A 115343-nucleotide genomic window follows, 5' to 3' on the forward strand; every position below is an offset into this window, starting at 1 on the left:
CGACGACGGCGGCCAACTGGTCCTGGTTGCGCGCGACCGAGAAGATCCCCGTGTACAGGCCGACCTTGCCGCCCGGCAGGGCGAAGGCGTTGGGCGAGTTGTCGACGAACAGCGCCGTTTCCCAGTTGTACTGCCAGTTCGGGGGCAGTTCGCGCGTGACCGCGTTGACGACGCAGCGGACGTACGCGTTCTGGCGCGCGTCGCTGCTCTGCGGCTTCTGCGCCTTGGCCTGGTTGAACGCCTGCACGCCCATGGCGTTGAGCTGTTCCTGCGACACGGCCCCGACCTGCTGCGTGCGTCCCGTCGGCGAGGTGGTGGTGGCGCAGCCGACGACGGCCGTCGCGATGGCGGTGGACAGGCAGGCGGCAAGGAGCAGGCGCTTCATCGTGGAGATCCATGACTGGGGGTTGCATCGCTTGTAGCCCGGCCCGGATTAACGCTTCGTCAACTCTTTCACGAGGGCCGGGGTAGCGTTCAGCAGCGTCGTCGTGGTCTTCACGGCGCCGCGCCCGTCCCCACCTGGAGTGCTGCCATGGTCCGACCCGTCCTCCTGATCGCGGTGCTGCTGGCCGCGCCGCAGCTCGCCCACGCGGCGCGCAGCTACGACAACTGCACCGGCTTCATCGACGCCTTGCCCGCCACCATCAGCACGCGGGGCACGTGGTGCCTGCGCGCGGACCTGGATACGGCGCAGAGCAGCGGCGGGGCGATTACGGTCAACGCGGACAACGTGGTCGTGGACTGCAACGACCATCGCCTCAGCGGACTGGCCGGCGGCGGCAACACCATCGCCAGCGGCGTGGTGTCGCGCCAGGCCGACCGCCACAACATCACCGTGCGCAACTGCAGCATCCAGGGTTTCCGCTACGGGGTCGCACTGATCGGGTTCTCGCACCTGGTCGAGGGCAATACGGTCGAAGCGTCGACGTACGTGGGCATCGCCACGCGCGGGCAGGGGAACGTGGTGCGCGACAACCTGGTGCGCGACACCGGCGGCCAGGCCAACACGCCCACCGCGTACGGCATCACCGTCATCGGCGGCGAAGGCGTGGCCATGGACAACACCGTGGTGTACGTCGACGGCGGCGCGCCCGGCGCGCAGGGCGACACCTATGCGTACGGGATCATGCTCCAGCGCGGCGTCGTGCAGCGCAACCGCATCCTGCGCATGCAGTTCATCGGCGTGGGCATCCAGGGACTGGAAGCTCCGATGATCCTCGACAACGTGGTCTATGGCGGATCGGCCGAGTCCGGCGTGGCCATCAGCGGCGGCGGCGGCACCTGTCGCGGCAACCAGGTCGCGCAGTGGGAAGCCGACTACCTGTCCTGCACCTTCTGATTGGGACCGCGCCGCCCGACCGCGACGACGCGATTCGCATCGCGCCTGGCGTGACGCGAGCGTGCATGCGTGCGAAGGCCACGGCACGGCCGCCTTCGCGTCCCGTGCATCTTCCCCAACCAATCCCTACCGGGACAGTTGCATTTCACGGAGCCGCGTTGGGGGCGGGGTTAAGTCTCGTGACGCCTCGGGGGATAGGCAAGTGAGTTTGACCTCCCCACAAATCCTGAAAGGAGATAACAAGATGATCATCGGTCGTTCACTCGCCGCCCTCGCACTCGCCGGCCTGGCATACGCAGGCCAGGCGTCGGCAGCGGAAAGCTATGAAAACTGCACGGGCTTCATCGATTCGCTGCCCGCCACCGTCAGCACCACGGGCACCTGGTGCCTGCGCGCCGACCTCCACACCACGTTGAGCAGCGGCGCCGCCATCACGGTGACGTCCGACAACGTGACGGTCGACTGCAACGATTTCCGCCTCAGTGGCCTGGAAGTCGGCGTGGGCAGCTATGCGACCGGCATCGCCGCCAGCCAGCAGGCCCGCCACAACATCACCGTGCGCAACTGCCGGGTCGAAGGCTTCCGTTACGGTATCGCCCTGATCGGCTTCTCGCACAACATCGAGGACAACATTGTCGAGGCCAACAACTACGTCGGCATTGCCACGCGTGGCGAAGGCAACGTGGTGCAGAACAACCTGGTGCGCGACACCGGCGGCCAGCCGGGCATGATCGCCGCATACGGCATTGCGATGTTCGGCTTCTACGGTTCGGCGCTGAACAACACGGTCATCGGCGTCCACGGCGACGACGAAACCGACAACGCCTACGGCATCGCGATCGAGCGCGGCTCCGTCCAGGGCAACCGCGTGATGAACCTGGCGGCGATCGCCACCGGCATCCGCTCCTACGACTACAGCGTGATCCGCGACAACGTCGTCATCCACGGCACCGGTTCGGGCGTGGCCATCGATGGTGGCAACGGTCGTTGCCGCGACAACGACATCTTCGGTTACGAAGAGCGCTTCACCAACTGCGCGGGTCCGGAAAACGAGCTGTGAGCCAGCGCGTCCGTTGACGAGGACGGACGCGAAGACGGGATTGCGCGCATCGGCGGATGAAAGTCCAGGGTGGCGTGGATCCAGCGAGGCGTGACAAGAAAAAGGGCGCGAATCATCGCGCCCTTTTTCGTGGCCGGATGCAGCGCGCCTCACACGTCGAGGTTGGCCACCTTCAGCGCGTTCTCCTCAATGAACTCGCGGCGCGGTTCGACCACGTCACCCATCAGGGTGGAGAAGATCTGGTCGGCGGCCACCGCGTCCTCGATGCGCACCTGCAGCAGGCGGCGCGTATCGGGGTTCACCGTGGTGTCCCACAGCTGTTCCGGGTTCATTTCGCCCAGGCCCTTGAAGCGCTGGATCTGGCGGCCCTTCTTGGCTTCCTCGAGCAGCCAGGCCTGCGCCTGGGCAAAGCTGTCGATCGGCTGTTCGCGGTTGCCGCGCACGATCTTCGCGCCCTCGCGGACCAGGCCATGCAGTTGCACGGCGGCCTCGCGCAGCGCCCGCAGCTCGCCGCTCTCGAACGCGGCCAGCGGGATCACCTGGGTGAGTTCCTCGCCCATGTGGCGGCGGGTCACCAGCAACGCACCCTGGCGGGTTTCGCTGGCGGGGTGCAGGTCGATCCGGTAGCGCGGCTTGCCCAGTCCCTTGCCATTGAGACGCACGGCCAGGGCCTCGAACTTCGCGCCCAGGTCGGCGGTGTTCTCCGGGAGGTGCGCGTGGTCGAGCGGCGCGAAGTCGATCAGCGCCTCGAGCACGCTGGGGTCGTAGCGGTGCGCGTTGCGGTTGATCGCCTCGCGCGCGCCGGCGTAGGCCAGCAGCAGCTTCTCCAGCGCGAGGCCGACGATCGGCGGTTCGTCGGTGGCGGGCACCAGCGAGGCGCCCTCCACGGCATTGCCGGCCAGGTAGGCGTCCAGCGCCGCGTCGTCCTTGAGGTAGAGCTCGGTCTTGCCCTGCTTGATCTTGTACAGCGGCGGCAGGCCGATGTAGATGTGCCCGCGCTCGATCAGCTCCGGCATCTGCCGGTAGAAGAACGTCAGCAGCAGCGTGCGGATGTGCGAGCCGTCGACGTCGGCGTCGGTCATCAGGATGATGCGGTGGTAGCGCAGCTTGTCCGGGTTGTACTCGTCCTTGCCGATGCCGGTGCCCAGCGCGGTGATCAGGGTGCCGACCTCGGCGCTGGCGAGCATGCGGTCGAAGCGGGCGCGCTCCACGTTGAGGATCTTGCCCTTGAGCGGCAGGATCGCCTGCGTCTTGCGGTTTCGGCCCTGCTTGGCCGAGCCGCCCGCCGAGTCACCCTCGACGATGAACAGCTCCGACTTGGCCGGATCCTTCTCCTGGCAGTCGGCCAGCTTGCCCGGTAACCCGGCGATATCCAGCGCGCCCTTGCGGCGGGTGAGGTCGCGGGCCTTGCGGGCGGCCTCGCGGGCGCGGGCCGCATCGACGATCTTGCCCACAATGGCACGGGCCTCGTTGGGGTGTTCCTGCAGGAACTCCTCCAAACGTGCACCGAACGTGTGCTCAACTACCGGCCTGACCTCGGAACTGACCAGTTTCTCCTTGGTCTGCGAGGAAAAGCTGGGGTCCGGCACCTTCACCGACAGCACGGCGATCATGCCTTCGCGCATGTCGTCGCCCGACAGCGCGACCTTGGCCTGCTTGGCCAGGCCGCTCTGCTCGACGTAATTGGTCAACGTGCGGGTGAGGGCGGCGCGGAAGCCGATCAGGTGGGTACCGCCGTCCTTCTGCGGGATGTTGTTGGTGAAGCAGAACATCGTCTCCTGGTAGGAGTCGGTCCACTGCAGCGCCACGTCGACGGTGATGCCGTTCTGCTCGCCCGACACGGAGATCACGTTGGGGTGCAGCGGGGTCTTCAGTTGCGCCAGGTGCTCGACGAAGGAGCGGATGCCGCCGGCGTATTCGAAGGTGTCGCGCTTGCCTTCGCCACGCTCGTCGATGAGGGTGATCTTGACGCCCGAATTGAGGAACGACAGCTCACGCAGGCGCTTGGCCAGGATGTCGTAGTGGAATTCGACGTCGGTGAAGATTTCCACCGCCGGCTTGAAGCGCAGCAGGGTGCCGCGGCGGGCGGAGGGTTCGACCTGCTTGAGCGGGTACAGCGGCTCGCCCAGCGCGTATTCCTGGCGGTGGTGGAAACCATCGCGCCACACGTCCAGCCACAGGTGCTCGCTCAGCGCGTTGACCACCGACACGCCCACGCCGTGCAGGCCGCCGGAAACCTTGTAGCTGTTGTCGTCGAACTTGCCGCCGGCGTGCAGCACGGTGAGGATCACCTCGGCCGCGGAAACGCCTTCTTCCTTGTGGATGTCGACCGGGATGCCGCGGCCGTTGTCCGAGACCGAGCAGGAGCCGTCGACATGGAGGATGACGGTGACCTCGTCGGCGTGCCCGGCCAGGGCCTCGTCGATCGAGTTGTCCACGACCTCGAACACCATGTGGTGCAGGCCCGTGCCGTCGTGCACGTCGCCGATGTACATGCCGGGGCGCTTGCGCACGGCCTCCAGACCCCGCAGCACGGTGATCTTGCTGGAGTCGTAGGTCTGGACGGGTTCGATCGGCGCGGGGTCTTGCGAGGGGTCGTGCTCGGTCTGGGTCATGTGTGCAGCAGGCTCCGGCGACGCCGGACGCGGCGCGGGCCGCGGGCGTCGTTATCGCGTCAGGTATTGAGTCCGGAGTATACCGGGCGGGGGCCCGGTTCTGGACGTCGTGGGCCGCCGCTCAGGCTGGCTGGACAGGCAGCAGTTGCCCTTGTTCCACGTGGAACAGCGTCAAAGGGGCGTCGAGTCCGGCCAGGGCCGCCGGTGCCTCGGTGCCGGTGATGAATACCTGGGCGCCACTGGCGACCAGATGGCGGAGCACGCGGGCCTGGTGCGCCCGGTCGAGCTCGGAGGCCAGGTCATCCAGAGCGACCACGGGCCACTCGCCGCGGTCGGCCGCGTAATGCTCGGCCTGGGCGAGCAGGGCGGCCAGGGCAGTCAGCTTCGCCTGACCCCGGGACAGGGCTTCCCGGCCGGGCAGGCTGGACAGCTGCAGCGCCCAGTCCGCCCGGTGCGGGCCCACCGTCGTATGGCCGCTGACCAGGTCGCGGTCGCGGGCGAGCAGCAGTGCGTCGGCGAGGGACATCTCCTCGCGGCGCCAGCCGGGCAGGTAGCGCAGCCCCACGGGGCCCAGATGGGAGGCCAGTTCGGCCATGAGTGCCTCGAACCCCGGGACCAGGGCGTCGAGGTAGAGCTGCCGATGCCGGGTCAGGGCCTCGCCGGCCTCGCCCAACTCCTGGTCCCAGGCATCCAGCTGGGCATCCCGCGCCCGGGCCTTGAGCAGGGCATTGCGTTGCTTGAGCGCCCGGGCATAGCGCCGCCAGAGGGGTAGGAACTCAGGTTCCACGTGGAACAAGCCCCAGTCGAGGTAGCGTCGGCGGTGTTCGCTGCCGCCACTGACCAGCGCGTGGCTGCCGGGATCGAAGCTGACCACGGCCAGGGCGGCGCAGAGCTCGCCCAGATGACCCACGGCCTGGCCGTCCAGGCGCCCGGTCCAGTCCTGGCCGGAATGGCGAAGCCCTGCCTTGCGGCTGCGCCAGGTCGGTTCGGCCACCATCGGCAGGGCCGCGGGGCGGCGGCCACGGGCCGCTTCGTCCCATTCGACGAAGACCTCCAGCGCCGGCGCGCCCGCCTCGACCAGACCGTCGCGGACGCGGCCCCGGAAACTGCGCCCGTAGGCCATCAGATGCAGGCCTTCGAGCACGCTGGTCTTGCCGGCGCCATTGTCGCCGGTGATCAGGTTCAGGCCAGGCCCGGGCCGCAGGCTCACATCGGTGAAGCGGCGCAGGTGGCGAAGGTCGAGGCGGGTGACGCGCATGGATTCACTGTAAGACGGGAACCGCGACCCGTGCGCGGGTGCGGACGGGGAAAAGAAAACGCCCGGACGGGCCGGGCGTTTGTTTCACGTGGAACACGAGCCGATCAGAGCCGGAGCGGCATCACCACGTGGCGGCAGCGCTCATTGGAGGCTTCCCGGACCAGGGCCGAGGAATTGGCGTCGCGCAGGGCAACCACGACGTTGTCGTCGCGCAGGGCGGTCAGGGCATCGAGCAGGTAGTTCACGTTGAAGCCCACCGCCAGGTCCGAAACCCGGGTGTCGGCCTCGACCTCTTCCTGGGCCTCTTCCTGCTCGGGGTTGTGCGCGCTGATCTTCAGCTGGCCGGGCGACACTTCGACCCGGACGCCGCGGTACTTCTCGTTCGACAGGATCGCGGCCCGCTGCAGCGCGGCGCGCAGGACCTCGCGGTCGATCCGCACTTCCTTGTCGGCCCCGATCGGGATCACGGCCTCGTAGTCGGGGAAGCGCCCATCGATGAGCTTGCTGGTGAAGGTGACATCGTCGCGCTTCACGCGCAGGTGGCTGCGGCCCATTTCCAGCTCGACCTCACGCTCGCCGCCTTCCAGCAGGCGCTGCAGCTCGGTCACGCCCTTGCGCGGCACGATGATCTGGCGCTTGGTGCCGCTGCCGCCTTCCAGCGGGGCTTCGCACATGGCCAGGCGATGGCCGTCGGTGGCCACGCAGCGCAGCGAGCCTTCGCGCAGGTCGAACAGCAGGCCGTTGAGGTAATAGCGCACGTCCTGCTGCGCCATCGCGAACGCGGTGCGCTCGATCAGCTCCTTCAGGCCGGCTTCCGGCACGCGCACGCGCTCGGTGGCTTCGACCTCGTCGATCGACGGGAAATCGTTGGCAGGCAGGGAGGCCAGGGTGAAGCGCGAACGGCCGGCCTGCACCGTGACCTTCTCGGCCGACTGGGAGATCGTGACCTTGCTGCCGTCCGGCAGGGCACGAACGATCTCGAAAAGCTTGCGGGCCGGGATCGTGGTTTCCCCGTCCTGGGCGTCGTCGACGTTCACGCGGGAGACCATTTCCACTTCCAGGTCCGTGCCGGTCAGCGAGAGCTGTCCGTCCTTCACCTGGACCAGCAGATTGGCCAGCACGGGCAGGGTCTGCCGGCGCTCGACGACATTGACCACCTGGGCCAATGGTTTCAGGAACACTTCGCGCTGCAGGCTGAAACGCATTCGATGCCGCTCCCCGATTTCCTAGAACAAGATTAGTGAATAAATCAAAAGCATGGTGATGATGGAACCGCGCAAAATCGCGGGAAACCTATCCAAGCCTTTGATTCAAAAGAATAAAACGTGCAGGACAACCGGGCTGGAAAGCCACCGGGAGATCCGGGACAAACTGTGGATAAGTTTCCGCGACGTCGGCCGCGGGCGACTTGTCCACACCTTGTCCGCCCTTAGTCCTCAAGCAGCTGTGGACAAGCGGCGCCATCCACCGGATGTCCACAACCCTGTCCTCCCGCCGGAACCCCGTCCGGACTGGCCTGGACGCAGGTATCCACAACACAGGTGCGAACGATACCGCGCCTGCACGGGCTGCGCAGCGGGAAAACCGAAAATGTTGCGATCGCGGAGGCCAACAGCCACTAGTGATGGCGGTGCAGGGGGCCAGGCAGGCCCCAAATGCTACCTCTGGACGTCGTGGGGGCGAATGCAGCAGTGGGTTTTGCCCGATGAGCCTCCAGGCCTCATCGGCGAAGTGGTGCAGCCTCAGCTTCAAGGCTCCAGGACCCATCGCCAGGGCTCCGGGCCTCAACGCCAGGGCTCCGGGCCTCAACGCCAGGGCTCGGCGACCGCGGACCGCAAGGTTGCGAACCTCGTCGACAAGGTTCCCAGCCTCGACGTCGGGCTTGTGCAACCTCATCAACAAGGCTTCGAACCTCATCGCCAAGGTTCCGAGTCCCGTCCTCGCGGTTCGGTGCGCTCGGATTTGAGGCTTTCAACCTCATCGCCAGGGTTCCAGGCTTCGACGTCGAGGTTGGGAACCTCACCGACAGGGTTCCGGATCTTGTCGCCGAGGTCTGCGACCCCGACTTCGGGGCTTCGAACCTCGTTGTCAGGGTTGGCGACCTCGACGTCGAGGTCCGGAACCTCATCGACAGGGTTGGCGACCGCAACGTCGAGGTTTCCGAACCTCGTCGCCCAAGGCGGCCGCTCGGGTGGGAGGCGCCGGCAACCCCGCCAGGGCGAGGCAGCCCAAGCCCGACAGAGGCCCAGGGAGCTGCGTCGAAGCGGGCCGCGCCCCTTGCCGTGCCCTGGGCCGTGACTGCAACCGGCGTCCGCTGCTGCCGCACCGCGGCGACCAGGTCGCGCAAACGAAAAAGCCCCGCATCGGCGGGGCTTGCTTCGTCTGGGGCTGGCGGCGTCACTCGCTCAGCTTGCGGATCAGCTTGTCCCAGTCCTCGCGCAGCTTGCCGTCGGTTTCCAGCAGGCCGCGGATCTGGCGGCAGGCGTGCAGCACGGTGGTGTGGTCGCGACCGGCGAATGCGTCGCCGATCTCGGGCAGGCTGTGCTCGGTCAGTTCCTTGGCCAGCGCCATCGCCATCTGGCGCGGGCGGGCGAGCGAACGCGTGCGGCGCTTGCTCAGCAGATCCTTGATCTGCAGGCCGTAGTAATCGGCCACGACCTTCTGGATGTTGGGGATCCCGATCGCCTGCTGCTGGGCGCGCAGCAGGTCGCGCAGGGTTTCCTGGGCGAACTCGGTGGTGATCGCGCGGCCGGTGAAGTTGGCGCGGGCGGTCAGCGTGTTGAGCGCGCCTTCCAGGTCGCGCACGTTGCTGCGCATCTTCTTGGCCAGCAGGAAGGCGACATCCTCGGGGATGCTCGCGCCGCGCTCGCGCGCCTTGGACAGCACGATCTGCGCGCGCGTCTCGAAATCGGGCGGATCGATGGCCACCGACAGACCCCAGCCCAGGCGCGACTTCAGCCGCGGCTCCAGGCCTTCCACTTCGCGCGGGAAGCGGTCGCAGGTCAGGATGATCTGCTGCTTGCCGTCGATCAGCGCGTTGAAGGTGTGGAAGAACTCCTCCTGCGTGCGGTCCTTGCCGGCGAAGAACTGGATGTCGTCGATCAGCAGCGCGTCGACCTGCTGGAACTGGCGCTTGAACGTCGCCATGCCGTGCGTGCGGTCCTGCAGCGCCTTCATCAGCGAGGCCAGGAACTGCTCGCTGCGCAGGTAGAGCACGCGCATGTTCGGGTTGGCCGCGCGCATCGCGTTGCCGGCGGCGAACATCAGGTGGGTCTTGCCCAGGCCGGTGCCGCCGTACAGCAGCAGCGGATTGTGGGCGCGGTCGCCGGGCGCACGCGCGGCCTGCATGGCCGCGGCGCGGCCGAGCTGGTTGCTGCGGCCCTCGACGAAATTCTCGAAGGTGTAATGCGCGTCCAGGTGTCCGTCGAAGGGTTCCTGGCGCGCCTCGTCGGCGCCGCCGCGCACCACGATCGGATCGGCCGTGGACGCGCTCGGGGAGGGGGCACGGGGCAGGGCGCCGATTTCCAGCTGGACCTCGCCGCTGCCGGCGAAATAGCTGAGCAACTCGCGGATGCGCGCCAGGTAGCGTTCGCGGACGTGTTCCACGACGAACGCGTTGGGCGCGTACAGCACGGTGACGTCGTCCCGGCGGGTCGCCTGGAGGGGCTTGAGCCAGGTATGGACGTCCTCGACCGGGTACTCGGCTTCAAGGCGTTCGAGGCAGCGGGGCCAGGCTTCCATCTTGTGTTCGGGGATGACCACGCGGGTTCTAATCGAGAAAGCCACGGCAGCCACGATGCAGGGCATCGCGACGCATACGGGGCGGGGGTCGATCAGACTATCACGGCGCCGCAGCTGCGCAGCCACCGCCCACGCCCGTGCCGGCCGGTGCCGATCGAAGGTCGCCGCCGCCCCGCGCCGGGCCCGCGCCACGCCGGGCGTGCATCCGGGAGGGAACCGGGGCATCCTGCGCGGCCCGTCGCCGGCCCCGGACCGTGGCGGTTGACCCGGCCCCGGCCCGCCGCTAGAATCCGCGGTCTTTTCCGTCGTTTACGCCGAGCCGCCCACCATGGCCACCAAGCGCACTTACCAGCCCAGCAACCTCAAGCGCAAGCGCGACCACGGCTTCCGTGCCCGCATGGCGACGGCCGATGGCCGCAAGATCCTGGCGCGCCGTCGCGCCAAGGGTCGCAAGCGTCTTTGCGCCTGAGCGCAAACCGCCGCGCCTGACCTGCCGGCGTTCGCGCCGGCACTCGCCGGCGCTGCCCGCGCCGGTCGCATGACAACTTCCGCACTGCCTGCCCCAAGCGGCTCTTCACGGGTTTCGTGTCCATGAGCTGCGTGTCGAGCGCGTCGTCATGAACGTGCGCTTTCCGCGGCAGGTGAGGGTGCGCGCCAAGGCCGACTTCGATCGCATCTTCGCCCAGGGCCGTCGCGCCGCGACGCCGCGCCTGGCCGTGCACTGGCATGCCACGCCCACGCCCGCGCGCATGGGACTGGCGGTGTCGCGCAAGGTCGATCCGCATGCCGTCGGTCGCAACCGCATCAAGCGGGCGTTGCGCGAAGCCTTCCGTCACCACCGCGAGCAGTTCGCGCCGGGCGACTACGTCGTGGTGGCGCGCCCGCCCGCGCGCGAGGCGACGGGCGAACAGCTCCAGCGCCACTTCCTGGACCTGCTGCGCCGGCTGGGCGCATTGCCGCCCATCGCCACGGCCGGCACAATGCCGCCCGCTGCCGAACTTCCGGCGGCAGATCCATCCGCTGCCAACACATTTGCTGCGCCCGCCCGGCTTGCATCGCCCGACGCCGGCCCCACCTCCGCCTGATATCGCCGACTCATTCGTCGGCTGAGCCTGCCTGCCCCATGAATTCGACCCGCCTCTTCCTTCTCTTCGCCTGGCTGATGGTGGCGACCCTTCTCTGGATGGAATGGGGCAAGGAACAGGCGGCGCCGGTCACTCCCGCCGTGGCCACCACGCCCGCGGGGACCGTCGCGCCGACCGGCAGCGCCGGCGTGCCCAGCGCCAACATCCCCACGGCCACCGGCACCGTGCCCGCCGCCCCGGGCAGCACCCCGGCGCCCGTCGCGGCTTCGGCCACGCCCGAGGCCGCCCCGGCGGTGACCGTCGAAACCGACGTGCTGCGCGTGACCATGACCGGCGGCGAGCTGCGCCAGGCCGATCTGCTGCGCTACCCCAGTGAAGCGGCCAAGGACAGCGCCCCGGTCCGGCTGCTCTCGCCGGAGGGCACCCATTACTTCGTCGCGACCACCGGCTGGCACAGCGACGCCGGCCCCGCGCCGGAAACCACCGGCTTCGTGCTCGCCGGCGCCAACGCCGGGACGGCCTTCCGCCTGGCGCCCGGCCAGAAGCAGCTCGTCGTGCCCTTCGTCTGGAACGGCGCCAACGGCGTGAGCATCCGCCGCGAGTTCGTGTTCGAGCGCGGCAGCTACGTGGTGCAGGTCCGCGACCAGCTGCGCAATGCCGGCTCCGCGCCGTGGCAGGGCTATGTCTACCGCGGCCTGACCCGCGCGCCTCGCCCGGTCGCGGGCTCGGGCCCGATGAGTCCGGAGAGCTACAGCTTCCAGGGACCGGCGTGGTGGGACGACAAGTACGAGCGCTGCAAGTACGAGGACATCGGCGACGACTGCAAGCTGGGACGCGAGGTCAAGGGCGGCTGGATCGGCATGCTGCAGCACCACTTCTTCGGCAGCTGGATCCCGCAGAAGGACCAGGCCGCGCTGTTCGACGTGTCCCAGGCCGGCGGCCACTACACCATCGACGCGCGCGGACCTTCGTTCAACGTCGCCGCGGGCGGCAGCGCCGACAGCTCCGCGCGGCTGTGGATCGGCCCCAAGCTGGTCAACCAGATGGAGGCGCAGGACATCCCGGGCCTCAAGCGCGCCGTCGACTTCAGCAAGTTCGACACCATGGCCACGCTGGCCGAGGCGCTGTTCTGGGTGCTGGAAAAGCTGCACGCCCTGGTCAAGAACTGGGGCTGGGCGATCGTCGGCCTGGTGGTGCTGATCAAGATCCTGATGTTCCCGCTGTCCACCGCGCAGTACAAATCGATGGCCAAGATGCGCAAGTTCCAGCCGCGCATCAAGCAACTGCAGGAACGCTACGGCGAAGACAAGCAGAAGCTGCAGATGGCGATGATGGAGCTGTACAAGAAGGAGAAGATCAACCCGGTCGGCGGCTGCCTGCCGATCCTGATCCAGATGCCGGTGTTCCTGGCGCTGTACTGGATGCTGTCGGAATCGGTCGAACTGCGCCATGCGCCGTGGATCGGCTGGATCACCGACCTGACCGCGCGCGATCCCTACTTCGTGCTGCCGGTCATCAACATCGCGGTGATGTGGTTCACCCAGAAGCTCACGCCGATGGCGCCGGGCATGGATCCGATGCAGCAGAAAATGATGCAGTACATGCCGCTGGTGTTCGGCGTGCTGTTCGCCTTCATGCCGGCCGGCCTGGTGCTGTACTGGATCACCAACGGCACCCTGGGCCTGCTGCAGCAGGCCTGGATGACCCGGCGCTACGCCGAGCAGCCGGCCAAGCTGCTGGCCGACTAGCACGGTCGGGTCACCGCCCCGCCGTTCCGCGCAGGCCCGCCTTCATGGCGGGCTTGTCGCATCCGGGTCACCCCTTCGGCCCGCCTTTCGTACAGTAGGCCCATGACGCCGACCGACACCATCGCCGCCATCGCCACCGCGCCGGGCGCGGGCGGCGTGGGCATCGTCCGCCTGTCCGGTCCGCGCTCGGCCGCCATCGCGCAGGACATCTGCGGCCGCCGGCTGCGGCCGCGGCACGCGCACCATGCGGTGTTCCGCCACGCCGACGGCGAGATCATCGACGATGGCATCGCGTTGAGCTTCCGCGCACCGGCCAGCTACACCGGCGAGGACGTGGTGGAACTGCAGTCCCACGGCAGTCCCGCGGTCCTGGAGCAGCTGCTGCAACGCGCGGTCGGCCTGGGCGCGCGGCGCGCGCGGCCCGGCGAGTTCAGCGAGCGCGCGTTTCTCAACGGCAAGCTCGACCTGGCCCAGGCCGAGGCGGTGGCCGACCTGATCGCCGCGGCCGACGGACGCGCGGCGCGCGCCGCCCGGCGTGCGCTCGACGGCGAATTCTCGCGTCGCGTGGACGCCCTGGCCGCCGACGTCCTGGCGATCCGCGTGCACGTCGAGGCGGCGATCGACTTCGCCGATGAACCCATCGACACGCTGGGCGGTGCGCAGCTGCGCGCGCGCATGGCGGCGGCGGCGCAGGCGCTGGACGACCTGCTGGCGGCGGCCCAGCGCGGCCGTCGCCTGCGCGACGGCCTGCACGCGGTGATCGTCGGCCCGCCCAACGCCGGCAAGAGTTCACTGCTCAATGCACTGGCAGGCAGCGACCGCGCGATCGTCACCGACATCGCCGGCACCACGCGCGACCTGCTGCACGAAGTGGTGCGCATCGACGGCGTCGAACTCACGCTGGTGGACACGGCGGGCCTGCGCGAAGGCGGCGATGCGATCGAGCGCGAAGGCATGCGTCGCGCCCGCGACGAACTGGCGCGCGCGGACCTGGCGGTGATCGTGCTTGATGCGCGCGCGGCCGAAGCCGGTGCGCGGGCAGTGGCCGATGCGATCGCGAACGTGCCGCGGCGCGTGTGGCTGTTCAACAAGATGGACCTACTTGCCGGCCCGCCCGCCACGCTGCCGCAAGGCCAGGCGCAGGACGAGCATCTGCAGGTGTCGGCGCACACCGGCCGCGGCCTGCCCGAACTGCACGCCACCCTGCGAAGGCTGGCCCACGGCAACGACGCGGGCGAAGGCGCGTTCACCGCGCGCGCCCGCCATGTGGACGCGCTCGAACAGGCCCGCGATGGCCTGGCGCAGAGCCGGCTCCAGCTGGACCATGAGGCCCTCGATCTGGCCGCCGAGTCGCTGCGCGCCGCGCACGACGCCTTGGGAGAGATCACCGGCCGGGTCCGGGCAGATGACCTTCTTGGTCACATTTTCTCCAGTTTTTGTATCGGAAAGTGATCACGCGCACACCCGGCCGGCCCTATGCGCGTGAAGTCCCGCGTTGTCAACGCTTGCCGTCGGTTTCTGCTTGACAAACCCCGGTGGCTGGGGCGTCACTAGTGCTGTGCGCATCCAGCGCGCACCTCAGGGGACCTCAAAAAATGACTGCTGCACACCACTCGGCCCGGCCCGCACGCCGGCCTCTCGCATTCCAGATTGCCGCCGTTTTGAGCCTGGGCCTGGCCCTGGCCGCATGCGGCGGCGGCGACAAGCCCGCGGCGACGGATGCTGCCACCACGGCGACGGAAGCGCCGGCGCCCACGCCCGCCACCGCCGTCTCGGCCCAGGTACAGGCACTCACCGAGGACCAGCTGCGCGCCAACGCGAGCAAGGCCTACAGCGAGAACCGCCTGTACGCGCCCGCCGGCGACAACGCAGTGGAGTACTACCTCGCGCTGCGCGACAAGGCACCGGCCGACGCCGCCGTGTCCAGCGCGCTGACCGACCTGCTGCCGATGACCGTCATCGCCATCGAGCAGAGCGTCAACCGCGACGATTTCAGTGAAGCCAACCGGCTTGCCGCGCTGCTCGAGAAAGCCGACGCGCAGCATCCCGCGCTGGCCCGCCTGAAGGCGAGCATCGCCGAGCAGCAGGCCACCTCCGCGCAACGCGCGCAGGCGCTGACCGCCGAGGAAGAAGCCCGCAAGCAGCGCGAGATCGAAGAACAGCGCCTGGCCGACCAGAAGAAGCAGCAGGACGAAGCGGCCAAGAAGCTGGCCACGCAGCAGGCCGCCGTCGACAAGGCCGCAGCCGACCGGGCCGCGGCTGACAAGGCTGCCGCCGACAAGGCCGCCGCGGACAAGGCTGCGGCCGACCGTGCCGCCGCCGACCGACGCGCCGCCGAGGAACGTACCGCCGCTCCGGCCGCCACCGCCTCGGCCAGCCCGTCGGACCTGCGTCCGGTGTCGATGCCCGCGCCGAAGTATCCGGCCGAAGCCCTGCGTTCGCGCACCTCCGGTTCGGTCCTGGTCGAGTACACCGTCGGCACCGACGGCACCGTTACCGCGGCCCGCGTGGTGCGTTCGCAGCCGGCCCGCATCTTCGACCGCGAAGCCGTCAACGCCGTCCGCAAGTGGCGCTTCCAGCCGGTGTCCGCACCGGTCACCACGCGCCGCGAGATCAGCTTCAGCCCGCAGGGCTAAGCGTCAGTGTGCGCAGAGGACTGAGCAACACCAGCTCGCGCTTTCCTCCGCGAACCAAACGGAAGCCCGGCGAAAGCCGGGCTTCTTGTTTCTGCGCAGGAGATTCCTCCGCGCGCGCCTGCGGTGCCGTTGATCAACGCACCATCAGTTCGCCAGGTCGATGGCCGGGCAAATCACGGCCCAGACGCCGACGCGGGAAACGTCGGGCATCGCATGGAGCCGCGATGGAACGGATCTGCCGGTCATGATGCGCAACCGCTCACGCCGCCTTCGTCCGCGCGCCGCGTCGCAGCAGGTAGAACATCACCAGCACCGCCAGCGCGATGCCGATGGCGAGCCATTCCTTCTGCGTGAGCGTGGTGACGATGGCGAGCATCGCCAGCACCGCGATGGCCGGAATCAGCGGGCCGCCCGGCAGCACGAAGGGTGCATCGCCGCGCTCGCGCAGGTCCAGGCGTTGCGCGCGCCACGCCGCGAGGCTGACCAGGCCGTAGACCAGGCAGATGGCGCCGCCGGAAATCAGCGCCAGCGCGTCGAAGTTGCCGGCGATCGCCAGCACCCAGGCCAGGCCCGCATGCACCACCAGCGCCCACAGCGGCACGCGATGGGCGGCGCTGACGGTGCCGAAGATCCGCGGCAGGTAGCCGTCGCGTCCGAGCGCGAACACCAGTCGCGAGGAGCCGAACAGGTTGCCCATCAGGAAACCGGTCATCGAGATGCAAGCGGTGATCAGCAGCAGCACGCGGCCCGGTCCCCACAGCGCGCCGGCGGTGTCGGCCACGGGCACGCCGCTGGTCGCCAGCGCCGGGCCGAGCAGGCCCTGGCCGACGATCTGCAGGCCCAGGTACAGCAGCACCACCAGCACGATGGCCACCATGGTCGCGCGCGGCACGTCGCGCGCGGGATCGTTGATCTCGCCCGACGGTACCAACGCGGTCTCCATCCCCGAATAGGCGAACATCACCAGCACCATGGAGGCCCCCAGCGCGCCCCACGAGGGCACGTCGCCGATGGTGAAGCTGACCTGGCTCCAGTCGACCAGGAAGATGCCGATGCCGGCCAGCAGGAACAGTGGCGTGAGCTTGAGCGCGGCCAGCGTGGTGATCGCACGGGCGCCCAGCTTCACGCCGAAGGCATTGAGCGCGAACAGCGCGGCGTAGACCGCGGTGAGCAGCAACGCGCGCGGCAGCGGGGGCGCGAAGGCCGGGACCAGGTTGGCGACCTGCACCGACAACGCCGCCGCCACGCCTGCGCTGGAGGTGAAGTTGCTGATCCACATCAGCGCGCCGCCGATGAAACCGGCGAACGGGCCGAACGTCGCGCCCAGGTAGCTGTAGGGACCGCCGGTGACCTGCACCCGGCTGCCGACCGCGGAGAAGCACAGCGCGATGGGAATGATCGCCAGCGCCCCGGCGATCAGCGCCAGCGGCGCGGCCGCGCCCATCTGGGCGGCCAGCGCGGACGGCATCCGGAAGATCCCGCCGCCGACGATCACGTTGATCACCGCCGCGGTGAGCGCGAAGCTGCCGACGGCCCGCAGCAGCGCGGCGTCTCCGTGCAGGGGCGCCGGGGGTGCGGATCGCGAATCGTTCATGGACAGGCTCCGACGGACAGAGCCGCAGCCTCGCACGCGCGACGACCCGATTCCAAGGCCTGCCCGCCGCCATCTCCCGTCCGGCCGGCGACACACGCCGCGATGTCGATCGGCTGTGCGCATCCGGGCGACCCGGCGACGGCCGCGTCCGTCGCGCCCGGCCCACGCTAGGATCGGCGCTGGCCTGTCCTTCCGTGGAGTTCACATGCGTCGACTGTCTCCCCTGCTGCTGGCGCTGGGCGCCGCGGGCGTCCTGCCCGTCCATGCCCAGGACGCCGCGCCCGCGCAGCGACCGGAAGTCGCCGCGGCGGCGCGGTCGCTGCAGGACAAGGTCGTGGCCTGGCGGCGTGATTTCCACGCCAATCCGGAACTGTCCAACCGCGAGCAGCGCACCGCGGCCAAGGTCGCCGAACATCTGCGCAGCCTGGGCCTCACCCCGCAGACCGGCATCGCGCACCACGGCGTGGTCGCGATCATCAAGGGCGGCAGGCCCGGACCGCGGGTCGCGCTGCGCGCGGACATCGACGCACTCCCGGTGACCGAGCAGACCGGTCTGCCCTATGCGTCGAAGGCGACGGCGCAGTTCAACGGCCAGACCACCGGCGTGATGCACGCCTGCGGCCACGACGCGCACACCTCCATCCTGCTGGGCGTCGCCGACGCGCTGGTGGCCATGCGCGAGCAGCTGCCCGGCGAGGTGATGCTGGTGTTCCAGCCGGCGGAGGAAGGCGTGCCCCCGGGTGAAACCGGCGGCGCGCCGCAGATGCTCGCCGAAGGCCTGTTCAAGACCTTCAAGCCCGATGCGATGTTCGGCCTGCACGTGTTCTCCACCGTGCAGGCGGGCCAGCTCGCCGTGCGCCCGGGCCCGTTGATGGCCGCGTCCGACCGCTTCACCATGACGGTGAAAGGCCGGCAGACGCATGGTTCGCGTCCCTCGGGCGGCATCGATCCGGTCGCCGCCGCCGCCGACATCGTCGGCAGCGCGCAGACCATCGTCAGCCGCCGCACCGACATCGCGCGCCTGCCGGCGGTGGTGACCTTCGGCACCATCCACGGCGGCATCCGTTTCAACATCATTCCCGACGAAGTGACGATGTCCGGCACGATCCGCACCTTCGACCCGAAGGTGCGCGAGGCGATCTTCGCCGACCTGCGCAACGTCGCCACCCACGTGGCCGCCGCGCATGGTGCGCAGGTGGACGCGAAGGTGCCCGACGCCGAAGGCAACCCGGTCACGGTCAACGACGCCGCGCTCACCGCGCGCATGCTGCCCAGCCTGAAGGCCGTGGCCGGCGCGGACAACGTGGTCGAACCGTCGCTGCAGATGGGCGCGGAGGACTATTCCTACTTCGCGCGCGAAGTGCCGTCGATGTATTTCTTCGTCGGCGCCACCGCCAAGGGCGTCGACCCGGCGACCGCGCCGAGCAACCATTCGCCGAAGTTCCTGCTCGACGAGTCGGCGCTCGACCTGGGGCTGCGCGCGATGCTGCAGGTGACGCTGGATTACCTGGAACAAGGCGCCACCGGCAGCACCGCGGCGTCGGCGCCGTAAGGCGGCGGGGTCGGCATGCCTTCGCGCCCCGCGGCTGGTCGGGGCGCGATCGAGTCGCCGTGCGCGCGGCCGGCGTCCGGCGCACGTAAAATCGCCGGATGAGCATGCAAGACCTGCCGCTGGGCCGCCACGTCGACTACCCGCGCGAATACGATCCCGCGCTGCTGTTCCCGATCGCGCGCAGCCTCGGCCGCGCCGGGATCGGCGTCGAGCCGTCCCGCCTGCCGTTCATCGGGGTCGATCGCTGGCACGCCTACGAACTGAGCTGGCTGGACCGGCGCGGCAAGCCGCAGGTGGCCACCGCGACCCTCGAAGTCCCGGCCGATTCGCCGAACCTGGTCGAATCCAAGTCGCTCAAGCTCTACCTCAATTCGTTCAACGCCACCCGCATGGCGGACCCCGACGCGCTGCGCGAGCGCATCGTCGACGACCTCAGCCGTGCCGCCGGCGCGCCCGTGCGCATGGCCTTCGGCCTGCCGCCGATCACGCCGCCGCGGGCCGACGTCGTTGCGCTGGACGCGCTGGAGATCGACATCACGCACTACGGTCCGCCCGACGCCACGCTGCTGCGCGTGCAGTCGGACGAGCCGGTGCACGAGACCTTCAGCAGCGCGCTGCTCAAGTCCAACTGCCCGGTGACCGGGCAGCCTGACTGGGCGCAGGTGGTGATCGACTACCACGGCCCGCGCCTCGACCCGGCCGGCCTGCTGCGCTACCTGGTGTCGTTCCGTGACCACGCCGAATTCCACGAGCAGTGCGTCGAGCGGATCCACACCGACCTGATGGCCCGGCTGCAGCCGCGGGCGCTGGGCGTGGAAGCGCGCTACACCCGCCGCGGCGGCCTGGACATCAACCCCTGGCGGGCGACCCCGGGCATGGCCACGCCCCGCTGGGTCCGCGACGAACGGCAGTAGGCCGTCGCGGCCGCGATACTCCCTTAACAATTGGCGTGCGACTTTTACCCGTCATTCCGACGTGTGCAGGGAGCCCACCATGAGCCCAGACAAGCGCCCCGACTTTTCCAACGTGAAAAGCGGCTCCGGAACCACCGAGCCTTCGCGGCCCGACTTCTCCAATGTCCAGTCCGGCGCAAGTTCGACCGAACAGATCACCGGCGGCGGCGGCGGCACCGGCGGGATGGCCGAACGCAGCTACACCGTCGTGCAGGGCGACACGCTCTCCCACATCGCCAAGGCCCATTACGGCAAGCCGGGCAAGTGGCACGCGATCTTCGACGCCAACCGCGACCAGATCGACGATCCCGACAAGATCTTCCCGGGCCAGGTGTTGAAGATTCCCGCGCTGGACCTGGACAAGGACGGCGACGCGGACTGGCGCAGCTGAGCCCCTCGCGGCACCCATCCACTTCCACTCCCACAAGGACGCTCGCATGAATCGCAATGCCCTGACCGCCGCCCTGCTCGTCGCCGTGCTCGGCACCGTCGCCGTGACCGGTTGCAAGAAGAAAGAACCCGTCGCGCCGGCGGCGCCCATGCCGACCACCACCGAGCCCGCCCCGATGCCCGCACCGACACCGGCGCCGGCCACCGCGGCCACCGCGACGGTGACCGGGATCGACCTGGGCAACACCATCGGCGCCGACATGAAGGTCGGCACGCCCGCCACCACCTTCGCGCCGAAGGACACCATCCACGTGTCGGTCGCCACCAGCACCAGCGATCCGGCCGCCTCCGTGCCGGGCAAGCTCGGCGTGCGCTGGACGCACCTGGACAGCAACCAGGTGGTCAGCGAAGACACCCGCGACGTGACGCTGACCGGTACCGGCAACACCGAATTCCACATCGCCAAGCCGGATGGCTGGCCGACCGGCAAGTACAAGGTCGAAGTGATGCAGGACGGCAACGTCGTGCAGTCGCGCGAGTTCGAGATCAAGTAAACCGTCTCTCTCCGCAATGCGGGCAAGCCGGGCGCGACTGCAAGGTCGCGCCCTTTTTTTGCCTGGCCGATGGCGATCGCACGTCCGCGTGCCGCCGCAGGCCGTCCACCGCGATGACACCTGGCACTACTGGCGTCGCGCGCCGGACATCGCCACGCACGGTGTCGCAAACCTGTCTGGCACCACGCGCCGGTTGACGTGGCCGGGCGCAGCGCAGGCGGCGGCGCATAGGACCTTTGTCCCATGCCACCACGCGCCGCGCGCCGCGGCCCGGGACTTATGATCCGCGCAGAACGAGCGGCGTCCCGTGCGGGCCCGCGATCGTTGCGCGGTACTTGCGATGGGAGCGTCCCAATGCGCAATCCAGTTCGACCAGTCCTGCTCGTGGCGTTGTTGACGGTGGCCGCCGGCTGCAACAAGCCCGCCACGCCGCCCGCGACGACCGCGGCCCCGGCCGCCACGCCGGCCGCACCCGCACCCGCACCCCGCCGCGCAGGCGCCCCCGCCCGCCGCCGCGCCCCAGACGGTGTTCCGCCGCGAGGAACTCGACCAGATGGTCGCGCCGATCGCGCTGTACCCGGACGAGTTGCTGGCGCAGGTGCTGATGGCGTCGACCTACCCGGGCGACGTCGCCGACGCCGTGGCCTGGTCCAAGGCCAATCCCAACGCCAAGGGCGACGACGCCGTGCGCCAGGCCGGCAGCCAGCCGTGGGACCCGAGCGTGCAGGCGCTGGTCGCCTTCCCGCAGGCGCTGACCGTCCTGGGCCAGGACCCGGGCTGGGTGCAGCGCCTGGGCGACGCCTTCCTGGCCCAGCCGGGCGACGTCATGGACGCGGTGCAGCGGTTGCGGCAGAAGGCGCAGACCGCGGGCAACCTGCAGACCAACGAGTACCAGCGCGTGAGCATGGAAGCCGCGCCGCCGGCACCGGCCCCGGCCGTGGGTGGCGTGATCGAGCAGGCGCCGGCGCAGACCATCATCATCGAGGCCGCGGATCCGGAAGTCGTCTACGTCCCCAGCTACAACCCCACCGAGGTCTATGGCAGCTGGGACTATCCCGCCTACCCGCCGCCGTATTACCCGCCCTCCCCCGTACTGGTATCCGGGCTCGGCGCTGATGACCGGGCTGGCCTGGGGCACCGGCATCGCGATCGCCGGTTCGCTGTGGGGCGACATGGATTGGGGCGGCGACGACATCGACATCGACGTCGACCGCTACAACAGCATCAACACCAACCGCCAGATCAACCGCGGCGACAACAACTGGCAGCACAACGCCATCAACCGCGACGGCGTGCCCTATCGCGACAACGCCAACCGCGAGCGCCATGGCCGGCAACTGGACGACAGCGCGCGGCGCGACAGTTTCCGCGGCGACGACCCCGCCCGGGCACGGTCGCGCGAAGCGGCGCGCAGCCAGATGCAGTCCCGTGGCATCGAGCCGGCACGCGACAACCGGCAGGCCCGCGACCAGGCGCAGCGCGCATCGCGCGACATGCGCGACAACGCCGGCAGCCAGGGACGTGATGCCCAGCGCGACCAGGCCGCACGCACCGCGCGCGACCGCTCGCAAGGCCAGGCCCGCGACCAGCAACGCCAACGCGCGGCACAGACCGCACGTGACCGGCCGCAGCAGACGCGCGATCGCCAGCAGGCCGGGCAGGGTGCGCGCGACCGGCAGGGCGGCCAGGGCCAGGGCCAGCGCCAGCGCTCGCAGAGCAACTCGCAGGCGCGCGACTCGGCGCGGCGCCAACAGCAGTCGCGCAGCCAGGGCTCGCGCAACAACGCGTTCGAAGGCGCGCGTGAACCCTCGCGCTCGCGTGCGCAGTCCGAGCGCGGCCGTTCCAGCCATGCCTCCTCGCAGCGTTCCTCCGGTTCGCGCGGCGGCGGCAGCCAGGTATCCCGCCAATCCCGCTCGCCGCAGCGCCAGGGCGGCGGATCCCGTTCGCCGCAGCGCCAAGGGCGGCGGACGTCGTTAAGGAGAGGACCACATGAACGCCTGCCTGCGCACGATCGTGCTCATGACGGTGGCCCTGCTGGGCCTGGCATCGCCGGCGCGCAGTCGCGCCCAGCAGGCCTATCCCACCGCGGAGGCCGCCGCCGAGGCGCTGGTCGCCGCCCTGGGCACCCAGCGGGCGGACGCGGACAAGCTGGCCGCGCTGCTGGGCAAGGACTGGCGCGACTACGTGCCGATCGAAGGCGTCGAACGCGCCGACGTCGAGGCCTTCCTCGCCGGCTACCGCGAACGGCATGCGATCCGACCGGGCACGGAGGGACGCGTCAGCCTGGTCGTCGGCAAGAACGACTGGGTGTTCCCGATCCCGCTGGCAAAGCGGACCGGCGGCTGGGCGTTCGATGTCCGCGCCGGCGCCGATGAGATCCGCGACCGCCGCGTGGGCCGCAACGAACTGGCGACGGTGGAATCCGCGCGCGCCTACCACGACGCGCAGAACGACTACGCGCGCGTGGACCGCGACGGCGACGGCGTGCTCGAGTACGCGCAGAAGATCTTCAGCAGCGATGGCCAGCACGACGGCCTGTTCTGGGCCGACGACGACGGCGCCGAACCCAGCCCGCTCGGCCCGCTGTTCGCCGAGGGTGCGTCCGGCAGCGACTGGCACGGGTATCACTACCGCATCCTCAGCGCGCAGGGACCGTCGGCCCCGGGTGGTGCGTACTCCTACCTGCTGGGCAAGAACATGAGCCGCGGCTTCGCGCTGGTGGCCTGGCCGGCCAAGTACGGCGACAGCGGCGTGATGAGCTTCATGATCAGCCACGAGGGCCAGGTGTTCGAGAAGGACCTGGGCCCCGGCGGCGAGAAGCAGGCGATGGCCATGACCCGCTTCGACCCGGACAGCAGCTGGCAGGAAGTGAAGCCGGCCGCCACGGCCGCCACGCGCTAGGCCGCGGGCGGGGACCTCGCGCGCCCTGCGCGCGGGCGCGCATGACCAAGACCCAGACACCCCCGCGCCTGCGCGGGTGAATCTGACCGCGTGGGATCAAGGTCCAATATCCGGCGCCTGCCGCGCGCACTAAGGTCTGCCTACGCCGGACGCTCAGCTCCGTGCAGTCACGGCCGCCGTGCATCGACTTCCGGTGCGCCGCGTCCTGCGATTGGAGATTCCAATGCGCACTTCCACGTTCCAGCTATTCCTGCCTGCCCTGCTGCTCGTGAGCGCCGCACCCGCCTCCGCGACGCCGGGCGCCCTGCCATCGCTGTTCGCGCAGTCGGCCACCGCATCGGCATCCTCCGACCAGCTGTTCGGACCGGAGGAGCTCGAACAGATGGTGGCGCAGATCGCGCTGTACCCGGATTCGCTGCTGGCCCAGATCCTGATGGCGTCCACCTATCCCGGTGACGTGGCCGATGCGGCCGCGTGGTCGAAGGCGCACAAGGACGCCAAGGGCGAGGACGCCGTCAAGCAGGTCGAGAGCCAGCCCTGGGACCCCAGCGTGCAGTCGCTCGTCGCCTTCCCGCAGGTGCTCGACGTGCTGGGCCAGGACCCGGCCTGGGTGCAGAAACTCGGCGATGCCTTCCTCGCCCAGCCCGATGACGTGATGGCCGCGATGCAGCGTCTGCGTTCAAAGGCGCAGGCAGCGGGCAACCTCAAGTCCACCGAGCAGCAGACCGTCACCGCCGGCCCGGCCATGGGCGGCACGACCACCGTGGACGCGCCGCCGCAGACCATCATCATCGAGTCGGCCGATCCCGAAGTCGTGTACGTGCCCAACTACGACCCCACCGTGGTCTACGGCGCCTGGGGTTATCCGTCGTATCCGCCCTACTACTATCCGCCGTCGCCGTACTACTACCCGGGTGGCGGCCTGTTCGCCTTCGGCGTCGGTGTGGCCGTCGGCGGTGCGCTGTGGGGCGATGTGAACTGGGGCAGCGGCGACATCGACATCGATGTCGACAACAACTTCAACAGCAACCGCAACGTCAACCGCGGCGATCGTGAGGGAAACCGCGGGGATCGCCAGGCCAACCGTGGCGACCGCCAGGCCAACCGCGGTGACAACAAGTTCCGCCACAACTCGGCCAACCGCGACGGCGTGCCGTATCGCGACAGCAGGAACCGCGAGCAGAACGGCCGGCAACGCGAAGGCGCCGCGCAACGCGACGCGTACCGCGGGCGCGACCAGGCGCGCAACGCCGACCGCGCGCGCGCCAGCCAGTCGATGGCCAACAAGGGATTCGACCGCCCGGCCGCGACCAATCGCGAAGCGCGCGACCGCGCCGGCCAGGCCTCGCGGCAGATGGGCCAGGGCGGCGCGCAGGGCCGCACGCAGGGTCGCACGAGCGACTTCGACCGCGGGCAGCAGCAGCTGAGCAACCAGCGCAACGCCCAGGCCCGCAATTCGCAGCGCCAGCAGGCCACCCGCTCCCAGGGCGGAGCGCGCAACAACGACGCGTTCTCCGGCTCCCGCAACCCCGGCCAGTCGCGCGCGTCGTCCAGCCGCGGCCGCAGCAGCTACGGCTCGTCGCAGCGCGGCGGTTCACGCGGTGCGGGTCGTTCGATGTCCCGCCCCTCGCGTGGCGGCGGTGGCGGCCGGCGCCGTTGACACAGGAGACCGACGATGAATGCCTTCAACCGTTTGATCGCCCTGCGCGGCTCCACCCTGGCAGGCTGCCTGCTGCTCGGACTGGCGCTGTCCGCGTCGCCGGCCTGGGCGCAGCAGGGGCACCGCTCCACGGAGGTCGCCGCCGAGGAGCTGGTCAAGGCCCTGCGCGCGAAGACGCCCGACGAAGGCCGGCTGGCCATGCTGCTCGGGGTCAACTGGCGTGACTACATTCCCGTCGACAGCGTCGGGCGCGAGAACGTGGACGCTTTCCTCGCGCGCTACGACGAACGCCACGAGATCAAGCCCGACGCCCAGGGCCGGATGATGCTGACGGTGGGCAACGACCCCTGGACGCTGCCCATCCCGCTGGTCAAGCGCGGCGGCGGCGGCTGGTTCTTCGACCTGGAGGCCGCCGCCACGGAGCTGCGCGCGCGCCGCATCGGGCGCAACGAGCTGGAGACGGAAAAATCCGCGCTGGCCTACCACGATGCGCAGATGGACTACGCCAAGGTCGATCGCGACGGGGATGGCGTGCTGGAGTACGCGCAGCAGTTCCTCAGCAGCGACGGCGAATACGACGGCCTGTACTGGCCCGACCAGCCCGGCGTGGAGCAGAGTCCGCTCGGACCGCTGTTCGGCGACGAGACGCCCGACGGTGAATGGCACGGCTACCACTACCGCATCCTGACCGCGCAGGGACCCTCGGCGCCCGGCGGCGCGTACGACTACAAGCTGGGCAACAACATGAGCCGCGGTTTCGCCCTGGTCGCCTGGCCGGCGAAGTACGGCGACAGCGGGGTGATGAGCATCATGGTCAGCCACGACGGCGAGCTGTTCGAGAAGGATCTCGGGCCCGGCGGCGACAAGGTCGCCCAGAGCATGACCAGCTTCGACCCGGACAGCAGCTGGGCCGAAGTGAAGGATGCGGACGTGGCGACCGCGCCCTGACGGTGCACATCGCAGGTCGTGAGGACACCGGGCGCGCGATGCGCCCGGTGTGCGTTCATGCCGACGGAAATTCGCCGTCCACGTAGTACCAGCGACCTTGCTCGCGGACGAAGCGGCTGACTTCGTGCAGGCGCACCGCGCGGCCACCGCCGACGCGGTAGCGCGCGACGAATTCCACCCGCGCGTGGTCGGCGTCGACGACGTCGTGGCGCTTCACGTCCAGGCCAAGCCAGCGGGTGTCCCGATCGGCGTGCAGGTCCAGGGCCGGCGGCCGCGTGGAGGCATGCCAGCTGGCGAGCAGGTACGGTTCGTCGGCGCGCACGTACGCGCAGTAGCGCGAACGCATCAGCGATTCGGCGCTGGCCGCCGCGGCCCCGGCGTGCAGCGGGCCACAGCAGCGCTCGTAATCGAGGCCGGACTGGCAGGGACAAGCGGACATGCGCCATTGTCGCGCCGACGGGCCCGGCCGTCCGCGGCCTGGGCCGTCGCGTGCCCTCGCGGTGTCGCCGTTCTACCATGCACGGTCCCACGAGGAAGTCCCCCATGAAAGCCCCGCCCTATCTCGACGACGCCCAGATCGAGCGCCTGTCCGACCTGCTCGACCAGCGCGCCGTGCCCTTCAAGGGCTTCAACCTGGAGGCGCTGGACGGGTTTCTTTCCGCGCTGGCGGTGTCGCCCGAGACCGTGCCGCCCGCCGAATGGGAACCGGCCGTGTGGGGAACGCCGCCGCGCTGGGACGACCCGGCCGAACGTGAACAGGTTCAGGCGCTGTTGGAAGCGCACTGGAACATGGCCAGCCAGCGCGTCCGGTTCGACGACGACGACCTGCCCGAACACCTGGCGCCGCTGCTGTGGCTGCCCGAGGAAGCCGAGGCCGAGCACCCGGACGAGCTCGACGTCGGCCGCGACTGGGCCTTTGGCTTCTTCCGCGGGGTAGAGCTGCGCGAGGCGGCCTGGGACAAGTGGCTGGACGAGGAGGAGTGGATGGACGAGATCTTCGCCCGCCTGGACCAGCTGGCCAGCGGCGAAGTGCTCGGCGAGGACCCCGAGGGCCCCGCCACGCCGATCACCTACCGCGAGCGGCTGGAGATCATCGCCGGCCTGCCGGGGATGCTGGCCGACCTGCACCACCACCGGATCGACGCCCTGACGCCCAGGGAGCCGATCCGCCGGGTCGAGACCCCCGACCGCAACGCCCCCTGCCCCTGCGGAAGCGGCCGCAAGTACAAGAAGTGCTGCGGCGCCGCCGCCTGAGTCCCGGGTAAACCGTGGCGCCGACGGCTTCTGGCATGATGTCGCGCTGATCAGCTCGATCCGGCACTCTCACGATCGGCACTGTCCAGCGCTGTCGCACAGCGGCATCGTCCGGGCCGGTACACGATCAGCACCGTCGAACTTCCAGCACCTGTCGAAAGTCCAGCACCTGTCGAAAGTCCGGCCGCGCGCGCAACTGCCGCCACGGCCCACCCCCAGCGGAGATGTAGTTGATGAGTCTTGTGCACCCGATGTGGCTGGCGACGCCGGCCGTAGCCTGCCTCGCCCTGGCCGCTTCGGCTCTGTCCCCGCACGCCGCGGGTGGCAAGCCGGTCCTTCTGCCGGCGCCCGTGGCCAGCGCGGTCAGCGCCACCCTGGCGACCGACGCGCGCACGCAGCTGGCCCGGATGCCGCTGGCCTTCGAACGCAACGTCGGCCAGACCGACGCGCAGGTGAAGTATTTCGCGCGCGGCGCGGGCTACGGCCTGTTCCTCACGCCCACCGAGGCGGTCTTCAGCCTGCGCGCCGCCTCCGGCCCGCAGGAGCTGGCCGACAGCCAGGCCGACGTGGTGCGCATGCGCCTCACCGGCGCCCGCAGCGACGCGCGCATCGACGGACTCAAGCCGCAGGCCGGCCGCAGCCACTACCTGCAGGGCAACGAGGCCAGTCAGTGGCGCCGCGACGTCGGCCATTTCGAGCAGGTCCGCTACACCGGTGTGTACGACGGCGTGGACCTGGTCTATTACGGCAACCAGCGCGAACTCGAATACGACTTCGTGGTGGCGCCGGGCGCCGACCCGGCGCAGATCGGCCTGGCCTTCCAGGGCCCGCGCACGCTGCGCATCGACGCCGCAGGCAACCTGGTGCTGGCCACCGGGGTCGGCGAGCTGGTCCAGAACAAGCCCGTGGCCTACCAGGAAATCGACGGTGAGCGCCGCCCGGTCGAGGCGAGCTACCGCCTTGCCGGCGACCGCGTCACCTTCGCGCTGGGCCATTACGATCCCAGCCACGCGCTGGTCATCGATCCGGTGCTGGGCTACAGCACCTTCCTCGGCGGCCTGGGCGACGACTTCGCCGCGGCCATCGCCGTCGATGCCGCCGGCAATGCCTACGTCACCGGCATGACCGCATCGGTCGCCTTCCCGACCGCCACGCCCTTGCAGACGGCCAACGGCGGCGGCGCCGACGTCTTCGTCACCAAGTTCAATGCCGCCGGCAGCGCGCTGGTCTACAGCACCTACCTGGGCGGCGGGCTGAGTGAAATCGGCTACGGCATCGCCGTGGACGGCGCCGGCAGCGCGTACATCACCGGCACCACGACCTCGACCAACTTTCCGACCAAGACCCCGGTGCAGGGCACGCTGCAGGGCACGCGCAACATGTTCGTGACCAAGCTGTCGGCGAACGGCGCCGCGCTGGAATACAGCACCTACCTGGGCAGCAAGGGCGAGTACGGCCTCAAGATCGCGGTCGACGCCAGCGGCGCGGCGGTGGTCGGCGGTTACGGCACGGGCACGCTGACCTTCCCGGCCGGCGCCTACCAGCCGGCGTTCGGCGGCGGCACCGAGCCCGACGGCATCCTGTTCAAGCTCGCGCCCGCCGGCACGTCGCTGCAGTGGGGCACCTACCTGGGCGGCGCGCTCGAGGACTCCATCGAGGACGTCAAGCTCGATGCCGCCGGCAACGTGTATTTCGCCGGCCACACCAAGTCGCCCGGCCTGCCCGTGCGCAATGCCATCCAGGCCACGCACGCGGGGAACGTCGACGCGGTGTTCGGCAAGTTCAGCGCGGCCGGCGAAGCGCAGTTCGTCAGCTTCTTCGGCGGCCCCGGTTCCGAAGGCGCCACCGGCGTCGGCGCGGACAGCAACGGCAACATCTACATCGCCGGCCACGTCTACGGCTCCCAGCTGCCGGTGCTCAATCCGGTGCAGGGCGTCGTGGGCCTGTGGGACGGCTTCATCAGCAAGTTCAACGCCACCGGCCAGGCGCTGGTCTACAGCACCTACTTCGGCGGCTCCGGCACCGAGGAAGTCGCCGGGCTGGGCGTGGACGGCAATGGCAACGCCTACGTCACCGGCCGCACCGATTCGGTCAACTTCCCCACCGCCTCTCCCTGGCAGGCCGACTACCGCGGCGGCAACGCCGACGGCTTCCTGATCGGCTTCAACCCGACGGGCAACGACATGGTGTGGAGCTCCTACGTCGGCGGCATCCGCGAAGACAACCTGATCGGCATGGCGGTCACCGCCAACGGCACCGTCTACGCGGCGGGCCGGTCGTTTGGCGCGTTCCCGACCGCCGCGCCCTACCAGGACGCCAACAAGGGCGGGCGCGACGCGGTGGTGCTGCGCGTGACCGGCAGCACGCCGACCTCGGTGCGCTACCGCCACCTGGACTTCAACGACGACGGCCGCGCCGACATCTTCTGGCGCAACGGCACCACTGGCGAGAACCAGTTGTGGAACACCGCGCACCAGGCGGTGTTCACCCCGATCGCGTCGCGTCCGGTGGCCTGGGCCGTCGGCGCGGCCGGCGACTTCAATGGCGACCATCGCGCCGACCTGTTCTGGCGCAACGCCAGCACGGGCGCCAACGAGATCTGGTACTCCGCGCGCCAGAGCCATTCGGTGGTGGCCGTGGCGCAGCCGGGCGTGGCCTGGACCGTGGTCGGCGCCGGCGATTTCAACGGCGACGGCCGCAGCGATGTCCTGTGGCGCAACACGACCACCGGCGCCAACGAGTACTGGTCCAACGCCAATGGCGCCCAGCGCGTGGCGCTGGCGACCGTCGTGGCGCAGGAATGGCGAGTGGCCGGCGTGGCCGACTTCAACAACGACGGGCGCGCCGACGTCCTGTGGCGCAACAGCGCCACCGGCGGCAACGACCTGTGGCTGTCGGGCCTGGTCGCCCAGCGCATCCGCCTGAGCTCGGTCAGCGACCAGAACTGGATCGTGGCGGGCGTGGGCGACTACACCGGCGACGGCCGCGCCGACATCCTGTGGCGCAACGGCACCACCGGCGCCAACGACCTGTGGCCTTCGGCCACTTCGTCGCTGCGCCAGGCGCTCACCCGCGTGAGCAACCTGGACTGGCGCGTCGTCGGCACGGGCGACTACAACGGCGATGGCCGCGCGGACATCCTGTGGCGCAACGTGACCACGGGCGAGAACATCATCTGGAACTCGGCCGTCGCCACCACCCAGCGCAAGCCGGCCACCCTCGCCGACCAGGCCTGGGTGCCGCTGCGCTGATTGCCGCCACCGCGGCACGCAGAAAAAACCCCCGCTCCGGCGGGGGTTTTTTTTCGGGTCGCGCAGGCGGGGGCGCCGCGGTTGTTGCCTGGAGGCGACCATGCCCCGCAGGCCCGGTGCGTCCCCGCCTTACGGCGGCGTCACGCTCAGCGCGTCCTTGCCGCTCAGCGGCGGCCGGACCGGTGCGGCGATGCCGAACGCGGCCACCGCCGGCAGCCGGCGCTGGTCGGCGCTGGGGCTGTCGTCCGGGCACTGGGCGTCGGGGAAGCCGAAATGCGGCTCCAGGCCGCGCCCGCATTCGTCCAGCGCCTCGTAGGCCTTGCCCGGCTGCAGGCACTGGCCCTCGAACGCGCGGATCCACGCATCGCGCCGGCGGGCGAAGTCCTCGCCGCAGCGGCGGGTGACGCGGATGCGATCGAGATCGTCCTGCACCGCATTGCGGCCTTCCAGGCCGTACTCGCGCAGCTCGGCCTCGGTGAGCAGGCGCAGGCTGCGGTTGGCCGTGGTCATCATCAGGTCGGCGATCCGCGTGTCGGCGCCGTTGCGGGCCAGGTAGTCGCGCACCTGCAGGCTGACCTCGCGCAGCTCGGCGTTGAGCTCGGCGCGGGTGTTGGCGGTGGAGCGGTCGCGGAACAGCCGGTGGATGCCGACCTTGCCCGCGATCGAGCGGGTATCGCCGCCGGCCAGGACCAGCACGCAGGAGCTGTGGCACTGCGAGCCCTCGCGCACCCAGATCGCCCAGCGGGCATCGCCCATGCTGTCGCCGGCGCGGATCGCCTCCTCGACGTGGCCGCCGGTGGAATCGATGTCGAGCACGCGCACCGGGATCTCCATCCGGTCGGCGATCGCCGCCACGCGCTGGACGAGCGCCGTGAAGCCGGCGCCGATCTTGCCCTGGTAGCGCACGCGCACCACGCCCGTGGGCTGGCAGGGCGTGAGCGCGTCGACGACGCTGAAGAACTCCAGCGACTCCAGCCGCTCGCCGTCGCCGTGCGCGACGTAGTCGTACTCGCAGCTGATCCAGGCCTGGCCGATGTCCAGCGCCGCGGGCGGCCAGTAGGTGCTGCGGCGGTAGTCGGCCGTCTGCATCGGCTGCGACAGGGGTGAAGCGGCCGTGGCCGCGACGGCCACGGGCGCGGCGTCGCTGGCGTCGTCGCCGAGCGTCACCGGAGCGGGCGCCACCGGCACGGCGGCTTCCCGCTGGCAGGCCAGCAGGCCCAGGCTAAGCGCTGCCGTCGACAGCGCCACGAAAATACGGCGATTGCGCATCACACTTTCCATTGATTCCCGACGCATCGCGATGGCAACGCGCCCCCTGTCAGTACTAACGCGGCCACGCCCCGTGGGCAAGCCACATAAATGCGATCGTTGCCTTCCTTTTAATCATTAACGGGGAACGGCCCGACGGCCTTCAGCATGAACAGGGGGCCTCGCGACGGGCGGCACCGCGCGAGCGCCCAAGGGCGCAGGTGTGTGCGCGGCTTTGCCGGCGTCGCCACGAACCGCGACAATGGCCGGTCCGGCCCGCCGGCGCCCCTGCGGCACCCGGGCCGCCGCCACCGCAAGCCCCCCAGTCAGCGAGACCCCCATGTCTGCCAACGTGTCCCCGAGCGCTTCCAAGATCCTCTACACCCTGACCGATGAAGCGCCGTACCTGGCCACCGGCTCGCTGCTGCCCATCGTCGCGGCGTTCACCGCCACCGCCGGCGTCCGCGTGGAGACGCGCGACATCTCGCTGGCCGGGCGGATCCTCTCGCAGTTCCCGGAGTTCCTGCGCGAGGACCAGAAGGTGGCCGACGACCTGGCCGAACTGGGCCAGCTGGCGACGACGCCGGAAGCCAACATCATCAAGCTGCCCAACGTCAGCGCCTCGCTGCCGCAGCTGATGGCCGCGATCAAGGAGCTGCAGGAAGAGGGCTACGCGCTCCCCGACTATCCCGCCGAACCGCGTGGCGAACAGGACAACGAGATCAAGCTGCGCTACGACCGGATCAAGGGCAGCGCGGTCAATCCTGTGCTGCGCGAAGGCAATTCCGACCGTCGTGCGCCGGCCTCGGTGAAGGCCTACGCACGCAAGCACCCGCACCGGATGGGCGCATGGCGCAGTGATTCGAAGTCGCACGTCGCGCACATGGCCGGTGGCGACTTCTACGGCAGCGAGCAGTCGGCGGTGATCGCGCAGCCGACCACGCTGAAGATCCGCTTCACCGGCAGCGACGGCCGCAGCAGCATGCTCAAGACCGGCCTCAAGGTGAAGGCGGGCGAGGTCATCGATTCGGCGGTGATGAGCACCCGCGCGCTCGCCGGCTTCATCGACGCGCAGATCGACGACGCCAAGGCGCAGGGCGTGCTGTTCTCCCTGCACCTCAAGGCGACGATGATGAAGGTCTCCGACCCGATCATGTTCGGCGTCGTGGTCAACCGCTTCTACGCACCGGTGCTGGAACGGCATGCCGCCGCGCTGGAGCAGGCCGGCTTCGACGCCAACAACGGCATCGGCGACCTGTACGCGCGCCTGCCCACGCTGCCGGCCGACACCCGCCAGCAGATCGAGGCCGACATCGCGCAGCTGTATGCGCAGCGCCCCGGCCTGGCGATGGTCAATTCCGACAAGGGCATCACCAACCTGCACGTGCCCAGCGACGTCATCGTCGATGCGTCGATGCCGGCGATGCTGCGCGACAGCGGCTGCATGTGGAACGCGCAAGGCAAGCTGCAGGACACCAAGGCGGTGATCCCGGACCGCTGCTACGCCGGCATCTACGAGGCGGTCATCGAGGACTGCAAGGCCAACGGCGCCTTCGACCCGGCCACCATGGGGTCGGTCCCCAACGTCGGCCTGATGGCGCAGAAGGCCGAGGAGTACGGCTCCCACGACAAGACCTTCCAGATCGCGGCCGACGGCGTGGTCAGCGTGCTGGACGAGGCCGACAACGTCCTGCTGGAGCATCCGGTCGCCGCCGGCGACATCTGGCGCATGTGCCAGACCAAGGACGCGCCGATCCAGGACTGGGTGAAGCTCGCGGTCAACCGCGCGCGCCTGTCGAAGACGCCGGCGGTGTTCTGGCTCGACAGCGCGCGTGCGCACGACCGCAACATCATCGCCAAGGTCGAGCGCTACCTGCGCGACCACGACACCACCGGCCTGACCCTGCGCATCCTGTCCCCGGTGGAAGCGATGAAGTTCTCGCTGCAGCGCATCCGCGCGGGCCAGGACACGATCTCGTGCACGGGCAACGTGCTGCGCGACTATCTCACCGACCTGTTCCCGATCATGGAGCTGGGCACCAGCGCCAAGATGCTGTCGATCGTGCCGCTGATGGCCGGTGGCGGGCTGTTCGAGACCGGCGCGGGCGGCTCGGCGCCCAAGCACGTGCAGCAGTTCGTGGAAGAGAACTACCTGCGCTGGGATTCGCTGGGCGAATTCCTCGCCCTCGCCGCCTCGCTGGAGCACCTGGCCAACCACACCGGCAACCCGCGCGCGCAGGTGCTGGCCGACGCGCTGGACGCGGCGAATGCGAAATTCCTGGACAACGACAAGTCGCCCTCGCGCAAGGTCGGCGGGATCGACAACCGTGGCAGCCACTTCTACCTGGCCATGTACTGGGCGCAGGCCCTCGCCGAGCAGGATGCGGATGCGGAGCTGAAGGCCAAGTTCGCGCCGCTGGCGCAGGCGCTGACGGCGAACGAGAAGAAGATCGTCGACGAGCTCATCGCCGTGCAGGGCAAGCCGGTCGACATCGGCGGCTACTACAAGCCCGACATGGACAAGCTGTCGCCGGCGATGCGTCCGAGCGCGACGCTGAACGCCGCGCTGGCCGCGTTGTAAGACGGGGCTGCAGTCCGTCACGAACAAGCCCGGCTCCGGCCGGGCTTGTCTTTTTTCGGGCCCGAAAGGACGTCGGCCGCACGGGGCGGCGCGCCGCCAAGGCGCGGTTCACGCCAACCGCGTGTCCTCAGCGCACGTAGGGAATGTCGGCGTTGCGGCTGCGCTCGCGTTCGCGCTGTTCGAACAGGCGGTTGGCCTTTTCCTCGGTCATCTCGAACTTCGGCGCGATGTGCGGCAGCAGCAGGCGCAGCCACGCGCGGCTCACCCGCCTGGCTTCGGCCGGGCAGCCCTTGGCGCGCGCCTGGGGCAGGTCGCCTTCGGTGACGATGCCGACATAGCGCGCCGGGTTGCTGCCGTAGAGCAGGCACTGCAGGTTGAAGTAGCGCTGTTCGCCCAGCGCATGCTCGTCGGCGTAGGCGTCCAGGTTGTAGGCGCCGGTGCTGCGGACCAGGAACCAGTTGGCCGCCATGCGCAGGTTGTCGGTGACCTGCGCGGAGGATTCGTCCATGCCGGCGAAGCGCTGCATCAGCGTGGTGGCCAGCTGGTCCACGGCGTCCTCCTCGCGGCCCGTGATCGGGATTTCCAGCAGGTCGATCAATGCGTGCCCGGTTTCATGCAGCACGATGAAACGCAGGTTGGCCCGCAGGTAGGCCTGTGCGTAGCCGGCACCCAGGGACTGTTCCTGTTCCAGCGCCCGGCCCCGCTCGAGCAGCACCTTCATCGTCTCGTAGCACAGCACCACTTCGCCCCGCTGCGCCGAGTAGAACGCGTTGGGTTCCTGGCACTGCGCGGTGACGAAGGTGATCGGGCGCGGCAGCACCAGCAGGCCGTCGATGGCCTGCAGCTCGGGCAGCTTGCGCAGCAGATCCCCGTCCTGCGCGAGCGCGAAGAAGCTGTCCAGTTCGGGCGCCTTGGGCCGCACGTAGTTGTAGCCGAAGGCGGTGCCGCCGGGCTTGTCCGCGCCGGCCGCGGGACGCACGGTCAGCACCACCGGCTTGAGCGCCGTCATCTCCAGCGCCAGGGCCTTCTCCGCGTCGCGGCGGCCTTCAGTGCGCGCCCTCGCCACCGAGGCGACCAGCCGCGGCTGCATGTAGAGCGCATAGGCGAAGGCGCCGCTGACCGCACCCAGGGCCAGGCTCAGCGCGACCATCAGCAGCAGCTGTGGCAGCCGCTGGCGTGCGCCGGCCTCGTGCGGCATGCGCAGGCCGGCCCGGCGCGGGAACCGCATCGCCCTGCGCATGCGCGACCACCCCGATTTCAGCATGCGCATCTCCGCCGCCCGGGCGCCGCGCGCCGGTGTGGGCGCGATGGTAGCCGCGCGGCCGGCGGCGAGTCACCGGCAACCCGGGCGACGCGTCAGGCGGCCCGGCCGTAGTCGGACCGCGGGCGGGCACCGCCGATCCGCGCGATCGTGCGGACCGGCAGCCGGAGCGGCGGCATGGCGGTGGAGGCGGGCGCGGCCCGACGGGCGTAACGGGGCCCGAAGCCGGCGGTGCGCCGGGCGTAGTCGACGCCGTGGAAACGACGCGGGGCGGGCGGGGTGGGTGTCAGGTACATCGGGCTGGTGAACGGCTGCATGGCGCGGCTCTCCGGGGGGAAGGGCCGCCGCCCCGCGCGGTCCGGGGGGGCGGCGGACCGGCGCAGGATGGAGGCCGGGGATGACGCGGAGGCGTACGTCATCTTGCAGGGGCGTGAATGTCAGCGGCAGCCGGCGGGGAGGGCGGAGGTCGGGGTGGCGCGACGGTCGGTCGAGGCGCGGCGCTCGCGGGCCGCGGGCTGGGCGGCGCGCTTGCCGAACACCGCTTCGGAGGCAACCCGGTTGCCATAGGTCGGGCGGAACGGCGACGCGTCGTCTTCCAGGCGCAGGTCGGCGGACTCCAGTCCGCCCAGGTACATCAGGCTCTTGAAGAAGTTCATGGCGGTGCTCCAGGGGGTACTCACGGGGGTGTTTCCGACGGTGCTTCCCGTGCGGGGGGTGGCGTGCGCGGTGCTCGGCGCGGTCAGCGAAACGGCCAGTTGCGGGTCGGCGACATGGCCGTTGAGGAACAACAGATCCTTGTACATCGCGGTCAGACGGTTCATGGCGCGGGTTCCTTCGTTCTTGAGTGGAATCGAAGATAGGCTCATGCTGCGCCCTTGAAAATCGCGAATTCGACAAGTCAGACTTGAATCTGGCTCAAGGCATGGCGAAATGAGCAAAGCCCCGCTGCACGCCCTCACCGGCTTCGTCGCCACCGCCCGCACGGGCAACCTGTCGCGCGCGGCCGAGGGGCTGCACCTGACAGTGAGCGCCCTGAGCCACCAGATCCGCGGCCTGGAGGACCGCCTGGGCCAGCGCCTGTTCGTGCGCAACGCGCGCGGCGTGGAACTGACCGCCGACGGCCGGCAACTGTTCGAGCGCATCGCGCCGCACTTCGACGCCATCGAGCAGGCGCTGCGTCCGTTCCGCGCGCGCCGCGACGACGTGCTGACGCTGACCCTGATGCCTTCGTTCGCCTCGAGCTGGCTGCTGCCGCGCCTGCCCGGTTTCCTGGCGGCGCACCCGCAGATCGAGATCAACCTGCAGTCGACGGTCGAGCGCGTCGACTTCGAACGGGCCACCGACGTCGACGCCGGCCTGCGCTATGGGCCCGGCAGCTGGCCGGGGCTGGTGGCCGTGCACCTGTTCGACGACTGGGTCACGCCCGTGGCCAGCCCCGCGCTGGTGGAGCGCCTGGGTCGTCCCACGCCGAAGACGCTGGCGGACTTCCCGTTGCTGGGCGCGCCGGGCGGGCGCTGGAGCGAGTGGTTCGAGCGGATCGGCGCCACGCCGCCGCGCCGCTTCGTGGCCAATTTCGACGATTCCGAAACCCTGCACCGCGCCGCGGTGGAAGGCCTGGGCATCGCGCTGGGGCGGATGACCCTCGCGCGCCCGATGGTCGAGGCCGGGCGCCTGGTGATGCTGTTCGACGAGCGGCTGCCCGCGCAGTACGCGCATTACCTGGTCTATCCCGAGCGCACGCAGGCCCACGCCGGGTTGGCCCTGTTCCGCGACTGGGTGCTCGGGCAGGCGCGGGACTATGCGCAGGCCGATATCCCGACCGGGTCGTCGTCCGGGCATTCCGCCGATCCGACCGCGCCGGCAGCGGCCGACGCGCCACCCGACGCGCCGCCCGCGCGCGGCACACCGCGGCCGCGCCGGCGCTGACCCGGCAACATCGGGCGACTGGAACACAGCGGGCGCCAGGACGTCGCCGCGTCCACGCGTTTGGCGCTAGGCTGCGGCCTCTGCGGCGCGCCGCGCGCCGCCCCCACATGGAGCCGTGCATGAAGCCTGTCCTCACTGTCGCCCTCGCTGCATCCCTGGCCGCCCTGCTCGGCGCCTGCGCCGGTACGCCCACGGCGGACAGCCCCGCGCAGGCCACGCCGGCGGCCGGCCTGTCGGCCTCGCAGCAGGCGGCGCTCGATGCCGCCATCGCCGGCATCTGGCGCGATGCGAAGAACGCCGCGCGCGACGTCCATCGCCACCCGGCGCAGACGCTGGCCTTCTTCGGCGTGCGTCCGGACCAGACCGTCATCGAGATCACGCCGGGCGGCGGCTGGTACAGCGCCATCCTGGCGCCCTACCTGCGCGAGGAGGGCCACTACGTCGCCGCGGTGTGGGACGACGCCATCCCCGGCCAGCCGAATTACCGCTACGACCTCAACAAGCGGCTGCGGGCGAAGTTCGCCGGCAACGGCGCGGTGTTCGGCACGCCGGACGTGCGCGTGTTCGATCCCAAGGCGCCCGGCTTCGGCCCCGCCTCGTCGGCGGATGTCGTGCTGACGTTCCGCAACGCGCACAACTGGGTGAGCGACGGCAACGCCGACGCGTACTTCAAGGCCTACTTCGACGTCCTCAAGCCGGGCGGCACGCTGGGCGTGGTCGACCACCGCGCCAGGCCGGGCACGTCCCTGGACGCGATGAAGGAGTCCGGTTACCTCACCGAGGCCCTGGTGATCGACTTGGCACAGCAGGCCGGCTTCGTCCTCGACGCGCGCAGCGAGATCAACGCCAATCCGAAGGACACCACCGACCATCCCAACGGCGTGTGGACGCTGCCGCCGACCAACAACCACCCGCCCGCCGACGATGCCAGGTACCAGGCCATCGGCGAGAGCGACCGCATGACGCTGCGCTTCCGCAAGCCGCGCGGCTGATCCCGGGCGCCGCCGGCGGGCGGCGCGTCGCGCATGCTGATCGCGTTCAACAAGCCCTTCAACGTGCTGTGCCAGTTCACCGACGCCAGCCCCACGCCGCGCGCGACGCTGGCGCAGTTCGGCCTGCCGCCCGGGGTGTACGCCGCCGGGCGGCTGGATTTCGACAGCGAAGGCCTGTTGCTGCTGACCGACGACGGCGCGCTCGCGCACGCCCTGACCGACCCGCGCCACAAGCAGCCCAAGACCTACTGGGTGCAGGTGGAGGGCGAACCGGACGAACAGGCGCTGGCGGCGCTGCGCCGGGGCGTGGTCCTCAGCGACGGCCCGACCCGCCCCGCCGGCGTACGGCCGATCGCGCCCCCGCCGCTGTGGGCGCGCGACCCGCCCGTGCGCTTCCGCAAGTCGGTGCCCGACGCCTGGCTGGAGATCACCGTGTCCGAAGGCCGCAACCGCCAGGTGCGGCGGATGACGGCGGCCGTCGGGCTGCCGACGCTGCGGCTGGTGCGGGTCGCCGTCGGCCCGTACCGGCTGGAATCGCTGTCGCCCGGTCATTGGCGTGAACTGGCCGCGCCTGTCGCGGAACCGCCGGGGCGCCGCCGCCCACTGGGACGGCAAGGCGTGAAGGCGCCGGCCATCGGCGCGCCACCGCCACCGCGCCGGACACCGCGCCGGCGTTGACGCGCGCCGCGGCCATTCTGCTACCGTGAGCCGCATTCACTTTTCCGCGGCAATCCGGCCCGCGGAATGTTCCAGGACACCCACGCCCGAATGACCAGCGCCATCAGCCCGGGCCGCATCCTCGTCGTCGACGATCAGCCGGTGAACCTGCGTGTCGTCAGCAGCCTGCTCTCGCGGCAGGGCTACGAAGTCGTGTGCGCGGGCAGCGGCGAGGAAGCCCTGCAGCGCTACGAGGAAGCGGTGCCCGACCTGGTCCTGCTCGACATGATCATGCCGGGCATGGACGGCTTCGAACTGATGGCCGCACTGTACGAACTGCCCTTGCCGCGCGCGCCGGTGGTGTTCGTCACCGCGGCGCAGGACCGCGGCATGCTGCTGCGCGCCTTCGACGCCGGCGTGGTGGACTACGTCACCAAGCCCTTCCTGCCCGAGGAACTGCTGGCGCGCGTGAATGCGCACGTCGGCCTCAAGCTCACGCGCGACCGCCTGGAGCGCGTCGCCCGCGAACGCCAGGAACTGGTCAACCTGGTCGCCCACGACCTGAAGAACCCGCTGAGCAGCGTGCTGTTCGCCAGCGACATCGTGCGCAACGACGGCGTCCGGCCCGAGCGCCTGCCGCACTACATGGAAGTCATCTACGACAGTGCCTGCGACGCACTGGGCTACATCCGCCATTACCTGGAGTCCAGCGCCGGCCTTGCGCGCGAACCCGCGCCGGATGTCTCGGCCGGCCTCGCCGACACCCTGCACTGGCTGCTGCGGCGCTACGACATGCAGCTGGAGGCGCGCGGCATCAAGGTGGAAGTGCTGCCGCCGCCGGACAGCGCCCGCGTGCGCATCGACGAGCGCGTGCTGCGCCAGGTCGCCGAAAACCTGGTGACCAACGCCATCAAGTACGCGCCGGGGACCGAACTGACGCTGGCCGGCCGCTCTTCGGCGCCCGGCTACTGGCAGCTGATCGTCGCCGACCGCGGTCCGGGCATCCCGGCGCACAAGCAGCGCGAACTGTTCAAGCCGTTCACCCGCCTGCACGAAGGCCAGGACGCGAACTCCAACGGCCTGGGCCTGTCGCTGGCCAAGCAGATCGTCGCCAACGCCGGCGGCCAGCTGTGGTACGAGAACCGCGAAGGCGGCGGGGCGCGGTTCGTCATCGAACTGCCCGAGGCGCGCGGCGAAAGCTGAGGCTTCCGTCCGGCGCTCGCATGCGCCCGCACGACCCGTCGCTTCTTACCGTCATCCCCGACATTCCGCCACGGCTTCGGCGCGACAGGCCATGCCTGCCGCGCCGGCTGCATTCAATTGAATCTTTGCGACTTGAGGACGCGCGTGCGCGTCAGGCGTTCGCCGAGCTCTGGCGGCTGCGCGAGGTGCGCTTGCTCGCCGCGCGCTTGGCACCGTTGCCGCGGCGGGCTTCCACCCGGCGCGCGCTGCCCTCGATCGCGTCGCCATTGCCGTTCTCCGCGCGCTTGGCACGGCGATGCGCGGCGTACCACAGCAGGCCGGCGCCGAAGGCGCTGGCCGCAAGCAGCACCGGATGGCGCTTGGCGAACACCGTGGCTACCCGGGCGCCACCCTTGAGCGCGCCGATCTTGGCGCCTGCGTCCAGCAGCTTGCCGGCATGCTTGACGTTGCTGCTGACCACCGTGGCCAGGTCGCGCGCGCCGCCATACAAAGTGTCGAGTCGGTTCATGGTTGTCATCCTGCGGGCCGGGGGCCAGTGTCGGACGGGATTCGTTGAGCCCGCGTGAGCGCAAGCGGGCGTGTCTGAACCGCCAGTCAGGTGCCGCGCGGTTTCGCGCGATGCGTGGCGGTCGAGGTCCACGGATCGTCGGGCCAGGGATGGCGCGGATAGCGGCCTTTCATCTCCTTGCGCACTTCCGGATAGGTGCGTTCCCAGAAGCCGCGCAGGTCCCTGGGTGACCTGCAGCGGGCGTCCGGCCGGCGACAGCAGGTGCAGCGTCAGCGCGACCCGGCCGTCGACGATGCGCGGCGTGTCCGCCAGGCCGAACAGTTCCTGCAGCTTGACCGGCAGCACCGGCGCGAGCGGCAGTCCCGCCTCGCCGGCCGTGTCGTCGAAGCCATATTCGATGCGCCGCTCCATGCCCGAGGGCACCACCATCCGCGTCGGCGCCAGCGCGTCGACACGCTGGCGCAGCGACCAGTCGAGACCGGATTTGAGCGCCTCGCCGAGTTCGGCTTCGCTCAAGGCATCCAGCCGCGTCTTGCCGGCCAGCGCCGGCTTGAGCCACTGCTCGAGCGTGGCCAGCAGCGCCGCGTCCGACAGGTCGGGCAGGCCGTCGAGTTCGGGCAGCCAGGCGCGCAGGCTGCGCACGCGGGCGCGCCACTGCAGCAGGCCCTCGGTCCAGGGCAGGGCCGACAGGCCGAGCTGGCGCACCGCGTCGACCAGCGCGTCGGCGTAGCGCGCGGGGTCGGGCCGCGCGAGCGGCCGGCTGTCGATCACGATGCGGTCGAAGCGCCGCTCGCGCACCGCGGCGATGCCGCGCGTGTTGGCGTCCCAGACCACGCGGTCCTCGCGGGTGAAGCGCTCGGGGAATTCGCGTTCCAGGCGCGCCGGATCCAGCGGCACGGCGCGCAGCACGCGCGCGTCGCGGTTGTCGTCGCGCAGCTCGTCGATCACCAGCCAGGGTTCGCCGTAGACCGCGCTGTCGTCGAACAGGCGGGCGCTGCGGCCATTGGCAAGCTGGTAGCGCAGCGGATCAGACGGATGCTGGCGTGCGATGCGGTCGGGGTAGGCGTGCAGGAGCACGTCGCCCAGCGCATGCGCGGGTACGGCCGCCGGCGGCGCGACGTCCAGACGCAGCCGGCGACGCCACTGGCGCGCGGCCTGGTCCAGGGCCGCCAATGCGCCCCGCGACGACTCGGCGGGCACGCGCCCGGCGCGGAAGGCCGCCAGCGCCTGCCAGCGGTGCGCCAGCGCGTCGCTGCGCACGCCGCGCAGCGGGTCGCGCGCCTCCACCAGCGCCGCCAGGTCGCAGGCCAGCGCGGCGTCGACGGGATCCCGCGGCGCCAGCAGCATCGCGGCGATCCGCGGATGCGTGCCCAGCGTCAGCATCCGCTGCCCCAGTGGCGTCACCGCGTGGCCATCGAGCGCGCCAAGCCGCTGCAGCAGCTCGCGCGCGGCCGACAGCGCCCCCGGCGGCGGCGGGTCGAGGAAGCGCAGCTGGCTTTCTCCCCACGCCGCCAGCTCCAGCGCCAGGCCGGCCAGTTCCACCTTGGTGATCTCCGCGCGCCGCTGCGGCTCGAGCCGCTGCGACTGCGGCCACAGGCGGTACGCCCAGCCCTCGGCCACGCGTCCGGCGCGTCCGGCGCGCTGGTCGGCGGAGGCCTGGGCGATGTTCACCACGTCGAGCCGGGCAAACCCACTGTTGGGATCGAACCGCGGCTCGCGCGCCAGCCCCGCGTCGATGACCACGCGCACGCCGGGCAGCGTGACGCTGGACTCGGCCACGTTGGTGGCCAGCACCACGCGGCGATGGCCCTGCGGATCGGGCTGCAGGACGCGCGACTGCTGCTCGACCGGCAGCTCGCCGTGCAGCGTCAGCACATCGGCCGGCAACGCCGCCACGTTTTCCAGGACGGCCTGCGCCCGCGCGATCTCGCGCTGCCCCGGCAGGAACACCAGCACGTCGCCGGGATGCTGCGCGAGCGCCTGTTCCACCGCGCGCCGCACCTGGTGTTCGAGCTTTTCCTCGCGGCGGGCCGGCAGGTAGTCGAGGGTGACGGGGAAACTGCGGCCCGCGCTGCTCAGCCGCGGCCCGTCGAGGAAGGCGGCCAGGCGTTCGCCGTCGAGCGTGGCCGACATCGCGACCAGCCGCAGGTCCTCGCGCAGGTTGGACTGCACGTCCAGCGCCAGCGCCAGGCCCAGGTCGGCGGACAGGTGGCGCTCGTGGAACTCGTCGAACACGATCGCGCCGACCGACTCCAGCAGCGGATCGTCCTGGATCATCCGGGTCAGGATGCCCTCGGTCACCACGATGATCCGGCTGGCGGCGGAGACCTTGTTCTCGAACCGGATCCGGTAGCCGACGCTCTGGCCGGGCGTTTCGCCGCGCTGCGCGGCCATGAAGCCGGCTGCCGCGCGTGCGGCCACGCGCCGCGGTTCCAGCATCAGGATCGTGCGGCCCTGCAGCCAGGGCGCGTCGAGCAACGCCGGCGGCACCTGCGTGGTCTTGCCGGCGCCTGGCGGCGCTTCGAGCACCAGCCGCGGATGGGCGGCCAGCGATTCGCGGATGCGCGGGAGCAGCTCGTCGATCGGAAAGGCGGGTCGGTTCACGCGCGCAAGGATACGGGAGCCGGTGCGGCGGACTTGGCAGTCGTAGCTGCATCGGCACCCGGGCGCGGAGGCCGGAATAGGTCGTGGGGATAAGTGCTCGGCCCTTGGGGATAAGTGCTCGGCGCGCCGAGCCCGGAAGGCCGCGGCCCGAGCAGAAATTCCCGCAGGCCGAGCTCCGAGCTCGGCGGGCCGAGCAAAAAGGGCGGGGCGCCGAGCAATTCCGGTCGCGCCCCGAGCAGAAATGGCGGCGCCCCGAGCTCAGCGCTCGGCGGTCCGAGCTTTTCCTGCGGCGCCCCGAGCTGGGAGCTCGGCGCGCCGAGCAGATTGCTCGGGGTCCCGAGCACTTATCCCCAAGGGCCGAGCACTTATCCCCAACGGCGCCACCGGGCCCTTCCCCGCTCCGCGGGGGAAAGCTGGGATGGGGGAAAGATCGCGGCGGTGCCGAGAAAGGGAAGGCCGCTCGTTCTTTAGATGCGTCGGCGACCGTCGCCCCACCCCAACCCTCCCCCGCAGAGCGTGGGAGGGCGGCATGCCCAACGCCCGCCAAACCCGTGAAGGCGACGTGCGGACAATTAATGTACCGACCAGTACACTGCCGGGCCCGTTCCCCTCCCCGAGCCGTCGTGGCCCCGCACGCATTCCGCCTCTGCCTTCGTCTCTCCCCGCTGCTGCTGTGCGCGGCCCTGGCGGCCTGCGGCAAGCAGGCGCCCGCGGAGGAAACGGGCAAGTCCGCCGCCACCCTGGCGGTCACCACCGTCCCGGCCCGCACCCGGGAGCTGGAGCGCTCGCTCACGGTCTCCGGCCCGGTGGCCGCGGTGGAGGAGATGCAGCTGGGCGTGGAAGTGTCCGGGCTGCGGGTGACCACCCTGGAGGTCGACGTGGGCGAAGCGGTGCGCCGGGGCCAGCGCCTGCTGACCCTCGACCACCGCATGCTCGACGCCGAGCTGGCCCAGGCCACCGCCGCCCTGCGCGAGGCCGAGGCCGGCGCAACCCTGGCCCGGGCCAACCTCGCCCGCGGCGAAGGCCTCGCCAACGACAAGTACATCAGCGCGACCCAGCTGGACGAACTGCGCGCCGCCCGCACGACCTCCGACGCCCGCGTCGGCACCGCGCGCGCGGCCCGCGACAGCGCCGCGTTGCGCCGCAGCTTCGCCGACCTTGACGCCCCGGCCGCCGGCATCATCAGCAAGCGGCTGGTGCAGCCGGGCCAGGTGGTGGGCGCCGGACAGGAGCTGCTGCGGCTGATCCGCGACGGCCGCCTGGAATGGCGCGCCGAGCTGCCGGCCGCGCAACTGGCCCAGGTGTCACCGGGCGACGTGATCGAACTGGCCGCGCCCGACGGCACGCGGGTCAGCGGCCGCGTCCGCGCGGTCAGTCCGGGCGTGGACGCCGCCACCCGCACCGGCACGGTCTACGCCGACCTGCCGCAGCCACAGGGGCTGCAGCCGGGCAGCTACCTGGAAGGCCGGATCGGCACCGGCCACGCCCAGGCGCTGGTGGTACCCGCCGCGGCGGTGGTGCTGCGCGACGGTTTCAGCACCGTGTTCACCGTGGATGCGCAGCAGGTGGCGCGACAGGTACGCGTGCAGGCCGGGTCGAGCACCGACGGCGTGGTCGAAATCCTCGACGGGCTCAAGCCCGGCGCGCGCGTGGTGGTCGATGGCGCCGGCTTCCTGGCCGACGGCGACATCGTCCGGGTCGTGGACGCGCCGAACGGCAAATCGGTGGCCACGCCGTGAGCGGTGGCGGCACGCTCTCCACCTGGGGGATCCGCAACCCGGTCCCCGCGGTGATGCTGTTCTTCGCGTTGTGCGTGGCCGGGCTGTGGGGCTTCCACCAGCTGCCGGTGGCGCGCTTCCCCGACGTCTCCTTCCCGATGACCATCGTCACCATCACCCAGCCGGGCGCATCGCCCAGCCAGCTGGAGACGGAGGTGACGCGTCGCGTCGAAGATTCGGTCGCCACGCTCGACAATGTCAAACGCGTGACCTCCACCGTGGTCGAGGGCGTGTCCACCACCGCGATCGAGTTCGAGCTGGAGACCGACCTGCTGGCCTCGCTCAACGACACCAAGGATGCGGTCACCCGCATCCGCATGGACCTGCCGCAGGACATCCAGGAACCGATCATCACCAAGGTGGAGATCGGCGGTTCGCTGCTGACCTACGCGGTGAGCGCGCCCGGCATGCCCGCCGACGCGCTGTCGTGGTTCGTCGATCGCGACGTGACGCGCGCGCTGTACGGCGTGGACGGCGTGGCGGCGGTCAACCGCATCGGCGGCGTCGAGCGGCAGGTGCGCGTCGACCTGGATCCGCAGGCGCTGCAGGCGCACGGCGTGACCGCGGGCCTGGTCAGCCAGCAGCTGGCGCAGACCCAGGTGGAGCGGCCCGGCGGGCGCACCGAACTGGCCGGCGGCCAGCAGACCGTGCGCACCATCGGCACCGTGGTCGACGCGCAGGCCCTGCGCGATCTGAGCATCGCCCTGCCCAACGGCCAGCAGCTGCGCCTGTCGGCGCTGGCGCGCGTCAGCGACGGCGTGGCCGATCCCACCCAGGCGGCGCTGCTCGACGGCCAGCCGGTGGTCGGCTTCTCGCTCTCGCGCAGCCGCGGGGCCGACGAGCTCAAGGTCCGCGACGCGGTGAAGGCCGCGCTCAAGGACCTGCAGAAGGTGCATCCCGGGGTGGAGTTCCGCCTGATCACCGACATGAGCGAGGAGACCGAACGCTCCTACTCCTCGTCGATGACCATGCTGTGGGAAGGCGCGCTGCTGGCGCTGGCGGTGGTCTTCTGGTTCCTGCGCGACTGGCGCGCCACCTGGGTCAGCGCGGTCGCGCTGCCGCTGTCGATCATCCCGACCTTCGCGGTGATCCACTGGCTGGGCTTCTCGCTCAACATGATCACGCTGCTGGCGCTGAGCGTGGTGGTGGGCATCCTGGTGGACGATGCGATCGTCGAGATCGAGAACATCGTGCGCCACCTGGGCATGGGCAAGAAGCCGCTCGACGCCGCGCGCGAAGCCGCCGACGAGATCGGCACCGCCGTGATCGCGACCTCGGCCACCCTTGGCGGCGGTGTTCGTGCCGGTGGCGTTCATGCCGGGCATCGCCGGCAAGTTCTTCCGCGAATTCGGCTGGACCGCGGCGACCGCGGTGATGTTCTCGCTGCTGGTCGCGCGGCTGCTCACGCCGATGATGGCCGCCTACCTGCTCAAGCCGCACGAGGACCACCCGGAGGAGACCGCGCTGATGAAGCGCTACCTGCGCTGGGTCGACGCCGCGCTGCGCCACCGCTGGCGCACGCTCGGCGCGGCCACGGCGTTGTTCATCGCCTCGCTGGCGCTGATCCCCTTCATCCCCACCACCTTCATCCCGGTGTCCGACCAGGGCCGCAGCATGCTCTCGCTGGAGCTGCCGCCGGGCACGCCGGTGGAGCAGACCACGCGCGTGGCCGAACGCGCCCGCGCGATGCTGGCCGGCATTCCCGAACTGCACCAGGTGTTCACCCAGGTCGGCAGCGTCCCGGACCTGGGCGACCCGGCCAAGACCGGCGGCGCCGACGCGCGCAAGGCCGTGCTGACCCTGGACTGGGGCAAGGCCGACGACCGCGACCGCTCGCAGAAGGCGCTGGAGCAGGACGTGCGCGCGCGCCTGGCCAACCTGCCGGGCGCGCGGATCAGCTTCGTGAGCAGCGAGCCGGGCGAGCAGCTGATGCTGGTGCTGGCGGGCGACGACCCGGTCAAGCTCGACGCGGCCGCGGCCGCGGTGGAACGCGACCTGCGCCGCATCCAGGGGCTGGGCAGCGTGTCCTCGTCGGCCTCGCTGCTGCGGCCGGAACTGCAGATCGTGCCCGACGCCGCGCGCGCGGCCGAACTGGGCGTGTCCACGGCCGCGATCGCGGAAGCCGCGCGCGTGGCCACCGCCGGCGACTACACCCAGCGCCTGGCCAAGCTCAACCTGCCCGACCGCCAGATCCCGATCCGCGTGGGCTTCGACCGCGAAGCCCTGCGCGACCCGGCCACGCTGTCGCGACTGCAGGTGCAGGGCAAGCACGGCCCGGTGCCGCTGGAAGCGGTCGCCGACCTGCAGCCGGGCAGCGGTCCTTCCGTGATCAGCCGCTACAAGCGCCAACGCAACATCACCCTCACCGCCGAACTCAGCGGGCGCCCGCTGGGCGAGGTGATGGCAGAAGTGGAGCAGCTGCCTTCGGTGCGCCAGGTGCCCGCGGGCGTGGCCTTCATCAACACCGGCGACGCGGAGATCTTCGTCGAGCTGTTCACCGGCTTCCTGATGGCGATGGCCGCGGGCATCGCCTGCGTCTACATGGTGCTGCTGTTGCTGTTCAAGCACCCGATGCAGCCGCTCACCATCCTCACCGCCATCCCGCTGTGCGCCGGCGGCGCCTTCGGCGCGCTGCTGATCTCGCAGAACATGCTGTCGCTGCCGGCGCTGATCGGCCTGCTGATGCTGATCGGCATCGCCACCAAGAACTCCATCCTGCTGGTGGACTACGCGGTGATGGCCGAGGACGAGCACGGCATGAACCAGCACGATGCGCTGGTGGACGCGTGCCGCAAGCGCGCGCGGCCGGTGATCATGACCACCATCGCGATGGGCGCGGGCATGCTGCCGCTGGCGCTGGGCTTCTCCGGCGATTCCTCGTTCCGCGCGCCGATGGCGTGGGCAGTGATCGGCGGGTTGATCACCTCCACGGCCCTGAGCCTGCTGGTGATCCCGGCCGCCTACACCGTGCTCCACGACATCGGCGACTGGCTGGCGAGCCGATTCGCGCGGCGCGCCCAGGCGCCGGCCTGACGGCGGGCGGCGGCCACGGCTGGCCGCATGCCCCAGGCCGCCGCAGGCCGTATCCTGTTGCGCTTCCCGCCACTGCCTGACCGACCGTGCTGCCCCTGATCGACATCGGCGCCAATCTCACCCACGACTCGTTCGACCACGATCGTGACGCCGTCCTGCAGCGCGCCCGCGAAGCCGGCGTGGTGCAGATGGTCATCACCGGCGCCAGCCGCGAGCATTCACCGATGGCGCTGGCACTGGCGCAGCGGCACCCGGGCGAACTGTTCGCGACCGCGGGCGTGCACCCGCACCACGCGAGCGACTACACCACCGAGTGCGACGGCGAGCTGCGCGCGTTGCATGCGCATCCGGAAGTGGTGGCGGTGGGCGAATGCGGGCTGGATTATTTCCGCGACTTCTCGCCGCGTCCCGCCCAGCGCCGCGCCTTCGAGCAGCAGCTGCAGATCGGCGTGGACACCGGCAAGCCGCTGTTCCTGCACCAGCGCGACGCGCATGCCGACTTCGTGGCGATGATGCGCAACTTCGAGGGCCGGCTGGGCCCGGCGGTCGTGCACTGCTTCACCGGCACGCGCGAGGAACTGTTCGAGTGCCTCGACCAGGACTGGTACATCGGCATCACCGGCTGGCTGTGCGACGAGCGCCGCGGCCAGCACCTGCGCGAACTGGTGCGCCACATCCCGGCCAATCGCCTGATGATCGAAACCGACGCGCCCTACCTGCTGCCGCGCACGGTGAAGCCGGCGCCCTCGCACCGCCGCAACGAGCCGATGTACCTGGCCCATATCGTCGAGGAACTCGCACGCGACCGCGGCGAGGACGTGGCGATTACCGCCGCGCAGACCACGGCCACGGCGCGCGCGTTCTTCCGACTGCCACACTGAGCGTCGGGCGGCCGCGTGCCGGCGCGCGCGTGCCTCAGCGCAGGGGATAGATCATCGCGATCTCGTCCACGGGGCGATGGGGAGCGTTGAACACCACCAGCACGTGGGTCGACCCCTGGTCGCAGAGTTGACGACCTTCCTTGACGACCTGCATGCGTACCGGCGCCGCGGTTTCGGCCGTCTCACCGGTGTAGCGCGCGACCTGGCGCAACGTGGGCCACATCGCATTGGCGCAGCTCACCCGCACGGTGGTGGCGGGTACGGGCGCGGTCACCTGTTCGAGCGTGGGCGTGTCCTGGCCGTTGGCGGCACCGGCGGCCTGGGCAGGCGCAAGCGCGGCCATGCACAGGGGCAGGGCCAGGGCGAAAGCGAGAGTCTTGGCACTCATCGGAATGTTCCTGTCGGTGGGGGAATCCGGACGAGGCGCGCGCGGGACGCGCGCCGTTCTCCGGTGCTGACAGGATCTGCCCGCCGCCGCCACCGCGCGCGTGTAGTTGGACACCGTGTCCAACGACCTGTGCCGTTGCATGAACGCGCCCGCTGCGCCGCCGTGCGCCGCCAGTGTTCAACCAGCGACACGCCAACGCGTCCCAGGGACGCGCCGATGCAACACTGGTGGCGTTTCGCGTGGATCCACGCCATGACGAAAACGACGACGGCCCGCATGCGCGGGCCGTCGTGGTGTCACGCGAGCCGGTCGGCCCGCTGCGCCCGGTTCAGGCCTGCGCGTCGTCGCCGCGCTTGCCGCGGAACACGCCGACGATGCGCTTGAAGAACGCACCCACCACCAGCAGCAGCGGAATCAGCAGCTTCTTCAGGCCCAGCAGCAGCACGCCCAGCTTGGCCAGCAGGCCGGACTTGGCGGCCAGGCCGCCGCCGACCAGCGCCGCCAGTCCGTACGCGGCCACCTTGTCGGTGGAATCGTTGAAGTCCGCGTAACGCGCGCCGCTGTCGAACTCCACCATCGGCAGCAGCTTCTGCATGCCGGTCTTGACCTCGCCCAGCTCGTTCATGCGCGAGACCGCGTTGAGGCTCAGGTAGCCCTCACGGCCGAGCACGCGGATGTCGTAGTTGAGCGTGTTCTGCTCGGCGCCTTCCGACTTCAGCTCCTTCGCCCAGTAGAGCTTCTTGCTGACGGTGTCGTAGTGCGGCGCTTCTGCCCAGCCCACCAGGTTCAAGGTGCCGTAGCCGGCCTCCTTGCGTGCCTGGTTGATCTCCTCGTCCTCGGCCTTCATGTCGGCGAGCATTTCGTCGTAGTCGATCTTGGCCGCGTCCTCGTCGGAGACATGGCCTTCGTCGGAGTAGGTCACCACCACGGCCCAGCCGGCGTCGTCGAGCACGCCGCGGCCCTTGGGCACGATCAGGCCCAGCACCGAGTCATCCGGCGGATTGCCCCACAGGTTCTCGAGCACCTTGCGCGCATCGGCTGCGGCCAGGTAACGGAAATTCTCGTCCAGCCGGAGCCGGGCCTTGGCGGTGTCGACCGCCACTTCGCCGTCCTTCCAGCTGAAATCCGCCACCATGGCGCGCGCGGCCTGTTCGGCCTTCGACTGCTCGTCCGGTGAAGGCCCGGTGTCCTGGGCATGAGCGCCCGCCGCCACGGCCAGCAGGCCGAGGAGGATCCACTTCAGATGCATGTATTTTCCCCTGTGATGGGCGCGCGCCCCCGGCGCACCCGCCCGGTCAGTTTGAGGCCTGGGCGGGCCGGCATCAAATCCGGCGGACACGACGAGCCTGGTGCGGCGCACGGGCGACTGCCTCGCCGCCGCGCGCGTGCCGGCCACATGCGTCGCGCGCGACCTTCAACTGCGCATCCGCGGCGCCGCATCAACGCGACGGAGTCGCAGCCCGCCCCGGCGCGGCGGGGCGAGCGAGCATCAACGAAAGCGCGGGAGCTGCGCTCGCACTGGTGCCGTCAGCTGCGCAGGCCGATGCCGCGCTTGAGCAGCCACAGGCCGGCCGCGGCCAGCGCCGCGACGAAGCCCAACATCAAGGTGTAGGCGGTCCACACCGGCACGTCGCTGACGCCCAGCAGGCCGTAGCGGAACGCGTTGACCATGTAGAACACCGGGTTGAGGTGGGTAGCCGCCTCGGCCCACGGCGGCAGCAGCTTCACCGAATAGAACACGCCGCCCAGGTAGGTCAGCGGGGTCAGGATGAAGGTCGGCACGATCGCGATGTCGTCGAACTTCTTCGCGTACACGGCGTTGACGAAGCCGGCCAGCGAAAAGATGGTCGCGCCCAGCAGCACCGTGGTGAAGGTGATGAAGGGGTGGGGCATGCTCACCCGGGTGAACAGCATCGAGATCGCCAGCACGATGGCGCCCACCATCATCCCGCGCACCACCGCGCCGGTGACGTAGCCGCCCAGGATCACCCAGGTCGGCATCGGGCTGACCAGCAGCTCCTCGACGTGGCGGCCGAACTTGGCGCCGAAGAACGACGAGGAGATGTTGCCGTAGCTGTTGGTGATCACGCTCATCATCACCAGGCCGGGGACGATGAAATCCATGTAGCGGATGTTGTCCATGGCGCCGATCTGGCGGCCGATCAGGCCGCCGAAGATCAGGAAGTACAGCGTCATCGTGATCGCCGGCGGCACCAGCGTCTGCCCCCAGATGCGCAGGATGCGGGTCACCTCGCGGCGCACGATCGTGGCGTAGGCGGTGAGGTTGCGCTGGGTGGTGCTCATTTCCGCGTGGGCGAGGGGCACGGCGCTCATGCCACCGGCTCCGGCTGCGCGGGCGTGCCGTTGCCGGACGGCCCCTTGTCGACATTCTCGCTGGTCAATCTCACGAACAGCTCCTCCAGCCGGTTGCTCTTGGTGCGCATCGAGCGCACGCGGATGCCGTTGTCGCCCAGCGCGGCGAAGACCCGGTTGAGGTCCATGGCGCGCGGCATCTCCACGTCGAGGGTGTGGTCATCCTGGGCGAGCAGGGTCGCGCCCGGGATCTGCGGCAGCGTCGCGGGGAGCTGGCCGTCGATGTCGAACAGGAAGCCTTCCACGTCGAGCTTGGCCAGCAGCGCCTTCATCGGGCCCTGCTCCACGATCCGGCCCTTGTCGATGATGGCCAGGTTGCGGCACAGGCTCTCGGCTTCTTCCAGGTAATGCGTGGTCAGGATGATGGTGGTGCCGGCGGCGTTGATCTCCTTGAGCGTCTTCCACATGCCGCGACGGATCTCGATGTCCACGCCGGCCGTGGGCTCGTCCAGGATCAGCAGGCGCGGCCGGGTCATCATCGCGCGGGCGATCATCAGCCGTCGCTTCATGCCGCCCGACAGCGTGCGGCTCATGCTGGTCGCCTTTTCCCACAGGAAGGCGCGGCGCAGTTCCTCCTCGGCGCGCACCAGGGCCTCGGCGCGGGGCACGCCGAAGAAGCCGGCGTAGTTGACCAGGATGTCGAGCGGCTTCTCGAACATGTTGAAGTTCAGTTCCTGCGGCACCAGCCCGATCATCCGCATCGCATCGCTGCGATTCCGGCCCAGGTCGGTGCCGAAGATCGAGACGCTGCCACCGCTGAGGTTCACCAGCGAGCTGACGATGCCGATGAGGGTCGACTTGCCGGCGCCGTTGGGACCGAGCAGGGCAAAGAAGTCGCCGGGCGCCACGTCGAGCGACACCCCCTTGAGCGCTTCCACGCCACCCTTGCCGGCGCCGCCCGCGTAGGTCTTGCGCAGGTCGCGGACCGACAGGGCGGGAACAGCGGGGGCCGGGACGGAGTCGTTCATGCGGGAATTCAAGCTCGGGGCCGGGGAGGGGGTGAGGCGAAGCGGGACGCCCTGCCGGGAGCCGCGCAGGGAAGACCGGTAGTATAGGCGGCCGCGTGCTGCCCTCCGGGCCACACAGCGTTGCGTCCGCCGCGACTAGCGCACGTTCCAGAACCAGGCAACTTCCGATGGCCATCCAGCATTTTCCGCTCAAGCTCGTTTCGCGCCGCATGCTGGCGCCCACCGTCGGCCACTACGTGTTCGTGCGCGGCGACGACCAGCCGCTGGACTTCGTCCCCGGCCAGTTCATCCAGGTCCACTTCCACTACGCCGACGGCACCGCGACCAAGCGCAGCTATTCGCTGGCCACCATCCACGACCACGCGCTGGCGCCGGGCGAGGGCGTGGAGATCGCGGTGAGCTACGTCGCCGGCGGCGCGGCCACGGCGCTGTTCGAGGGCCTGCGCGAGGGCGACACCGTCGATGCCAGCGGTCCGTTCGGGCGTTTCTGCCTGATGCCCGCCGACAGCAACCGTCGCTACCTGCTGATCGGCACCGGCACCGGCGTCACCCCGTACCGGGCGATGCTGCCGCAGCTGGAATCCCAGATCCGCCAGCGCGGGGTCAAGGTGGCGCTGCTGTTCGGCGCGCGCACCCCGGAGGAACTGCTCTACGGGGACGAGTTCCGCGCCTTCGCCAACCGCCACCCCGAACACTTCCGCTTCGTGCCCTGCCTCTCGCGCGAACTGCCGGCTGCCGGATCGGAGCATGCGCATGCCGACGTCCGCCATGGCTACGTGCAGCAGTTCCTCGAGGAATTCGCCCCCGACGCCGCGCACGACATCGCCTACCTGTGCGGCAACCCGAACATGGTCGACGCCTGCTTCGAGTCGCTCAAGGGCTACGGCCTGCCGGTGCCGCAGATCCGGCGCGAGAAGTACGTGTCGAGCAAGTGAGGCGGGCACCCGCGGTCGCGCGGGCCGAATCCGGCCACGCGGGGCGGGAATAGGAAACCGCGGAAACCCGCCAGGCCACGGCTGCGGCGGGAATCCGATCGGGGGCGACGGCAAAGCCTTCGGCTTCATCTTCCGCCAGTCACCTCCCCCTTCAGTCACATCCCGCCCGTCCCTGTCGTCTGTCATCCTGACGGCGCATCCGCCGCGATCGACAAGGGAAACATGCACCCGCGAACCCGCCTCCTGCCCGCCGCCGTTGCGGCGGGCCTGCTCCTGCTGACGGCCTGTCAGCCCGCCCCCGCGCCCGGCAAGCGCGCCGATACCAGCGTCCGGCCGTTCGGCCGCATCGAATTCAAGCCCTGCGTGCTGGGCGGCGAACAAGGCCTGCCCACGCTGGAGGCGCAGTGCGCCACCTACAAGGTGCTCGAAGATCCGGCCAAACCCCAGGGCCGCCGGATCGCGCTCAACATCGCCTGGCTGCCGGCGACCAGCCGCGGTGGCGGCACGACCGACCCGGTGTTCTTCCTGGCCGGTGGTCCCGGCCAGGCGGCCACGCAGGTCGCCAACCAGGTCGACATCGCGCTGCGCGAAGTGCGCAAGCAGCGCGACGTGCTGCTGATCGACCAGCGTGGCACCGGACAGTCCAATCCGCTGGACTGCCGCGACGCCAAGGGCGAGCCGCTCGAATTCGATCCCGCGCCCGAGTCGGGCGAAGCCGAAGTGGCGGCCTACGCCGAGCAGTGCCTGGCCTCGATGGCCGGCCGCGCCGACCCGCGCATGTACACCACGGCGCGCGCCATCGCCGACCTCGACGAAGTGCGCGCGGCGCTCGGCGTCCAGCAGGTCAACGTGGTCGGCGGTTCCTACGGCACCCGCGTGGCGCAGCAGTACGCCATGGCCTATCCGCAGCACACGCGCAGCGTCGTGCTCGACGGCGTCGCCCCGAACCGGCTGGTGGTGGGGGGCGAGTTCGCCCGCCGGCTGCAGGAATCGCTGGTCCGCCAGGATGCGCAATGCGCGAAGGTCCCGGCCTGCAAGCGCTTCGCCAGTGCCGCCGGCACCGACCTGCTCACGCGCCTGGATGCGCTCAAGCAGCGGCTCGAGCAGGCGCCCGTCGAGGTGAACTTCCGCGACCCGGCCAGCAACGAGGCCAAGCGGGACACCCTTACCGCCGACACCGTCGTCGGCCTGGTCCATGGCGTGTCCTATGTCCCGCAGCTGAGCGCCATCCTGCCGCTGGTGGTCAGCCAGGCCGAGCAGGGCAACTACGAGCCGATGATGGCCATCGCCCATCTGTGGAGCGGACAGATCGGCGGCACGATGAACCGCGGGATGCAGTGGTCGGTGATCTGCGCCGAGGACGCCCCGCGCTACAAGCCCGATCCGCAGGACACCCGCACCGTGCTCGGTCCCGACATGGCGCGCATGTTCTTTGCGGCCTGCGGCAAATGGCCGCGCGGCGACGCGCCGGCGCGCGCCTTCGAAGCCTTCAAGTCCAAGGCCCCGGTCCTGCTGCTGTCGGGTGAGCTCGACCCGGTGACACCGCCGGTCTACGGCGAGGAAGTGGCCAAGGGCCTGGGCAACGCCCGCCACCTGGTGCTGCGCGGCCAGGGGCACGGCGCGATGACCGTGGGCTGCACGCCCAAGCTGATCGGCCAGTTCATCGAGACCCTCAAGCCGAAGGCGCTGGACGCCAAGTGCCTGGACAGCCTCACCTACGTGCCGCCGTTCACCTCCTTCAACGGCTGGGAGCCGTGAGGCCGATGCCTCGCGCGCTTCCCCCGTCAACGCTCACGGCCCAAATGAAATGATCACCGCCAACGACCTCCATAAGTCATTCAAGACCCGCACCGGCACCGTCAACGCCGTCGAAGGCGTCAGCTTCCAGGCGCACGACGGGCAGATCACCGGCCTGCTCGGCCCCAACGGCGCCGGCAAGACCACCACGCTGCGCATGCTCTACACGCTGATGACGCCCGATCGCGGCAGCGTCGACGTCGATGGCACCGACGCGGCCCGCGCACCCGAAGCCGTGCGCCGCGCGCTGGGCGTGCTGCCCGACGCGCGGGGCGTCTACAAGCGCCTGACCGCGCGCGAGAACATCGCCTACTTCGGCGAACTGCACGGCATGTCCGCCGCCGACATCGCCAAACGCACCGACATCCTCAGCCGCGCGCTGGACATGGGCGACATCCTCGACCGCCAGACCGAGGGCTTCTCGCAGGGACAGCGCACCAAGACCGCGATCGCACGCGCGCTGGTGCACGACCCGAAGAACGTGATCCTCGACGAGCCCACCAACGGGCTCGACGTGATGACCACGCGCGCGATGCGCGGCTTCCTGCAGCAACTCAAGGCCGAGGGCCGCTGCGTGATCTTCTCCAGCCACATCATGCAGGAGGTGGCGGCGCTGTGTGACCGCATCGTCATCATCGCCAAGGGCCGCGTCGTCGCGGCCGGAACCCCCGAGGAGCTGCGCGAACAGACCGGCGAAGCCAACCTGGAAGATGCCTTCGTCAAGGCCATCGGCTCCGAGGAGGGCCTGCACGCATGAAGACCGGCTTCTTCCATTCGCTGATGTCGGTGATGCGCAAGGAACTGCGAGACATCTCACGCGATCGCCGCACCCTGGTGCTCGCCCTGCTGCTGGGCCCGCTGCTCTACCCGGTGCTGATGCTGGGCATGGGCAAGCTGGCCGAGAACCGCGCCAAGACCCAGCTCGACAAGGTGCTCGAAGTGCCCGTGGTCGGCGCCGCGCACGCGCCGAACCTGGTCGCCTTCCTCGCCACCCGCGGCATCACCGCCATCGCGGCTCCCAAGGACCTCGATGCCGCGATCGCTCGGCAGGACGTCGACGTCGCGCTGGAGATCGACGCCGGATACAGCCAGGCCTGGCGCGCCGGCGGCGCCGCCAAGGTGGCCATCGTCGCCGACAGCACGCGCAACGCGGCCGAAATCCCCGTCAAGCGGCTGCAGCTCGCGCTGGAGCAGTACCGCGACCAGGTCGGCACCCTGCGCCTGCTGGCGCGCGGCATCGACCCGGGCATCACCCGGCCGCTCAGCATCGGCAACCGCGATCTCGCCTCGGCCGAGGCCAAGCGCGGCGCGCTCGCGGCGGCGTTGCTGCCCTACCTGCTGATCCTCACCTCGTTCCTGGGCGGCGCCTACCTGATCATGGATGCCACCGCCGGCGAGCGGGAACGCCAGTCGCTGGAGCCGCTGCTGGCCACGCCTTCGGCACGCAGCGCGATCGTGAGCGGCAAGATCGCGGCGGCCTGCGCGATGGGGATCGCCTCGCTGCTGCTGACGCTGCTGGCCTTCAAGCTCAGCGCGCAGTTCGCCAGCGGGCTGGTGATCGACGTCAGTTTCGCGGCGATGGCCAAGATGCTGCTGGTGCTGTTGCCGATGCTGTTCATCGGCACCTCGCTGCTGACCTACCTGTCCGCCGCGGCCAAGAGCATGAAGGAAGCCCAGAGCCACATGATGTGGCTGATGCTGCTGCCGATGATCCCGACCTTCGCCCTGCTGGTGAATCCGCTGAAGGAACAGCCCTGGCAGTACGCCGTGCCGTTCCTGGCGCAGAACCAGATGCTGCTCAAGGTCATCCGCGGCGAGTTCATCCCGATGCAGACCTAGGGCATCTACCTGGCGGCGGGCGTCGGCCTGGCCGCGGTGCTGTGGTTCGCCGCGGTGCGGCGCTACCACCAGGAGCGGCTGGCCATTTCGGGCTGAGCCTCGTCCGCGCGGCAACCAAGAACCAGCCCGGCCTCGCGCCGGGCTGTTTCGTTGTGGCGTCCCAGGTCACAAGTTCCTGAGCATGCGCGACACCGGCACGCGTATGCCGCCGGGCAGGTCGAGCTCGAAACGCTCCACGCAGGCAAAGCCGCTGGCCAGGTACAGCGGCTCGCCCGGCAGCGTCGAGACCAGGGTGAGCGCGCGGAAACCTTCGGCGCGCGCGGCCGCGACGCAGGCATCCATCAGTTGCCGCCCCAGTCCGCGACGCGCCATCGACGGGTGGACGAAGAAGGCGCGGATGCGCGCGGCCTCCGTCGCCGGATCGAGCAGGGGGTCGGGACCGTGCTTGGCCTGGTCGCCGCCGAACAGCGTGCGTCGCCGGCTCCAGCCGCCGCAGGCGACCAGGGTCTGGTCCTGTTCCAGCACGAAGTACGTGCCGTCCTCGATCAGCTGCGTGTCGACACCGAACACGTGACGGGTGATCGCTTCGGCTTGCGCAGGCGAGTAGTAGCCCACGCTCAATCCCCGCCCGGACAGGCCGATCAGGCCCTGCAAGGCGGGGATGTCGGCGTGGCGTGCGGTGCGAAGGTCAGCCATCCCGTCTCCCGGTCGCGCGTGTGCCCCTGGTGGTCGCGTCGCGCCGACGGCATCGACGCCCGCAGATCCTATCGGTGTTCCGCCGGGAATGCCCGGTGGGTGGCGCCAGGGCCGATCGACGCACTCAGCCCTTCACGCACACGACCTGGCGCAGGGTGTGGACGATCTCGACCAGGTCGCTCTGCGCGGCCATCACCGCTTCGATCGGCTTGTACGCGGCCGGCGACTCGTCCAGCACGTCCGCGTCCCTGCGGCATTCCACGTGGGCCGTGGCCTTGGCATGGTCGGCCATGCTGATCAGCTTCTTCGCCTGGGTCCGGCTCATCACGCGGCCGGCGCCGTGGCTGCAGCTGTGGAAGCTGTCCTCGTTGCCCAGCCCGCGCACGATGAAGCTCTTGGCGCCCATGCTGCCGGGAATGATCCCCAGCTCGCCCTTGCGCGCGCTCACCGCGCCCTTGCGGGTCACGAAGACGTCCTTGCCGAAGTGGTGCTCGCGGCTGACGTAGTTGTGGTGGCAGTTGACCGCCTCGGCCTGCGCATCGAACGGCTTGCTGATCACCCTGCGCGCCGCCTCGACCACCTGTTGCATCATGAGCTGGCGGTTGATGCGTGCGTAGCGCTGCGCCCAGTCCACCGCGAACACGTAATCCTCGTAATGCTCGCTGCCTTCGGGCAGGTAGGCCAAGTCCTGGTCGGGCAGGTTGATCATCCAGCGGCGCATGTCCTGCTTGGCCAGCTCGATGAAGTGCGTGCCGATCGCATTGCCGACGCCACGCGAGCCCGAGTGCAGCATGAACCACACGCGCTGCTCCTCGTCCAGGCAGACTTCGACGAAGTGGTTGCCGGTGCCCAGCGTCCCCAGGTGATTGAGGTTGTTGGTGTTCCTCAAACGCGGATTGCGCTCGCAGATGCGCCTGAAGTCGGCCTCAAGCTGCGACCAGCCTTCGATCGCCCGCCTCGGAGCGTTCGCCCAGGCACCCTTGTCGCGCACGCCGCGGCCCGTCGTGCGGCCATGCGGCACCGCGCGCTCGATCGCACTGCGCAGTCCAGCCAGGTTGTCGGGCAGGTCGCTGGCGACCAGCGAGGTGCGCGCGGCGATCATGCCGCAGCCGATATCCACGCCCACCGCCGCCGGCACGATCGCGCCGATGGTCGGCACCACCGAGCCCACCGTCGCGCCCTTGCCCAGGTGCACGTCGGGCATCACCGCGATCCAGCGGTGGATGAAGGGCAGCCTGGCGATGTTCTGCAGTTGCTGGCGCGCCTCGTCCTCCAGCGGGACGCCGCGCGTCCACAGCTTGATCGGGGCGCTGCCGGGCTCGTGGATGACGTTGTAGTTGGTGGTGCCCATATGCGTGCTCGTTGCAGCGGGATTGTGCATCCGATGCCTGGGTCTGCGCGTGAGCGAAGCTGCGCATCCGGCACTGCGGATACGGAGACGGCGCCGGCGCCGTCGATTACGCGGTCGGGTCCCGCCGTCAGCGCCCGAACGCAGGCGTCCCGCGCGAAACGTCCGCCGTCGCGCCGTCAGGCACGCAGATCGCTGCCCGGATCATCCCCTCCGCCAAGCTCAGCCGCGGTGTTCGAGCGCCAGGTACTCGGCCGACTGCATCTCGATCAGGCGCGAGGCGGTGCGTTCGAAGGCGGCGCCCAGTCGCGTGCCCTGGTACAGCTGCGGTGGCGGGGCCGCGGCGGTGCAGACCAGGTTGACGTGGCGGTCGTAGAGCTCGTCGATCAGGTGCACGAACCGGCGTGCCGGGTCGGCGTTGTGGTCGCCCAGCGGCGGAATGCCGCCCAGCAGCAGCGTGTGGTGCTCGGTCGCGATCTCGATGTAGTCGCTCGCGGCGCGCGGCCCTTCGCACAGCGCGGCAAAGTCGAACCAGGCGTGGCCTTCGGCGGTGGCGCGGACCGGGATCTGCCGTCCCTCGATCGACAGCGTGCCGCTGGCGGTGGCGCCGGGGTCGGGCGGGGCGCCGGCGGTCAACTCCTGCCAGCGCTGCGCCAGCCAGGCGTCCGACTGGTCGTCCAGCGGCGCGCGATACACCGGCGACCGGGTCAGCGCGCGCAAGCGGTAATCGCGCGGACTGTCGAGCAGCACCACCTGCGTGTGCGCCTGGATCTGGGCGATGGCGGGCAGGAAGGCTTCGCGCTGCAGGCCGTCCTTGTACAGATTGACCGGCGCGGTATTGGAGCTGGTGACCAGCACCACACCGCCGGCGAACAGCCGTTCCAGCAGCCGCGCCAGCAGCATCGCGTCGCCGATGTCGTTGACGAAAAACTCGTCCAGCACCAGCACGCGCAGCGTCCGTTGCCACTCCGCGGCGATCAGCGCCAGCGGATCGCGCTCGCCTGCATGCGCGCGCAACCGCGCGTGCACTTCGCGCATGAAACGGTGGAAATGCGTCCGGCGCTTGCCGGGACGGTCGGCAGGCGCGCCGGGCAGGCCGACATCGGGCAGCGGCAGACCGTCGAAGAACAGGTCGATCAGGAAGGTCTTGCCGCGACCCACGCCGCCCCACAGGTACAGACCCTGCGGCGCCGGCGGCGTGCGGCCCAGCAGCGACTTCAGCCAGCCCTGCGGGACGGGCTCGGCGAGGGCGTCGTGGATGCGGTCGAGCTGGACCAGCGCCGCCTGCTGCGCCGGATCCTCCTCCCACCGACCCTGCGCCACGCCCTGCGCATAACGCCGCGACGGGCGGGTGGCCGAGGCGTCGTTCATGCCGGCATGGACTCGGGCGGGAGGTAGGGCTTGATACCGTTCCTGACCGCGCCGCGCAGGTCGATCAGGCGGCGATGGAAGAAATGGCTCGTGTCGGGCATGCGCACCAGTTCGGGCGCCTCGCGCTGCTGAGCCACCTTTTCGACCCAGTCGTAGACCGCCTGCGGCTCGACGATCTCGTCGGCTTCGCCCTGCACGACCAGCCACGGACAGTCGGGCAGCGAGATCGTGCTGAAGTCCCACTTGCGGCCGGCGGCCGGCGGCGCGATCGAAATCAGCATCGCCGGCTGCAGCAGCGCGGCGTTGCGGATGGTGACATAGGCGCCGAAACTGAAACCGGCCAGCCACAGCGCCGCGTCGGGTCGCTGCGCGCGCACCCAGGCGGCGACGGCGCGCAGGTCCTCGGACTCGCCCTCGCCCTCGTCGAAACTGCCCTCAGACGCGCCGACGCCGCGGAAATTGAAGCGGACGGTGGTGATGCCCGATTCGCGCAGCGCTCGCGCGGTCATCGTCACGACCTTGTTGTGCATGCTGCCGCCGTCGGTGGAGAGCGGATGGCAGACGATGGCGATCGCGGGGCGCGCGGGCGCCTCGGGGTAGTCGACGGCCACTTCCAGTGCGCCGGCGGGGCCGGGCAGCGACAGCGTGGCCGAATCGTCGGGGAACGCGGGCAGGTTCATGCGGGAATGATACGGGTTGGCCGTGTAGGGTCCCGTGCGAAGCGGTCCGGGCGTCTGGTTCCGATGCACACCGGCCAGTTCGCTGCCTCCGAAGCGCACGGCGGCCCCCATCCCAACCTCCGGGCCTGCGGTTGGACGCAGTGTGCTGGCTTGCGTGGCAGCAACAACCGGCTTGCGGGCCGAAGCTTCCCAGGCCGGAAACGACAACGCCGCCCGGAGGCGGCGTTGTGATCGGCTGCGCGCGCGGACGCGCTGCGTGGTTACTTGATGTTGGCCAGCATCCAGTCGACCGTGGCCTTGACCTGCTCGTCGGTCAGCGCGGGGTTGCCGCCCTTGGCCGGCATCACGCCTGCCGAGCCGGTGAAGCCTTCGATGGCGTGCTTGTACAGCGTCTCCACCCCGGCGGCCTTGCGAGCGCCCATGCCGGCGGCGGTCAGGGTCGGCGCCCCGCCGGCACCGGAAGTGTGGCAGCCGGTGCACAGGTTGTTGAAGATCACCGAGCCGTCGGTCGTGCCGCCGTAGGCCACCTGGGCCGTGGCAGCCAGCGCGGCGGCCTTGACCGCTTCGGCCTGCTGGGCCGCGCCGGTGGCGCCGGCATACACCGCGCCGATCGGGGCGATGCGCGCCTGCGTCTGCGCGGCGGCGGCCGGGTGGACTTCGTGCGGCAGCTTCTGGTGCACGTAGTACGCACCGAGGATCAACCCCAGCGTGACCAGCATGAGGAAGCCGATCACCAGGGAGAATTTCTTGAGGAATTCGAGGTCGTAATTGCGCACGAGGACTTTCCTGGCCGCGCAGCCGGGAGGCCGCGCCTTACTGGGTCAAAGAGCGCGAATTATTCCAGAAGCGCCCCTTCGAAGCGAGCCGGCCGGTTTTCGGGGGGCGCGACGGGCCTGGGGAAGGTCTGGGGACGGCCTGCCGGTGAGGCCAGGGACCCTGAACCCGCGGACGGCGACCTCTCGGCCCCCACCGGGGCAGGGGCGGGGCCGGCAAGGCCGGCCGGGATGGAGGCCTGGGCGGGCAAGGGGCGCGCAAACCCGAGGCACGGGCCGGGGTTCGTGTACTCAAAAAGGAACCCGGCGTCGCGCTCGAGCGCGCCATCGCCTCACCCGTGGAATTCCCGGCCAGGTTGAAACGCGCGCGCGCAATGACGGCGCCCCGATGGATCGGCGCTGCGGAATGGTGGGGGGGAATGGCGCGCCTGGAGGGATTCGAACCCCCGACCAATGGCTTCGGAAGCCACTACTCTATCCGGCTGAGCTACAGGCGCGTGGTGTGCGGGACGCGGGGTCCGGCGCAGCGGTGAAACTGTATCACCCGCCCCGCAAAGGGCGGCCCGCAGGGTGCGGGGCGCGCATTCTAGCAGCCGACGCTGCGCATGTCCGGCCCCTCGCACGCGGGCCGTCGCGGCGTTGCCGCCCTCATGCGGCCAGGCCGAGCGCACCGCGCAGCCAGCGCTTGAACGCGTCCGGCGGCATCGCCTGCGCGAACAGGTGCCCCTGGACGATGTCGCATCCGCGGTCGCGCAACGCCTGGAAGGTCGCCTCGTCCTCGACGCCTTCGGCGACCACGCTCAAACCGAATCGGTGGGCCAGGTCGATGATCAGCCAGGTGATGTCCGCGCTGGCCGGGTCGGTGAGCAGCCCGGCGACGAAGGACTTGTCGATCTTCAGCTCGTCCGCCGGGATGTCCTTGAAGTAGGCCAGGCAGGAGTACCCGGTGCCGAAGTCGTCGATGGAGATGCGCACGCCCATCTCCCGGATCTGCGACAGGATGGTGAAGCTGTGCTTCGGGTCGGCCACCAGCGAACGCTCGGTGATTTCGAGCACCAGCTGCACGTGGTCGCGGCCCCACAGGTGCAGCGCGTTCTCCACCAGTTCGGGCAGGTCGTGGCGGGTCACCATGGTGGCCGGCACGTTCACCGCCACCGACAGCGGGGCGCCGGTCCATTCGCCTGCCTGGCGCAGGGCGGTATTGAGTGCCCACATCGTCATCGTGCGGATCTGCCCGGTCTGCTCGGCCACCGGGATGAACAGGTCGGGCGCGATCGTGCCGCGCGCGCGGTGGTGCCAGCGCATCAACGCCTCGGCGCCGACGGGCACGCGGTCGCGGGCGCGCAGCTTGGGCTGGTAGTGCAGCGACAGCTCGCCGCGCTCGGGCGCGCCGACCAGTTCGATCTCCAGGTCCCACAGCTGTGACAGGCCGTTGTCGGTGTCGTGGTCGGGCGCGAACAGGCTGTGGTGGCCCAGCGCGCGCGCCGCCTCCAGGCTGATCTCGGCCTGGCGCAGCAGGAATTCGGCGTGCGTGGCGTGCATCGGGCATACGGCCGCGCCGGCGGTCACCGCCACCTTCACCCGCGTGTTGCCGGACGCAAACGGCGTTTCGAGCAGGCGCAGCAGTTTCTGGATCGCCAGTTCGACGTGGCCCTTGTTCATCACCCGCGTCAGCAGCAGCGCGAAACGGTTGTCGCCGATGCGGGCCGCATAGTCCTGGCGGCGGGCCACGTCGCGCAGCTGCTGGGCCAGGTGCACCAGCACGCGGTCGCCGAAGTCGAAGCCGTGGGTGGCATTGATCCGCGCGAACGCGTCGATGTCGATCACCACCAGGCCCAGGTTGGTGCGCTGGTCGTTGGCCAGGCCGATGTGCCGGCGCAGCAGCGCGAGGAAGCTGCGCCGGTTGTGCAGGCCCGTGAGGTCGTCGTCGATGCCGGTGGACATGCGGGTCGGCTCCGGTCCGCGCTAGTCCAGGAACAGTTCGGAGGGGTCGATGCCGTAGGCGCCCGGCGGCAGGCCCTTGTGCACGGTCAGCGGCTCGCCTTCGTGCTCGATCTCGCCCAGGTCGATCTCGCGGAATTTCGCCAGCGGCTTCTTGTCCACGTCCAGCAGCAGCATCACCCGCGGCCGCAGCCGCTTGAGGCTGTGGACCTCGGTCACCACGCCGACCTGCCCGTTCGACAGCTCCACCAGCGAGCCGGTCGGGTAGATCCCGCAGGACTGGATGAACTGCTCCACCAGTTCGGCCTGGAACAGCGTGCCGCGCTGCTGGTAGAGCTCGGCCACCGCTTCGTGCGGCGAGCGCCCGCGTGCGTAGGGGCGCAGGCAGGTCATCGCGTCGTAGCTGTCGACCAGGCCCATGATGCGGCCGAAGATCGGGATCTCGCTACCGCGCAGCCCGTTGGGATAGCCGCTGCCGTCGTGGCGCTCGTGGTGGGTGGCCACCATCTCGGCCAGGCCCGGCGGCAATTCGGGGTTGTGCACCACCAGGTCGAGCCCGTGCTGCACGTGGCGCCGGATCATCTCGGCCTCCTCCGAGGCCAGCGGTCCCTGCCGCGCGAGCAGTTCCAGCGGCACCTGCGTCATGCCGATGTCGCACAGCAGACCGCCCAGCGCCAGGTTGCGGATCTCGTAGCGCTCCAGGCCCAGGTGCCGGCCGAAGCTGGCCGACCAGATCGCGCAGCCCATGGCGTGCTGGTAGGAATAGTTGTCGCGGCGCTTGAGTTCCTTGAGCCAGGCGAAGGCGGTGGGATTGCGCAGGATCGAGTCGATCATCGCGTCGACGCCGTCGCGCAGCTTGGCCAGGTCCAGCCGCAGGCCCTGGCGCAGGTCGTCCATCACTTCTTCCACGCACGAGGCCAGCGAGGCGTGCGCCCGGGTGGCCAGGCGCAGCTCGGTCTCCAGGTCGCTTTCGATGTCCCAAGGTGGTGCGGCGCAGCGCGGCCAGCTCCTCCTCGGCGCGCGCCACGCGCACGACCTCGGACTCTTCGATCACCAGGTAGCGCAGATCCGGCGCGCGGCCGGCGCTGATGTCGATCCACACGTGGCTGCACGCGCGCAGCAGCATGAAGATCTCCTCGTCGCGCGAGATCTTCATGCCCTGGATCGGGAAGGGGATCTCGAGCCACGGGCGATCCAGGCGGCTGACGAACATGCCCTCGGTCACGCCCTGCACGCTGATCCGGACTTCCCGCCGGCTGATGTCCATCCCGTCCCCCCACGAGAGCGAGCTGCCTCCAGCGTATACCCCGTGCACCGCCCCGGAGCAATGGCACGGGGCGGCGGCGGCGTTCATCAGCCACAATGCGGCGGTCCGGCGTACCGCCCGCGATACCGACCTGATCCAGACCGACCGTTCCATCCAGACCGATCATCCAGACCGATCATCCAGACCGATCATCCAGACCGATCACGCCATGAGCTATGAACGCTTCGAAGCCCCTTTCGTCCCGCCGTGGAAGGCCCGGTTGGCGCTGTACTGGGAGCTGGTGCGCGGCGACCGTCCGATCGGCTGGCTGCTGCTGCTGTGGCCGACCTGGTGGGGGCTGTGGCTGGCCGCCGGCGGCATGCCGCCGATCTGGACGCTGATCGTCTTCAGCCTCGGGGTCTGGCTGACCCGCTCGGCCGGCTGCGTGATCAACGACTACGCCGACCGCTGGCTGGACCCGCATGTCCAGCGCACCCAGGGACGCCCGCTCGCGCGCGGCGCGGTGAGCGGGCGCGAGGCGCTGCTCGTGTTCGCGGTGCTGATGCTGGTTGCGTTCGCGCTGGTGCTGACCCTCAACCGGCTCACCGTGTATCTCAGCTTCGCCGGCGTGGTGCTGGCGGCCAGCTATCCGTATCTCAAGCGCTACACCTACCTGCCGCAGGTGTACCTGGGCCTGGCCTTCGGCTGGGGTATCCCGATGGCGTTCGCGGCGATCCAGGGTGAAGTGCCGCCGCTGGCCTGGCTGCTGTACGCGGCCAACATCGCCTGGGCCACCGCCTACGACACCTGGTACGCGATGGTCGACCGCGACGACGACCTGCGCATGGGCAGCCGCTCCACCGCGATCCTGTTCGGCGAGATGGACCTGGTCGCGCAGGGGATCCTGTTCGCCCTGTTCGGCTATGCGTTGTTCCTGGTCGGCCGGCGCGCCGAACTGGGCGTGTACTACTGGGCCGCACTGGGGCTGGTCGCGGTCCTGGTCGCGTGGCAGTTCCATCTCGCACGCGGCCGTGACCGCGAAGGCTGCTTCAAGGCCTTCCTGCACAACCACTGGGTCGGCGCGACGGTGTTCGCCGGGATCGCGCTGGCGCTGGCCCTGCGCGGAAGCTGAAGACCGCTTATGCTCGGCCGGCCCGGCGGGGGCCGGGCGCGGTACTCACTTCAACGTTCCGGGGGAACACACATGAAGTCACTTGGCACCCTGCTGGTCATCCTTGGCCTGGGTTCGTTCGTGCTGAACATGCTGCAGATGGAATTCCGGCTGCTGGGCTGGATCGACAACTGGGGACCGACGGCGGGCATCGCCATCCGCATCGGCCTGGTCGTGGTCGGCGCGGCGCTGTGGCTGATGGGCCGCAAGCGCGAAGCCGCGCAGCCCACCCAGTCCTGAGCCGTACCGCGCGCGGCCCGTCCCCCAGCGGGCGGGCCGCGTGCGTTTGACCGTTCCGGTGCATGTCCGGCGATGCCGCGCAGACGTCCATGCGCCTGCAGCCGTCGCCATCGATGCGCGGAATTCCCGAAGGAGCACGGTCATGAGTCATGCCGCCGCCGCGCCGCCGGCCGATCGCCTCACCCGCCTGGCGCTGTCGTGCGCGGAGTTCGCACAACGCTGGTTTCCCGACGCCTGGGTATTCGCCGTGCTCGGACTGGTGCTGGTGGCAGTGGCCGCGCTGCTCGCAGGCGCGAGCCCGCAGGCCACCGCGCAGGGCTTCGGCAAGGGCTTCTGGAGCCTGGTGCCGTTCACCATGCAGATGGCGTTCGTGGTCATCGCGGGCTTCGTGGTGGCCACCGCACCGCCGGTCGCACGCGTGATCGAACGCATCGCCGGATGGCCGCGCAGCGGACGGGGCGCGGTGGTGTTCGTGGCGCTGGCCAGCATGCTGACCTCGTTGCTGAGCTGGGGCTTCTCGCTGGTGTTCGCCGGCCTGCTGGTGCGCGCGCTCGGACGCCGGCGCGAGCTGGACATGGATTACCGGGCCGCCGGTGCGGCGGCCTACCTGGGCCTGGGCGCGGTGTGGGCGATGGGTTTGAGCTCGTCCGCGGCGCAGCTGCAGGCCAACCCCGCCAGCATGCCGCCCGGGCTGCTGGAGATCACCGGCGTGCTGCCCTTCACGCAGACGATCTTCCTGTGGCAGTCGTTGCTGCTCACCGCGGCTCTCATCACGGTATCGGCGCTGGTCGCCTGGCACACCGCGCCACGTGGCGCGCAGGCGGTGCGCGCGGCCGACTGCATTGGCGACATCGACCTGCCTGCCGCCTCTGTGCCGCGGCCGACGCGGCCCGGCGAATGGCTGGAATACAGCCCGCTGCTGACCATCGCGGTGTCCCTGCTGGCACTGGGCTGGCTGGTGACCGAGTTCGCGGCCAAGCCGTGGACATCGGCGATCGCCGACCTCAACACCTACAACCTGCTCGGGCTGTCGCTCGGGCTGCTGCTGCACTGGCGGCCGCGCAGCTTCCTCGACGCGGTGACGCGCGCGGTGCCCGGCACGGCGGGCGTGCTGCTGCAGTTTCCCCTGTACGGCGGCATCGCGATGATCCTGACCCAGGTCGCCGGCAGCGACGGCGCCACGCTCTCCCACCGCCTGTCGCAGCTGTTCGTGCAGGTCGCCTCGCAGGAAAGCTTCGCGCTGGTGATGGGCGTCTATTCGGCCGTGCTGGGCTTCTTCGTGCCCTCCGGCGGCGGCAAGTGGATCATCGAAGCGCCCTACGTGATGCAGGCGGCGAACGAATTGCGCGTGCACCTGGGCTGGGCCGTGCAGGTCTACAACGCAGCCGAGGCGCTGCCCAACCTGGTCAATCCGTTCTGGATGCTGCCGCTGCTGGGCGTGATCGGGCTGAAGGCGCGCGACATCGTCGGCTTCACCTTCATCCAGCTGCTCGTGCACATCCCGCTGGTGCTGGGATTGCTGTGGCTGCTGGGGCTGACGCTGGAATACCGGCCGCCCGTCCTGCCCTGAGCCTGCGTGGGGTCCGGCAACGTCGGATCGCCCCGGGGCGGCTGCGGCGCGCTCCGGCCCACCGTAAGGGTCACATCGCCACTGCGCGAGTGCAGCGTGAGCTGGCGGGACCGGCGTGCTAGCGTCCGCGAAGGATCGCCGCTGCCCCCTGGCGCGCGGCACGTCACGCTGCCAAGGAGTTCACGATGCGCCACGCTGCCGGCCTGGCCGCCCTTGCCCTGATCGCCGTCGCCGTCGGCACGCCGGCCCGGGCCGCCGAAAGCTACGACAACTGCACGGGCTTCATCGATTCCCTCCCGGCCAGCATCAGCACCCAGGGCACGTGGTGCCTGCGGCACGCCTTGTTCACCAGCCAGGCCACGGGCGCGGCGATCAGCATCCTCACCGACAACGTCAGCGTCGACTGCAACGACTACCGCCTCAGCGGGCTGGGCGCCGGTGATGCGACCGAAGCCGTGGGCATCAACACGGGCCCCAGCCGGATCAGTGCAGCCGTGCGCAACTGCCGCGTGCAGGGCTTCAAGCACGGCGTGGTGCTGCATGGCAGCTTCCACCTGGTGGAGGACAACCGCTTCGAGGGCAATACGCAGACGGGCATCCTGGTCTCCGGCGCGGGCGCCATCATCCGGCGCAACCTGGTGGCCGATACCGGTGGCCGGCCCGCCGCGGGCGTCGCGCACGGGATCGACGCCGGACAGGCGAGGATCCACGACAACACGGTGACCGGCGTTTCGCCGATGGCCAACGCCGATGGCGACAGATTCCCGGTCGGCATCCAGTTGGGCCAGGGCGTGGCGCAGCGCAACCGCATCAGCGGGCTCGTCACCGCCGGCAGCCTGGGCATTGCCACCGGCATCCGCATGACCGGTTCGGCCGTCGCGCGCGACAACGCCGTGATCCAGGCGTCGGGCACGCACGGGTATGGCATCCGCGGTGGTGGCGCGGCGGTCAGCATCTGCCGCGAGAACGACCTGGTGGGCTTCCTGGACGACCTGGGCACGATCGACTGCCTGGCCTACGCCAACACCGACCTCTGACCGGACGGCCGACATGACCACGACTTCATTCCGCCTGTTGATGCTGGTCGCGCTGGCGTTTGCCGCGACCCCGCTGACGCCCGCGCGCGCGGCGCAGGACCACGACGGCTGCACCGGCTACATCGAGACCTTGCCGGCCAGCATCGGTACGCAGGGCACGTGGTGCCTGCGCAGCCACCTGTACACCAGCCAGGCCAGCGGCGCGGCGATCTCGGTGCTCACCGACAACGTCACCATCGACTGCGGCCACTTCCGCCTGAGCGGCTACGGCGCCGGCGTGGCGACCAATGCGATCGGCATCACCACCGGCGCCAGCCGGCTCAACGCCACCGTCCGCCGCTGCCGAATCCAGGGTTTCAAGTACGGCGTGGTGATGTACGGAGCCAACCATCTGATCGAGGACAACCGCTTCGACGGCAACCGCTTCGTCGGCATCCACGCATCCGGTGATCACCCGGTGATCCGCAACAACGCCGTGATGAACACCGGCGGGCGCCCGGACGAGGAGGTGGCGTTTGCCATCAACGCCAACGCCGTTGGGGCCCGCGTGAGCGGCAACACCGTGCACGGTGTCCTCCCCACGGGCAACGGGTTTGGCGAGCGATATCCCCGCGGCATCTTTGCGGCCGGCCTGATCGAGGACAACCACGTGTCGGGGCTCGAGAAGGGCGGCAATGGCCACGCCTGGGGCATCATCGGTACGGGGCGCTCGGTGATCCGCCGCAACACCATCGTGCAGGCGACGGCGACGGTGGGAATCGGCATCGCGGGCGGTGGCGCCTTCAGCGCTTGCCGCGACAACGACATCGTCAATTTCGAGAATGGCATCGCCACGGAAACCTGTGCGTTGGCCGGCAACAACATGTTCCTGGCCGGCGTGTTCTGAGCAGGCCTTCGCCGGCCTGGCAGGGTTCGTCGCCCACTGTCCGTCGCGGACCGTGGCCGCCACAGTTGGAAACCCGCGTTTGCGCTTGATGTGGCCGGCGGCATCCATCGGCCATCAACCCAGGAGTCCTTGTTCGATGAATCGTCCGCTGCGCCACCTGATGCTCGCCGTCGCCCTGCTCGGAGTCGTTCCTGCCGCGTGGGCCGCAGAAAGCTACGACAACTGCACCGGCTTCATAGACTCGCTACCTGCCACCGTGTCCACCCAGGGCACCCTGGTGCCTGCGTGGCCACCGGTTCACCAGCCAGCTTTCCGGCGCGGCCATCACCATCGGCGCCGACAACATCACCATCGACTGCAACGACTTCCGCCTTTCCGGGCTGGGCGCCGGCGCCGCGACGGAAGCGGTGGGCATCTCCGCCGGCGCCAGCCGCCACAACGCCATCGTGCGCAACTGCCGCGTCCAGGGCTTCAAGCGCGGTGTCGTGCTGTTCGGCGGCGGGCACGTGGTCGAGGACAACCACCTCGACCTCAATACCTACAACGGCATCTACGTGACCGGCGACAGCATCGCGCGCGGCAACGTGGTCACCGACACGGGCGGACGCCCCAACGAGGTCTACGCCGACGGCATCATCGCCATTGGACCAGGCGTGCAGGTGATAGACAACGCGATCCGTGGCGTGTCTCCGGCGGGCAACGTCGGCGGCGACCGCGCCGGCCGCGGCATCTACCTCAACGCCGGCCTGGCGCAGGGCAACCGGATCTTCGGCATTGTCGCCAGTGGGTCCCACGGCGCCGCAGGCATCCAGCTGCTGGGCAAGACCATCGCGCGCGACAACCTGGTGCAGGCGCCGTCCGGCACCGCGGGCGCCGGCATCTCGGGCGCCGGCACCGACCTCAGCCTGTGCCAGGACAACACGGTCCAGGGATTCCTCAGCGGGATCGGCACCTGCCAGTTGGCCGGCGCCAATGGCGTGCAGTGACGAGGGGGCCACGATGCTCCGCCTGACCGCGATCCTCCTGTTGGCCGCGCTTTCCGCGCTGGCCGCGCCCGCCGCGCGCGCGGCGCAGGGCTACGACAACTGCACCGGTTTCATCGATGCATTGCCGGCCACGATCTCCACCCCGGGCACCTGGTGCCTGCGCGGGCACAAGTACACCAGCATCACCGGTGGACACGCGCTCATGATCGATGGCGACAACGTCACCATCGACTGCAACCACTTCCGCCTGAGCGGGCTCGGCGCCGGCGCTACCAGCAATGCCTTCGGCATCACGGTGAACGCCGGACGCAGCGGGGCCGTGATCCGCCGCTGCCGGGTGCAGGGCTTCAACACCGGCATGCTGGTGCTGGGCGAAGGCGGGCGGGTCGAGGACAACGCGATCGACATGAGCCTGGTGACGGGCCTGCAGGTCTCCACCGGCGGCGACAACCTGATCCGCCGCAACATCATCACCGACACCGGCGGGTATATCGGCGCCGCCTTCGCCTACGGCATCTATGCCGACAGCGGCGTGGGCAACCAGTTTGTCGACAACACGATCCGGGGCATCGAAGCGGCCGGCACGGCCGACGGCGTACGCGGTGGGCCTGCAGATGTCGGCGGGCGGGGTGGCTCGCGGCAACCGCATCAGCGGCCTGGTGCGCGCCGGCATCTACGGCGCCAACGGCATCGCCTCCATGGGAGGGGTGGTACGCGACAACGTCGTCATGCAGAGCGCGCTGACGCAGGGCTACGGCATCACCGCCAACCAGACCCTGTGCCAGGACAACACGAGCCAGGGCTTCGAGGGCGGCATCGTCAACTGCACCCTTGGCCGGAACGAACGCGAGCCAGCCGTAGCTTGCGCGCGTCGCGCGGCCGCGGGATCACGCCTGCGGCCGGTCGCGATGCAAGCGTTGTCGGACGGGCCACGCCCGCGCCGCCGCGGATGCGCCGCCACGACGTCTGGACATGGATTTCGCCGAGCGCCCCGGCATCGCTTGGCGGAACGGGTCCCGCGCGTGCGGGTCGCGCCGCGCTCGGCCATCATCCGGTGTCCCCACTCCGGAGCTTCCCATGCGCCTGCACGCCCTCGTTCTGCTCGTTCTCGCGGCCGCCGGGCCGGCGCTTGCGCAGCCGCCCTCGCGTGAACATCTGGCGCCCGCCGGCTGGGAAGGTTCGTACCACGGCATCCACTATTCGCCGGTGGTGAAGCTGGGCGACCGCGTGATCGTGTCGGGCATTCCGGCCATCGAAGGCGATTCGGACGAAGCGAAGATCCGCTGGCTGTTCCAGCAGCTTCAGGCGCACCTGGAAAAAGCGGGCGCGAGCCTGGAGGACGTGGTCGAGCTGCAGAGCTTCCACCTGGCGCGCGACAACGCCGAGTTCCGGGCGCAGATGGACATCGTGCTCAAGGTGCACGCCGAGTTCTTCAAGGACCGGTATCCGGCGTGGACCGCCGTGGGTACGACCGCACTGTTTAGCCAGGGAGCACCGATGGAACTGCGCGCCGAAGCGTTGATCGGTTCCGGGCGCGCAGCCAGGGTGTCGATCCCAACGCCGAAGGCCGCGGTGCGACCGGCGCAGTGACCCCTCGCGCCCGACGATCCGCGTGGATGCGGCGGGCCGAAACGTTATCGCGGCACTTGCCCGCGCGGGCCGCGTAACAGGACCCACGCGCCACGGGCGACGGCCGAGCTTCCCGGCCCGGGCAGGAACGGGGAAGGCTACGGCGTCCGCGCGCAGATCCATGCGTCGACCCGGGGCACGCCCGCGCGGCGCAGGGCCTGGGCAGCGGCCTGCAGGGTTGCGCCCGTCGTCATCACATCATCGACCAGCACCACATGCGCGGGCAGCCGGCCAGCCGCGGGCACGCCGAACGCGCCGCGGAGGTTGCCTCGCCGCTGCACCGCGGGCAGTTCCGACTGCGGCCCGGTCGCGCGCACGCGGGTCAGCAGGGCCTCCTCCAACGGCAGGCCCAAGGCCCGCGACAGCGGCCGGGCCAGTTCCAGGGCCTGGTCGTAGCCCCGCCGGCGCAGGCGGGCGCGATGCAGGGGCACCGGCACGAGCACCGGCATCGCACCAGCCACAACCCCCGTTACCGGCGCGAGGGGGGCAAAGGCGTCTGCCATCAACTGGGCCAGCAGGGCACCGGCCGCCAGGTCCCGGTGGAACTTGAAGCGCAACAGCAGCCGGTCCACCGGCGACGCGTACAGGCAGGCCGCGTGCACTGCGTCCAGCGGCGGCCGCCGCCGCCGCGGGGACCGGCGGCGCAGGCAGGACCCGCACAGGCCGGCCTGCGCCAGGGGCAGGGCGCAACCCGAGCAGGCGCTGCGATTCCAGGGCAGCTGGGCCGCGCACGGGCCGCACAGGTCCAGGCCGTCCAACCCCGGCTCGCCGCAGACCAGGCAGTGGCGGGGCCAGAGGAGTCGGGCCGCGTCCTGCCGGAGCCAGTACTTCAGGCGGCTGCGCAGCTCGTCAACCGGCGCGTCGCGGGTTTGGTTGACAGCGATGGTCATGCTTTCCAGACTGCCGGGCCTGCAAGCCCGCGTCTGTCGGAATACGACCATGAGTCCTGTCAGCCCCATTCCCGTCCCCGCGTCGGCGGTTTCCACCCCCTGTGGCTGTCGCAGCGGACACCGACGTCCACGGCGCCGGCGTGCGCCACGACTGGTCGCGGGCCGAGGTCCGCGCGCTGTTCGACCTGTCCTTCCCCGAGCTGCTGCACCGGGCGGCCAGCGTGCACCGCGCCAACTTCGACCCGGCGCAGGTCCAGGTCAGCACCCTGCTGTCGATCAAGACCGGCGGCTGCCCGGAGGACTGCGGCTATTGCCCGCAGGCCGCGCGCTACCACACCGGCGTGGACGCCACCAAGCTCATGAGCACCGAAGCGGTGCTGGACAAGGCCCGCCAGGCCAAGGCCGCCGGCGCCTCGCGCTTCTGCATGGGCGCGGCGTGGCGCTCGCCGAAGGACCGCGACATCCCGAAGGTCGCCGCGATGATCCAGGAAGTGAAGTCGCTGGGCCTGGAGACCTGCGCCACCCTGGGCATGCTCTCGGCCGACCAGGCCCGCGCGCTCAAGGCGGCCGGACTGGATTACTACAACCACAACCTGGACACCGCGCCGGAGTTCTACGGCGAGGTCATCCACACGCGTGAGTACCAGGACCGCCTGGACACGCTGTCGCATGTCCGCGAGGTCGGCATGAAGACCTGCTGCGGTGGCATCGTCGGCATGGGCGAGGCCCGCGACCAGCGCGCCGGCCTGCTGCAGGCCCTCGCCAACCTGCCGGCGCACCCGGATTCGGTGCCGATCAACCGCCTGGTCCAGGTCGAGGGCACCCCGCTGGCCGGCACCGCCACGCTGGATCCGTTCGAGTTCGTGCGCACGATCGCGGTGGCCCGCATCCTCATGCCGTGTTCGATGGTGCGGCTGTCGGCCGGCCGCGAAACGATGAGCGACGAACTGCAGGCGCTGTGCTTCCTGGCTGGCGCCAATTCCATCTTCTACGGCGAGAAACTGCTGACCACCGGCAACCCCGACACCGAGCGCGATATGGCACTGTTCGGTCGTCTGGGCCTGACGCCCATGCCGGTCGTTCAACAGGGGGATACGGTGCACGCCGACATTCTGGAAACGCCCGTGCCGGCCGACGCCGGCCCCAACCCGTCCTGCGCGGTGGCCTGACATGGCCCGCGCGTCGTGGCGTGAACGCATCCAGGCCGCGCACGAAGAGCGCGCCGCCGGATCGCGGCTGCGCACCCGACGCAGCGTGACCCATCGCGATGGCGCGCGGGTCGAGGTCGCCGGCCGCACGCTGCTCAACTTCTGCAGCAACGACTACCTCGGCCTGTCGCAGCACTTCCAGGTCGTCAGTGCGCTGCAGGATGCCGCCTCCCGCGAAGGCGCCGGTGGCGTGGCCTCGCACCTGGTCTGCGGGCACCACGCCCTGCACGACGCACTCGAGAAGGAGATCGCCGACTGGATCGGCGCGCCCCGCGCCCTGCTGTTCGGCAGCGGATTCCTGGCCAACCTGGCGGTCGTGCAGGCGCTGCTGGGCGACGACGACGTCTGCGTCCAGGACCGGCTCAACCACGCCAGCCTGATCGACGCCGCGCGCCTGGCCGGCTGCAGGCTGCGGCGCTATCCGCACCTGGATTCCAGTGGCGCGCTGCGCCAGCTGCGCGACAGCCCGGACGGGCTGGCGATGCTGGCCACCGACGGCGTCTTCAGCATGGACGGCGACATCGCGCCGCTGAGGGAGCTGGCCCTGGTGGCGCGGGTCAACAAGGCGCTGCTCTACGTGGACGACGCGCACGGCGTGGGCGTGCTGGGCCCGGACGGCCGGGGCAGCGTCGCCGAGGCGCAGCTGTCGGTGGAACAGGTGCCGCTGCAGCTGGTCACGCTGGGCAAGGCGCTGGGGGGCTACGGCGCGGCCGTCGTGGGTGACGCCGACCTGATCGACCACCTGGCGCAGACCGCGCGACCCTACATCTACACCACCGCCATCCCGCCGGCGCAGGCGGCCGCCACCCTGGCGGCGGTCAAGCTGGCGCGTACCGAACAGTGGCGGCGCGGCAAGCTGTACGACCTGATCGCGCATTTCCGCGAACGCGCCGCGCAGGTGGGCCTGGTCCTGCTGCCGTCGGAGACGCCGATCCAGCCGGTGATGTGCGGCGACGACAAGCGCGCGCTGTCGATCTCCGCCACGGTGGAGCAGCGCGGTTTCTGGGTGGCCGCCATCCGGCCGCCGACCGTCCCCGACGGCCGCGCACGCTTGCGTGTCACGCTCTCCGCGCTGCACACGCCCGCGGAGATCGACGGCCTGGTCGAAGCGATCGGCCGGGGACGCGACAAGGCCGAGGCCGAAGCGCGCGTCGCCGAATTCCTGCGGTAGCCGGCGATGCATATCCAGTCGCGCGGCGATGGTCCCGCGCTCGCACTCATTCACGGCTGGGCCATGCACGGTGGGCTGTTCGCGCCGCTGGTCGAGCGGCTGGCCGATCGCTATACGCTGCACCTGGTCGACCTGCCCGGCCACGGGCATGCCCGTGAGGACAGCACGCCACTGGTGCCCGAAGCGCTGGCGGCGCAACTGGTCGAACGTGTCCCCGACGCCGTGTGGCTGGGCTGGTCGCTGGGCGGGCAGTTCGCGCTGCGGGCTGCGCTCGACCACCCGCATGCCGTGCGCGGCCTGGTGATGATCGCGTCCTCGCCGCGGTTCGTCGTGGGCGAGGACTGGAGCCACGGCGTCGGTGCGCAGCTGTTCCGCGATTTCGGCGAGGCGCTGGCGAAGGACTTCCGCGGCACGCTCGAGGGATTCCTCGCGCTGGAGGCGCTGGGTTCGGCGCACGCGCAGGACGAACTGCGCAGCCTGCGCGCGCAGGCCTTCGCCCGCGGCGAGCCGGCGCAGCGTGCGCTGCTTGAAGGGCTGGCGCTGCTGGATCAACTGGATACCCGCGACGAGCTGCCGATGCTGCGCGTGCCCAGCCTGTGGTTGTCCGGGCGGCGCGACCGCCTGGTGCCCGCCGGCGCGATGCCCGCCGCCGCGGCGCTGGCGCCGGACGCGCGCAGCGTGGTCATTCCGCAGGCCGGTCACGCGCCCTTCCTGGGCGATCCCGACGCGGTCGCGGCGCAGATCGACAGCTTCATGAGGCAGGTGACCTGATGTCGCGCCTGTCGTCCAACCAGTACGTGCGGTGCGTGATGTCCGACATCGCGCGGCGGTATGGACGACTTCACGGGCGCCACTACCCATCTGCAGATTTCCGATGACCGAACTGTTCGACCACCGCCAGGTCCGGCGTGCGTTCTCGCGCGCGGCGACCCATTACGACGACGCGGCCGCATTGCAGCGCGAAGTGTCGGCACGCCTGCTTGAATCGCTGGATTATTTCGACGAACGGGCGCAGCGCGAAGCCGGCAATGGCACGCCGCGCACCCCGCAGGTGGTGCTCGACGTGGGCTGCGGTCCCGGTCACGCCGCGATCGACATGCAGAAGCGCTGGCCACGCGCGCAGGTCATCGCGCTCGACCTGGCCTTGCCCATGTTGCGGCAGGCGCGCCACAACGCCGGAGGCTGGCGCCCGTTCCGTGCACGTCCGGCCGCGTTGTGCGCCGACGCGCGCGCCTTGCCGCTCGCCGATGCCACCGTGGACGTGCTGTTCTCCAACTTGTGCCTGCAGTGGGTGCAGGACCTGCCGGCGGTGTTCGCCGGTTTCCGCCGCGTGCTCAAGCCCGGTGGCCTGATGCTGCTGTCGACCTTCGGTCCGCACACGCTGTGGGAACTGCGCGAGGCCTTCGCCGGAGCCGACAACGCACCGCACGTGAGCCCGTTCGCCACCATCGCGCAGTTCGGCGACGCGCTCATTGCCGCGGGGTTCAAGGATCCGGTGCTGGATCGCGATGAACTGGTGCTGCGACACGAGGACCTCGGCGGCCTGATGCGCGAGCTGCGCACGCTGGGCGCGACCAACGCGCTGTCCACGCGCCGCCGCAGCCTGACCGGCCGCGCCCGCTTCGCGCGCGCGGCGCAGGCTTACGAGCCCATGCGCGCGCAGGGCCGGCTGCCGGCGACCTGGGAAGTGATCACCGCCCCAGGCCTGGGGCCCGCCTCCGGGCACGCCGATCCGCGTGGGCGGCGTCGACGAAGTCGCGGTGCCCATTTCCGCCATTCCCGTGCGCCGGCGCGGGGCGTGAGCACGCCCGCACGCCGCGTCGCCCTGGCCGCGGTGGCCATCGCGCTGGCGTCGGCGTTCTTCTTCACCTGCACCTACGTCCTCAACCGGGCCGCGGCCAACGCGCACGGGCACTGGGCGTGGACGGCCGCGCTGCGCTACCTGTTCACGCTGCCACTGATGCTGCTGGTCATGCCGTGGCTGGGCGGGGTCGCGCCGGTGCTGCGCGCAATCCGCGCCCATCCGCGGCCCTTGGCTGCTCTGGAGCGGCGTGGGGTTTGTCCTGTTCTACGTGCTGCTCGCCTACGCGGCGGCCAGCGGGCCGTCGTGGCTGGTGGCGGGGACGTTCCAGCTGACCGTGGTGGCCGGCATGCTGTGCTCGCCCTTTCTCTATCGCGACCGTCGCGCGCGCATCCCGCTGCCGGCGCTGGCCGCGGGCCTGGTGGTGGTGGGCGGCGTGGTGCTGATGCAGCTGGGCAATGCCGGCGGACAACTGGACCGGGCAGCGTGGATCGCCCTGGTGGCGGTCGCAGTGAGTGCCTTCGCCTATCCGCTGGGCAACCGCGGCCTGCTGCTGCACCTGGAGCACGCGGGCATCGAGCTCAACGCCACCCAGCGCGTGTTCGGCATGACCCTGGCCAGCCAGCCCCTGTGGTGGGCGCTGGCCGCCGTGACCTGGTTCCGCGTCGGACCGCCGCCGGTCGCACAGGCGTGGTTGGCCGCGGGCGTGGCGCTGGGGGCGGGCGTCATCGCCACCGTTCTGTTCTTCCAGGCCACCGGCATGGTGCGCCGTGATCCCACGGCGCTGGCGGCGGCCGAGGCCATGCAGGCGGCGGAGATCCTGTTCGCCACCCTGATCGGCGTGCTCTGGCTGGGCGAAGCCTGGCCGCACGGGTTGACGTTGTGGGGTGCGCTCACGGTCATCGTCGGCATCGTCGTCTTCAGCATCGTCGCTGCGCGCAACGCCGCCGGCGATCCACACGCCACCGATGAACTGAGCGGCGACCGCGGGGCCTGACCCGCGGCGACGGGCTCATCGGGTCGGCGCAGTCAGCTCATCCGGACGCCGCCACCCGACGAATGGCGCGGACGACGGTTCAGCGCGCGCGGGCGAGCAGGTCGCCGATTGCATCCAGGTCGACGTTGCCGCCCGACAGCACGACGCCCACCCGCTGCCCGGCGAAGCGTTCGCGGTGTCCCAGTACCACCGCCAGCGCAACGGCCGAAGACGGTTCGACCAGCTGCTTGGTCCGCTCCCAGATCAGCCGCATCGCGCGTGCCGTCGCACCGTCGTCTGCGAGCAGCACTTCGACGCCGTGGCGCTGGAACAGGGCGAAGTTCGGCGCGCCGATCAGCCCGCGCAGGCCGTCGCAGACCGTGTCGGGCACGAGGGAAGGCACGCGCTCGCCGCGCGCCAGCGATGCGTGCGCGTCGGCGGCGCCGGTCGGCTCGGCGCCGAAGATCCGGATCGAGGGCGTGGTGGCCCGGGCCGCGATCGCCGTACCCGACAGCAGCCCGCCGCCGCCCACCGGAGTGACGATGGCGTCCAGCGCATGGCCGTTGGCATTGAGCAGTTCCAGCGCCGCGGTGCCCTGGCCGGCGATCACGCGCGCATCGGTGTAGGGGTGGACGAGTTCGGCGCCGGTGTCGGCCTGCACCTGCGCGCACATCGCCTCGCGCGCGGCCAGCGTGGGGGCGCAACGGTGAAGCACCGCGCCGTAGGCCTCGATCGCCGCCAGCTTGGCCGCCACCGCCTGTTCGGGCACGACGACATGGCAGGCGATGCCGCGCGTGCGTGCGGCCAGTGCGAGAGCCGCACCGTGGTTGCCGGAGGAATGCGTCACCACGCCGCGCGCGGCCTGCGCCGGCGTGAGCGACCACACGGCATTGCACGCGCCACGGAACTTGAAGGCCCCCGCCCGCTGCAGGTGTTCGGCCTTGAAGAACAGTTCGCAGCCGGCCAGGGCGTCGATCGCCCTGGAACGCAGGACCGGCGTATGGTGGGCATGGGGCGCGATGCGGGCGGCGGCGGCCAGCACGTCGTCGAAGTCAGGTAGCGCGTCGGCGTCGGCGGTGTGCCCCGGGCGCAGGGAAGGCGAAGTCGTCATCGGGCGATGCTACCGCCTGCGGCAACGACTGAACGAGTTAGCGGTCGCGTGGCCCGGTCGTGAAAATTAAGCGCGAGTTCAATCCGGCAGGCAGATGCTTCCGGTGATTCCCTAGGGGGTTCGGCCATGATCCGCAAACTACTTCTGCCGGCGCTCCTCACGGGCCTGCTCGCGGGCTGCGTCACCGGTTACAACTACCGCCAGGAGCATGGCGGCGACTACTACTACGGCGAGCCGGGCGTCGACTACCGCTATTACGACTACGGATACGGCGGGTACGGCGCCTTCGGCTACGGCTATGGTTACGGGAATTACGGCTGGCCGTACTACGGCTACCCGTACTACTCCTGGTACGGCCCGGGCTGGGGGTACGGCTTCCACGACCCGTGGCCCTACTACTACTACTCCGGCCACCAGCCCCGGCCTGAGCCGCGCTCGCTCAACGAGCCCGGTGGCGGCAAGCCGTCGTGGCAGGACATCCAGAACCGCCGCGCCCAGTCCGGCGGCCCTCCGCCGGAAGGCATGATGATGCGGCGCGTGATCGAGAAGCCGCGTATCCAGCCGGGTGCCGGCGGCCTGCCGCGGTCCGACGAAGACGGCTCGCCACGCGTGATGGAGAAGCCGCGGGTCCAGCCGCGCCAATCCGAGCCGCGGGTTGAATCGCCTCGTCCACAGCCACGGATGATGCCCAGCCTGCCGCCCATGCCCCGCACGCAGCCGGCGCGGCGCATGGGACGCGGCAGCGAGCAGTAATTGCGGGCGTCCGGGGTTCTCGCGCGCCCGCGTCCGCGGGCAGCTGACGGTGTGCAGGCCGGGCGCCATGGCGCCTGGTCCGGCGGCTCCGGCGCTCACCTGGAATCTGCGACCGCCCCATACATCAGCGCCCGATCGGGCCGTGAAGTCGGGCGCGGGCTGCGTCACATTTCGCATTCCTGCGGGGTTGCGCTGCGGGGCATCTGCCGGCAAGCTGCAGTCACCTGACCGGTTGCGTCGCATTGCGACGTTGCAGGTTAAGTCGCAGGCAGCAAGTGACGATGTCGACGTCCGACGCGGAATCCACGGATCCCCCCTGTTCCGTCCCCGTCGGACGTCGGCTCCCTGCCACTACCCAACTCTCCAGGTCCCGTGGCCGATTCCGGCCATTTTTTTTGCGCGGAATTTACCGCTCATCACCGACGGCCGGTCGCGTGCCCAGACAATTTGTGCGAGTCGTCACAAATCGGGTCTCCGGACATAAAAAAGGGGTCGAATGTCCCCCGACATTCGACCCCTGGCTTCCCCCGCGAGCGCTTGGCCAGCCCCTGTTCCAAATCTAGCCGACGTCTAGCGCCTGCCCCGCTGGGTGCATGGGTATGTCGCAGGAAGCGTGCCAAGTTGCGCCACAGCGGCCGGTTTCCCACCGCCAAGTGCCTGATTCAAAAGTAAATCGTTCATGGAAGCCTTCCGGTAGAATCGTGCTCCCGTTCGAACCCCGAAGCTTTTCCGGCTGCCTGTGTCCCAGTCCTTCTACCAGTACGACGTCATCGTGGTCGGCGGCGGCCATGCCGGCACCGAGGCCGCGCTGGCCAGCGCCCGCGCCGGCGCCCGCACGCTGCTGCTGACGCACTCGGTGGAGACGGTGGGCGCGATGAGCTGCAACCCGGCCATCGGCGGCATCGGCAAGGGCCACCTGGTCAAGGAGATCGACGCGCTGGGAGGCGTCATGGGCCGGGCGGCGGACGCCGCCGGCATCCAGTGGCGCCGCCTCAACGCCAGCAAGGGGCCCGCCGTGCGCGCCACGCGCTGCCAGGCCGACCGGGCGCTGTATCGGACTTTCATCCGCCATGCGGTGGAAAGCCAGCCTGGCCTGACCGTCTTCCAGTCCGCCGTGGACGACATCGTGTTCGCCAACGGCGCCGTCAGCGGCGTGCTCACGCAGACCGGACTGACCTTCCACGCGCCGGCGGTGGTGCTGACCGCAGGGACGTTCCTCGCCGGCAAGGTCCACATCGGCCAGACCACCTATGCCGCCGGTCGCGCCGGCGATCCGCCCGCGGTGGCGCTGGCGCAGCGCCTGCGCGAAGGCCCGTTCGTGGTCGACCGGCTCAAGACCGGTACGCCGCCGCGCATCGATGGCCGCACGCTCGATTACGGCGTCATGGAGGAGCAGCCCGGCGACGATCCGCGGCCGGTGATGTCCTTCATCGGTTCGCGCGCCGACCATCCGCGCCAGGTGTCCTGCTGGATCACGCACACCAGCGAGCGCACGCACGAGATCATCCGCGGCGCGCTGGACCGCTCGCCGCTGTACACCGGCCAGATCGAAGGCATCGGCCCGCGCTACTGCCCGTCGATCGAGGACAAGGTGGTGCGCTTCGCCGAAAAGGCCAGCCACCAGATCTTCGTCGAGCCCGAAGGGCTGACCGTCGCCGAGATCTATCCCAACGGCATTTCCACCTCGCTGCCCTTCGACGTGCAGCTGGAGCTGGTCCGCAGCATCCGCGGCTTCGAGCAGGCGCACATCACGCGCGCCGGCTACGCGATCGAATACGACTTCTTCGATCCGCGCGGCCTCAAGGCGACGCTGGAAACCAAGTCGATCGCCGGGCTGTTCTTCGCCGGCCAGATCAACGGCACCACCGGCTACGAGGAAGCCGCCGCGCAGGGCCTGCTCGCCGGCGTCAACGCCGCGCGGTTCGTGCACCAGCGCGAAGGCTGGTGCCCGCGCCGCGACGAGGCCTACCTGGGCGTGCTGGTGGATGACCTGATCACCCACGGCACCAGCGAGCCGTACCGGATGTTCACCTCGCGCGCCGAATATCGCCTGCAGCTGCGCGAGGACAACGCCGACCTGCGCCTGACCCCGACGGGTCGCGAACTGGGCCTGGTCGACGACGCGCGCTGGCGGGTGTTCGACACCAAGCGCGAGGCTGTCGCGCGGGAGAACACCCGCCTGGGGGCGATCTGGGCCGCGCCCAACAACGCCCTCGGCCGCGAGATCGCCGACACCCTGGGCATCGAGATCACCCGTGAAACCAGTGCCCTGGACCTGCTCAGGCGCCCGCAGCTGGACTACGCCCAGCTCACGCGGGTGCCCCTGCTGGGACCGGCGGTGGCCGATGCGGAGGTGGCCGAGCAGGTCGAGATCGGCGTGAAGTATTCGGGTTACCTGGATCGCCAGCGCGACGAGATCGCCCGCCAGGCCCGGCACGAGGCCACGGCGATTCCCGAGGCCTTCGACTACGCCGGCGTGCGCGGCCTGTCGGCCGAGGTGCAGCAGAAGCTGCAGCGCGTGCGCCCCGAAACGATCGGCCAGGCCCAGCGGATCCCGGGCATGACACCGGCGGCGATCTCGCTGCTGCTGGTGCACCTGGCGCGTGGAAACGGTCGCGCCGGCGCCAACTCACTCGCCGCGGGCTGAGCCCCGCGAGAACGGCACCGGCAGCGACAGCAGGAACAGCAACGCATAGGCCAGCCGGCTGGACAGCGATTCCCGGCAGGCCGGGATGCGGCCGCCGCCGCCCGCCTCGTCCTCCAACGCGAACTCGCCTGCGTCGATCCCGCGCACGATCTGCCGCGCCGCGTCGAACTGCGTGGCGGCCACGCGGACTCTCACTCCGCCCAGGGCTTGCCGCAGGTCCCAGTAGGCCAGCGCGGTATGCTCGTCGTCGACTCTTGCGACGATGCCCTCGGCCTCCAGGCGACCATGCACGAGGCGGGCGAGGAGCGGGTCGGTGTAGGCAGCGACGGTCAGGTACATGCGGACTCGGAGAGCAATGACGATGTCGAAACAGGCGGTATGGGCGTGCCTGCTTGCACTGGTGTGGCTGCCGGCCTGCACGCCATCGCGTGCACCCGCAACGCAGTCTGCGGCCGAGGCTACGGGCCACCCCGCGGCGTGGCAAGCACGCGTCGAAGCCTGGTCCCTGCCGGTCACCGCCGCCGCCGCCGCACAGCCGGACCTGGTGCGCGCGCCCGACGGCAGCCTGCTGTTGTCGTGGATCGAACCGCGCGAAGGCGGCCACGTCCTGCGCCTGGCGCGCCATGCCGATGGCCGCTGGGGCGAGCCGCGCACGGTCGCGCAGGGCGCCGACTGGTTCGTCAACTGGGCCGATACGCCGCACGTGGCCGCCACGGCGGACGGCGCGCTGTGGGCGCACTGGCTGCGCAAGTCGGCGCAATCCACGTATGCCTATGACGTCGTGTTGTCGCGCTCCGGCGATGGCGGCGCGACCTGGTCGGCGCCGCAGGCGGTCAACGCCGACGCGCGTCCGGCCGAGCACGGTTTCGTCTCCCTGTGGCCGCACACCCGCGACAGCCTCGGCGTGGCCTGGCTCGACGGCCGTGAAACCGCGGCAGGGCAGGCGCATGCCGGACACGGCGGACATGAGGGCGGCAGCGGTGCCATGACCCTGCGCGCCGCCGTGTTCGACGCCCGGCTGCAGCGTCGCGACGAAGCGCGCCTGGACGCGTCCACCTGCGATTGCTGCCAGACCGATGTCGCGATGACCGCGCGCGGCCCGCTCATCGTCTTCCGCGATCGCACCGAGAACGAAATCCGCGACATCGCGACGTCGCGCTGGGACCAGGCCGGCTGGACAGCGCCCACCCGGGTGCACGCCGACAACTGGATCATGCCGGCCTGTCCGGTCAACGGCCCGGCCGTCGCCGCACGCGCGTCGACCGTCGTCACGGCCTGGTACACCGCCGCCGGCGACATGCCGACCCTGAAGCTGGCGCGCTCTGACGACGCAGGCGATCGCTTCGGCGCGCCGGTCACTGTCGACCGCGGCGAAGCCGTGCAGGGCCGGGTCGCCGTGGCCCTCGTGGACGAAGACATCTGGGTGCTGTGGCTGCGCGAGGATGCGAAGGGTCAGTCGCTGCAGCTGGCACGCTATGCCGGCGACCTGTCGCGCGAACTGCAACGCCTGGAAGTGGCGCGCCTGCAGGGCCGCGGTCGCGTCACGGGCCTCGCGCAACTGGCGGTGCAGGGCGAGCGGGCCCACGTGGTCTGGACGGATGTCGTCGACGGCCACACGCAGCTGCGCAGCGCGCGGATCATGACCGCCGCCGATCGCCCGGACTGAGCCGCCAGGTCGATCGCCTGCGGCAGGCGCAGTCCGGTAGCGACGACGCACGGGCGGGCCTTCCCGCGCGTGGCTACCCATCCGTCAGGCGGATCCCGCCGCGACTGGATCTCACATTTCCCTAACGCGGTTGCCGGCGTCAATGGCCGGCCGGCGGCCCGCCGTCGGCGCACCGGAAGTCTCGTCGCTGCACCACTCAACGGAGGAGTCATCATGAAGCGACTGCGTCTTGCCACCGCTCTACTCGCACTGGCCATCGCGCCCGCACTGGCCGCATCCGCCGCCCGTCCCGCCGCCTTCGATCATCCCCGCCTCAGCCCCCTGGACCGCATCGCCGTACGCACACTGCCCGCGGTGGACGTCGTGCGCCTGCGCGCCGACGACGTGCGCCGGGCCGCGCGCGACCTGGCACCGCGTTACGCGCAACCCATCGCGGTCGACCTCACGCCGCTCAACGCGGGCCAGTGGGAGGACCTGGACGCCGACACCGTCGTCTGGCGAGTGCGCGTGGAATCACCGGGCGCGCTGTCGCTCAACTTCGGTTTCAGCCAATACCTGATGCCGGCGGGCGGTCGCATGCTGATCTATCCGGCGGCGGTCACGGCCGCCACCGCCACGCCGGGCACCGTGCGGCAGTTCACCGCCGCCGACAACGAAGCGCACGGGCAGTTGTGGACGCCCGTGGTGACCGGCGAGGAAGCGGTGATCGAAGTCGTGCTGCCGCGCGCGCAGCGCGACCAGCTCCAGCTGCGCCTGGGCCAGGTGGGTCACGACTATGTCGGCTTCCACCGCATGGCCCGCCAGCTGCGCGACGTCAGCGCCCAGGGCACGTCGGGCAGCTGCAACGTGGATGTGGTCTGCGCCGAAGGCGATGCCCACCGCGAGCAGATCCGCGCGGTGGCGGTGATCTCCACCGGCGGCAGCCTGTTCTGCACCGGCAGCCTGGTCAACAACGCCGCCGGCGATGGCAAGCTGCTGTTCCTCACGGCCAACCACTGCGGCATCGCCAGCAGCAACGCCGCCTCGCTGGTGACGTACTGGAACTACCAGAACTCCACCTGCCGCGTCGTGGGCAGCTCGCAGAATGGACAGGATGGCGACGGCACGTTGAACCAGTTCCTCACCGGTTCGTTCTTCCGCGCCGGCAATGCCGCTTCGGACTTCACCCTGGTCGAACTCGACGACCCGGCCCCGTCGGCCTTCGGCCTGTACCTGGCCGGATGGGATCGCCGCAGCGGCGATTTCGCCAGCGCAACCGGCATCCATCATCCCAACGTCGCCGAAAAGCGCATCAGTCATTCATTCACCGCGACGACCACGACCAGCTACAACAACCCGTCCGTGCCCGGCAACGGCAGCCACATCCACGTGTTCTGGACGCCGGGCATCGGCGTGACCGAACCGGGTTCGTCGGGCTCGCCGCTGTATTCGCCGGAGAAGCGGGTGATCGGTCAACTGCACGGCGGGCCGTCCTCGTGCTCGGCCAGCGACAAGAGCGACTACTACGGACGCCTGTCCGTGTCCTGGCAGGGGGGCGGGACCAGCGCCACTCGCCTGAGCAACTGGCTTGATCCCGGCAACAGCGGCGCGCAGTTCATCGACGGCCGCGAAGCCAGCGGTGGCGGTGGCGGCACGCCGCCAACCACGCTCGCTGCGACCAGCAGCCGCAATCGCAACACCCTCACCGTCAACCTGACCTGGACCAATGGCACCGGCACCAACGTCGACGTGCATCGCGGCGCAAGCGTGGTGGCGACCACGGCCAACGATGGCAGCTTCAGTGAAGCCGTGCGCGTCAAGAAGTCGGGCAGCTTTACCTACAAGGTATGCAACGCCGGCACCGCCGAATGCTCCAACTCGGTGACGGTGAACTACTGATCCGTGCCCCACGCCCGGCCCCGTGCGGAGAGCGGGGCCGGGCGAATGGATGGCTGCACCGCGCACACCCGTGCCGGGCGCGTGGCGTGAACGCCCCGCGTCCGTCCCCACTCCTGCAGGCCTGCTACTTCTCCTTGCGCCAGTTCACCGACGCCCGGTTCTCCACCGTGCTCGACTCGATCTCGATGTCGAAACCCTTGCGCAGCAGGTACTTCAGCGTCAGCACCTGGCCGGTGCCCAGCAGTGACACCCCGTAGCCCACGTACAGGCGCGGCGAGAGGAACTTGCCGATGCCCAGCACGCTGCCGCCCAGCGCGCGGCTTTCCATGACGCCGGCCTCGTCCAGTCCGATGCGGGCCCCCAGCTGTGAGGCGAGCAGGCTGCCGCCGGCCGACAGCGCGGCGCTGGCCGCATTGAGCTGGCGGCTCTCGTCGCCGCTGATGCTCGACAGCGGTCGGCCCAGGGCCAGCAGGGCCAGCGCTTCGGACTGCGAACTTTCCGGATTCGACCACACGCGCGCCTGCGGCGCCGACGCACGGCCGCGCACGTCGACGCCGGCGGTGACATCGCCGACCTCGCGTTCGGCACGGATGTTGAGGATGGGATCGGCGACCGGGCCGTTGGACCAGACCAGTTCGCCGCGGGTGATCTCCAGCTTCTGGCCGTAGGCGCGATAGCGGCCCTCCACGTCGAGCTGCCCGGCTGCGGTCATCTCGCGTCCGGGCCGCGCACGCACGCGCAGGCGGCCGCTCAGCATGCCGTCAAGGCCGAAGCCGGACAGCGCCACCGCGTCGCCCAGGGCGAGGGTGAGGTCCATGTCCAGCGGCGTGCTCGCCGTGTACTCGGGATCGGCCGGGTCGAGCACCACCACGTCCGGCGAGGTCGAGACGCCTTCGTCCAGGCGCTCCAGGTCGATGCGCGCCTCGGGCACGGTGACGGTGCCGGTGATCTGGAACGGCTGGCCGGCGGTGTAGCGCAACTGCACGTCGGGATTGGCGACCGCGTGCAGGTCGCGCGTGTCGGACACCAGGACGTCCTGGCCGCGCAGCGCGAGCACCAGCGGTGTGTCGGTGCCGCGCCAGCCCAGTGAGCCATCGACCGCCAGCGTGCCCTCGCCCGAGCGCAGGCTGCCGGTGATGCGGGCGCTGCCGTCGGGCTGGGCGACCATCCGCAGGTCCCCCTGTTGGACGGTGATGGCCAGCGCCGGAAGCTCGGTGGTGAACTCGCTCAGGTGGGCGTTGCCCCCCAGCATGGGCTGGGCGCGCGTGCCGCCGAGGCGGATGTCGCCGGAAAGTTTCCCGCGCGGCTCGACGATGTCCGGCGAGAACAACTCCAGCCAGGTGATTTCGTCGGTATTCAGTGCGATTTCGCCGGACAGCGGCGCGTAGGCATCCCAGCCGGTGCTGATGCGCGCGTCGATGCGACCGTCGTCGTTGAGCGTGGACGACAGCTGCGCGCTCAGGCGCTGCGGGTCGAATGTCGCCGTGAGTTCCAGGTTGCCGTAGCGGACGAACTCGCTGCGCGAACGCTCGCTGTTGCGGATGCCGCCGCCGGCGCTGGTCAGGCGCGCCTGGCCACGCCACGCGTTCCCGGCCGGCCGCAGCTGGCCTTCGACGTCGACCTGCCCGCGCAGCAGCCACGGGCGGCTATCGTTGCGTTCCGGCAGATAGGGCAGCAGCAGCGTCAGCGGCAGGCCCTGACCACGCACGTCCAGCCCGCGGCGCGGCCAGTCGGCGTTCGCGCACAGCGTCCCGCCGCCGTCCGAGGCCAGACAGGCCTGGGAAAGCGCGCCATTGCGGCCGTCCCAACGGAACCGGCTGGCCTGCTGCAGCTGCCAGGTTGCGCCGCGTGCGGGTTGCAGGCGCAGCGACGCGAGCGTGCCTTCCCAGGTGGCGCCGCGGCGGTGCGCATCGCCGGCCAGCGCCAGCGTGCCGATGTCGCCGCGCGCGGTGGCTTCCAACCGCAGATCCTCGACGGCGCCGCGAGCCTGCACGTCCAGCGTGTCCACCGGCGTGCCAAGGTCCAGGCCGGTCGCGGCCACGCGCAGCGCGCCATCGCCCTGACGCCAGGGCAGACGGCCCTGGGCGTGCAGCGTTTCGGCGCGCCATGCGCCATAGCGCAGGCCGCTGCCATCCAGGTCGGCGTCGATGTCCGGCGCGGTGCGCGCGCCGCTGAGCTTGAGTTGACCGCGCAGCGTGCCCGCGCCCTGCGGAAGCAGGTCGCCCAGTTGCAGCGGCAGGAAGCGCGCGTCGATGTCGAGGGTGTCTGCGATCGTGCCCTTGGCCTCGACGTGGCTGGCCCCCAGGGTCATCGCGACGTCGCCCTCGTAGCGCGCCACCGCCTGCGCCTTCGCGGCAGGCGCGCCGAGCATGCGCAGCCTGGCCCGGGCCTGCAGCGGCCGGCCGCGCAGCTGGCCGTCGATGCGCGGCGCGTCGACGGCCAGGTCCAGTCCACCATCGGCACGCGTGCGGCCCTGCGAGGCCAGCGTGCCGCGCAGCGCGCCGTTCCAGTCGGGCGCGAAATAACCCGGGTCGAAGCCGGCCAGCGTGGCGGTGAGATCCCAGCCCAGCGCGGGTGCCCAGCGTATCTCGCCGCGGCCGTCGAGCGTGCCGGCCGGCATCGCCACGTGCAGGTCGCGCAGGTCCATGTGCTCGAGGTCGCCGCGGCCGTCGAGGGTGAGCCTGGCCTGCTCGGTATCGCGGGTGATCGTCGCGCGACCGATCGCCGCCCAGGCCCGCACGGTGCCCGCTACGCCCAGATCGGCGTCCGCCGTCACCTGGGGTGTGCCGGTGGCCGCCTGCGACGGCGAGGACGGCGTGGTGGCGGCGCCGCCCCAAGTCAGCCCGCGCGCATTGACCGCAAAGTGCATCGTGGCCTGGTCCGGATCGGCGAAGGCCGCGCGCTTGTCGGCCGGCGTGAAGTCGGCGCGGCCGCGTGCGGTGAGGGTGCCGCCGAGCAGGCGCAGCGCCAGCGGCCGGGCTTCGAGCACCTGGTTTTCAAGCCGCAGCTTCGAGGGCAGCACGGACACCACCAGGTCGCCCCGTGCGACTTCGCCCTGCAGCGACGCCACGCCGCCCACGCCTTGCGCGCGTACCCGGCCCGACCACGGCGTCGGGCCGGGTTTGCCGCGCAAGAGCAGGTCGAGGTCGAGCGCCGACGTGTCGGCGTTCAAGGTCCAGCGCGGTCGCTCGCCGCCGGCCAGTGCGATGTCCGCGCGCAGCGGGGCCGGCACGCGTCCGCCCAGGGCCACGCGCAGGGACGCCAGGTCGCCGCGCGCGACCAGGCCCAGCCGCGGCTGCGTGTGGCCCGCAGGCGCCGGCAGTACCGCGGTCGCGACCAGATCCATGCGGAAGTCGTCGCGCGGCGCGTAGTCGCCATGCAGCGCGAACACGCCGCGGTCGGTGACCGCGCCCAGGTGTTCGACGTGGAGCAGGCCGGCCTGCGCGTCGATGCCGCCGCGCAGCGTGGTGATGTTGATCACCGGCACCCGCTCCGAGGTGATGCGCAGGCCATCGACGCGCACGTCATCGGCCTGCAGGGCCAGCGGCGGCCGGATGTCGGGCAGCGATTCGGGCCACCGGGGCAGTTCGAACGGCTCGTCGCTTTCAGGCACCTCCAGCGTCGCGCCGGCCACTTCCAGCCCATCCAGTCGCAGGCGCCGTCCCAGCAGCGGCCGCAATGCTGGATCCAGCATCACGCGCCGTGCGGAGAACACCAGCAGGCGCGGATGCGCCGGGTCACGACGGCCGTCCTTGTCCGTCATTTCGTATGTGAATCGCACGCCATGCAGCACCAGGGGGCCCGACGCCGGACCTTCGGCGCGCGTCCAGGTGAGCCGTGCGGTGGCCGGCAGCCGCTGCTGGATCTGCGACAGCAGCAGTTCGCGGCCGCCAATGCTGGTGAGCAGCCAGTACAGGAACACCGAGCCCAGTACCAGCACCGCCGCCAGACCGATGCCGCTGCGCACGGCGAGCCAGCGCATGCGCGCGCGGCGGCGGGCGCGCAGCTGCGCGATGCGGGCTTCGTGGACGTCGGCGGGCGTGGACGGCACGGTGGGCATGGTCAGTACGCTTCCATCGACGGTGTGCGGGCGCTCACAGGTCGGCGCCGATGTTGAGGTAGATCTGGAATGCCGAGTCCGGATCGTCCAGGCCGTGCGCGATGTCCAGGCGCAGCGGGCCTACCGGCGAACGCCATCGCAGGCCCACGCCCACGCCGGTGCGCCAGTCCACGGCGTCGTCAAACGCGCTGCCACCGTCGACGAATGCGGCCGCGCCCCATTCGCCCTTGCCGAAATACTGCTCGTACTCGACGCTGCCGGTGACCACGTTGCGCGCACCGACCGGGAACTCGTCGCCCTCCTCGCCGATGCGCGGGCCCACTTCGCGCCATGCGTAGCCGCGGATGCTGCGATCGCCGCCGGCGTGGAAGCGCAGGCTGGGCGGCATCGTGGCGATCTCGTCGTCGACGAACGTGTGGCCGACCTCGCCGCGGGTGATCAGGCGGCTCTTGTCTCCCAGGCCGCGGTACCAGCGCGCGGTGACGTGCACCTGGGCGAAGCTGACGTCCGAACCGGCGCCCTCCACGCCGCCGCGCAACATCGCGGTGCCGCCCAGCGCGTCGCGCGGGTACAGGCGATCGTCGGCGTCGACGTACTCGGCGCGCAGCGAGGGATACAGGAAGGTGCCGTACTGGTACTGCGTGGGCGTGGCCGGATCGTCGTCCTCCTCGGCTTCGTAGGCCCAGCGCTCGCGCAGGCCATGCACGGAGGCCACCACCGTCCACTGGTCGTTGATCTCGCCGCTCCGGCTGGCGATCAGCTCGATGCGGCGCGTGTCGATGTAGTCGGTCTGCTCGTCGGCGAACTGCGCGGTGGCGGTGTACCAGCCGTCGGCCCAGGCGAAGGCCGGGATGCGGTACTGCATGGTGAAAGTCTTGCGCCGCTGTGCCCAGTCCAGCTGGGCCAGCGCCTTGTGGCCGCGGTCGTTGAGGTAGCGCCGCTCCATGCCCAGCCGCACGCCGGCGCCGCTGTCGGTCCCGTAACTCAGGCCGGCGGTGTAGATGGTGCGCTTGGCCGGGGTCAGGGTGACGGTGACCGGCACGCGTCCGTCCTGGGCCTCGTCGGGATGCGGTTCGATGTCGATGCCGGCGAAATAATCCAGCCGGGCGAGCGAATCGCGCAGGCGGTCTAGCTTGCCCTGGTGGTAATAGCTGCCTTCTTCCCAGTACACCTGCCGCGTCAGCAGGCTTTCGCGCAGGATGCGCGGGTTCTGCACGAACGTGGTCGGGCCCATGTCGTAACGCTCGCCACTGGTCCAGGCCAGGTGGATGTCGGCGGCGTTGTCGGCGCGTGTCACCTCGACGCGGCGGGCGGCGAAGTCGGCGTCGAAGTAGCCGCGCTCGGCCAGCCGGCGAGTGATGCGGGCCTTGCTCGCCTCGTAGAGCTCATGGTCGAACACCTCGCCCTCGCGCGGGACGAAATCCTCCAGGTCCTGGAGCAGGTACTTGTCCTCGCCGCCTTCGCCGTCGATGGCCAGGTCCGACTGCCGCACCGTCACCGGCGTGCCGAGGTCGACGGTGATCGTCACCAGGACCGGCGAGGTGTTGGCGCGCCGCTCCGTGGCCTGCGTCGGGTCTTCCGGTGCCAGCGGCGCCAGTGGTGCCGGCGTGGGTGTTCCCGGCGCGGCGGCGGGCGTGGCGGCATTGACCACCGTGGTGACGCCGTCGCGGGTGCGCTCGATGGTGATGCGGGGGGAGTAGTACCCGAAGGGCTCCAGCGCCTCGCGCGTCTCGTTCTCGGCCTCGCGCAGCAGGTAGGCCATGCGGCGGCCCGAGAGCTCCTTGCCGATCGCATCGACGATCGACAGCGAGACCTGCACGTTGGTCGTCATCGTCTCGTCGAGGCCGCGGATGTCCACGCGTTCGACCTTCGCCGCGTGCGCCGCGCCGGCCATCGAAAGCAACAGGGCGGCGGCGGACAGGCGCAGGGGGAATGCGGGCATCGGGGGAGGATACCGGCGTGGCGTTAACCCGGGATTAGGAAACCCGACATCGAGCGACGATGGGGCCGCGTCGTCGGCAGGGATTTCGGCGCACCTGCCACCTGCCCCGCATGCGGGGGGAGGGTGTAGCCGGGCGTGACCATCGCGCTGCCCAGGACGACCCGGGCATGTCGTCCACGCCGGCGGCCTTCGTGCAGACCTGCGGCGCGGGATAGCGGCCGGGACGCGTCCCGGCCACCGCCGGCGCAACCGGCCTACAGTGACAGATGCTCGATCGCCGCCACGCTACCCAGGCGGTCGCTGAGCCGCTTGAGCAGGGCCAGGCGGTTGTCGCGCACGGCCGCATCGTCCACGTTGACCATCACGCCATCAAAGAACGCATCGACCTGCGGCCGCAGCGCGGCCAGGCGCGCCAGCACGGCCACGTAGTCGCGGCGGGCGAGCAGCGGATCGGTGTCGGCGACGGCGGCGTCCACGGCCTGGCCCAGCGCACGCTCGGCGTCCTCACTGAAGCGGGCCGGGTCGATCGCGGTGGGCAGCGCGCCCTCGACCTTGCGCAGGATGTTGCGGATGCGCTTGTTGGCGGCGGCCAGCGCGGGCGCCTCGGGCAGCTTGGCGAACTCGCCGATCGCCTTGAGGCGATGGTCGAAGTCGAGCAGCGACGCCGGCCGCAGCTCGGCCACCGCGGTGAACTGCTGCGGCGGGACGTCCGCGTAATAGCCGCGCAGCCGGTCGAGGACAAACTCGCGCAGTTCGCCGACATCGGCGGCCGCGCCCACGCCCTTGTCGTTCTTCACTTCACCCACGCCGTCGCGCGCCTGCGCCAGCAGTGCGTCCAGGTCCAAGTCCAGCCCGCTCTCCACGATCGTGCGCGCCAGGCCCAGCGCGTTGCGGCGCAGCGCGAACGCATCCTTGTTGCCGGTCGGCTTCAGGCCCGCGGCAAACCCGCCGGCCAGGGTGTCCAGCCGCTCGGCGATGGCCAGCACGCGACCCAGCGCGGAGGGAGCGATCGCGTCGCCGGCGAAACGAGGCATGTACGCCTCGTCGATGGCGGCGGCCACCCCGGTGCGCGCGTCGTACGCCAGACCCTGCAGCGCGTCGTCGGCCATCGCGTAATAGCGGCCGGCGATACCCTGCAACTCGGGGAACTCGTTGACCAGTCGCGACTGCAGGTCGTTCTTGCCCAGCATCGCGGCCTGGTGGGCCAGGGCGGGATCCACGCCTGCCTGCGGCGCGATCGCCTGCGCCAGCTTGGCCACGCGCGCGACCTTGTCAGCGACGGTGCCGAGCCTGGCCTGGTAAGTCACGCTGGCCAGGCCCGCGCCCATCGCGGCCAGGCCCTGCTTCATGTCCTCGACGAAGAAGAACTTGGCGTCGGCGAAGCGCGGGCGGATCACGCGCTCGTAGCCCTTGCGGACTTCGGCGGGATCCTTCGACTCGATGTTGGCGATGCCGACGAAACGCTCGGTGAGCCGGCCTTCGGCGGACAGCACCGGGAAGAACTTCTGGTTGTCCTGCATGGTGGCGATCAACGCCTCCTGCGGGACCGCCAGGAACTGCGGTTCGAAGCTGCACGCGATCGCCCGCGGCCATTCGGTGAGACCGTTGACCTCTTCCAGCACACCCGCGTCGATGTGGGCGCGGCCGTTGCCGGCCACGGCGGTCTCCACTTCGGCGGTGATCCGCGTCCGGCGCTCGTCCGGATCGACCAGCACGCACGCCGCGCGCAGCGCGTCGATGTAGGCGTCGGCGTCCTGGATCCACACCGGTTTGTCGTGCATGAAGCGATGGCCGCGGCTCATGCGGTCGGCCTTGACGCCCAGCAGCTGCACGTCGACGACATCCTTGCCCAGCAGCACGACCAGCCAGTGCACCGGTCGGGCGAACCCGTACTCGCGCGCGCCCCAGCGCATCGGCTTGGGAATGGGCATCGCGGCCACGGCCTCGGCCAGCACCTCGCCCAGCAGCGAGGCAGTGCCGGCGCCCGGCTTCACCGCGCGGTGGACGAAGCGCTCGCCCTTGCCATCGGTGGTCTTCTCCAGCGCCGTCCATTCCACGCCGGCCTTTTGCGCGAAACCCTGCAGGGCCCGGGTCGGCTCGCCGTTCGCGTCCAGTGCGATGTTGACGTAGGGCCCGAGCACTTCACTCGACTGCTCCGGCTGCATCGTCGCCACGCGCGGCAGCAGCACGCCCAGGCGCCGAGGCGTGTACAGCGGGCGGGCGCCATCGCGTTCGACCGCGATGCCGCGCTTGTCCAGTCCCGCCAGCACGCCGTCGAAGAAGGCCTGTGCCAGGCCCGACAGCGCCTTGACCGGCAATTCCTCGGTGCCCAGTTCGATCAGCAGCGGCTGCATGTTCATCATGCGGCCTCCGTCTGGCGCGCGGCCAGCAGCGGAAAGCCCAGCTTCTCGCGCTGCGCGTAGTAGGCCTGCGCCACGCCCTGGGCGATCTTGCGCACGCGCAGGATGTAGCGCTGGCGCTCGGTGACCGAGATCGCCCGGCGCGCGTCGAGCAGGTTGAAGCTGTGGCTGGCCTTGCAGACCTGGTCATAGGCGGGCAGCGGGAGGCCCAGTTCGATCAGGCGCGCGGCCTCGGCCTCGCAGGCGTCGAACCGGTGGAACAGTTCGGCCACGTCGGCGTGCTCGAAGTTGTAGGTGCTCTGCTCGACCTCGTTCTGGTGGTAGACCTCGCCGTAGGTCACCGGGCGGCCATCGGGGCCGTAGGTCCAGACCAGGTCGTAGACGTTGTCGCAGCTCTGCAGGTACATGCACAGGCGTTCCAGGCCATAGGTGATCTCGCCCAGTACCGGCTTGCACTCCAGGCCACCGGCCTGCTGGAAGTAGGTGAACTGGGTGACTTCCATGCCGTTGAGCCAGACCTCCCAGCCCAGGCCCCAGGCGCCGAGCGTCGGCGATTCCCAGTTGTCCTCGACCAGGCGCAGGTCGTGCACCAGCGGGTCCACTCCCAGTGCCTTGAGCGAGTCGAAGTACAGCTCGACGATGTTGTCGGGGCTGGGCTTCATCACGACCTGATACTGGTAATAACGCTGCAGGCGGTTGGGGTTCTCGCCGTAGCGGCCGTCGGTGGGCCGGCGGCAGGGCTGCACGTAGGCGGCGTTCCAGCCTTCCGGACCCAGCGCGCGCAGGAAGGTGGCGGGATGGAACGTGCCTGCGCCCACTTCCAGGTCCAGGGGCTGGATCAGCACGCAGCCCTGGTCGGCCCAATACGTGTTCAGGCGCTGGATCAGCTGCTGGAAGGTGATCGGGCGGGAGGGCGCGTCCTTGGACGAGCTCGGGATGAGCGGAGCTTGTGACATGGGTACGGGAAGGCCGCGTGGCAAAGCGCGGTAGTATAGCGGCGAGGCTCGCAGGAGCCGGGTTTTGCGGGCTTTTTCCGCGGTGCGCGGGGTGCCGCGCGCCCGTCGCCTGGCCGGCCGCCTGCCGTTCCGCTGTTGCCCGCCGCCTGGTCCATCGCCGTGACTTCACCCTTCCTCATCATCGAAACCGGTCAGCCGGTCGCATCCATGCGCCGTCACCGGGGTTTTCCGCACTGGATCCGCGTCGCCGCAGGCCTGCCGCGCGACGGCGCACTGGTGGTCAACGTGCAGGGCGGCGATGCGCTGCCGACGCGGGAAGGCTTCGCCGGGGCGATCGTCACCGGCTCGGGCGCCATGGTCACCGACCGCGCGGACTGGAGCGAGGCAAGCGGGGCATGGCTGCGCGAGGCCGCGCACGAGGGCCTGCCGCTGCTGGGAATCTGCTACGGGCACCAGCTCATCGCCGATGCACTGGGTGGCGAAGTCGGCTACCACCCGGACGGCCGGGAGATGGGCACGGTGACCCTGGAGCTGCACCCGCAGGCGAGCGAGGATCCGCTGTTCGCCGGCCTGCCGCCGACATTCCCCGCCCAGGCCACGCACCTGCAGACGGTGCTGCGCGCGCCGCCGGGCGCCACGGTCCTGGCGCGTTCCGTGCACGACGCCTGCCACGCGTTCCGCTGGGGCGACCGGGCCTGGGGTGTGCAGTTCCACCCCGAATTCAGCGCCACGCACATGCGTGGCTACGTGCGCGCCCGCGAAGACGCGCTTACCCGCGAAGGCCGTTGCCACAAGCAGCTGGCCCGCAGCGTCAGCGCGACACCGCATGCGCGGCGCGTGCTGCAGCGGTTCGTGCGCCATGCGCGCGGGCTGCGGCGCTGAGCCGCGCCGCGTTCCCCGTTTTCTTTCCCCCAGAGAAATGTCCATGAGCACCCGCGCCCACGGTCCGACGGCCGGCTTCCACTGGCTGCGCCGCGCGATCAATGTCGGCCGCCACAATTCCCGCGCGCTGTTCGCCGGCGCCGCGGTCCTGATGGCCGTCTGGCTGATGCCGACCGTGCTCCAGCTGGTGTTGATGGCGGCGTTCAAGCCTGGCGAGGACGTCACCATCGCCATCGGCGCCCTGATGACGCTGCTCTGGCTGGCGACGCTGGTGCCGCTGATGGGCGGCTACCTGCGCATGATCGACGCCGGCGAGCATGGCCAGCCGGCCCACGCCCGCGACATCTTCCAGTTGTTCCGCTCCGGCGCCGCGTGGGGGGCGTGCGTGAGGTTCGCCCTGCTGATGCTGCTGGTGCACCTGCTGGTCGGCTACGTGCTGGTCACCCTGTTTGGACAGGGCGTGATGGAGTGGTACCTGGACGCGGCCGAGAAGATCCAGCAGGCCCAGCAGGCGGGCGTCGCTGCCGGCGGGACGCCGCCGCAGCTTCCGGACGCACCGTCGGGTACCGCCGGATTGGTGGGCCTGGGCAGCCTGTGGCTGCTGCTGTTCGGCTGCGCCTTCGCGATCGGGCTCGGCCAAGTCGCCATCGGGGGTCGCGGCGTGCGCGAGGCGACCGTGGACGGTTTCGCGGGCACGGCCAGGAACCTGGCGCCGCTGCTGGTGATGGCCGTGCTCGGCGTGGGCGCGATGGCCGTGGTCGCCGTGGGCATGTTCCTGGTGCTGCTGGTGGTCGGCGGCGTGGCCGGCCTGCTGCATCCGACCCTTGGGCTGGCGGCGATCCTGCCGCTCTACGTGGCCTTCCTGACCGTGCTGTACGCGGTGGTGCTCAGCGTGATGTACCAGATCTGGCGCGATGTCGCCGGCCCCGCGCCCGTCGCCGGACCCTCGCCGCCCGACCAGCTGGAACCGCACCACCTGGAGGCCTGAGCCCGCCGGCCGGCGCGGCTCAGCCCGCGTCGGGACGGGGCGTGACCCAGCTGGCCGCCAGGATCCCGGCTTCGTAGAGGATGCACATCGGGATGGCCAGCATCAGCTGGGACACCACGTCCGGCGGGGTGATGATCGCCGCGACGATGAATATGCCCACCACGGCGTAACCGCGCGATTCGCGCAGCTGCCGGGGCGTCACCCAGCCCAGCAGGACCAGCACGACCAGTGCCACGGGCAGCTCGAAACTGGCGCCGAAGGCCAGGAAGATCACCAGCACGAAATCCAGGTACTTGCCGATGTCCGGCATCATCGCGACCACGTCCGGCGTGAACCGGGCGAGGAAGCCGAACACCGCGGGCAGCACCAGGAAGAATGCGAACGCGCAGCCGGCGTAGAACAGCGTCACCGCCGACACCAGCAGCGGTATCGCCAGGCGCTTCTCGCGCTGGTACAGCCCGGGCGCGACGAAGGCCCAGGCCTGGTACAGCAGCCAGGGCGCACTGATCACCAGCGCGCAGAAGAACGCCAGCTTGACCGGCACGAAGAATCCGCCGGCGGGATCATTCGCCACCAGCTGGCCGGTGACCGGAAGCTTGTCGAGCAGCGGCTGCGCCAGCAGGGCATAGAGCTTGGCGGCGAACGGCATCAGGGCGAGAAACACCAGCAGCAGTCCGGCCACGCCGCGCAGCAGGCGTGCGCGCAACTCGATCAGGTGGTCGATGAGGCGCGGTTCGGCGGTGTCGGGCACGGTGTCATGCATCGGGAGAACGCTCGCTGGCGCGCTGGGGCGGTGCGCCTTCGTGCCCTTCGGCCGGCGCCGGCAAATCTTCGCCGGGTACGGTGGTCTCGTGCAGTTCCTCGGCCCCGCTGGCTCCCGATGGCGCCGTCACGCCGATCGACCGCTGCAATTCGTCGCGCGCCTGCGCCACTTCGCGCTCGATCCGCGCGCCGTCCTGCACCAGGCTGTCGCGCGCGTCTTCCAGGTCGGTGCGTGCCTGCCGGAGGCTGCGCCGCAGTTCCTCGTCGGCGAGCTCGTTCTCCAGCTCCGACTTCACCGAATACCACTGCGCGCGGGCGCGGCGTACCCACAGCCCCGCGAACCGCGCGGCCTTCGGCAGTCGCTCGGGGCCCAGCACGACCAGGGCCACGAGGGCGATCATGAACAGTTCTGAGAAGCCGATGTCGAACATGCGGTCGTCAGGGACGCGGAGGGGGCCTTCGGGCCTGCGGCTGCGGGATTCCAGGGACGCTGAATGCCGGAGGCTGGAGATGCGCAGGGCGCGGCGGCGCCTTTGTCATCCGGCGCAGGCCGGTATCTGTCCCGGCGCCCCCGCGCGATCAGCGCGGAGTGCGATCGTTGTCGACGGACCGCTCGTCGCGCCGCTGCGCGTCCTCGCGTCGGGTCTCGTCAGGGAGCTGGCCGCGCGGCGCGTCCTTGTCGTCGTCCTGCATGCCCTTCTTGAAGCCTTTCACGGCCTCGCCCACGTCCTTGCCGATGTTGCCCAGGCGCTTGGTGCCGAACACGAGCACCACGATCACGAGCACGATCAGCCAGTGCCAAATACTAAAACCGCCCATGGGGATGCCCTGTGGATTGGGGCGTCAGGATACTCCAGCCGATGTGACTACCGGCGTGCGCGGGTTGGCAGACGGCGCTCGCGACCCGCCATCCGCCGGGTTGCACGCCCGGTCATCCGGCGACGACCGGCGCGACCTTGGGCCTCAGCGCGGAGTGGTGGCCGGGGCCGGCTCGGGCGGAAGCGGCTCGACGCGGGTGGCGTCGTCGGCCGGAATGTCCTGGAACGGGGCCGGCACCGGGTCGCTGGACGCCGCGCCCAGGGGCTGCGCCTGCGACGAGGCCGCTGCGGTGGCGACGGGCGCTGCGGCGGGAGCCAGCGTGGACGCACGGGTGGTGCGCGTGCCGCCGCGGCGGTCGTGGGCCAGCGCGGTGGCCTCCTCGAGCGCATCGCGGAAGCGGATGACAGCCTCGCCGGGCGGCTGCGCCGCGCGACCTTCAAAGATCATCCGCGGCGTCGTGCCCGCGCCGTAGGCCAGCTGGTTGGAAGCGTCATCGATCGACAGCACGGCGCCGTCCAGCGCGATCCCGGCGAACAGGCCGCGCGCGCGCGACCACGACCAGATCTCGGCCTTGAGCTGGCCATCGGTGGCGGTGGCGGCATTGCGACCCACCGGGCCGGCGGCCACCCCGGCATCCGCGCCCAAGGTGAGCTTGCCATTGACGATGGAATCGAGCCCGCGCTCGCCACGGAAGACCAGCACGATGTCGGACGACTGCACGCCCGCCTGCAGGCCGATGCTGCCACCGGTCAGCTTGACGAAACTGGGGCTGGACCAGCTGCCATCGGGGCTCTTCACCGACACCAGGCCGTGGCCGCGCCGACCGCCGAGCACGAGGCCGACCTTGAGCGAGTCCGGCACCACCACGATCGCGCGCGCTTCGTCGAACAGCTTGTCGGGAATGGCCGACTCGGGAATGGCCTGCACCTGCTCCAGTACGCGCACCGCGTTGAGCGCGCGCTCGTTCTGGTCGGGTGCGGCCGCCCGTGCATTGGACAGGCCGAGCGAGGCCAACAGGAGCAACAGGACGGGCAGGCGCGACATGGACGATCTCCGGCAGCGGGGGCTGCGGTGAGCGTAGTGGCTAAGCACTGAACCGTCATGAACGCGCGGCCGGGCCAGGCAGAGAAAAACACCAGCGCGATGCCCAATGCCGCCCCCGCGGCCGGGCCTGGCAGAGAAAAACACCAGCGTTATGCCCAATGCCGCCCCCGCGGCCGGGCCAGGCAGAGAAAAACACCAGCGCGATGCCCAATGCCGCCCCCGCGGCCGGGCCAGGCAGAGAAAAACACCAGCGCAATTCCCAATGCCGCCCCCGCGGCAGAGGAACCCCACGCCGCAGCGCGCTTTCACCTCGAATAACGCAGCCGGCCAGGCAGAGAAAAACACCAGCGCGATGCCAATGCCGCCCCCGCCCCCGCCCGATCCACTCCAGGCCGAGGACTGTTTATCACTGCAAACCCCCAACGCGGATGACCACGCCGCGCGCGGCTGTCATCCTATGCGCATGACGCAGCCCACCCCGTTGGCAGGCCCCGCGCCCGCGAAGCCCTCCTGCGCCATCGTCCTGGTCAACCTGGGCACGCCGCAGGCGCCGACCGCGCCGGCCGTACGCCGCTATCTGCGCGAATTCTTGTCCGACCGCCGGGTGGTCGACCTGCCACGCCTGCTGTGGTGGCCGTTGCTGAACCTGGTGATCCTGCCACTGCGCTGCACGCGGGTCGCCCGCAAGTACGCCGACGTGTGGATGCCCGACGGGTCGCCGCTGGCCGTGTTCACCCGCCGACTTGCACGGGCCGTGCAGGCGCAATGCCCCGAGCTGCGCGTCGCCGACGCGATGCGCTACGGCGAACCGGCGCTCGCGCGCGTGCTGCATGAGCTGCGCGCGCAGCACCTGGACCGGATCGTGGTCCTGCCGCTGTATCCGCAGTACTCGACCACCACCACCGCCTCGGTCCAGGACGTCGTGGCCCAGGTCACCGCGCAATGGGCCGCCGATTCCGCCGAGCCCGCACCGCAGGTCCGCACCATCGAGCAGTACGCGCAGGATGCGGACTGGGTCGAGGCGGTCGCCGCCTCGATCCGTGCGCACCGCGCGCAGCACGGCAATCCCGCGCACATGCTGTTCTCCTTCCATGGCCTGCCGCAGCGCCTGGCCGATGCGGGCGATCCCTATCCGCAGCAGTGCCAGGCCAGCGCGCGCGCGGTTGCCGCCCGACTGGGGCTGGCCGACGAGGCGTGGTCGCTGACCTACCAGTCGCGGTTCGGACGCGAGAAATGGCTGGAGCCGTCCACCGCGGGGACATTGGACGACCTGGCCCGGCGCGGCGTGCGCCGCGTGGACGTGGTGGCGCCCGGTTTCGCGGTCGATTGCCTGGAGACGCTGGAAGAAGTGGCGAAGGAACTGGCCGGCGATTTCCGCGTCCGTGGCGGCGACCTGCGTTACATCGCCTGTCTGAACGACAGCGCGGACCATGCCCGTGCGCTCGCTGCGATCGCGCGGCGCGAACTGCAGGCGATCGCGTGATCCTGCGCGAATTCGCCCTCGACACCGCTTTCGGCCGACTCACCGGCCTGCGCGGCGGCACCGCGGGCGCGCCGCGCGTGCTGGCACTGCACGGTTGGCTCGACAACGCGGCCAGCTTCGTACCGCTGGCCGCGCACCTGCCCGACATGGAGCTGGTGGCCCTGGATCTGCCCGGCCACGGCGCCAGCGCGCACCTGCCGTTGGGCGCCGATTACTCGCTGGCCGGCACCGTGCATGCCGTGCTCGACGTGGCCGACCTGCTCGGCTGGGATCGCTTCGCCCTGCTCGCGCACTCGATGGGCGCGGCGATCGGCAGCATCCTCAGTGCCGCGGCGCCCGAACGGGTATCGCGTTTCCTGGCCATCGAGGCGCTGGGTGCGCTGTCGGACACCGCCGATCACACCGCCGCGCGCCTGCGCGAATCCGTCGCCGCGCGCCGCGCCCTGGTGGGCAAGCGCCTGCGGGTGTTTCCCGACATCGCCACCGCGGCCCGCGCGCGCATGCAGGCCAACGGCCTGAGCGAACCGGTGGCGCGCCTGCTGGTGGAGCGCGGGCTGGTACCCGTGAATGAAGATGGCGGCCCGGCCGGTTTCAGCTGGAGCACCGATCCGCGCCTGACGATCACCACCGCCGTGCGGATGATCGAAGACCAGGTCAGCGACCTGCTGGCGCACATCGAGTGCCCGACCCGGGTGATCTACGCCGATCCACCGCCCCCGTATTTCCCCGAGGCTTTGCGCCGCTCTCGCGCCGCCCTGCTGCGGCGCGGCGAAGTGGTGGTCCTGCCGGGCTCGCACCACCTGCACATGGAGGATCCGGCAGCGGTGGCCGCCGCAATCGGTGACTTCCTGAACGGCTAGGCCATTCCTTCCCGCCGTCGGATCGATATGCTGGGGGCTCCGGCGCGGCTGCGACGCGCTGCTTCCTGGTGCCGCCATGAGACTTCGTGCCCTCGCGCTGCTTGCCCCGGTCCTCGCACTGGCGGTCACTTCCGCCCAGGCCGCGGAGAGCTACGACAACTGCACCGGTTTCATCGACAGCCTGCCCGTGTCGATCAACACCCAGGGCGTCTGGTGCCTGCGCCAGGACCTGTCCACCGCCGTGAGCTCGGGCGCGGCGATCCTGATTGCCACCAACAACGTCACGATCGACTGCAACGACTTCAAGATCGGCGGGCTGGGCGCCGGCACGGCCACGCAGACCGCCGGGATCCGGGCCGTGGCACGGCAGAACGCGGTGGTGCGCCGCTGCAACCTGCGCGGTTTCCTGCGCGGAGTGGAATTCACCGGCGCCGGCGGCGGCCATGTCGTCCACGACAACCGCTTCAACGGCATCACCGGCACCGGGCTGCACGTGGAGGGCGAAGGTTCGGTCGTGCAGCGCAACCTGCTGACCGACACCGGCGGCTCCACGTTCGATGGTTCCGCCGCGACAGCCATCTTCACCAGCGCGAACGTCGACGTCATCGCCAACACGATCAGCGGCGTGCTCCCGGCGGGCGGGGGCAGCGGCAATGGCATCGCCTACGGCATCCGCACCAGCGCCAACACCGGCGGCACGATCGCCGGTAACCGCATCCGCGGACTGGTGGCGGCGGGGTCCCGGGGCGGCCTTCGGCATCAGCAACACGGGCAGCGGCCGCCTGGTGCTGCGCGCCAACGACGTCGTGGGCGCCGCCACGGCGGGCAGCGTGGGCCTGGCCTGCGCCAATTCCCAGGGCGTCGCCCTGGAGAACGTCGTCAGCGGCTTCGCCACCGGGATCCAGGGCTGCTCGAACGACGGCAATGTCGTGAAGCCCTGACCGCGCGGCACCGTGGGCCGAGGGTCAGCGCGCCTTGGCCGATCAGGCCATGCAGCGTCGCTTTCAGGCGGCGTCCTTCCTGCCGGAAATAGTCGCGCTGCAGGCGCCAGTCGGGGCATCGCGCCTCCACCTCGCGCCAGAAGCGGCGGGAATGGTCGGCGTGGACCAGATGGCAGAGTTCGTGGACCAGCACGTATTCGAAGGCCGCCGGTTCGGCCAGCACCAGTGCCAGGTCGAGGCAGAGGCTGCCGTCGGGCGACAGCGAGCCCCATTGCGACGACATGACCCGCAGGCGCAGCCGCGAGGGCGCGCGCGGCAGCGTGGGAAGGTAGCGCGGCATCCAGCGACCGACGTCGGCGCGCGCCTGCGCTTCCAGGAAATCGCGGACCGCGCGCCGCAAAGCGGAGGGGCCAACCGCGGGCGGAACGACGACGTGGATGGCGTCATCGCGCATGGTCACGTGCAGCGCGCGGCCTTCGCCCCACACCAGCGGCATTTGGGCGCCGCGCAGGGGCACGGCGGCGGTGACGTGCGGTTGCAAGGCCGGCAGCGGGCTGCCATTGCTGGCCAACTGCGCCATCAGCCAGTCCCCGTGTTCCTGCACGAAGCGCTCGCCGGCACGCTCGCTCACGCGCAGCGGCAGGGTCAGGCGTGCGCCGCGCTCGCTCACCGACAGCTTCATCCGGCGCGCGCGCGGATCGCGCACGCGCAGCACTTCGACGGTCTGGCCGTTGTCCAGGGTGAGACTGATGCTGTCGCGCGCCACCGTGCGCACCGGCGCGCGCGGTGACCCTGCCAGGAAGCGGAGGGGATTCATGCACGCGCGCTCGTCATGGTTCAAGCATAACGATGCGCGCGAAGGAATTTCCTGAACGCGGCAAGTGAATCGAGTGCCGCGCGACGTTGGCGCGCCGGCCGCCGACGGCCGGATGCCTGCGCCAGTGACCGTGGCGCGGCGCCGCTTCGGCAGGCGGCCGGCACCGAGTCGGCAGCCTGCGCTCCAGGGCGGGGCGCGTCAGGCCTCAGGCCTCCACGCGGGACAGCTTCAACGCCTTCTCCAGCACGCAGAACAGGCGCTTGACCTCGCCACTCATCAGCGCGAAGCGCGCGTCGAGCTCGGCGCGCAGGTCGTCGCGCTCGGTCGACTCCAGCGAATCCACCGCGCCGTCGAGCAGCTTGAATTTGCGCACCACCAGGTCCTCACCGAGGACGAAAGAGACGTGGTCGTCCAGCGTCAGCGCCAGGCGCGTGACCTGCTTGCCCGATTCCAGGTGCTTGCCGATCTCGTCGCCCTGCAGTTCCTGCCGCTGGCACTTCACCACGGCGCCCTGGTCGACCGGATCGCGCAGTTCGCATTCGTCGCCCAGCGAAAGCCCCTCGGGCAGCGGCTCCCCCGCCACCCATCCGGTCAGCACGCTGCGCGGCGCGACCTCGGCATTCAGCGGCAGCGCGGGAAAGCTGCCCAGCGCGCGGCGCACCTCGCTCACCACGTTCTCGCCGTTCTTGCGGCTGGAGGTGTCGATCACGACGATGCCGTGCTCCAGGTCCAGCAGCGCATCGGTGCGGCTGGGCTTGATGAAGGCGCGCGGCAGCAGGTCGGTGATCAGCTCGTCCTTGATCCGCTTGCGCGTGCGGCCGCCGGGCTTTCGACCCTCCTTGGCCTCGATTTCCTCCAGCTTGCGCGCCAGCATCTCGTTGACCACGCTGCCCGGCAGCAGCCGGTCCTCGCCGCCGACGGTCAGCCAGATCGCGTCGCGCTGGCGCGCCGCCAGCAGGTCGCTGTCGCGGCCAAAGGGCGAAATGAACCCGCGCGAGGACAGCTCCAACGGACCGACGGGCTTGAGTTGGCACTCGGTGAGGCCGGTGTCCAGGTCATCGAGCTTGGTGGCGGTGGGAAAGCGGAAGAGCGTGAGGTTGCGGAAGAACATGGGGGGCGGGACTCGAGTTGGGTGAGGAGACCCTCATGCCCGCGGGAGCGGGAATGGGTGGTCGCCGTTGTCACGGCGGTGGAGCGCACGGGGTCCGATACAGATCCCGCCTTCGCGGGAATGACGTCAGGCCAGCATCAGGGGGGCGCGCACCCGGCAGGATCGTGCCCGTCAAGGCCGCGCCCGTCGGGATCATCGTCGCCGGACGCGTGCGGTTCGCCGGCCAGCCACGCATGCGCGTCGGGCAACGGCGTTTGGCCACGGCGTCCCAGGGCAGGGAAATCGAACAGCGCCGGATCGCTCAGCTGCGCGGGCCGGACGTCGCCCAGCGCGCGGGCGATGGTCTCGATCCGGCCGGGCGATTCCTTCTCCCAGGCCTCCATCATGCGCCTGATCTGCTTGCGCTGCAGGTTTTCCTGCGAGCCGCACAGGTTGCACGGAATGATCGGGAACTGCCGGGCCTGTGCGTACGCCGCGATGTCTTCCTCGCGGACATAGGCCAGCGGCCGGATCACCACGTGCTGCCCGTCGTCGCTGAGCAGCTTGGGCGCCATGCCGCCCATCTTGGCGTGGAAGAACAGATTCAGGAAAAACGTCGATACCAGATCGTCGCGGTGGTGGCCCAGGGCGATCTTGGTGAAGCCATGCGCGGCCGCGTGCGCGTACAGCGCGCCACGACGCAGGCGCGAGCACAGCGAGCACATCGTCTTGCCCTCGGGCACGACGCGCTTGACCACGGAATAGGTGTCCTGCTCGATGATCGTGAAATCGACCCCGAGTGATTCCAGGTACTGCGGCAGCACATGCGCGGGGAAGTCGGGCTGCTTCTGGTCGAGGTTCACCGCGACGAGCTCGAACTTCACCGGCGCCTTGAGCTGCAGCTGCCGCAGGATGTCCAGCATGGTGTAGCTGTCCTTGCCGCCGGACAGGCAGACCATCACCTTGTCGCCGTCCTCGATCATGCCGAAATCGGCGATCGCGCGACCCACCTGGTGGCGCAGGCGCTTGGCCAGCTTGTGCCGTTCGTGCTCGCGGCGCTGGGCGCGCGGCTGCGGTTCGACGAGGGGCAGGAGGATGTTCACGGGGCGGATCGACAGTGCGGAGCGGCGTGGCGCGGGGGCCACGGGGCGAGCGAGGATTCTACCCGTCGCGGCCCATGCGACGGCCGCCAGATACGCTACGCAGGTCGGGTGGTCAACAGTCTGAACCGGGCATCGGTCATACTTTTTGCAACCGGTGTGCCTGCCGCTGCGGCCGTTGCAATCGGCGATACGGAAGGCCACCCGGGCCGCCACGCGGGCCCCGCGTGGAACGTGAGATGGGGAAAACAAGGATGCGAAATGGAAGCGGCCGCGCGTTGCGCGGGCTGGCACGGGCATGCGTGCGTTGGGGAAAGGCGGCGATGCGACCGTTGCCGGGACTGGTGCTGATGCTGGCGGGGCTGGGGGCGTGCGCGACCGCCTCGGCGCAGGTGCGCCAGTCCGGCGCGGTGCTGGAAGGCCGCGGCGGCGTGCTCGCGCTGGCCTCGGGCGACGGGCACAGCTGTGCGATCCGGCGCGACGGTACCGTGGCGTGCTGGGGTGCCAACTACGCGGGCCAGGCGACGCCGCCGGAAGGTCGTTTCACCCAACTGGCGGCCGGGATGATGCACACCTGTGGCCTGCGCGATGACGGCCGCCTGGAATGCTGGGGCAACATCCAGTTGCAATGGCAGGACGAATGGACGCGCTACGCCACCATTTCCTCGAACGGGTCCTACGTCTGCGGCATCCGCATGGACGGCCACGTCGAGTGCCTGGGCTGGACGCCCGACAACATCCAGACCCCCGAGCTGCTGTCGGCCTTCGCCGCCGGCGAGACGCATGCCTGCGCGCTGGCCGGCAACGGCAACGTGCGCTGCTGGGGCGACATCGGCTTCGGCGGACCGCCGCCGACGCTCCCGGGGCCGGAGGATCGCTTCAAGGCCATCGCGTCCGGCTACCGGGCCAGTTGTGGCCTGCGCGCCGACGGCACCGTGTCCTGCTGGGGCGAACCGCTGGAAGGCGTGCCGCCCACGCAGGGCGCGCGCTACTCGGCGATCACGATGGGGCGCCGCCACGCCTGCGGCCTGCGCCTGGATGGCACGGCCGATTGCTGGGGCGACAGCCGCGGCGTCCCGCCGCCGGCGACGGATCGCTTCGTTGCCCTCGCCGCCGGTGCGTACCACACCTGCGGCCTGCGCAGCGACGGCCGCCTCAGCTGCTGGGGCGAGGAGTTCCAGGGCGCGACGCTGCCGCCGGACGGCGTGTTCGGCCTGGGCAGCCTCGACGCCGGCTTCGGCTACACCTGCCAGACCCGTCCCGACGGCGCGGCGTCCTGCTGGGGCCGCGATGGCTCGGGCCAGACCCAGCCTCCGCAGGCGATGCCCTGGGAAACGCCCTGGCGCTTCACCGAAATCGGCACCGCCTTCGTGCACAGCTGCGGTCGCCGTGACGACGGCACCACGGTGTGCTGGGGCGAGCAGGGCGGCGGCCGTACCCTGCCACCGCCCGGCCTGCTGCGCATGCCTGCGCTGGGCTATCACCACGCCTGCGCGCTGGGCGATGACGGCACCGCCCGGTGCTGGGGCGAAGACACCAACGGCCAGGCGACGCCGCCGGCGGACGTGCTGCGCAGCCTCACCGCGGGCCTGGTCCACACCTGCGGCGTCCGCGACGACGGCACCGCGACGTGCTGGGGCTACGGCGGCGACGATCAGCTGATTCCCCCGCCGCCCACCGGCGAGTGGGACCTGCGCATCGCCTCCATGCAGGCGCATGACCGCGGCAACTGCGCACTGTTCACCAACAATCATGCCAGCTGCCGGGACCTGTCCTGGGGCGGAATGATCGAGGCGATGGACGAGGTGCGCGCCTACAGCGTGGGCCAGTCCAGCGTGTGCTGGATCGACGAACACAACGAGCTGCGCTGCCAGGGTTCCGGTTCGCTGGCCTACATCACGCCGCCGGCCGGACGCTTCGTCTCCGTGGCCACCGGCTCGGGGTCGGCCTGCGCCATCCGCAGCGACGGTGCGCGCGTGTGCTGGGGCGACGGCGAGGGCACCGAGTACCCGATCCTGCGGCTGGAACCGCGCGACCTGCCACCGCTGTCGATCGGCCAGCCCGTCGATTTCCCGGTGGAGCTGCAGCGTTCCACACCCGACTACGGCTCCCAGGCCGTGCCGGCCACCATCGCCGTTGCCGAAGGCACACTGCCGCCCGGCATCGTGCTGGAGAACGGGCGCCTGCAGGGCACGGCCACGCAGGGCGGCCAGTACACCGTCACCCTGGAAGGGCGCGACGCGGACGGCTTCGTCGCCTCCAGCACGATGACCCTGCGCGTGGACGACACGCCGCCGGTGGTGACCGCGCAGGTCGATGGACCGATGGGCGACAACGGCTGGTACGTGGGCGACGTGTCCATCGCCTGGTCGGTCAGTGACGACGAATCCTGGTCCTCGGGCGAGAGCGGTTGCGAACCGACGGTGCTGGCGTCCGACAGTCCGGCAGCCGGCTTCAGCTGCACCGGCACCAGCGCCGGCGGCAGCGTCACGCAGACCGTGACGATCAAGCGCGACGCGACGCCGCCGCAGACCGTCATCGGCGAAGGCCCGCTCCCGCAGACTTCGCAGACCACCGCGGAGTTCGACTTCGGTGCGGACGAGGCGCTGTCGGGGGTGGCGCGCTTCGAATGCAGCCTGGACGACGCGCCGTTCGCGAACTGCACCTCGCGCCTGACGCTCGAGAGCCTTGGCACCGGCCCGCACGTGTTCGCCGTGCGCGCCGTCGACCACGCCGGCAACACCGATCCCACGCCAGCGCTGCACTACTGGCGCGTGGATGCGTCGGCGCCGCAGATCACGTCTTCGATCGAGGGCGAGCTCGGCGCCAATGGCTGGTACATCGGCGACGTGACCGTGCGCTGGGCGGTGCAGGATCCGGATTCGCCGCTGCAGGCGATGACCGGCTGCGATCCGGTCACGTTGCGCGCCGACACGCCGGGCGCGACGTTCACCTGCACCGCCCGAAGCGCGGGCGGCAGCGCCAGCGCAACTGTATCGGTGAAGCGCGATGCCACCGCGCCGGTGGTCGTCGCCGCGCCGCAGGCCGCGCCCAATGCCAACGGCTGGCACCGCACCGACGTGGTGGTGGGCTTTGCCTGCAGCGATGCGCTGTCCGGCGTGGTCGCATGCCCGGTCGCGCAGACGCGCACGGCTGAAGGCGAATCGACCGTGGCGCCTGTCATGGTCGTCGACCAGGCCGGCAACCGCGCCATGAGCGCTCCGGTCACGGTGCGCATCGACCGCACCGCGCCGGTGCTCGCGCCGGCCGCGCCGGCCAGCCTGCTGCTCAATGCGGCGGCGGCGGCGTCGGCCAACGCCATCGATGTGGTGTCCGGGGTGTCGACGCAGTCCTGCAGCGCGGTGGTGACTTCCAGCGTCGGCACCCGGCAGGTCAACTGCACCGCCACCGACCGCGCCGGCAACACCGCCAGCGGCAGCGCGACCTATCGGGTGAACTATGGTTTCAACGGCTTCACCAGCCCGGTGCATAACCCGCCGGTGCTGAACGTGCTCAAGGCCGGCCGTTCGGTGCCGCTGCGCTGGCGCGTGGTGGACGCCAACGGTGCGCCGGTGACGAATCTCACTTCGGCCGGGGTCGCCGCGGTGGCGATCGCCTGTCCGGCGGCGGGCGAGAACCGGATCACGCTGTACGGCGGCAACAGCGCGGCGCTGCAGAACCTGGGCAACGGCTACTACCAGCTCGACTGGATGGCGGCCACGTCCCTGCGCAATCTGTGCCGCCGGCTGGAACTGGACCTGGGCGACGGCGTCCCGCGCGCCACGCAGTTCAAGTTCAATTGAAGGCAACCCGGATGCGGCGCCCCGGCGCCGCATCCGACCGAAACCGGAGCGGCAGGCCCGGCGACCACCGGGCCGCCAACGTCGATGATTTGGGGCAACCGGTCATGCCGGCGACCGGCAGGCGCGATAAGCTCGGGCCATGATCGACGCCGAAGACCCCGCCCTGATCGCACGCAGGCTGGCCGAGCTCCGGCTGGAGCATCGCGACCTCGATGTCGCCATTGAACGCCTCATCGTCGACACCACCGCCGACGAACTTGCCGTCAAACGGTTGAAGAAGCGGAAGCTGTGGCTGAAGGACTGCATCGCTCGGCTGGAGAGCGCGCTGATCCCCGACGAACCGGCCTGATCCCGGCGCACCCGACAAAAACGGCCCGCGATGCGGGCCGTTTCTTTTCAGCGGTCGGTGCGCGACGACGTGTCGCGCCACCGACGACGAACGGCGTCACCCGCCCGTGGGTGGCGACGCGGACCGGGTCGATTCCGGGCTGATCTTCTCGATGGTGTGGCGCAGCTCGCGACCCAGGATCACCTTCGCATCCTTGGCCCACGCCGACAGGCGCTGGTCGAAGGTCAGCTTGCCATTCGCGTCCACCCACACCAGGCGCAGCTCGCGCATCTTCTGGATGAAGCCGCGGAACAGCGACTTGTCGAAGAACTCCGGCGCGGCCGGCGCGTACAGCAGCGACAGGCGCTGCGCGGCCAAGTGGCACAGGCTTTCCAGCTCACCCGAACTCAGCGTGCCCGGGCCGTTCTTGGCCAGCACCGAGATGGCGATGTAATAGCGCTCGAAGGCCTGCTGCAGCGAGTGGCCGATCGTGCGCAGGCGGAACACCTCGTCACTCTGGCCCGCGTTGCGCGCCAGGATCCCGCCCTCTTCGTCGCTGATCCATTCCAGCAGGCCTTCACGCACGAACAGGTCGATCGTGTCACCCAGTCGTTGGCCGAATTCCTCGGTGGTCCACGGCAGGAACAGCTCGGCCTGCAGGAACGGGTAGACACTGCGGCCCAGTTCCAGCACGCGCGCCCGGCTCATGCGCCGGTTGTGCTGGAAGCAGCAGGCAATCCATGCGGGCGCCGTGTAAAGGTGCAGCACGTTGTTGCGGAAATAGGTCAGCAGCACGGCCTTGTCGCCGTCCACGCCGAGCACGTCGCCGAGCGGGTGGCGCGTGCGGGTGAGCACGTTGATCTCCTCGCCGTGGGCGATGATCTGTTCGGGCGTGTGCGGGGTGACCGTGACGCGGTCGGAATACGGCAGCTGCGCCAGCAGGGTCTGCGACAGCGTGATCAGCTCCACCAGGTCCGACTCGCCCATCGCGTGCTTGGGCGTGGACAGCAGCGACAACGCCAGCAGGTTGATCGGATTGACGTCCGCGGCGCGGTTGATGTTGACGTTGATCTTGTCGGCCAGCGCATCGACGGTGTCCGACAGCCACTTGGGCTTCTCGTCCTCCGGCACGGGGAGGCCATCCCACGTCGGTGCGTGCTGCGCGAGCATGTCACTGAGCCGGATCGGCTCGCCGAAATTCACCACCACCTGGCCGTAGTTGCTGCTCAGCACCTTGGGAATGCCCATCAGCAGCTGCCACACCGATTCCTTGGCCTTGGCCTTGCCGGTCAGTTCGTCGAGGTAGCTGTTGCCCTCCATCAGCTTCTCGTAGCCGATGTAGACCGGCTGGAACAGCACGGGCCGGGTCGGCTGGCGCAGGAAGCCGCGGACGGTCATCGAGATCATGCCGCCCTTGGGTTGCAGCAGGCGGCCCGTGCGCGAACGCCCGCCTTCGGTGAAGTACTCGATCGAATAACCGCCCGCCACCAGGTGCGCCACGTACTCGCTGAGCACCGCCGAGTACAACATGCTGCCGCGGATGCTGCGGCGGATGAAGAACGCGCCGCCCTTGCGCAGCAGCGTGCCCACGATCGGCAGGTTGAGGTTGACGCCGGCCACGATGTGCGGCGGCACGATGCCCTTGGTGTAGAGCAGGTAGCTCAGCAGCAGGTAGTCCATGTGGCTGCGGTGGCAGGGCACGTAGACCACTTCGAAGCCGGGCACGTCCTGCTTGAACTTCTCCAGGTGGTGCACCAGCACGCCACGGTAGATGCGGTTCCACACCGTGGTCAGCAGGAAGCTGGCCGAACGCACGACCGGATGGGAATAGTCCGCGGCGATCTCGTAGGCGAAGGTGTGGGCCTTCTTGTACGCGTCGGCGAGCGAGCTCTTGTCGCGCGCGGCCTGGTCGGCGATGGCTTCCTTGACCGAATCGGACGCCAGCACGGTGTCGATCAGCAGGCGGCGCGTGGACAGGTCGGGCCCGATGACGGCCGCGCGGATGCGGTGGAAGTGCGTACGCAGGACGCGCGAGAGCTTGCGCACCGTGCGCTCGGGCGGCAGACCTTCCTCGATGATGCCGCGCACCGACACCGGCGGGGCGAAACGGACCGTGGTGTCGCGGCCGTTGAGGGCGATGGCCAGCAGGCGGCGGAAGCGGCCGACGATGGTCCAGTTCTCGGAGAACAGCACGGAGAACCAGCCGCTGTCCTTGTCCGGTGCGCGCCCGACGAAGATCGACACCGGCACCAGCTGGACGTCGAGTTCGGGGTGCTCGCGGTGCGCCTCCAGCAGGCGCGCCAGCGATTCCGAATGCGTCTTGGCCGACGGCGGCGGGGAACCGGTCAGGGTGTTCAGCGGCGCCAGCGTGCTGACGTTGCGACGGGACAGCGCCAGGTAGGCGCGTTTGCGGCCCAGCGGATCGCCCGGCAAGGGCTGCAGCGGCGAGGGCAGGCCGGCTTCGCGGCAGGCCCGTTCGAGCACCAGCGCATTGGACAGGCCGTAGTCCTCCAGCACGTAGCACACCGGGCCCGGCAGGCTGGCGGTGTACTGCGCGGGGGCACCGGGTTCGATCTTCAGCTCGACCCAGGGCGCCATCAGGCCCCCGAGCAGGCGCACCCACCAGGGTCGACGCGCTGTGGAGGGCGCCGGACGCGGGTCGGCCGCGAAGGCGGGCGTGGGCATGGGCAGTTCCGGCTGGGCCGGCGCCGGGCTGGCCTGGCGGGTATCGATCCCGCCCGGGCCGATGGACGGGGCGGGATCGAGCGGGGCGGGCTCCAGCGCAGCGGGTTCAAACGCCGTCGTTGCCAGCGGCGGCGGGTCTTCCGCAGCGGCAGGTTCGAGTGCGGCCTGTTCGACTACGGCCGGATCGACTGCGCCTCGCTCGACTGCGGCTGGCTCGACTGCGGCCGGCCCAGCGGCGGTGGGAGCCGGGGCGAGGGGCCGCGCGCGGGCACCTTCCGCCGGGCGGGCCGCCATGGGCGTTTCGGTGGAGTCCACCCCGTCGTCGGCGGCGGCAGTTTCGGGAAGGATCACGCCGCCCTGAGGCTGCTGCGAATGGGAAGTTCCGGATGGAACGGCGCCCTCCGGCTCGGCCGGGGACATCGGCGACGGGCGGGGCGGTTCTTCCGGAAACAGGGAAGTCTGCTTCGGCATCCCGGGATTATGCCGCGCCGGGCCGTTGCGCGGCCCGGGTGCCGGCCTAGCAGGCCACTACGCCGGTGTCGCGGCCGCTTCGGCCCGGGCGCGGCGGAGCAGGTCGCTCAGGTACCAGCGGCCCTGATGCCGCTCCAGGAGCAGGTACGCATCCACCGGCTGGCCGGCCAGCGTGTACTGGATGCGCACGCGCGCCCGGTCGCCGGTCTGTTCGGCCAGCGTGATCCGGGCGTGGACCAGGACGGTATCGAAGTCGAGCCCGTAATCGCGCAACACTCCGCGCAGCTGGCCGAAGAACGGGCCCAGGCGCTGCAGGCTGCGCACCATGCCGGCGCGTCGCAGCCCGCCCTCGCCTGCAAGCCCCGTGGCGCGCGCGGCCAGGGCCAGGCGCGGTACCGCCTTGCGGGCGTGCGCGGCATCGCCCAGCGGCGCCCGCTGTCCCCACTGGCTCAGCGCGCGGATCAGCTGGGTGTAGTGGTCACGTTCGGCGCTGCTGTACTCGCCTTCGCGATTGACGTACTGGGTCGCGAACAGGCCCAGCGTCGTGGCGGCGGTGCGCAGTTCCCCGTGGGCACCGGCGAACTGGGTGCGATAGGCGGCGAGCAGACGGCGTTCGGAGCCCGGGGCCGCCAGCGCGGTGATGAAGTCGCCCAGCTGGCGGTCCAGGGGCAGCTCGGTGAGCGGCCACACGGTCCGGCCCTCGTCCCAGGCGGTCGCAAGCTGGGCATGCAGCGGCGCCGGCACGGCATGGCGGGCATAGGCGGCC

87 protein-coding genes, 1 tRNA gene and 9 pseudogenes (2 of these 97 only partly in view) are annotated in these 115343 nt (G+C 70.4%); 54 read left to right on the forward strand and 43 right to left on the reverse strand.

Annotated features, from left to right (window positions below):
- Positions 1–385: the start of a M48 family metallopeptidase gene (locus I8J32_RS04550; RefSeq protein ID WP_207526789.1), read on the reverse strand. Its footprint begins 434 nt before the window's first position; the window shows 385 of its 819 coding nt (coding positions 1–385); its start codon is at positions 383–385; the stop codon falls past the left edge of the window.
- Positions 386–532: 147 nt separating this feature from the next.
- Here I8J32_RS04550 and I8J32_RS04555 point away from each other — a divergent pair, with 147 nt between their 5' ends.
- Both I8J32_RS04555 and I8J32_RS04560 read left to right on the forward strand, forming a co-directional pair.
- Positions 533–1339, forward strand: coding sequence for a right-handed parallel beta-helix repeat-containing protein (locus I8J32_RS04555; RefSeq protein WP_200614816.1), 807 nt, complete (start codon positions 533–535; stop codon positions 1337–1339).
- A 244-nt stretch (positions 1340–1583) separates the two neighbouring features.
- Positions 1584–2399, forward strand: a complete 816-nt coding sequence (locus I8J32_RS04560) for a right-handed parallel beta-helix repeat-containing protein (RefSeq protein WP_200614815.1) — start codon at positions 1584–1586, stop codon at positions 2397–2399.
- A gap of 149 nt (positions 2400–2548) precedes the next feature.
- Here I8J32_RS04560 and gyrB read toward each other — a convergent pair whose 3' ends face one another.
- The 4 genes from gyrB to dnaA all read right to left on the reverse strand — a co-directional run bounded on the left by gyrB (position 2549) and on the right by dnaA (position 10013).
- Positions 2549–5014 carry a DNA topoisomerase (ATP-hydrolyzing) subunit B gene (gene gyrB, locus I8J32_RS04565; RefSeq protein WP_200614814.1) on the reverse strand — a complete coding sequence of 822 codons (2466 nt, stop codon included), beginning with the start codon at positions 5012–5014 and terminating at the stop codon, positions 2549–2551.
- A 121-nt stretch (positions 5015–5135) separates the two neighbouring features.
- Positions 5136–6272 (reverse strand): DNA replication/repair protein RecF, encoded by a 1137-nt coding sequence (recF, locus tag I8J32_RS04570; protein ID WP_207526790.1) that lies wholly within the window; start codon positions 6270–6272, stop codon positions 5136–5138.
- Between the two features lie 104 nt (positions 6273–6376).
- Positions 6377–7477 carry a DNA polymerase III subunit beta gene (gene dnaN / locus I8J32_RS04575; RefSeq protein WP_200614812.1) on the reverse strand — a complete coding sequence of 367 codons (1101 nt, stop codon included), beginning with the start codon at positions 7475–7477 and terminating at the stop codon, positions 6377–6379.
- Between the two features lie 1192 nt (positions 7478–8669).
- Positions 8670–10013 carry a chromosomal replication initiator protein DnaA gene (gene dnaA / locus I8J32_RS04580; RefSeq protein ID WP_200614811.1) on the reverse strand — a complete coding sequence of 448 codons (1344 nt, stop codon included), beginning with the start codon at positions 10011–10013 and terminating at the stop codon, positions 8670–8672.
- Between the two features lie 328 nt (positions 10014–10341).
- On the opposite strand from dnaA, the gene rpmH reads away from it, so the two are divergent.
- From rpmH to I8J32_RS04605, 5 genes are all read left to right on the forward strand, one after another.
- A complete protein-coding gene (gene rpmH, locus I8J32_RS04585) occupies positions 10342–10482 on the forward strand; it encodes a 50S ribosomal protein L34 (RefSeq protein ID WP_031374044.1) in 141 nt (46 codons plus the stop codon).
- Positions 10483–10630: 148 nt separating this feature from the next.
- On the forward strand, positions 10631–11098 hold the full coding sequence (gene rnpA, locus I8J32_RS04590) for a ribonuclease P protein component (RefSeq protein WP_200614810.1): 468 nt from the start codon (positions 10631–10633) through the stop codon (positions 11096–11098).
- 38 nt (positions 11099–11136) lie between these two features.
- Complete coding sequence (yidC, locus tag I8J32_RS04595) at positions 11137–12846, forward strand: membrane protein insertase YidC (RefSeq protein ID WP_200614809.1); 1710 nt, start codon at positions 11137–11139, stop codon at positions 12844–12846.
- Positions 12847–12948: 102 nt separating this feature from the next.
- On the forward strand, positions 12949–14298 hold the full coding sequence (mnmE, locus tag I8J32_RS04600; protein ID WP_200614807.1) for a tRNA uridine-5-carboxymethylaminomethyl(34) synthesis GTPase MnmE: 1350 nt from the start codon (positions 12949–12951) through the stop codon (positions 14296–14298).
- Between the two features lie 143 nt (positions 14299–14441).
- Complete coding sequence (locus tag I8J32_RS04605) at positions 14442–15482, forward strand: energy transducer TonB (RefSeq protein ID WP_200614806.1); 1041 nt, start codon at positions 14442–14444, stop codon at positions 15480–15482.
- Positions 15483–15741: 259 nt separating this feature from the next.
- Here the strand turns inward: I8J32_RS04605 and I8J32_RS04610 are convergent, their stop codons facing one another.
- Positions 15742–17076, reverse strand: coding sequence for an APC family permease (locus I8J32_RS04610; protein ID WP_200614804.1), 1335 nt, complete (start codon positions 17074–17076; stop codon positions 15742–15744).
- A 205-nt stretch (positions 17077–17281) separates the two neighbouring features.
- On the opposite strand from I8J32_RS04610, the gene I8J32_RS04615 reads away from it, so the two are divergent.
- From I8J32_RS04615 to I8J32_RS04650, 8 genes are all read left to right on the forward strand, one after another.
- Positions 17282–18628 (forward strand): amidohydrolase, encoded by a 1347-nt coding sequence (locus I8J32_RS04615; RefSeq protein ID WP_207526791.1) that lies wholly within the window; start codon positions 17282–17284, stop codon positions 18626–18628.
- 98 nt (positions 18629–18726) lie between these two features.
- Positions 18727–19542 carry an NADPH-dependent 7-cyano-7-deazaguanine reductase QueF gene (queF, locus tag I8J32_RS04620; protein WP_200614802.1) on the forward strand — a complete coding sequence of 272 codons (816 nt, stop codon included), beginning with the start codon at positions 18727–18729 and terminating at the stop codon, positions 19540–19542.
- 79 nt (positions 19543–19621) lie between these two features.
- Entirely contained in the window at positions 19622–19972 is a 351-nt protein-coding gene (locus I8J32_RS04625) for a LysM peptidoglycan-binding domain-containing protein (protein ID WP_200614801.1), read from the forward strand.
- A gap of 46 nt (positions 19973–20018) precedes the next feature.
- Positions 20019–20525, forward strand: coding sequence for a hypothetical protein (locus I8J32_RS04630; protein ID WP_200614800.1), 507 nt, complete (start codon positions 20019–20021; stop codon positions 20523–20525).
- A gap of 526 nt (positions 20526–21051) precedes the next feature.
- Positions 21052–22050: a DUF3300 domain-containing protein gene (locus I8J32_RS04635; RefSeq protein WP_207526792.1), complete on the forward strand. Its 999-nt coding sequence runs from the start codon at positions 21052–21054 to the stop codon at positions 22048–22050.
- A 464-nt stretch (positions 22051–22514) separates the two neighbouring features.
- On the forward strand, positions 22515–23426 hold the full coding sequence (locus tag I8J32_RS04640; protein ID WP_200614798.1) for a DUF2950 domain-containing protein: 912 nt from the start codon (positions 22515–22517) through the stop codon (positions 23424–23426).
- Positions 23427–23649: 223 nt separating this feature from the next.
- The gene (locus tag I8J32_RS04645; protein ID WP_200614796.1) at positions 23650–25086 is read left to right on the forward strand and encodes a DUF3300 domain-containing protein; all 1437 of its coding nucleotides are present in this window, start codon (positions 23650–23652) and stop codon (positions 25084–25086) included.
- Between the two features lie 15 nt (positions 25087–25101).
- Complete coding sequence (locus I8J32_RS04650) at positions 25102–26034, forward strand: DUF2950 domain-containing protein (protein ID WP_200614795.1); 933 nt, start codon at positions 25102–25104, stop codon at positions 26032–26034.
- A gap of 55 nt (positions 26035–26089) precedes the next feature.
- On the opposite strand, the gene I8J32_RS04655 is transcribed toward I8J32_RS04650, so the two are convergent.
- On the reverse strand, positions 26090–26473 hold the full coding sequence (locus tag I8J32_RS04655; protein WP_200614793.1) for a YchJ family protein: 384 nt from the start codon (positions 26471–26473) through the stop codon (positions 26090–26092).
- A 104-nt stretch (positions 26474–26577) separates the two neighbouring features.
- On the opposite strand from I8J32_RS04655, the gene I8J32_RS04660 reads away from it, so the two are divergent.
- Positions 26578–27288 carry a UPF0149 family protein gene (locus I8J32_RS04660; protein WP_200614791.1) on the forward strand — a complete coding sequence of 237 codons (711 nt, stop codon included), beginning with the start codon at positions 26578–26580 and terminating at the stop codon, positions 27286–27288.
- Between the two features lie 233 nt (positions 27289–27521).
- Positions 27522–30539 (forward strand): DUF7948 domain-containing protein, encoded by a 3018-nt coding sequence (locus I8J32_RS04665; RefSeq protein WP_200614789.1) that lies wholly within the window; start codon positions 27522–27524, stop codon positions 30537–30539.
- 129 nt (positions 30540–30668) lie between these two features.
- On the opposite strand, the gene I8J32_RS04670 is transcribed toward I8J32_RS04665, so the two are convergent.
- A complete protein-coding gene (locus I8J32_RS04670; protein ID WP_200614788.1) occupies positions 30669–31808 on the reverse strand; it encodes a COG3904 family protein in 1140 nt (379 codons plus the stop codon).
- A 319-nt stretch (positions 31809–32127) separates the two neighbouring features.
- On the opposite strand from I8J32_RS04670, the gene I8J32_RS04675 reads away from it, so the two are divergent.
- Entirely contained in the window at positions 32128–34368 is a 2241-nt protein-coding gene (locus tag I8J32_RS04675) for an NADP-dependent isocitrate dehydrogenase (protein WP_200614786.1), read from the forward strand.
- 127 nt (positions 34369–34495) lie between these two features.
- Here I8J32_RS04675 and I8J32_RS04680 read toward each other — a convergent pair whose 3' ends face one another.
- The 3 genes from I8J32_RS04680 to I8J32_RS04690 form a co-directional block, all read right to left on the reverse strand.
- The gene (locus I8J32_RS04680; RefSeq protein WP_245156417.1) at positions 34496–35632 is read right to left on the reverse strand and encodes a DUF4344 domain-containing metallopeptidase; all 1137 of its coding nucleotides are present in this window, start codon (positions 35630–35632) and stop codon (positions 34496–34498) included.
- A gap of 92 nt (positions 35633–35724) precedes the next feature.
- Positions 35725–35946: a hypothetical protein gene (locus I8J32_RS04685; protein WP_200614785.1), complete on the reverse strand. Its 222-nt coding sequence runs from the start codon at positions 35944–35946 to the stop codon at positions 35725–35727.
- Positions 35947–36066: 120 nt separating this feature from the next.
- Entirely contained in the window at positions 36067–36450 is a 384-nt protein-coding gene (locus I8J32_RS04690) for a hypothetical protein (RefSeq protein ID WP_200614784.1), read from the reverse strand.
- Positions 36451–36559: 109 nt separating this feature from the next.
- Here I8J32_RS04690 and I8J32_RS04695 point away from each other — a divergent pair, with 109 nt between their 5' ends.
- From I8J32_RS04695 to I8J32_RS04710, 4 genes and pseudogenes are all read left to right on the forward strand, one after another.
- Positions 36560–37555, forward strand: coding sequence for a LysR substrate-binding domain-containing protein (locus I8J32_RS04695; RefSeq protein WP_200614783.1), 996 nt, complete (start codon positions 36560–36562; stop codon positions 37553–37555).
- A gap of 119 nt (positions 37556–37674) precedes the next feature.
- Entirely contained in the window at positions 37675–38547 is an 873-nt protein-coding gene (locus I8J32_RS04700) for a class I SAM-dependent methyltransferase (RefSeq protein WP_207526793.1), read from the forward strand.
- Between the two features lie 33 nt (positions 38548–38580).
- A pseudogene (locus tag I8J32_RS04705) lies at positions 38581–39147 on the forward strand (pseudouridine synthase); the annotation flags it as partial.
- A 168-nt stretch (positions 39148–39315) separates the two neighbouring features.
- A complete protein-coding gene (locus I8J32_RS04710) occupies positions 39316–40407 on the forward strand; it encodes a hybrid sensor histidine kinase/response regulator (protein ID WP_200614780.1) in 1092 nt (363 codons plus the stop codon).
- Positions 40408–40558: 151 nt separating this feature from the next.
- Here I8J32_RS04710 and I8J32_RS04715 read toward each other — a convergent pair whose 3' ends face one another.
- Together I8J32_RS04715 and hrpB are read right to left on the reverse strand one after the other, a co-directional pair.
- Positions 40559–40915 (reverse strand): hypothetical protein, encoded by a 357-nt coding sequence (locus I8J32_RS04715; protein WP_200614779.1) that lies wholly within the window; start codon positions 40913–40915, stop codon positions 40559–40561.
- Between the two features lie 86 nt (positions 40916–41001).
- Positions 41002–43519, reverse strand: a pseudogene (gene hrpB, locus I8J32_RS04720) (ATP-dependent helicase HrpB).
- Positions 43520–44142: 623 nt separating this feature from the next.
- On the opposite strand from hrpB, the gene I8J32_RS04725 reads away from it, so the two are divergent.
- The 4 genes and pseudogenes from I8J32_RS04725 to I8J32_RS04735 all read left to right on the forward strand — a co-directional run bounded on the left by I8J32_RS04725 (position 44143) and on the right by I8J32_RS04735 (position 49211).
- Positions 44143–45258, forward strand: coding sequence for an efflux RND transporter periplasmic adaptor subunit (locus tag I8J32_RS04725; RefSeq protein ID WP_245156418.1), 1116 nt, complete (start codon positions 44143–44145; stop codon positions 45256–45258).
- Between the two features lie 53 nt (positions 45259–45311).
- Positions 45312–46520, forward strand: a pseudogene (locus I8J32_RS17790) (efflux RND transporter permease subunit); the annotation flags it as partial.
- Between the two features lie 70 nt (positions 46521–46590).
- Positions 46591–48330: an efflux RND transporter permease subunit gene (locus I8J32_RS17795; protein ID WP_250646370.1), complete on the forward strand. Its 1740-nt coding sequence runs from the start codon at positions 46591–46593 to the stop codon at positions 48328–48330.
- A gap of 89 nt (positions 48331–48419) precedes the next feature.
- The gene (locus I8J32_RS04735; protein ID WP_200615109.1) at positions 48420–49211 is read left to right on the forward strand and encodes a TatD family hydrolase; all 792 of its coding nucleotides are present in this window, start codon (positions 48420–48422) and stop codon (positions 49209–49211) included.
- 34 nt (positions 49212–49245) lie between these two features.
- Here I8J32_RS04735 and I8J32_RS04740 read toward each other — a convergent pair whose 3' ends face one another.
- The 4 genes from I8J32_RS04740 to I8J32_RS04755 all read right to left on the reverse strand — a co-directional run bounded on the left by I8J32_RS04740 (position 49246) and on the right by I8J32_RS04755 (position 52940).
- Entirely contained in the window at positions 49246–49599 is a 354-nt protein-coding gene (locus I8J32_RS04740) for a hypothetical protein (protein ID WP_200614774.1), read from the reverse strand.
- Positions 49600–49927: 328 nt separating this feature from the next.
- A complete protein-coding gene (locus I8J32_RS04745; protein WP_200614773.1) occupies positions 49928–50848 on the reverse strand; it encodes a DUF2167 domain-containing protein in 921 nt (306 codons plus the stop codon).
- A gap of 278 nt (positions 50849–51126) precedes the next feature.
- A complete protein-coding gene (locus I8J32_RS04750; protein WP_200614771.1) occupies positions 51127–51933 on the reverse strand; it encodes an ABC transporter permease in 807 nt (268 codons plus the stop codon).
- The gene (locus tag I8J32_RS04755; protein ID WP_200614770.1) at positions 51930–52940 is read right to left on the reverse strand and encodes an ABC transporter ATP-binding protein; all 1011 of its coding nucleotides are present in this window, start codon (positions 52938–52940) and stop codon (positions 51930–51932) included. The genes I8J32_RS04750 and I8J32_RS04755 overlap by 4 nt, the downstream gene beginning before the upstream one ends.
- Positions 52941–53107: 167 nt before the next feature.
- Between I8J32_RS04755 and I8J32_RS04760 the strand changes: the two genes are divergently transcribed.
- The 4 genes and pseudogenes from I8J32_RS04760 to I8J32_RS04775 all read left to right on the forward strand — a co-directional run bounded on the left by I8J32_RS04760 (position 53108) and on the right by I8J32_RS04775 (position 57607).
- Positions 53108–53875 (forward strand): ferredoxin--NADP reductase, encoded by a 768-nt coding sequence (locus I8J32_RS04760; RefSeq protein WP_200614768.1) that lies wholly within the window; start codon positions 53108–53110, stop codon positions 53873–53875.
- 222 nt (positions 53876–54097) lie between these two features.
- Positions 54098–55633, forward strand: coding sequence for an alpha/beta hydrolase (locus I8J32_RS04765; protein ID WP_200614767.1), 1536 nt, complete (start codon positions 54098–54100; stop codon positions 55631–55633).
- A gap of 49 nt (positions 55634–55682) precedes the next feature.
- The gene (locus I8J32_RS04770; protein ID WP_200614766.1) at positions 55683–56429 is read left to right on the forward strand and encodes an ABC transporter ATP-binding protein; all 747 of its coding nucleotides are present in this window, start codon (positions 55683–55685) and stop codon (positions 56427–56429) included.
- Positions 56426–57607: pseudogene (locus tag I8J32_RS04775) on the forward strand (ABC transporter permease). Before I8J32_RS04770 ends, I8J32_RS04775 begins: the two are co-directional and overlap by 4 nt.
- A 69-nt stretch (positions 57608–57676) precedes the next feature.
- Here I8J32_RS04775 and I8J32_RS04780 read toward each other — a convergent pair.
- From I8J32_RS04780 to I8J32_RS18035, 9 genes and pseudogenes are all read right to left on the reverse strand, one after another.
- Positions 57677–58207 (reverse strand): GNAT family N-acetyltransferase, encoded by a 531-nt coding sequence (locus tag I8J32_RS04780; RefSeq protein WP_200614765.1) that lies wholly within the window; start codon positions 58205–58207, stop codon positions 57677–57679.
- A gap of 124 nt (positions 58208–58331) precedes the next feature.
- The gene (locus I8J32_RS04785; RefSeq protein ID WP_200614764.1) at positions 58332–59558 is read right to left on the reverse strand and encodes an RtcB family protein; all 1227 of its coding nucleotides are present in this window, start codon (positions 59556–59558) and stop codon (positions 58332–58334) included.
- Between the two features lie 219 nt (positions 59559–59777).
- A complete protein-coding gene (gene zapE / locus I8J32_RS04790) occupies positions 59778–60926 on the reverse strand; it encodes a cell division protein ZapE (protein WP_200614763.1) in 1149 nt (382 codons plus the stop codon).
- Positions 60923–61606, reverse strand: a complete 684-nt coding sequence (locus I8J32_RS04795) for an alpha/beta hydrolase (protein WP_200614762.1) — start codon at positions 61604–61606, stop codon at positions 60923–60925. The genes zapE and I8J32_RS04795 overlap by 4 nt, the downstream gene beginning before the upstream one ends.
- Before the next feature lie 260 nt (positions 61607–61866).
- Positions 61867–62382: a c-type cytochrome gene (locus I8J32_RS04800; RefSeq protein WP_200614761.1), complete on the reverse strand. Its 516-nt coding sequence runs from the start codon at positions 62380–62382 to the stop codon at positions 61867–61869.
- 417 nt (positions 62383–62799) lie between these two features.
- Positions 62800–62876, reverse strand: a tRNA-Arg gene (locus I8J32_RS04805).
- A 151-nt stretch (positions 62877–63027) separates the two neighbouring features.
- Positions 63028–64323, reverse strand: coding sequence for a putative bifunctional diguanylate cyclase/phosphodiesterase (locus I8J32_RS04810; RefSeq protein WP_200614760.1), 1296 nt, complete (start codon positions 64321–64323; stop codon positions 63028–63030).
- Between the two features lie 21 nt (positions 64324–64344).
- Positions 64345–65217 carry an HD-GYP domain-containing protein gene (locus tag I8J32_RS04815; protein ID WP_207526794.1) on the reverse strand — a complete coding sequence of 291 codons (873 nt, stop codon included), beginning with the start codon at positions 65215–65217 and terminating at the stop codon, positions 64345–64347.
- 151 nt (positions 65218–65368) lie between these two features.
- A pseudogene (locus I8J32_RS18035) lies at positions 65369–65740 on the reverse strand (DUF3391 domain-containing protein); the annotation flags it as partial.
- Between the two features lie 55 nt (positions 65741–65795).
- Between I8J32_RS18035 and ubiA the strand changes: the two are divergent.
- The 8 genes from ubiA to I8J32_RS17540 all read left to right on the forward strand — a co-directional run bounded on the left by ubiA (position 65796) and on the right by I8J32_RS17540 (position 73046).
- Positions 65796–66698 (forward strand): 4-hydroxybenzoate octaprenyltransferase, encoded by a 903-nt coding sequence (ubiA, locus tag I8J32_RS04825; protein WP_200614757.1) that lies wholly within the window; start codon positions 65796–65798, stop codon positions 66696–66698.
- Positions 66699–66770: 72 nt separating this feature from the next.
- Positions 66771–66977, forward strand: coding sequence for a hypothetical protein (locus tag I8J32_RS04830; protein ID WP_200614756.1), 207 nt, complete (start codon positions 66771–66773; stop codon positions 66975–66977).
- Positions 66978–67119: 142 nt separating this feature from the next.
- Positions 67120–68547, forward strand: coding sequence for a short-chain fatty acid transporter (locus I8J32_RS04835; RefSeq protein WP_200614755.1), 1428 nt, complete (start codon positions 67120–67122; stop codon positions 68545–68547).
- A gap of 185 nt (positions 68548–68732) precedes the next feature.
- Complete coding sequence (locus tag I8J32_RS04840) at positions 68733–69584, forward strand: right-handed parallel beta-helix repeat-containing protein (RefSeq protein WP_200614754.1); 852 nt, start codon at positions 68733–68735, stop codon at positions 69582–69584.
- Positions 69585–69597: 13 nt separating this feature from the next.
- Entirely contained in the window at positions 69598–70470 is an 873-nt protein-coding gene (locus I8J32_RS04845; protein WP_200614753.1) for a right-handed parallel beta-helix repeat-containing protein, read from the forward strand.
- Positions 70471–70877: 407 nt separating this feature from the next.
- Positions 70878–71456 carry a right-handed parallel beta-helix repeat-containing protein gene (locus I8J32_RS04850; RefSeq protein ID WP_207526795.1) on the forward strand — a complete coding sequence of 193 codons (579 nt, stop codon included), beginning with the start codon at positions 70878–70880 and terminating at the stop codon, positions 71454–71456.
- Positions 71457–71469: 13 nt separating this feature from the next.
- On the forward strand, positions 71470–72669 hold the full coding sequence (locus I8J32_RS04855) for a right-handed parallel beta-helix repeat-containing protein (RefSeq protein WP_207526796.1): 1200 nt from the start codon (positions 71470–71472) through the stop codon (positions 72667–72669).
- A 20-nt stretch (positions 72670–72689) separates the two neighbouring features.
- Positions 72690–73046, forward strand: coding sequence for a Rid family hydrolase (locus I8J32_RS17540; RefSeq protein ID WP_245156484.1), 357 nt, complete (start codon positions 72690–72692; stop codon positions 73044–73046).
- 137 nt (positions 73047–73183) lie between these two features.
- Here the strand turns inward: I8J32_RS17540 and I8J32_RS04860 are convergent, their stop codons facing one another.
- Positions 73184–73975, reverse strand: a complete 792-nt coding sequence (locus I8J32_RS04860; RefSeq protein WP_200614749.1) for a ComF family protein — start codon at positions 73973–73975, stop codon at positions 73184–73186.
- 140 nt (positions 73976–74115) lie between these two features.
- Between I8J32_RS04860 and bioB the strand changes: the two genes are divergently transcribed.
- From bioB to I8J32_RS04885, 5 genes and pseudogenes are all read left to right on the forward strand, one after another.
- Positions 74116–75144, forward strand: coding sequence for a biotin synthase BioB (gene bioB / locus I8J32_RS04865; protein ID WP_207526876.1), 1029 nt, complete (start codon positions 74116–74118; stop codon positions 75142–75144).
- Position 75145: 1 nt separating this feature from the next.
- Positions 75146–76354: an 8-amino-7-oxononanoate synthase gene (gene bioF, locus I8J32_RS04870; RefSeq protein WP_200614747.1), complete on the forward strand. Its 1209-nt coding sequence runs from the start codon at positions 75146–75148 to the stop codon at positions 76352–76354.
- A gap of 6 nt (positions 76355–76360) precedes the next feature.
- Positions 76361–77125, forward strand: coding sequence for a pimeloyl-ACP methyl ester esterase BioH (gene bioH / locus I8J32_RS04875; RefSeq protein WP_200614746.1), 765 nt, complete (start codon positions 76361–76363; stop codon positions 77123–77125).
- Between the two features lie 103 nt (positions 77126–77228).
- Positions 77229–78156 (forward strand): annotated as a pseudogene (bioC, locus tag I8J32_RS04880) (malonyl-ACP O-methyltransferase BioC).
- Positions 78157–78405: 249 nt separating this feature from the next.
- Positions 78406–79152, forward strand: coding sequence for a multidrug resistance efflux transporter family protein (locus I8J32_RS04885; protein ID WP_245156419.1), 747 nt, complete (start codon positions 78406–78408; stop codon positions 79150–79152).
- A 79-nt stretch (positions 79153–79231) separates the two neighbouring features.
- Here I8J32_RS04885 and I8J32_RS04890 read toward each other — a convergent pair whose 3' ends face one another.
- Positions 79232–80242, reverse strand: coding sequence for a pyridoxal-phosphate dependent enzyme (locus I8J32_RS04890; protein WP_200614744.1), 1011 nt, complete (start codon positions 80240–80242; stop codon positions 79232–79234).
- A 126-nt stretch (positions 80243–80368) separates the two neighbouring features.
- Between I8J32_RS04890 and I8J32_RS04895 the strand changes: the two genes are divergently transcribed.
- A complete protein-coding gene (locus I8J32_RS04895; RefSeq protein ID WP_200614743.1) occupies positions 80369–80995 on the forward strand; it encodes a hypothetical protein in 627 nt (208 codons plus the stop codon).
- A 739-nt stretch (positions 80996–81734) separates the two neighbouring features.
- Positions 81735–83642, forward strand: coding sequence for a tRNA uridine-5-carboxymethylaminomethyl(34) synthesis enzyme MnmG (mnmG, locus tag I8J32_RS04900; protein WP_200614742.1), 1908 nt, complete (start codon positions 81735–81737; stop codon positions 83640–83642).
- On the opposite strand, the gene I8J32_RS04905 is transcribed toward mnmG, so the two are convergent.
- Complete coding sequence (locus I8J32_RS04905) at positions 83625–83981, reverse strand: putative signal transducing protein (protein ID WP_200614741.1); 357 nt, start codon at positions 83979–83981, stop codon at positions 83625–83627. The two genes, mnmG and I8J32_RS04905, sit on opposite strands and share 18 nt — an antisense overlap.
- A gap of 16 nt (positions 83982–83997) precedes the next feature.
- Between I8J32_RS04905 and I8J32_RS04910 the strand changes: the two genes are divergently transcribed.
- Both I8J32_RS04910 and I8J32_RS04915 read left to right on the forward strand, forming a co-directional pair.
- The gene (locus I8J32_RS04910; RefSeq protein ID WP_200614740.1) at positions 83998–85308 is read left to right on the forward strand and encodes a sialidase family protein; all 1311 of its coding nucleotides are present in this window, start codon (positions 83998–84000) and stop codon (positions 85306–85308) included.
- A gap of 213 nt (positions 85309–85521) precedes the next feature.
- Complete coding sequence (locus I8J32_RS04915) at positions 85522–87186, forward strand: trypsin-like serine peptidase (protein WP_200614739.1); 1665 nt, start codon at positions 85522–85524, stop codon at positions 87184–87186.
- 124 nt (positions 87187–87310) lie between these two features.
- On the opposite strand, the gene I8J32_RS04920 is transcribed toward I8J32_RS04915, so the two are convergent.
- The 5 genes and pseudogenes from I8J32_RS04920 to glyQ all read right to left on the reverse strand — a co-directional run bounded on the left by I8J32_RS04920 (position 87311) and on the right by glyQ (position 96504).
- On the reverse strand, positions 87311–91252 hold the full coding sequence (locus tag I8J32_RS04920) for a translocation/assembly module TamB domain-containing protein (protein ID WP_407061011.1): 3942 nt from the start codon (positions 91250–91252) through the stop codon (positions 87311–87313).
- A 28-nt stretch (positions 91253–91280) separates the two neighbouring features.
- Positions 91281–92786, reverse strand: a pseudogene (locus I8J32_RS04925) (autotransporter assembly complex protein TamA); the annotation flags it as partial.
- Positions 92787–92906: 120 nt separating this feature from the next.
- Positions 92907–93188 (reverse strand): annotated as a pseudogene (locus I8J32_RS18040) (POTRA domain-containing protein); the annotation flags it as partial.
- 254 nt (positions 93189–93442) lie between these two features.
- A complete protein-coding gene (gene glyS / locus I8J32_RS04930) occupies positions 93443–95551 on the reverse strand; it encodes a glycine--tRNA ligase subunit beta (RefSeq protein WP_200614735.1) in 2109 nt (702 codons plus the stop codon).
- The gene (glyQ, locus tag I8J32_RS04935) at positions 95548–96504 is read right to left on the reverse strand and encodes a glycine--tRNA ligase subunit alpha (protein ID WP_200614734.1); all 957 of its coding nucleotides are present in this window, start codon (positions 96502–96504) and stop codon (positions 95548–95550) included. Before glyQ ends, glyS begins: the two co-directional genes overlap by 4 nt.
- A 207-nt stretch (positions 96505–96711) precedes the next feature.
- On the opposite strand from glyQ, the gene I8J32_RS04940 reads away from it, so the two are divergent.
- Entirely contained in the window at positions 96712–97386 is a 675-nt protein-coding gene (locus I8J32_RS04940) for a glutamine amidotransferase (protein ID WP_245156485.1), read from the forward strand.
- 43 nt (positions 97387–97429) lie between these two features.
- Positions 97430–98374 carry a hypothetical protein gene (locus I8J32_RS04945; protein ID WP_200614732.1) on the forward strand — a complete coding sequence of 315 codons (945 nt, stop codon included), beginning with the start codon at positions 97430–97432 and terminating at the stop codon, positions 98372–98374.
- A 19-nt stretch (positions 98375–98393) separates the two neighbouring features.
- Here I8J32_RS04945 and tatC read toward each other — a convergent pair whose 3' ends face one another.
- The 4 genes from tatC to I8J32_RS04965 all read right to left on the reverse strand — a co-directional run bounded on the left by tatC (position 98394) and on the right by I8J32_RS04965 (position 100999).
- Positions 98394–99137 (reverse strand): twin-arginine translocase subunit TatC, encoded by a 744-nt coding sequence (gene tatC, locus I8J32_RS04950; RefSeq protein WP_200614731.1) that lies wholly within the window; start codon positions 99135–99137, stop codon positions 98394–98396.
- Positions 99130–99567 (reverse strand): Sec-independent protein translocase protein TatB, encoded by a 438-nt coding sequence (tatB, locus tag I8J32_RS04955; RefSeq protein ID WP_200614729.1) that lies wholly within the window; start codon positions 99565–99567, stop codon positions 99130–99132. Before tatB ends, tatC begins: the two co-directional genes overlap by 8 nt.
- A 148-nt stretch (positions 99568–99715) precedes the next feature.
- Complete coding sequence (gene tatA, locus I8J32_RS04960) at positions 99716–99955, reverse strand: Sec-independent protein translocase subunit TatA (protein ID WP_200614727.1); 240 nt, start codon at positions 99953–99955, stop codon at positions 99716–99718.
- A 144-nt stretch (positions 99956–100099) separates the two neighbouring features.
- Complete coding sequence (locus I8J32_RS04965; protein WP_200614726.1) at positions 100100–100999, reverse strand: lipid-binding SYLF domain-containing protein; 900 nt, start codon at positions 100997–100999, stop codon at positions 100100–100102.
- Between the two features lie 463 nt (positions 101000–101462).
- On the opposite strand from I8J32_RS04965, the gene hemH reads away from it, so the two are divergent.
- The 3 genes from hemH (at position 101463) to I8J32_RS17545 (ending at position 104375) form a co-directional block, all read left to right on the forward strand.
- Positions 101463–102482 (forward strand): ferrochelatase, encoded by a 1020-nt coding sequence (gene hemH / locus I8J32_RS04970; protein ID WP_200614724.1) that lies wholly within the window; start codon positions 101463–101465, stop codon positions 102480–102482.
- 2 nt (positions 102483–102484) lie between these two features.
- Positions 102485–103342, forward strand: coding sequence for an alpha/beta fold hydrolase (locus I8J32_RS04975; protein WP_200615101.1), 858 nt, complete (start codon positions 102485–102487; stop codon positions 103340–103342).
- A gap of 76 nt (positions 103343–103418) precedes the next feature.
- The gene (locus tag I8J32_RS17545) at positions 103419–104375 is read left to right on the forward strand and encodes a right-handed parallel beta-helix repeat-containing protein (RefSeq protein ID WP_245156421.1); all 957 of its coding nucleotides are present in this window, start codon (positions 103419–103421) and stop codon (positions 104373–104375) included.
- Here I8J32_RS17545 and I8J32_RS04980 read toward each other — a convergent pair.
- The 3 genes and pseudogenes from I8J32_RS04980 to ttcA all read right to left on the reverse strand — a co-directional run.
- Positions 104315–105100 (reverse strand): annotated as a pseudogene (locus I8J32_RS04980) (M48 family metallopeptidase); the annotation flags it as partial. The gene I8J32_RS17545 and the pseudogene I8J32_RS04980 sit on opposite strands and share 61 nt — an antisense overlap.
- 205 nt (positions 105101–105305) lie before the next feature.
- The gene (locus I8J32_RS04985; protein ID WP_200614717.1) at positions 105306–106211 is read right to left on the reverse strand and encodes a recombination-associated protein RdgC; all 906 of its coding nucleotides are present in this window, start codon (positions 106209–106211) and stop codon (positions 105306–105308) included.
- Positions 106212–106348: 137 nt separating this feature from the next.
- On the reverse strand, positions 106349–107293 hold the full coding sequence (ttcA, locus tag I8J32_RS04990; RefSeq protein WP_407060988.1) for a tRNA 2-thiocytidine(32) synthetase TtcA: 945 nt from the start codon (positions 107291–107293) through the stop codon (positions 106349–106351).
- A 320-nt stretch (positions 107294–107613) separates the two neighbouring features.
- On the opposite strand from ttcA, the gene I8J32_RS04995 reads away from it, so the two are divergent.
- The gene (locus tag I8J32_RS04995; protein ID WP_207526798.1) at positions 107614–111093 is read left to right on the forward strand and encodes a PxKF domain-containing protein; all 3480 of its coding nucleotides are present in this window, start codon (positions 107614–107616) and stop codon (positions 111091–111093) included.
- A 142-nt stretch (positions 111094–111235) separates the two neighbouring features.
- A complete protein-coding gene (locus I8J32_RS05000) occupies positions 111236–111442 on the forward strand; it encodes a YdcH family protein (RefSeq protein WP_407061012.1) in 207 nt (68 codons plus the stop codon).
- Positions 111443–111538: 96 nt separating this feature from the next.
- Here the strand turns inward: I8J32_RS05000 and plsB are convergent, their stop codons facing one another.
- Together plsB and I8J32_RS05010 are read right to left on the reverse strand one after the other, a co-directional pair.
- Complete coding sequence (gene plsB, locus I8J32_RS05005) at positions 111539–114169, reverse strand: glycerol-3-phosphate 1-O-acyltransferase PlsB (RefSeq protein ID WP_245156487.1); 2631 nt, start codon at positions 114167–114169, stop codon at positions 111539–111541.
- Positions 114170–114634: 465 nt separating this feature from the next.
- On the reverse strand, positions 114635–115343 hold the 3' portion of the coding sequence (locus I8J32_RS05010; protein ID WP_207526799.1) for a hypothetical protein. 167 nt of this gene lie beyond the right edge of the window; 709 of the gene's 876 nt are visible here — the last part of the coding sequence; the start codon falls outside the window, past its right edge; the stop codon is at positions 114635–114637.

This window comes from Lysobacter solisilvae, from assembly GCF_016613535.2.
GTDB classification, from domain to species: domain Bacteria; phylum Pseudomonadota; class Gammaproteobacteria; order Xanthomonadales; family Xanthomonadaceae; genus Agrilutibacter; species Agrilutibacter solisilvae.

Excerpts from the sequence above, each read along its gene's own strand:
- I8J32_RS04555 (WP_200614816.1), top strand. The coding sequence starts at position 533 with ATGGTCCGACCCGTCCTCCTGATCGCGGTGCTGCTGGCCGCGCCGCAG.
- I8J32_RS04560 (WP_200614815.1), top strand. The coding sequence starts at position 1,584 with ATGATCATCGGTCGTTCACTCGCCGCCCTCGCACTCGCCGGCCTGGCA.
- gyrB (WP_200614814.1), bottom strand. The coding sequence starts at position 5,014 with ATGACCCAGACCGAGCACGACCCCTCGCAAGACCCCGCGCCGATCGAA.
- recF (WP_207526790.1), bottom strand. The coding sequence starts at position 6,272 with ATGCGCGTCACCCGCCTCGACCTTCGCCACCTGCGCCGCTTCACCGAT.
- dnaN (WP_200614812.1), bottom strand. The coding sequence starts at position 7,477 with ATGCGTTTCAGCCTGCAGCGCGAAGTGTTCCTGAAACCATTGGCCCAG.
- dnaA (WP_200614811.1), bottom strand. The coding sequence starts at position 10,013 with ATGGAAGCCTGGCCCCGCTGCCTCGAACGCCTTGAAGCCGAGTACCCG.
- rpmH (WP_031374044.1), top strand. The coding sequence starts at position 10,342 with ATGGCCACCAAGCGCACTTACCAGCCCAGCAACCTCAAGCGCAAGCGC.
- rnpA (WP_200614810.1), top strand. The coding sequence starts at position 10,631 with ATGAACGTGCGCTTTCCGCGGCAGGTGAGGGTGCGCGCCAAGGCCGAC.
- yidC (WP_200614809.1), top strand. The coding sequence starts at position 11,137 with ATGAATTCGACCCGCCTCTTCCTTCTCTTCGCCTGGCTGATGGTGGCG.
- mnmE (WP_200614807.1), top strand. The coding sequence starts at position 12,949 with ATGACGCCGACCGACACCATCGCCGCCATCGCCACCGCGCCGGGCGCG.
- I8J32_RS04605 (WP_200614806.1), top strand. The coding sequence starts at position 14,442 with ATGACTGCTGCACACCACTCGGCCCGGCCCGCACGCCGGCCTCTCGCA.
- I8J32_RS04610 (WP_200614804.1), bottom strand. The coding sequence starts at position 17,076 with ATGAACGATTCGCGATCCGCACCCCCGGCGCCCCTGCACGGAGACGCC.
- I8J32_RS04615 (WP_207526791.1), top strand. The coding sequence starts at position 17,282 with ATGCGTCGACTGTCTCCCCTGCTGCTGGCGCTGGGCGCCGCGGGCGTC.
- queF (WP_200614802.1), top strand. The coding sequence starts at position 18,727 with ATGAGCATGCAAGACCTGCCGCTGGGCCGCCACGTCGACTACCCGCGC.
- I8J32_RS04625 (WP_200614801.1), top strand. The coding sequence starts at position 19,622 with ATGAGCCCAGACAAGCGCCCCGACTTTTCCAACGTGAAAAGCGGCTCC.
- I8J32_RS04630 (WP_200614800.1), top strand. The coding sequence starts at position 20,019 with ATGAATCGCAATGCCCTGACCGCCGCCCTGCTCGTCGCCGTGCTCGGC.
- I8J32_RS04640 (WP_200614798.1), top strand. The coding sequence starts at position 22,515 with ATGAACGCCTGCCTGCGCACGATCGTGCTCATGACGGTGGCCCTGCTG.
- I8J32_RS04645 (WP_200614796.1), top strand. The coding sequence starts at position 23,650 with ATGCGCACTTCCACGTTCCAGCTATTCCTGCCTGCCCTGCTGCTCGTG.
- I8J32_RS04650 (WP_200614795.1), top strand. The coding sequence starts at position 25,102 with ATGAATGCCTTCAACCGTTTGATCGCCCTGCGCGGCTCCACCCTGGCA.
- I8J32_RS04655 (WP_200614793.1), bottom strand. The coding sequence starts at position 26,473 with ATGTCCGCTTGTCCCTGCCAGTCCGGCCTCGATTACGAGCGCTGCTGT.
- I8J32_RS04660 (WP_200614791.1), top strand. The coding sequence starts at position 26,578 with ATGAAAGCCCCGCCCTATCTCGACGACGCCCAGATCGAGCGCCTGTCC.
- I8J32_RS04665 (WP_200614789.1), top strand. The coding sequence starts at position 27,522 with ATGAGTCTTGTGCACCCGATGTGGCTGGCGACGCCGGCCGTAGCCTGC.
- I8J32_RS04670 (WP_200614788.1), bottom strand. The coding sequence starts at position 31,808 with ATGCGCAATCGCCGTATTTTCGTGGCGCTGTCGACGGCAGCGCTTAGC.
- I8J32_RS04675 (WP_200614786.1), top strand. The coding sequence starts at position 32,128 with ATGTCTGCCAACGTGTCCCCGAGCGCTTCCAAGATCCTCTACACCCTG.
- I8J32_RS04680 (WP_245156417.1), bottom strand. The coding sequence starts at position 35,632 with ATGCTGAAATCGGGGTGGTCGCGCATGCGCAGGGCGATGCGGTTCCCG.
- I8J32_RS04685 (WP_200614785.1), bottom strand. The coding sequence starts at position 35,946 with ATGCAGCCGTTCACCAGCCCGATGTACCTGACACCCACCCCGCCCGCC.
- I8J32_RS04690 (WP_200614784.1), bottom strand. The coding sequence starts at position 36,450 with ATGAACCGTCTGACCGCGATGTACAAGGATCTGTTGTTCCTCAACGGC.
- I8J32_RS04695 (WP_200614783.1), top strand. The coding sequence starts at position 36,560 with ATGAGCAAAGCCCCGCTGCACGCCCTCACCGGCTTCGTCGCCACCGCC.
- I8J32_RS04700 (WP_207526793.1), top strand. The coding sequence starts at position 37,675 with ATGAAGCCTGTCCTCACTGTCGCCCTCGCTGCATCCCTGGCCGCCCTG.
- I8J32_RS04710 (WP_200614780.1), top strand. The coding sequence starts at position 39,316 with ATGACCAGCGCCATCAGCCCGGGCCGCATCCTCGTCGTCGACGATCAG.
- I8J32_RS04715 (WP_200614779.1), bottom strand. The coding sequence starts at position 40,915 with ATGAACCGACTCGACACTTTGTATGGCGGCGCGCGCGACCTGGCCACG.
- I8J32_RS04740 (WP_200614774.1), bottom strand. The coding sequence starts at position 49,599 with ATGAGTGCCAAGACTCTCGCTTTCGCCCTGGCCCTGCCCCTGTGCATG.
- I8J32_RS04745 (WP_200614773.1), bottom strand. The coding sequence starts at position 50,848 with ATGCATCTGAAGTGGATCCTCCTCGGCCTGCTGGCCGTGGCGGCGGGC.
- I8J32_RS04750 (WP_200614771.1), bottom strand. The coding sequence starts at position 51,933 with ATGAGCGCCGTGCCCCTCGCCCACGCGGAAATGAGCACCACCCAGCGC.
- I8J32_RS04755 (WP_200614770.1), bottom strand. The coding sequence starts at position 52,940 with ATGAACGACTCCGTCCCGGCCCCCGCTGTTCCCGCCCTGTCGGTCCGC.
- I8J32_RS04760 (WP_200614768.1), top strand. The coding sequence starts at position 53,108 with ATGGCCATCCAGCATTTTCCGCTCAAGCTCGTTTCGCGCCGCATGCTG.
- I8J32_RS04765 (WP_200614767.1), top strand. The coding sequence starts at position 54,098 with ATGCACCCGCGAACCCGCCTCCTGCCCGCCGCCGTTGCGGCGGGCCTG.
- I8J32_RS04770 (WP_200614766.1), top strand. The coding sequence starts at position 55,683 with ATGATCACCGCCAACGACCTCCATAAGTCATTCAAGACCCGCACCGGC.
- I8J32_RS04780 (WP_200614765.1), bottom strand. The coding sequence starts at position 58,207 with ATGGCTGACCTTCGCACCGCACGCCACGCCGACATCCCCGCCTTGCAG.
- I8J32_RS04785 (WP_200614764.1), bottom strand. The coding sequence starts at position 59,558 with ATGGGCACCACCAACTACAACGTCATCCACGAGCCCGGCAGCGCCCCG.
- zapE (WP_200614763.1), bottom strand. The coding sequence starts at position 60,926 with ATGAACGACGCCTCGGCCACCCGCCCGTCGCGGCGTTATGCGCAGGGC.
- I8J32_RS04795 (WP_200614762.1), bottom strand. The coding sequence starts at position 61,606 with ATGAACCTGCCCGCGTTCCCCGACGATTCGGCCACGCTGTCGCTGCCC.
- I8J32_RS04810 (WP_200614760.1), bottom strand. The coding sequence starts at position 64,323 with ATGTCCACCGGCATCGACGACGACCTCACGGGCCTGCACAACCGGCGC.
- I8J32_RS04815 (WP_207526794.1), bottom strand. The coding sequence starts at position 65,217 with ATGGACGACCTGCGCCAGGGCCTGCGGCTGGACCTGGCCAAGCTGCGC.
- ubiA (WP_200614757.1), top strand. The coding sequence starts at position 65,796 with ATGAGCTATGAACGCTTCGAAGCCCCTTTCGTCCCGCCGTGGAAGGCC.
- I8J32_RS04830 (WP_200614756.1), top strand. The coding sequence starts at position 66,771 with ATGAAGTCACTTGGCACCCTGCTGGTCATCCTTGGCCTGGGTTCGTTC.
- I8J32_RS04835 (WP_200614755.1), top strand. The coding sequence starts at position 67,120 with ATGAGTCATGCCGCCGCCGCGCCGCCGGCCGATCGCCTCACCCGCCTG.
- I8J32_RS04840 (WP_200614754.1), top strand. The coding sequence starts at position 68,733 with ATGCGCCACGCTGCCGGCCTGGCCGCCCTTGCCCTGATCGCCGTCGCC.
- I8J32_RS04845 (WP_200614753.1), top strand. The coding sequence starts at position 69,598 with ATGACCACGACTTCATTCCGCCTGTTGATGCTGGTCGCGCTGGCGTTT.
- I8J32_RS04855 (WP_207526796.1), top strand. The coding sequence starts at position 71,470 with ATGCTCCGCCTGACCGCGATCCTCCTGTTGGCCGCGCTTTCCGCGCTG.
- I8J32_RS04860 (WP_200614749.1), bottom strand. The coding sequence starts at position 73,975 with ATGACCATCGCTGTCAACCAAACCCGCGACGCGCCGGTTGACGAGCTG.
- bioF (WP_200614747.1), top strand. The coding sequence starts at position 75,146 with ATGGCCCGCGCGTCGTGGCGTGAACGCATCCAGGCCGCGCACGAAGAG.
- bioH (WP_200614746.1), top strand. The coding sequence starts at position 76,361 with ATGCATATCCAGTCGCGCGGCGATGGTCCCGCGCTCGCACTCATTCAC.
- I8J32_RS04890 (WP_200614744.1), bottom strand. The coding sequence starts at position 80,242 with ATGACGACTTCGCCTTCCCTGCGCCCGGGGCACACCGCCGACGCCGAC.
- I8J32_RS04895 (WP_200614743.1), top strand. The coding sequence starts at position 80,369 with ATGATCCGCAAACTACTTCTGCCGGCGCTCCTCACGGGCCTGCTCGCG.
- I8J32_RS04905 (WP_200614741.1), bottom strand. The coding sequence starts at position 83,981 with ATGTACCTGACCGTCGCTGCCTACACCGACCCGCTCCTCGCCCGCCTC.
- I8J32_RS04910 (WP_200614740.1), top strand. The coding sequence starts at position 83,998 with ATGACGATGTCGAAACAGGCGGTATGGGCGTGCCTGCTTGCACTGGTG.
- I8J32_RS04915 (WP_200614739.1), top strand. The coding sequence starts at position 85,522 with ATGAAGCGACTGCGTCTTGCCACCGCTCTACTCGCACTGGCCATCGCG.
- glyS (WP_200614735.1), bottom strand. The coding sequence starts at position 95,551 with ATGATGAACATGCAGCCGCTGCTGATCGAACTGGGCACCGAGGAATTG.
- glyQ (WP_200614734.1), bottom strand. The coding sequence starts at position 96,504 with ATGTCACAAGCTCCGCTCATCCCGAGCTCGTCCAAGGACGCGCCCTCC.
- I8J32_RS04940 (WP_245156485.1), top strand. The coding sequence starts at position 96,712 with ATGCGCCGTCACCGGGGTTTTCCGCACTGGATCCGCGTCGCCGCAGGC.
- I8J32_RS04945 (WP_200614732.1), top strand. The coding sequence starts at position 97,430 with ATGAGCACCCGCGCCCACGGTCCGACGGCCGGCTTCCACTGGCTGCGC.
- tatC (WP_200614731.1), bottom strand. The coding sequence starts at position 99,137 with ATGCATGACACCGTGCCCGACACCGCCGAACCGCGCCTCATCGACCAC.
- tatB (WP_200614729.1), bottom strand. The coding sequence starts at position 99,567 with ATGTTCGACATCGGCTTCTCAGAACTGTTCATGATCGCCCTCGTGGCC.
- tatA (WP_200614727.1), bottom strand. The coding sequence starts at position 99,955 with ATGGGCGGTTTTAGTATTTGGCACTGGCTGATCGTGCTCGTGATCGTG.
- I8J32_RS04965 (WP_200614726.1), bottom strand. The coding sequence starts at position 100,999 with ATGTCGCGCCTGCCCGTCCTGTTGCTCCTGTTGGCCTCGCTCGGCCTG.
- hemH (WP_200614724.1), top strand. The coding sequence starts at position 101,463 with ATGACGCAGCCCACCCCGTTGGCAGGCCCCGCGCCCGCGAAGCCCTCC.
- I8J32_RS17545 (WP_245156421.1), top strand. The coding sequence starts at position 103,419 with ATGAGACTTCGTGCCCTCGCGCTGCTTGCCCCGGTCCTCGCACTGGCG.
- I8J32_RS04985 (WP_200614717.1), bottom strand. The coding sequence starts at position 106,211 with ATGTTCTTCCGCAACCTCACGCTCTTCCGCTTTCCCACCGCCACCAAG.
- I8J32_RS04995 (WP_207526798.1), top strand. The coding sequence starts at position 107,614 with ATGCGACCGTTGCCGGGACTGGTGCTGATGCTGGCGGGGCTGGGGGCG.